Genomic DNA, 115,343 nt, shown 5'->3' on the forward strand with positions numbered 1-115,343 from the left:
CATTTCCGCCGTCTTAAATGCAGGAAACATGCTTTGCCCCGAAGCGGAAAATCGCGTAATGTAACCTGATCAACAAATCCTTTGGATTCCAGTTTGTGACCCTCATACTCACCCGGGGGACGGTTTCGCTGGTCAAGATATAAATGATAGCCATCAGTTTGTTGCTCGATACGGATAAGTTCGAATTGTTCTACAAGATTTGAGGGTAGCAGCAGTTTTAATAGTTCGGTTTCCAAGATTATCTTTTAAGCTAACTAAACTATCAAAATATCTACAGCCCCCCAACTTTTTTGCTTGATCCACGTTTTGGATACCAAAGTGAGTACCAAAGTAAGATGGATCAAGCAGAACAGTTGGGGGGGCATACATTATTTTTTTTCAGGCATCAATATCAGCTTAATGAGGTTTTTGCCGCTTAAGTATTTGTTGGCTGCATCCTTAGTGCTTTGAACGGTTATTTGTTCGAGGTTGCTTACATGGCTCAAAATCTGATCAGGGTTTTCACCGTTCTGCGCCGATGCCGCCAGGTACCCCGCCCAAAAAGCGTTTTGCTTTAATTGCTGCTGGGTGCTCCGGGCTTCTTCCGCCACAAATTTCTGGATATCGGCAGGTAGGGCCCCGTTTTGTTTGATCTTACCAATCTCTTCCATGGTGGCGGCTATCAGCTTATCCACATTTTCGGGTGCGCAACCAAACGATATAGTAAAAGTATAACGCGCGCCCGGAATTTTATGGTAATTGGCCCTTACCCCCGGCGCATAAACACCGCTTTCCTGTTCGCGCAGGCGCTCAATCAATTTAATGTTCAGCACCTCTTCAAGGGCGTCTATCTGGATATTGTTGGCTTCGTTAAAATCATAATCACCGCTAAATATAATCTGCACGGTGCTTTTATCGCCAACGCCCTTATTTACCGTTTTGGTAATTACACCCGGCGGCGGCTGTATGTTAAGGTTTTTATAAGTTTCCTTGCTATTGGTTGCAGGTAAACCGCCTAAATAATGCTCAATATAAGGTTTGATGGCATCTACGGTAAAGTTACCCACAAAAGTGAAAGTGAAACCGCTGGCATCACCAAAGCGTTTTTTATAAAAGCTGTAAGCCTTATCAAGCGATGCCGCGTTTAACCTTGGTAGGGTAGTAACCATCCCACGGAAATTATAGTTACTTAACACGGCCGATACGGTATCCTGGTAAACACTGGCCGGGTCAAGGCCGCGGTTGCTCAATACGGCCCGGGTTTGCTCCATGTTGGCATCCCAGATATCCTGGTCTTTTCTTGGCTGTGTAAAATACAGGTAAACCAGCTGCATGGCTGTTTCAAAATCGGCCGGGGATGTGTTGCCGGATACACCCTGAGTGGTTTCGCTGATATAAGTTGAGATGTTGACATTTTTACCTGCCAGTTTTTTATCAAGCATGCCCTGGTTAAACTGTGCTACGCCGCTGCCCATAATAATAGGCGCAGCAAGGTTGGCCGATGTAAATTCATCATCACTTGCAAGCGAGGTGCCGCCAAACGCGTATCCGTTTATCAGGATCTGGTCGTTGCGGTAATCGGTAGGCTTTAAAATAGCTTTGATGCCGTTGGCTAAGGTAAGGGTGGTAGTGCCCAGGTTTTCGTCGGTATCCTGTTTAACGGTTTTGCTCCCTTCCGGAATTTGGGCCAGTAACGGATCAGACGATACATTATCTACATAAGCGGTAACATTCTGACCGCCGGTGGCAATCCAGTTTAGCAGCGTTTTTTCATCGGGCAGGCTGGCCTTATCCTTTTCAGGGCCCTGTAAAATCACCACCCGGTTCTGGTCGCTTATAAATTTACCGGCCATGGCGTTCATTTCTGCCAGGCTCACTTTATAAATATTGCCGATGTAGTAATTGTATTCAAAATCAATACCCGGAATAGCCTCGCCGGTTAAAAAATTAGCCTGGTACTCGCGTACAAAACGGGCAGAAGGTGTTTTATCCTTTTCGCGGTAGGCGTTGCCAATACCAACAAGGGCATCCTGCTTGGCGCGCTCCAGTTCGGTAAGGGTGAAGCCAAATTTGCGGGCGCGCTCAGATTCGGCAACCACAGCTTTAACGGCTTTTTCCAGTTCACCGGGTTTAGCAACTACTAATGAAGTGTAGGCGTCCTGATCGGCAATAAAATTACCGTAGCTGGTGCGCCCGTATAAAAACGGCGGATTTGGCTTTTGAAGCAACTCGTTTAAACGGGCATTCAGCATTTGGTTAAACAACTGCACCCTCACCTGCTGCATATAATCGGCTGTGGTTTTGGTAACCGTGCCCGGGTGTTTTACAATGATCTGGGCAAGCGTGTAAGGATATTCAGGGTCGGTAACAATTTTTACAGCAGTACCCGGTGTGGCGGGCACGGTATATTTTGTACGGGGCTTTTCGGTAGCGGGGTTTTTAAGCGACGAAAAATTTTGTTTGATGAGCGCTTCAACGCGTTTAGGGTCAAAATCGCCTACGGCAATAACGGCCTGCAGATCGGGGCGGTACCAGTCCTGGTAAAAAGCTTTAATAGTTTCGGGCTTAAAATTTTTCAGGATCTCCTCTTTACCAATGGGTAAACGGAGCGCGTACCTTGAGTTATTAAGCAGTATGGGCAGGGTTTGCTGCTGAATGCGTTCCTGCGCGTTTTTACCGCGCAGGCGTTCTTCCTCCAAAACAACACCGCGTTCTTTATCAATTTCAGCCGGGTCAAAACTTACATAGCCTGCCCAGTTAGCCAGTATATTAAAGCCTTTTTCAAATACGGCAGCGGTATCAGTTGGTAAGGGCAGCTGGTATACGGTTTCGTTAAAAGAGGTGTAGGCATTTAAATCGGCTCCAAATTTTACGCCCGCTTTTTGCAGGTAATCAACCATATGGTTTTTCGGAAAATCGCGCGTACCGTTAAAGGCCATGTGCTCGGTAAAGTGGGCCAGGCCCTGCTGATCGTCGTTTTCCAGTATCGAGCCTGCTTTATTAACGAGGTATAACTCGGCCCGGGTTGCCGGTTCGGCATTGGCCCGGATATAATAGGTTAAGCCGTTTGGAAGCTTACCGATAATTACATGCTGATCTACCGGTAAAACATCGCTTTTGGGCGCTATGCCGGCCGCGGTTCCCGGTTTGTTTTTAGGCGACGGAACAGGTTTCTTTTTGATTTGAGCGAAAGCGCTGCCCGCAGACAGGGTGATAGCCAGCAAGGCCAGCGGAACGTATTTGTTCAGGTTCATTATAAATTTAAAATAATCAGGGTGCTAAAATGCAAAACGAAAATGTTAGTTACAAAGTATAGTTGTGTAAATTAATGTTTTGCGGACAAGCCTTAAATTTTTATAAAAATCTTTTTAATGTAGAACACCCACATCACCAGCCACAAAACGGCCACCGTAAATATAGCACTTACCAACGAGGCATTCACCGGCGAAAAATATGGCGCGAACAAAGTTTGATAAATGGAATGGCCGCCAATTTTAATCATGCTCATATAGTGCGGAATAAACCCGGATAGCACATACGCTGTAATAGCATTGGTGCCGAAAACCACAAAGGGATAAGTGAAGCGTTTGTAACCCTGTACATCAATAAGCCAGTAACTTAAAGCCAAACCTATAGTTGCCAAACCGCCGGTATAAAGTACGAATGAGCTTGTCCATAAGGCTTTATTGATAGGAAAGAAAAGGTCCCAGATCAACCCCGCTATAACCGCCAGCACGCCATAGGTAAACATCCAGTTGGTTTTTACCTGGTCGTCACGGTCTTTGCATTTAAGCCAGCTGCCTACCCTGATACCGAACAGGGCTGTCGCCACAGCAGGAATGGTTCCTAACAAACCTTCCGGATCCCAGGTATGCGATTCGCGCCAGAGATGATCCGGGGTAAACACCAGCCTGTCTATCCAGGCGCCCATGTTGGTTTCGGGTTCGAGGTTGGCATAGCCTACACCGGGCACCGGTATAAAGGTCATGATAATGAAATAGCCTATCAGTCCCGCTGCAAAAATCCAGTCGCGTGTTTTTTGCGATGTTTTGAGGTAAAGCACAGTGGCTATAAAATACACCAGCGCAATCCGCGGCAGTACGCCCGGCAGGCGCAGGTGTGCTAATCCGCCATCAGGGTGAAAAATAAGTTGGGTTACCCAGGGGATGAGCAGCAGAATCACCGTCCTTTTCAGCGCTTTCAGTATCAGTTTGCTATGTGCAACCGTGGCTTTTTTGCTTTCCATGGCATAAATAACCGAAACGCCAACCATGAACAGGAAAAACGGAAACACCAGGTCGGTAGGGGTACAGCCGTTCCATTTGGAATGCTCAAGCGGCGCGTAGATATGTCCCCAATCGCCGGGATCATTTACAAGGATCATCATGGCAATGGTGGCTCCGCGAAATACATCGAGAGAAAGGAGACGTTTGGGTTTATCGGTGGCGATTATTTCGGGCATAAATATTGTTTGGTGGGTATTCAATAGCAATTGTCATTTCAACGAACAGCGCGCCGGTAAGTGATAGAAAATTTGTCTTTCGCCCACAGGTGCAAATGTCTCCAACACTTTATCGTATGACATTTTCTATAGGGATTGCTTTGTCTTTTCCCGGATCGCCATGTCTGCACGGCAATAAACCCGGCGCCCGTGGAGACACGGGTACCGGGTTATACTAAAACATATAGCGTTTAAACGCCTCCATGGCCTCATATTCGGCTAAGCCAAGGCGGTCGTAACGCTGGGCGGTATCGCGGGTACGGTCTTCCGCACGTACCCAGAACTCCCTTGCATCATCGCCCGGGAATACCGGTCTATCTTTTTGCGACTGGTGTTTGAAGATGGCGTTACGCTTGCGGATCACCTCCTGAGGCGACAATGGTACCGCCATTTCTATCTCGTAAGTTTCAAACTCGTGCCATGCGCCGCGGTACATCCACAGCCAGCAATCATCCACCCATGCTTCCTTACCTTTCAATCTTTCCAGTGCTGCAAGGATAATTTTGAAACATACCAGGTGAGTACCGTTCGGGTCGGCAAAATCGCCTGCCGCGAAAATCTGGTGCGGTTTTATTTTCTGCAGCAGATCGATGGTTAACTGAACGTCTTCCTCGCCTACCGAATTCTTTTTGGTTTTGCCGGTTTCATAGAAAGGCAGCGCCATAAAATGGATATGGTCGTCCTGTAAACCGGCATATCTCGCACCCGAGATGGCTTCAGTTTTCCTGATGAAACCTTTTACATTGCGGATCTCCTGGGTGTCGATCTCATTAGGCTGTTTGGTTGGGAAAAACGCCCGCATATCTTCATATGATTTTTGAAGATGGGTAGTGTCTTCGCCGATAGATTTGGTAAAATCGATAGCGAACTCCATGTACCTTAATACGTCATCATCCCATACCGCGGTATTACCCGAAGTTTGGTAGGCTACATGTACGTCATGGCCCTGGTCAACCAGGCGGATAAAGGTACCGCCCATCGAGATCACATCATCATCAGGGTGCGGAGAGAAAATGATAGAGCGTTTTTTGGCAGGCAATGCCCTTTCCGGTCTTTGCGAATCGTCGGCATCGGGTTTGCCGCCCGGCCAGCCGGTAATAGTATGCTGGATCTGGTTAAAAATATCGATGTTGATATTGTATACCGGCCCCTGTTCAACAGCCAGCTGCGCCATGCCGTGGGTATTGTAATCTTCTTCTGTTAATTTCAGTACCGGTTTGTTAATTTCGTTGGCCAGCCAGATCACCGCTTTCTTTTTCAGCTGGTTATCCCAAACGCAGTCTTTCACCAGCCATGGGGTATCAAAACGGGTAAGTTCTGATGCGGCATCAACGTCAAGCACAAACTCAACATTATCAGATAGCTGCAGGTAGGTGGCCGGAACCTCGCCCGAAATCTCTCCCTCTACCGCTTTTTTGATGATCGGGGCTTTTTTTGCGCTCCAGGCCATCAATATAATTTCCCTGGCTTTGAATATGGTGCCGATACCCATGGTAATGGCTTTGGTGGGCACATTGCTCTTACCGCCAAAATCCCTCGCGGCATCGCTCCTCGTAAGGTCATCTAAGGTTACTAACCGGGTACCTGAGTTTGGCGCCGAACCCGGCTCGTTAAAACCGATGTGGCCCGTACGACCAATCCCCAGGATCTGCAGATCTAAACCGCCAAGTTCCTCTATCTTTCGTTCGTATTCTAAACAAAAAGCCACCACAGCCTCGGTATCCAGGATACCGTCGGGTATATGCACATTGCTTTTATCGATGTCAATATGGCCGAACAAGTTATCGTACATGAAGGTCACGTAGCTTTGGGCGGCTGTGGGCTTCATGGGATAATACTCGTCCAGGTTGAAAGTGATCACGTTTTTAAAGCTCAGGCCTTCTTCTTTGTGCTGGCGCACCAGTTCGCTGTATACCGCTATAGGGGTTACGCCGGTGGCCAGGCCCAGTACCGCTTTTTCGCCGCGGGCCTGTTTGGCTTTAATCAGCCTTGCTATCCGGTCGGCTACTGCCACCGAACCGGCTTTAGCATCGCTGTACACGCTTACCGGTAATTTCTCATACCGTGTCTCTTCCAATAAATTTAATCGTGCCATGTAATTGGGAAATGTTTTGAGGTTTCAAAACAAATATATCAGATATTTACAAAGTGCTGCCATTAAAATCACTTTTAAAAACAGCGCCGGTAAAAACGTTAAGCCTATGCTCCCATTAAATTCCAACCTGCAGCAATTGTTCAATATCGCTAAAAAAACTACGAAAACGGGCATAGGATTAATGTCGGGCACATCGTTGGACGGGCTTGACATCGCACTGTGCAGGTTTACCGGAAACGGACTTAACACGCGGTTTGAATTGCTGAAATTTATAACCATCCCTTACCCGGAGGATATTAAGCATGATGTGCAGCAGATATTTGCCAAACGCCTGGCCGACCTGGAAAAAGTGACCCTGCTTAACGCCTACATAGGCACTTATCATGCCGAATTGATATTACAGGCTCTTAACCAATGGGGTATACCCCCTGCCGAAGTTGATTTTATTGCCAGCCACGGCCAAACTATTTACCATGCGCCCAAACGCTTACATCATCATACAAACTACCCCAACGCCACCCTACAAATTGGCGATGGCGACCATATCGCCGTAAAAACAGGCATTGTTACCATATCCGATTTCCGGCAGAAACATATAGCTGCAGGCGGCGAGGGAGCGCCTTTAGCGTTATATGGCGATGTGTTGTTAGGTAACAAAACCGGCGAAAACCGGGTATTGCTCAACATTGGCGGCATTGCCAACTTAACATGGTTACCCGGAGATGGCGATTTCAGTAGGGTGCTTTGTACCGATATAGGCCCGGGCAACACCCTGATAGATGCCGCCTGCCGCACTTACTTTAATCAAGCTTTTGATGAGGATTCGTCCATAGCTTTTAGCGGCACGGTTAATAAGCCTTTATTAAACGCCTTGCTTGCCCATCCTTTCTTCGCTGAAAAAGCACCAAAAACCACCGGCCCGGAATTATTTAATCTGGCCCTGGTTGCCGAAGCACAAAAAGCATCCGGCACAGAAAACATTGATCCTGCGGATCTGGTAAGTACCTTAAGTGCTTTTACGGCTGCCTCAATTGCCAGGTTTGTTAATGAAAATATCGATATCAACGATTTGAAGATATTCGCCAGCGGCGGCGGCGCGAGGAATCCATTTGTTGTTGCAAAGTTAAAAAAGCTATTGCCGGGCGTTAGCATTGAAGATAGCAATACATTGGGTATTGATCCGGATGCGAAGGAGGCTATACTATTCGCTTTGTTAGGGAATGAAGCATTGAGCGGGCAGCCGGTAAGTATTGGAAATAACCCTGCAGTATTGATGGGGAAGTTTAGTTTTGCGGTGTGAAGTATATCAAAACCGTAGAAGTGAGCGTGTTTTCTTTTACTTCTCCGTCAGCACCGTGAACTTGAAATCAAGTGGTTCAAACAGGCGGATCAGCTCATCAATAAAAGCCTGTCCCCATTTTACATACATCAAACCGAAGTTTTCTGAACGCTCCTGTAAGCTGTCTTTAGGGAATAATTCGGCTTTTACCGTGATCAGTTGTTCAAGGCGCACACTGTAGTTCCTCTTTTCGGCTTTAACCAGTTTCTTTTCCAGGTTATCCATCGCTTTTTTAAGCCTCACCTGTACCGCTGTGGCAGATGGAGAAAGTGTTGGATCTATTTTATAGGCGCGAAGCTTTATTTTCTCGAACAGGCTTTCCATTTCGCGCCACTCTTCGGCAATGCTCAGGTTGTGTGCGCTGTGTTTTTTAATCCAGTAGGTTTGCAGGGCGTCGCTCTGTTTAAATAGCGAAACAGCATCCAGGTCCATACGGGCTATTTTGGCGGCCTGTTCTTTTTTGATAACCAAAGCCGAGTTGCGGAGAACCAGAACAGGAAAATCAATTTGATAATAATCGAAATTTGATTTCAGTTCCAACCAGTAAACTACCTCGGCGCCGCCGCCTATGTAGGCGATGTTGGGGAGTATACACTCCTGGTATAGCGGCCGCATTACCACGTTGGGGCTAAAACGCTCGGGATATTCGGCAATTTCCTGTTTCAGTCCCGCTTCCGTAAATCTGATCTCCGTATTTAAAACATGATAGCTGTCGTTTTCAAAAACGATGCGCTCACGCAGCTGATCTTTCAGGTAAAAAAAATTGATTTCGCGAGGGTTTACCTGGATATGCACCCCAAGCTCGTGCAGCTTGTGGTTGGTTGCGGTGATATTTTTAAAACTATGCTGACCAATGATGTCCTGCTCAATGATTGGCGCGAACTCTTTTTTAAACTCGTGGTCATCCGCGTCGATAATCACTAAACCATATCTGCCGAACAGGGCGTTAACGAGGTAACGGGTAGCATCGGCCAGTTTATCAAATTTGGTGTAGGCAGTTTCAACAATTTCGGCCAGCTCGGTAGCGTGCCCTTCCATACCCAACACGCCTTTGTACTGGTTAAGCGCCTGGCGCATGCTTACCGGGTCGATCCGGCCGGTAGCGCCCGAGGCCTCGTACCACCAATGTACTTTTTTACCGCCGATGTTGGTATAGTTGATCTCGGCAAAGTCATGATCTTCGCTGGCCATCCAGTAAACGGGCACAAAGTTTTTATCGGGATGGGCGGTTTTTAATTGCTGCGCCAGCTTAATGGCGGTGGCTATTTTGTAAAGGAAATACAACGGCCCCGCGAAAATATTTAACTGATGACCGGTTGTAATGGTATATGTATTATCTTGTTTTAAAAGCGAAATATTTTCTCCTACCCTCTCTAAAGCATCACTTTCGGACTTCCGGACTTTCGGACTTCCGGACTCCAGGCACTCGTACTGCTTCGTTAAAACACGCACCAATACTTCACGATCTGCAACAACTTTTTTAGTTTTTAAAAACTCAGCGAAGCCGGCCATGTCCGGGCGGTAGCCATAAAAAGGCTGCAGTTCGGGTTTGTTGTCGATATAATCGGCAATGGTGCTGGAGAAAAAACCGGTGTCTTTATAACTTATACAGGAAGCGTCCATTTCGTTGATTTCGGATTGGGATGTTCGATTTTGGGTTTTGGCCTAAAACAAAACACCAGCAAATTAAATAAAATTGCTGGTGTCGAAATTAGATTATAAATCGCAAATCGCTTAGCAGCAAGTTGCAAATTAGCATTATTTTACAATTTGTCCATAAAGATCAAAGTCTTCGGCGCTGTTTATCTGCACGTTAACAAAGCTGCCAATAGTAGCATAATCAACACTGGCATCAATCAATACCTCGTTATCCACCTCGGGCGAATCAAATTCGGTACGGCCAACAAAGTAATCACTGTCTTTCTTATCTATCAGTACTTTGTAGGTATTGCCCACCTTCTCCTGGTTTTTATCAAACGAAATGCCCTGCTGAATTTCCATAATGGTATCGGCGCGTTGCTGTTTAACTTCTTCGGGCACATCATCCGCTAAGCTGTGCGCATGTGTTTTTTCTTCGTGCGAGTAGGTGAAACAACCTAACCTGTCAAATTTGGTATCCTCAACCCATTGCGCCATTTCTTCAAAATCCTGTTGGGTTTCGCCCGGGTAGCCGGTAATCAGCGTGGTACGCATGGCTATGCCCGGTACACGATCGCGGATTTCGTTTACAATATCAATAGTTTTTTGCTTGGTAATACCTCTGCGCATCGATTTCAGCATATTATCGGTAATGTGCTGCAACGGCATGTCCAGGTATTTGCAAATGTTTGCACGCTCGTTCATCACATCCAGAATCTCCATCGGGAAACCCGAAGGGTACGCGTACTGCAACCTGATCCACTCGATGCCGTTTACATCAGATAAGCGGCGAAGCAGTTCATCCAGGTTGCGTTTGCCATACAGGTCAAGGCCATAGTAAGTTAAATCCTGCGCAATCAGGATCAGCTCTTTAGTGCCGTTTTTAGCCAGTTTCTTCGCATCCTCCACCAATTGCTCCATCGGCGTACTCAGGTGCTTACCCCTCATTAAAGGAATAGCGCAAAATGAACACGGACGGTTGCAACCTTCGGCAATTTTAAAGTAAGCGAAGTGCGATGGTGTGGTTAGCAAACGCTCGCCTATTAACTCATGCTTGTAATTAGCGCCCACGGTAGCCAAAAGGTTTTGCAGATCGTTAGTGCCAAAATAGGCATCAACATTGGTAATCTCGGCCTCAAGCTCGGGTTTATAGCGCTCGCTGAGGCAGCCGGTTACAATTACCTTGCCTACCTTGCCCTGCTCTTTAAGCTCGCTGTATTGCAGAATGGTATCTATCGATTCCTGCTTGGCATTATCAATAAAGCCGCAGGTGTTAATTACTATAATATCATTTTTGCCTACCTTTTCGGCCTCATGCACCACATCAAACTGGTTGCCCTTCAACTGGCCCATCAATATCTCCGAATCGTAGATGTTTTTGGAGCAGCCTAATGTAACCACGTTTACACGAGGTTTGGCTTGTTTTGCCGAAGGGCGTGAAATTTCCTTTGTTTTCATAACACACTTTATCACCGGGGGAGCCCCCTCTAAATCTCCCCCGGTAGGGGAGACTTTTAAATTTCTGCTTTTTTAAGCCCTCCCTACCGGGGAGGGTTTGGGTGGGGCTTATTGCTTAAACAAACTGTCAACAAACGCCTGCCTGTCAAACAACTGCAGGTGGTCCATCCCTTCGCCAACACCAATATATTTTACCGGGATCTTGAACTGATCAGATATACCTATTACTACACCGCCTTTTGCCGTACCGTCAAGCTTGGTAAGCGCCAGGGCGTTTACGTTGGTAGCCTCGGTAAATTGCTTGCATTGCTCAATAGCGTTTTGCCCGGTTGATGCATCGAGCACCAGCAGTATCTCATGCGGAGCGCCGGGAATCACTTTCTGCATTACGTTTTTGATCTTGGTAAGTTCGTTCATCAGGCCTACCTTGTTATGCAGGCGGCCTGCAGTATCTATAATTACTACATCATCCTCATTAGCCACAGCAGAACGAAGGGTATCATAAGCTACAGAAGCCGGATCCGAGCCCATGGCCTGGGCTACTACTTTTACACCAACACGCTCGCCCCAAAGCTTAATCTGATCAACCGCGGCGGCGCGAAAAGTATCGGCAGCGCCTAATACTACCTTGTTACCGGCTTGTTTAAGTTTGTGGGCCAGTTTGCCAATGGTGGTGGTTTTGCCTACGCCGTTTACACCCACTACCATAATTACGTAGGGTTTATGGTCGCCGTATTCGAAATTGCGGAAGTCGTTGCTGTTGTTTTCGGCAAGCAGCTGCTGAATTTCGTCTTTTAGCAGCGTATTCAGTTCGTTGGTACTTACGTATTTATCGCGGGCAACGCGGGCCTGGATGCGGTCGATGATTTTGAGGGTAGTGGTTACCCCTACATCTGATGTTACCAGGATCTCTTCCAGCTCATCAAGCACATCATCATCAACGGTTGATTTACCGGCGATGGCCTTGGTGATCTTCGAAAAAAAGTTATCCTTGGTTTTTTCCAAACCGGTATCAAGCGCCTGCTGTTCCTGCTGCGTATTTTCCTTTTTCTTAAAAAAATCAAATAATCCCATAAGCCTCACCTAAATCCTCTCCAAAGGAGAGGACCTTGTTAAATAGTTTTTAAATCAGATTATTACACCAGCCTGCCTGCTTCTCCCTCTCCTTTGGAGAGGGCCGGGGTGAGGCCTAACAAAAAAAGCCCTCTCGTTAAAAACAAGACGGCTTCAATATTTGAATCAAAGAGTGATTATATAGTTTTACCAGCAATTGCATCCTTAACTAAATCGTTAGGGACAATTTGGGTTTTGAATGAATAAGCACCGGTTTTAGGTGATTTATTCATGGTGATCACTTTTGAATATTCTTTGCCTTTACCTGCTACTTTCAGGGTTGCAACTACTTTCTTTGCCATCTCTTAATTATTGAATTAGTGATTTACTGAATTAGTGATTTTATTTTGATTGTTGAATTAGCGAATCAATTACAAATCTAACTACCCAATCAAAGCTTCAACCAATTATTTTATCTCTTTGTGAACAGTAACTTTACGTAAAACCGGGTTGAATTTTTTCAACTCTAATCTTTCGGTAGTGTTTTTCTTGTTCTTAGTGGTGATATAGCGAGACATGCCTGGCATACCGCTTGTTTTGTGTTCGGTGCACTCTAAAATCACCTGAACCCTGTTGCCTTTTTTTGCCATTTTGTTTTTATGTTGTACGTGTCACCTCACGGCTTACGTAATTTTCAATTTATTATACTGCTAAACCTGCAAGCCAACTACTAAATGTAGCCTTTTTTAACAAATTTATTGATGCAGGCGGTAATACCGTTTTTGCTGATAGTTTTAACCGCCGAGGTAGATACTTTTAAAGTAATCCATTTATCCTCTTCAGGGATATAAAACTTTTTAAGTTTCAAGTTAGGATGAAACCTGCGTTTTGTTTTAACGTTTGAGTTTGAAACGTTGTTACCAACGATAGATCCTTTTCCTGTTAGATCACAAATTCTTGACATGACAAATATTTTTAATTATCAACCCTTTATCCAAAAAGAGTTTGCAAATATCAGACTTTTAAATCAAATATTCAAGGGTGATTTAAAAATATTTGAAAAAAGATTTATGGAGTGGGCTGATAGTTATGTTATTAGTTAGTAATAGGTTATTTCGCGCGTTGTTGTACCCGAATACTTTCGTTCGGGCATTGGCTCAAAGGTGTTAGTAGCACTTATCCGTTTAAGCCAATTGCCTTTTGAATCACGTTGAGGATATGTATAAGTTGTCTTATTTAAGAGTAACTCTTCCTCATAAAAAGAGGATTCGATCAAATGGTTTTCATGATCGTATTTATATTTCCAAAAATTAGGAGCAGCGTGTACATTAAGAGCATGCGTATTCCATTCTGTTAAATTTCCTGATTTATCATATTTAGCTAATGATTCGTACTGAAATATATCGTCCGATTTATCGGCACTGCCATACCTTGATATATTGCCATTACTATCAAAGTCCCACTTAACCCCATAATTTCTCTCCCCGGAAAGCGTTTCGGTTAGCGCCGTCTTTTTCCCATCAGCATTATACGAAGAAACGTACCGGGTTTCCTGCCGTTCTGTTTTCTTTTCCTTTTTATTCTCATGCCCTTCAGTATAGCTCCAACTTGATTTTGAATAAATCATATCGCCCTGTTAATTAAAATCAACAACTAAAAAATAATCGCCTAATGTGCTTTTTTCAATCAAACGTTTTACGTTCCCGTTTAATTTTTCGGCATATCTGTCCGAGTACAGCATAATAGAAGCCGGTTTGGTTTTTTTATATGAGCAGGAAGTAATTAACAATAGTAGGATTAAAATTCGTCGCTTTAGCATAATTGCAAATAAGGTGGCTTAAATTAATAGTAAGTTATTTTACGGGTTTCTTCAACTTACGTCAATTACCAGGTTATACCATCTGTCCCGTTTATAAACATAACGCTTCGTCCAGTTTTTGTGTGCGTCAAAATTATGTTGATCTCGGGCCGGGTGGTTTATACAAAAAACCAAGTTCCTTTCACTTTCGATAATTCTTCAACAGGTTATAGTCGGTAAAATCCATAGCATCATCCGCGTTAATACTTCTCTTTAAAATGAGTTTTTCTTCGCCTTTTTTATCGTAGGCAAACACTTTTATGCTATCGCATTGGTCGGCCCTGGCAAAAGTTCTTAAACTATCAGCCTCAATGGTTGCGAAAATTGTGCTGTTACACCCGGAAAGCGCAAAAGCTTCTATACAATTTAACTCTTGATTATAACTCAGGTTTGGAAACGTGTCGGAGTTTTTAATCAGTATCAGTTCATCATTTTTCTTATCGTAGATAAAAAGCGTACGGATCTCGTTGCCGCCACGTGCTGCTATTGCCGAAATAAAGGTAAAATCGTTCAGCACGTCGTTGTTAAAATCTGATACTGAGGGATCGGAACTGGTAATTCCATCCTTTGGGAGATGAAATTCATTTTTAATTATCCATTTATCAGCATGCTTTGAAAAGAACCGGATAACAACGTAGGTGCTATCCTCAATTTTAAACTGCTCGAGACTTACCTTATTAAACCCTTTACGGCCTATATTTAAACTATCTGTAAATGATTCCGTAAGTCCGTGCTTATCTGGCATCGTTTTCGGTTTCGCTTTTATTTCTTTATGCAGATGTTGTACAACAGGAGCAGGGCGTTTTTCCCCGCATGCGGCTAATAATAAAACCGATAATAGTATCAGGCAGGTGATAGGTTTGGGGCGCATTGGTTAATCTTTCCCGTAAAAATAATTGAAAGTTGAAACTTAAAGCGGGATATCCAACAAATTTTATATCACATCCGCTAAATCAACTATCGGCCAACAATAATTCCGGTATCATGTAAATCAATAAATCATAACAATCAGGGTTCAAACCAAACTGCAAACTGCTCACTCAAAACTGCCAGCTGAACATGGGCGTTGCCTGCGGCCCGGGCTATCCGTTCCAAGTCCTCGCCTTGCCCTTACACAAGTCCACCGTACGCTCCGGGCTTTCCACTACTATCCCTAACGCGGGGGATAGAGATTAGAGATCAGTGATAGGAGATTAGTTTTCTTTGTCATGTCCTGAAAATAGTAGACATTTTTATTTGTTTGTTTGAGCTGTTAATAAGTCGGAAACTCTTCGAGTTTCCGACTTATTAACAGCTTTTCTTTTTTTGCTTCTTTTTTTCTTTTAAAAACGCTTTTATTTTGTTGATAACTTATGCAGCCATGTGTACTTGTTGTGGCGTGGCCAGGTTCAATGACCAATGTGGCCTGTTCATATTGTACGAATTTATTGCCTCTTTTACTGCCTTTGTTGCATCCTTTACTGAAGGGAATGTGCTATCGAGGCTATATTCCTGTTTAAGTATTCCGTTGACACGTTCCGCCATCGCATTTTCGTAACAATGGTTTTCTTCTGTCATGCTGATCCCTATCCTGGCCTTTTTTAACAGTTTTGTATATTCATTGCTACAGTACTGGATCCCACGGTCTGAGTGATGGATCAGGTCATCGCCGTATTGTCGTTGCCTGATGGCCATCTGCAGGCTACGAACAGCCCCGTCAATTCTGAGGCTATCTGACAAATGCCAGCCTACCACTTTTCGTGAATATGCATCTGTGATCAAAAACAGGTATACAAAGTCTTTTGATGTGCGGATATACGTAATATCAGCTACCCAGCATTGATGGGCACCGGTAAGCAGCCTGTCCTTCATTAGGTTCCTGTAAACCCTGAAGCGGTGATAAGAATCTGTCGTAGAAACATATTTGCGACGTCTTTTTACCAGGAGCCTATGTCGGGTTAACAACTCAAAGAACTTATCCCTACCCATCCGTATGTCTGCTTTGGCTATATCTTCCTTTAACAGAAAATATAGTTTCTTACCTCCCAGACGCGGATGGCACCGACGAACTTCATGAACCAATGATAAAACAAATGTCTCATCTAAGGCTTGCCTGTCGGCTGCTGATACTGCTTTATAATAACCACTTCGGCTTACTTCAAAATAGCTGCATAGTTCCTTTAATCCGTGCTTTGACCCGAGCGCACAAATGCTTGACCGCCAAACTTTTTTTTTAAGTCCGCTCCGTATAATTTGCCCGCCTGTTTAACTACCTCTTCCGCGCAATCACGGGCCAGGTATGCATCTGCCAAAGCCAATTTTAATTTCTTGACTTCCTGATCTAATTCTAATAACCGATCCTTCTCTGTTTTCGTTTCCACTCTTATCACCTTGTTCTGTAAATGTTGTTTGCCTAAAGTTCCAAGCCATCTGCTTACTGTCTCGGCTCCGCGGATCCCGTAACGTCGGCTCGCTTCTGCAAGACTTAAACCTTCTTCTTCGATCTCTTTGACTACTTTTTGTTTAAAGCTAATACTGTACCTGATTACTTTTACTTTACATTTTGTCATCTTTCCTTACTCTTTTGTTAACATTTTCTGTCAACCTATTTTAGGACAAGACACTTGTTAAACCCGGATTAAACCTAACCTCTAATCTCCAACCTCTAATCACTCAAAATCACTTCTTAAAAAATTTTAAAAAGATGCAATTTTAGTTTACACATCACACATAATTTATTAAATTACGGCCGCCATTTAAACCAGCATGAAACCGTTACCGGCCAACACTTAATAAACAATTTAAGCCGGAAGCAGCTTCATCTACCAACCAAACACCAACCAACCAATGAAAATTACATCGTTTGAAGAGTACCAAAAAGTTTACCGGCAAAGCGTTGAGCAGCCCGAACAATTCTGGGCCGGCATTGCCGATAATTTTTTATGGAAAAAGAAGTGGGATACCGTACTCGACTGGAATTTTAAAGAACCGAAAATCAAATGGTTCCAGGGGGCGCAGCTTAACATTACCGAAAACTGCCTCGACCGTCACCTCGAAACCCTTGGCGATAAACCGGCCATCATCTGGGAACCTAACGACCCGGAAGAAGACCACCGCATACTAACCTACCGCCAGCTGCATGATAAAGTTTGCCAGTTTGCCAACGTACTCAAAAACAACGGCGCTAAAAAGGGCGACCGGGTATGTATCTATATGCCCATGATCCCCGAGTTGGCTATCGCTGTTTTAGCCTGCGCAAGGATCGGCGCTATCCACTCGGTAGTGTTTGGCGGCTTTTCGGCGCAATCCATTGCCGATAGGATCAACGATGCCGAATGCAGCATTGTAATTACCTGCGATGGCGGTAAGCGCGGGAATAAAGAAGTGCCGCTTAAAACCGTTATTGACGATGCCCTGGTGCAGTGCCGTTCGGTTAAAAAAGTGATTGTGCTTACCCGTAGCCGTACCCCTGTATCTATGATCAAAGGGCGTGATGTTTGGTGGGAAGATGAAATTAAGAAAGTGGAAACCCAGGGTAACCCCGATTGCCCTGCCGAGGTGATGGATGCCGAAGATATGCTGTTTATCCTGTACACCTCTGGCTCAACAGGCAAGCCCAAAGGCGTGGTGCATACCTGCGGCGGTTATATGGTTTACGCCGGCTATACCTTTGCCAACGTATTTCAATACAATAAGGGCGAGGTTTACTTTTGTACCGCCGATATCGGCTGGATTACCGGTCACTCGTACATTGTTTACGGCCCCCTTTCGCAAGGAGCCACTACATTGATGTTCGAGGGGATTCCTACTTACCCCGATGCAGGTCGTTTCTGGGAGATTGTGGACAAGTTTAAAGTAAACATATTATATACCGCGCCAACGGCTATCCGCTCGTTAATGAGTTTCGGGCTGGATAACGTGAATAATAAGGACCTCAGTTCGCTTAAAAAATTAGGCTCGGTAGGCGAACCAATTAACGAGGAAGCATGGCACTGGTTTGACGACAATATCGGCAAAAACCGCTGCCCCATTGTTGATACCTGGTGGCAAACAGAAAACGGCGGTATCATGATCTCGCCTATCGCGGGCATCACCCCAACCAAACCCGGTTACGCTACCTTACCGCTACCGGGCGTGCAACCTGTTTTGGTTGACGAGAACGGAAAAATTATTGAAGGCAACGGCGTAAGCGGAAATCTTTGTATCAAATTTCCGTGGCCGGGCATGCTGCGCACCACCTATGGCGATCATGAGCGCTGCCGTACCACCTACTTTGCCACTTACGAGAACATGTATTTTACCGGTGATGGCTGCCTGCGTGATGAGGACGGTTACTACCGCATTACCGGCCGTGTTGATGACGTATTGAACGTATCAGGCCACCGCATTGGCACCGCCGAAGTAGAGAACGCCATCAATATGCACAGCAGCGTGGTGGAATCGGCGGTGGTTGGTTACCCGCACGATATTAAAGGGCAGGGTGTTTACGCTTATGTAGTGAGCCCGGATAAGCACGGCGATGAGGATATTACCCGCAAGGACATCATCATGACAGTATCGCGCATTATCGGGCCGATTGCCAAGCCGGATAAGATCCAGTTTGTAACCGGTTTGCCGAAGACACGTTCGGGCAAAATTATGCGCCGTATCCTGCGTAAAATTGCCGAGGGCGATACCTCAAACCTGGGCGATACCAGTACTTTGCTTGACCCTACGGTTGTTGACGAGATCAAGGCCGGAGCTTTATAATTAAAAACATTGTTATCTGATACAAAAAACGGGATAGCCTAAGCCATCCCGTTTTTTGTATCTTTAAGTTACCCTACGCAAACAGCGCGTTATATGGCTTTTTCAATCATCCACCGGTGCCCAAACGGATCAACAAAATCACCCTGGCGGTATCCGTAATCATAATCCTGTACTTCTGAAGCTACTTTTGCACCCGCCCGCCTTGCTTTTTCCATTACGGCATGCACATCATCAACAAAAAGGCCGATGGTTACACTGGTGGCTTTAGCGGTACCGGGGCAAAGCACACTGCTGCGTTCGGTTTCCTCGTGCACATGGAAAATGGTTCCTTCTATTGATAATTCGGCTACGTGGATGCTCCCATCATCATTACTGAATCGCCGTAGCTCTACAGCGCCCAAGGCATTACTATAAAAGCTGATATCCGTTACCCCATGGGGTATAGCCAACTGGGGGGCGAAAAATGGTTTTACTGACATGGTTTATGGGTTGGTTAATCTTCTTCGTCCAGGCTAAAAATCTCCTCGACAGGCTTGCCAAATACGCGGGCTATTTTTAGCGCCAATACCGTAGATGGCACGTACCGATTACTTTCGATGGTGTTGATAGTTTGCCTTGATACACCGATCAGTTCAGCCAGCTCGGCCTGGGTTATGTTTTTAATAGCCCGCTCCACCCTGATATTATTTTTCATGTCGCCCCTCTTCTTTATGGATAAGACGGTTGTTTTGAAAAATCTTCCACCTGAAACGCACGATGAAAAACACCAGCGGCACCAGTAAATTTAAAAACAAAATATGTTCGGTGTCTTTACTTAATATTAAACTCACCACCAAAAGTATATAATTTACATAAATTGCCCACTGCAACGAATCCTGGCGCAACTGGAAGATCTGTTCATCTTCAATCCGCTCTTTAGCAAAGGCGATAAAAAACAAGCCAATGGACATGAGCAGCGTGGTGAGCAAAAAAAAGAGGTGATGGCTGTTAAACAGATCATCGCTCGCCGGTTCGTCAGGTGTATTAAACCCAAGCTCTTTTTTAAATAGCATAACAGGCACATGGATCAGGAACAGCGCCAGGCCCAGGTACCTGAACCAATGCGGAAATAAAAAGCGGGATTTCATGATACACTTCCTTTAACTTCGGTGGTTAAGGCTTTGTTTAACAAAAAGATCTTCCATCTGAAACGAATGATGAAAAACACCAGCAAGGTTAGTACATTGTACATCGTGAACATCAGGAAGCCGAGCCCATACGAGGCGAAAATCAAAACCGCGAATACGGAATAGTTTACGTAAACCGCCCATTGCAACGAATCGGAGCGGAGCTGAGTGATGTGTTCGTCTTCCAAACGTTCTTTGGAGAACGCCAACAGGATCAGGCCGGATAATACCATCAACAACTGGATCTCATCGTCAAAGTTTTCATCCAATATGCTGCCCGTAAAATTTTGCAGCGCCCTCGGAAGATTATGCCATACAAAGATTTCATTGACGCTGTTTTGCGAATAAATGTAAAACGCCAATCCCGCTAAAAGCAGGATTAATCCAAAAGAACGGGCTTTTGCCGGAAATAAAAAACGTGATTTCATAACTGTAAAGTTTGGTTTACCAAATGTAAAACAAACTTTACAAATGTCAAATATATTTGACAAATTATTTTTATGCCTGTTTTAAATAAAAATGCCCGTGGAGATACGGGCATTGGGGTAAATCTTGTTTCTTGATGCTAAAAGTCCTGCCTCTGAAATCTATCCTTCTAAATAAACATCCAGCAACCCTTCAGGTAAGTCAACATAAATTTCTCCGCCTTCCACATCAATCCCTTTAATGATTTCCAGGTTGAGCGGAAACATCACTTCTTTATTTTTATACTCAACCGTAGCTATCAGTTGCTGCGGATATTCCTGCACACTCAAAATTTCGCCCAGTTCGCCATGGGTTTCGTCGATAGCGATAAAGCCTTCCACATCGTTCAGGGTAAACTCTTCTTTCTTTTTCTTTGGCTTTAACTTGTTAGGCAGGTAAATGTCGCGCTTAACCAGCGGCGAAGCCTTTTCAATCGTATCAACATCTTCCAGGTTAAGGTAGGCGTTGTTTTTTTGCAGGTATTTAATGGATGCCACGAAGTACGGGATCAGCTTGCCTGCTATATCAATAAAAACAGCGTTAAACTTGATGTTTTCTATGCCATCAAAATCAACATAAATCTGCAACTCGCCTTTCAGGCCTTTTGTTTTTAAAACGCTGCCTATCCTGAAATGATCTTCAGTTTTCATTTAAAAATGTTTTAAACAACAATGGCGAAGCTGTTTGCTCCGCCATTGTATTAGATTCAAGAAATCAAGAACAAAGATTCAAGACCAAAATTGTCGATGATCCGGTTCTAACTTTCAATAAATTATTCTGCGCTTTCAGTGTTTTCAGCAGCTTCTTCAGCAGGTGCTTCTTCGGCAACAGGAGCGTTTTTAGCGGCGATAGCGGCAGCTTTTTCTTCGCTCTTTTTAGCTTCGGCAGCAAGGGCAGCTTTACGGGCATCAGCTTTAGCAGTAGCTAAACCATCTTTTTTACCGGTAATTTTGCCTTCTTTTTGCTCAAGCCATGCAGCAAATTTTTCTTCAACTTGTTCTTCAGTTAAAGCGCCTTTTTTAACACCACCTTGTAAGTGTTTTTTGTAAAGCACACCTTTGTACGAAAGGATTGCACGACAGGTATCAGTAGGTTGGGCACCGTTGTTAACCCAATCTAAAGTTTTGTCGAAGTTGATATCGATAGTTGCGGGGTTAGTGTTTGGGTTGTATGAACCTAAACGCTCAATGAAGCGTCCATCACGTGGAGCGCGTGAGTCTGCTACCACGATGTAATAAAAAGGTTTGCCTTTTTTACCGTGTCTTTGTAGTCTGATCTTAGTTGCCATTGTAAGTTTTTATGTATTCAACATTATCCCCGGAGTTCTTTCTGCGGGGATGCAAAGGTATAAATAAAAATCAAAATTAAAAACGATTGATAATTAATTGTTTGCGTTTTGGTTTTTGGGTGAATGGTTGATTGGGTGAGTGGTTTGTTTTTATTCGGAAAGTTTGATTGATTAACAAAGCAAGGCATATTGACGCAACCAGAGATGGGTAGCTTTTAGAAACATGTATCGATTGGGAGGTGATAACTAAGAAATTTCCACACTAATTTTTACGAATTATCGAATTACACGAATTTATTTAAATAGGATTTGAAATTCGTGTAATTCGATTAAATTTTTAACAGACAGACAGGCAATTCGTGTTAAAATTTGTTTTAAAACCATGTATCTATCTCCGGTTTGCCCCATCATTGTTAAAAACTTAACATTGCAATCAGTTAAAAAAATCGCATTTTGCCGCCATGAGCATCACCCGTAAAACACGTATAGCTATTGATATGGATGAAGTTATGGCCGATACCATCGGTAAATTCATCACCATGTATAAAGAACGCCACAATGAAGATTTTTCATTGGGCAATATGGAAGGTAAAGAGTTTAGGGAGATATTGCCCCCGCACCTGAGCGAAACGCTGAGGGTTTACATTAATGAGCGCGGCTTTTTCAGGGATATCCCGGTAATGCCGGATGCACAGGAAGTGGTAAAAGCCCTGCATGATAAATATGATGTATACGTCGCTTCGGCAGCCATGGAGTTTAAATATTCGCTGGAGGATAAGCAGGCCTGGCTGGAAGAGCATTTCCCGTTCATCTCCTGGACCAACATCATTTTCTGCGGACATAAAATACTGGATGTAGATATCATGATTGACGACAGGATTAAAAACTTCGCCACGTTTAACGGGCGCAAAATACTGTTTACATCCCCACATAATATGCTTATTACCGATTACGAAAGGGTTAATAACTGGCAGGAGGTTGCAGCTAAATTATTGTAACAGTTGTATTTGTGATTTAAAATATTTTAACTTTATACTGTCCCCCTTGTTTGTGCATGTTAAACCCAGCCACAATCGGAAAGTATAATTGTACAATTATTTTTGATATCAACCGGCAGCATTACCTGGTTGTGAGTGATCGCTTTTGCGATATTTTTGGGGTGGATGAAAACCACCTCGGGCAAAATAATGATTTTTTAAACGGCGTAATTTCCGCAGCCGAACATAGCCGTATCCGGGAGCTTACACATGCGCTTACCAAAGGGCAAAGTGTTACTTTAAATTACAGCCTTACAACCAATCATCGCCGTTTAACCGAGACGCGTAAACTCGTCTGTGATGCAATTACCGGTAACAGCATCCTGATAAGCGAAATAACTGATGTGGTTAGCCCTGCGGCGGAGACGGATGAAACGAGGAAAGAGCAGTTTTTAAATTCGCTGATAGATTCGCAAACTAATTTTTTGATCAGGCTTGATACCGGAGGTAATTTTACATTTATTAATAAGCAGTTCGTTAAAACTTTTGGCTACAGCAAAAGCGAAATTATAGGGCAGCATTTTTCAAAAACCGCTATACCGCTGGAGTTATACCTGTGCGAAGAAGCTTTTGCTAATTGCCTCCGCAATCCCGGCCAAATTGTAAAACTTATTCATAAAAAGCCCGACAAGCAAGGCTTTTTACACGATACCGAATGGGAGCTTATTGCGATAGTTGATGAAAACAGCGCGGTTGTGGAAGTGCAGGGGATTGGCCGCGACATCACCGCGCAGCTTCAGGCGCTTGAAGAAACCATGCGTATAAAAAACAGCCTGGAAGCGCTCATTAACAACACCGAAGATCATATCTGGTCGGTTGATCGCCAAAAGCGCTTTGTTTACATGAACCAGGCCTATATTAAACAGGTTACTTATTTAACGGGGTTTGAACCGCTGCGCGGCGGATATTCATACAAGCACGCGGGCTTTACACAAAAGATTATTGCCGATTGGAATGTTTACTATCAGCGGGCTTTAAATGGCGAGCGCTATACCATTATTAATGAAAGTATAGACCCTAATGGTGGCCGGCGTTTGTATTTTGAGGTAAGCTTTAATCCTATTTACACCCAAACGGGCGAGATAATAGGGGTAGGGTGTTTAGGGCACAACATTACCAACAGGCTTAAGATTGAGCAGAAATTGATTGACCAGAACGAGCGCCTCCGCAACATCGCCTCCTTAAGCTCGCACGAATTGCGGCGGCCGGTAGCCAGTATGTTAGGACTCATCAGCCTGATAGACCGTGAAAATTTTTTCAATCCCGAAAACAAGGATGTTATAGCCCATATACTAACCGTGAGTAAGGAAATTGATGAAGTGATCAGGTTGATTGTGGATAGTACGTTTATAAAGTAAGTTAGCGAGAACAAAAAGTGGAGTTTGTGCGATATGGAAATCGAATATTTAAAACATCTGAATAACCATCCTTCAGCAAGCGGATTAGGCGGTTTAAGGACGCTTAAACCCATATCTATGGATGAAATCATTTGCCTGGAAAGTATATATAATGGCGGAAATCCATTCCCTAAAGCTTTAAGAGAATTGTTATATACATAGCTGATAAAAGATGTTATGTATTAGCCTACTATAGTGATAGCCAGGCAGAAATGCAGGAAATGGCACTGGAAGATCTGGCCGATTATGAACTAAGCATACCGCGGCCATTTTATGTAGTAGATGTTTATAATGCCCACGATCAATTTTTATTTGTTTACTTAGACGAAGGGAAAGATAACCCTACTTTGTATGAAGCAGTATTTGAAGGAGATCCCAGAGGATGGGTTCATTCATTAGATTGCTCATTAGCTGGATTTATAGGTTCGCAGCTTTCAAGCTATCTGAGGAGCGAAAATCCATTTTAAGAGGCAAAAAATTAATATGTTACTTTTACTCACTATGGCAGCAAACATTTCCCTCCATTAATTTACAATAATGGAGAATTCTTTCTAATAATCATCTCAAAGCCTATTATCAAATATTCTCTGTCTGCTATATTAATCTATCTGCCAATTAATCCTTTTCCATTTCCATCAGTCATACATATGTACATCTTCAATACAGATGATGAGTTAAAGAATTTACGCCATGAAAAGGAAATTTGTTGCTTTGGCACTATTAATATCAACAGTAATATCGATATCAGGCTGCGTAGTACGTGAAGACTATGGCTACCATCATAGATACCGTAACGGATATAACAACGGATACAATAATGGGTATCACAATGGTTATGATAACGGCCATTACCACGACAGAGGTTATTAATTTAAGTTTTCCATAGTAGTTTTATTGAGTGAGTGATGAAAGAGGGCGCCAGGTTTTTACCGGCGCTCTTTTATATGTACCCACGCCTGCAATGCCGAATACTATTTCGTAACCGATTTAAATTCCACTCTTCTGTAAAATATAAAATAACAAAACAGAATTAAATCAAAATTTAATTCTGTTTATTTTGAAATATCAAAATATTTTTCTGTATATTTGAATCATACAAAATAAACCTATAACATGACCAGCATTAAAAATACGATTAACCGTGTATGCGGGCTTGCATTTACCTTATTAATTGCATCAACTATTATCACTGCCAAAGCTAAAAGCAGAACATTTCCATTGGCAATAATTGGAAACACCGAACTCAAGGCCTTTGAGGGAATTTATCAACAAACGGATAATGAGTATAAAGTATATAAATTAATAGCCGATGGTGATAAATTGATTGCCCAACAGCTTGGTGGCGACCAAAAACTAACGCTGAACCGAAAATCAGACCTTGAATTTGAGTTTTTAGATGATGATGGGGACGAAAAAATTCCGCTTTTATTTAAAAAGAATGCCTCCGGTGAGATCACCGAACTTGTTTTAGCGGGTAGACAAACGTGGACGAAATTGAAAAGCTATACACCACCTAAGGAGGTACAACTGAAACCCGAACAGATACAGGTTTTGGCAGGCAAATACCAATCGGAAGAGAGAACTAATCTTTTTCTTCAAATAAGCGCTACTGCCGATGGTTTAATGATTAAACAATCGTGGGATGGCAAAGAGATTAGTCTGAAGCCTTTGTCGGACGTTTTATTTTTAAATAAGGCCTTCGGCTTTCCTTTAAAATTCACTAAAGATATTAACGGAAATGCTGTTAAAGCGCTGGCTTTTAACCGCGACACGTGGAATAAAGTAAAAGAATGAGGTTCTAAATTAAATCATCGTTGTAAGATATACGGGCCGGCCCGCTGTTTCCTAAACCAGGTCACATCGGTAACCGGCCCTTTTTATTATGCATGCATATAGTATAAACAGAAACGAAATTCGCAATAGGGATGGTAGCGGATACCGGCCCTGTGGCTAAGGCCCGTGCAGTATGAGCGTACAGCCCGGGCCGGAGGCATTGCCATTATTTTGAACTGTTGATTTTATTTTTGATGGATCACACCGATTATTTTTTGATTACAACGATTTTTTCTGAACCAGCATTTGGGAAGATTTTGGGATAGACAGGATTTTCTATTTCCTGAATCAGGATTTATCTGTTAAACAATCACCTTCATTCTCAAATTCTGTAAATTCTGATTCAGACATTCCCCTCCAAAAAAACTTTCACACAACTACTTGAAAATCAAAAATAATGTTCGTACTTTTGCAGTCCCGAAATGCGGGATAAAATAATTAGACAAAAAAGCAAGAAATGCCTACTATTCAGCAATTAGTTAGAAAAGGTAGAGTAGCTCTGGAAGACAAGAGTAAGTCGCCAGCGTTGGACAGCTGTCCACAGCGAAGAGGCGTGTGCACCCGTGTGTACACCACTACCCCTAAAAAACCAAACTCAGCAATGCGTAAAGTTGCCCGTGTGCGCTTAACCAACGGAAAAGAAGTAAACGCTTACATCCCTGGTGAAGGTCACAACTTACAGGAGCACTCTATCGTTTTGATCCGTGGTGGTCGTGTTAAAGACTTGCCAGGTGTACGTTACCACATCATCCGTGGTGCACTGGATACATCAGGTGTAGCCGGCCGTAACCAACGCCGTTCAAAATATGGTACCAAACGTCCTAAACCAGGTCAGGTAGCAGCAGCGCCAACAAAAGGTAAAAAGAAATAATTAAGGAGGATAGAAAGCAATGAGAAAGTCAAAACCAAAAAAGAGAATTATCCTTCCTGATCCAAAGTTCAACGATACTTTGGTAACAAGGTTTGTAAACAATATGATGTATGATGGTAAAAAATCTACCGCTTACTCTATTTTTTACAACGCTGTTGAAATTGTTGAGAAAAAAACAAGCGAAAACGGCTTAGAAACCTGGAAAAAAGCTTTGAACAATGTTATGCCTGCTGTTGAAGTGAAAAGCCGCCGTGTAGGTGGTGCTAACTTCCAGGTACCAACAGAGGTTCGTCCGGAGCGTAAAATTGCTTTGGGTATGAAGTGGCTCATCAGCTATGCCCGTCGTCGTGGTGAAAAAACCATGATGGAGAAATTAGCCGGCGAGATCATCTCGGCAGCTAAAGGCGAAGGCGCGGCTGTTAAGAAGAAAGAAGATACGCACAAAATGGCTGAAGCTAACAAAGCGTTCTCACACTTTAGATTCTAATTAGCGAATTATTGAATTAGTGAATTATTGATTTAGTAATACTATGCTAATCAATAATTCATTATTTCGCCGTTTAACCGGCAAATAGTTAAAAGAACAAAGATTATCAAACTAATTCAGTTCATTTTAAACCACTAATTCAATAAATCAATAAATCAATATTACTATGTCAAGAGATCTAAAATATACAAGAAACATTGGTATTGCCGCTCACATTGATGCCGGTAAAACTACCACTACCGAGCGTATCCTTTACTATGCTGGTGTAAGCCACAAAATTGGTGAGGTACACGAAGGTGCCGCTACCATGGACTGGATGGCCCAGGAGCAGGAACGTGGTATCACCATCACTTCGGCTGCAACTACCGTAAACTGGAAATACCGTAACCACAACTACCATATCAACATCATTGATACCCCGGGCCACGTGGATTTTACCGTAGAGGTAAACCGTTCATTACGTGTACTTGACGGTTTGGTGTTTTTATTCAGCGCGGTTGACGGTGTTGAGCCACAGTCAGAAACTAACTGGCGTTTGGCTAACAACTACAACGTACCGCGTATTGGTTTCGTTAACAAAATGGACCGTTCTGGTGCCGATTTCTTAAACGTGGTAAAACAGGTTAAAGAAATGCTGGGCAGCACAGCTATCCCTTTGCAGTTACCTATCGGTGCTGAAGACCAGTTTAAAGGTGTGGTTGATTTGATCAACTTCCGTGGTATTGTTTGGAACGAGCATGATAAAGGCATGACCTTTACCGAAGTGCCAATCCCTGCCGATATGGTTGACGAGGCTACCGAGTGGAGAGAGAAATTATTAGAAGCTGTTGCCGAGTTTGACGACTCGTTAATGGAAAAATTCTTTGACGATCCTACCACCATCACTGAGCGTGAGGTATTAGACGCGTTACGCCAGGCTACTTTGGCCGGTAAAATCGTGCCTATGACCTGCGGTTCATCTTTCAAAAACAAAGGTGTACAAACCATGCTTGACTATGTAATGGAGTTAATGCCTTCACCGCTTGATTCAAAAGGTGTTGTTGGTACCAACCCTAACACAGGCGAAGAAATTTTGGTTAAACCGGATGTTAAAGAACCATTTGCAGCATTAGCGTTTAAAATCGCTACCGACCCATTCGTAGGTCGTTTATGTTTCATCCGCGTTTACTCCGGTAACCTTGATGCAGGTTCGTACGTGTACAATATGCGTTCTGAAAACAAAGAGCGTATCAGCCGTATCTTCCAGATGCACGCTAACAAGCAAAACCCTATCAATGCTGTAGGCGCCGGTGATATTGCTGCGGTAGTAGGCTTTAAAGATATCAAAACAGGTGATACCCTTTGCGACGAGAAAAACCCGATCGTTCTTGAATCGATGGTATTCCCTGAGCCGGTTATCGGTTTGGCAATTGAGCCTAAAACTCAGGCTGACGTTGATAAATTAGGCTTAGCTTTAGGTAAACTGGCCGAAGAGGATCCTACCTTCCGCGTACAAACTGACCAGGACACCGGTCAAACTGTAATCAGCGGTATGGGCGAGCTTCACCTTGATATCATCATGGACCGCTTAAAACGTGAGTTTAAAGTAGAAGTAAACCAGGGTGCGCCTCAGGTAGCTTACAAAGAGGCTATCACAGGTACTGTACAACACCGCGAAACTTACAAGAAACAAACCGGTGGTCGTGGTAAATTTGCCGATATCCAGGTTATCATTTCTCCGGCCGACGATAATAAGGAAGGCTTACAGTTTGTTAACGAGATTGTTGGTGGTGCTATCCCACGTGAGTTTATCCCATCTGTTGAAAAAGGCTTTAAAGCCGCTATGGACAATGGTGTACTTGCAGGTTACCCGCTTACCAGCTTAAAAGTTCGTTTGATCGATGGTTCATTCCACGCGGTCGATTCGGACGCGTTATCATTCGAGATCGCCGGTCGTTCTGCTTACCGTGAGGCATTGCCGAAATGTAAACCGGTATTGTTAGAGCCGATCATGAAAATCGAGATCTTAACCCCTGAAGAAAACATGGGTGATGTGATCGGTGACATGAACCGTCGTCGTGGCCAGCTGCAAGGTATGGACACCCGTAACGGCTCGCAGGTAATCAAAGCAATGGTACCACTTTCTGAAATGTTTGGTTACGTAACTCAATTACGTACTATCACTTCGGGCCGTGCAACTTCAACCATGGAGTTTGACCATTACTCAGAAGCACCTCGTAACGTACAGGACGAAGTTGTAGCCAAATCAAAAGGCCGCAAACAAGTTGCTATCGACTAAAGTCAATTTTGAATTATTGAATTAGTGATTTAGTGAAATTTAAACGCGCTAATAGCTAATTCAGTAATTCAATAAATCAATAACAGTAATTGCTCTAATAAATAGCTCTTAGGGTAATTCAAAATCAAATCGGTGAGATCATCTTAACCGCTGAGATCACTAAAAATTAATTAACAATGAGCCAAAGAATCAGGATCAAATTGAAATCTTACGATTACAACCTGGTAGACAAATCTGCCGAGAAAATCGTAAAAACAGTAAAGCCAACAGGCGCTGTAGTTAGCGGACCACTTCCGTTACCAACCGAAAAGAAAATCTTCACCGTATTACGTTCACCACACGTAAACAAAAAAGCACGTGAGCAATTCCAGCTTTGCTCATACAAACGCTTATTAGACATTTACAGCTCTAACTCAAAAACTGTAGATGCCCTGATGAAGCTTGAATTGCCAAGCGGTGTTGAGGTTGAGATCAAAGTTTGATAGACGACCGGCCTACTGAAAGGTGTAGGACTAAAAATAAAAAGACCATTTGCGTAAGCGGATGGTCTTTTTTTGATTATTAGAATATTTTGCAATAACTTTAACTATGGAAGCATACATTGTATACCCCTCAAAAGCGCAGGAAAAAGTTATCAAAGCTTTTTTTGAAGCATTAAATATCCCTTTTGAAAAGAAAGAGGAAGAAACTTTACCACTCCACGTTATTGAAGATATCGCTAAAGGGCAAGCAGATATCGAAGCTGGTCGTACCATAACTTTTGAAGAATTCAAAAAGCGGCTTACCATTTCCGAATGAGTTATAGTTTAGTTTTCTCCTTACATGCCGTTGAATCATTCGATGCTATAAAATCACAATTACTGGAGAAATGGGGAATTAAAATAGTTTCAAACTTCGAAAAACGCACGATTAAAGTACTTGAAACGATCAGCATCTCGCCACTTATTTTTCAAGGTGTAAAGCATGCACCTCAAATCAGGAAAGGTTTTATTCATAAAAATTGCTCAGTATTTTACGAAATAAAGCAAGATCATATCAATATACTTTTCTTTTGGGACAATAGACAAGAGCCTCTCTTTTAATTTGTGGGCGTTGCCTGCGGCCGGGCAGTGGCTCATACTACACAGCCTTAGCCACAGGCCGGTATCCGCTCCCACTCCTAACGCAATATTGTCTGAACAGGGATTTGGGGAGATTTTTGGAATTTAGGGATTTTGCTTGTCCTCTCCTTTTGTCTGAACCCGAATTTGGGGGAAATTATTAGAATTTATCGAATTTGATCAGCATTCTGTCAATTCTTAAATTCAACAAATTCGAGTTCAGACAAAAACAACCAAGACAAAAGACCCTGCCCATCCCAAAAATCCCCCAAATCCCGCTTCAGAAAAAATCGGTGTAATCAAAAAATAATCAACGTAATCAAAAAGATCAACGGTTATCTTTGCCCCATGCTGATATCACCCTCTACCCTACGCACCTTTACCGAAGATATTTTCAAAGCCATAGGCTGCAACCCTGAACACGCCGTATTGGCTGCCGATGTGCTCTTAAAATCAGATTTAAGAGGCATCGACTCGCATGGTGTAGCGCGGCTAAGCGGCTATGTCCGCCTGTGGGAGAAAAAACGCATCAACCCCACACCTAATATCCAGATCGTACACGAAACGCCCACCACTGCCACTATTGATGGCGATGCGGGCCTGGGTTTGGTAGTCGCACCATTTGCCATGGAAGTAGCCATTAAAAAAGCGGAGTTATACGGCTCGGGCTGGGTATCGGTACGCAACTCCAACCACTTTGGTATTGCCGGCTATCATGGTTTAATGGCCGTGGAGAAAGATATGATCGGCTTCGCCATGACTAATGCAAGTCCGCTGGTGGCGCCTACGTTTTCTAATGAACGTTTGTTAGGCACAAACCCGATGTGCTATGCCTTTCCGGCAGGTAAATATCCCCCGGTAATTGTTGATCTGGCAACATCGGCCGCCGCTAATGGCAAGCTGGAGATTGCGCAGCGCTTAGGCAAACAGGTGCCCGAAGGCTGGATACAGGATAAAGAAGGGAACTATACCACCGATCCGCATGCATTAAAAACCGGCGGTGCTCTCCTCCCCCTCGGCTCCGACCGCGACCATGGCAGCCATAAAGGTTTCGGACTGGGCGCAACGGTTGATATATTATCGGCAGTACTATCCGGCGCTAACTACGGTCCCTGGGTACCGCCGTTTGTCGCGTTTCTTGATCCGCCTGATGATCCTGTAGGCTCAGGCATAGGCCACTTTTTAGGAGCCATGCGCGTTGATGGTTTCCGCCCGGTTGACGAGTTTAAAAATCATTTAGACAACTGGATAGAACGGTTTAAATCATCAGCTACAGTTAACCCTGATCAAAAAGTGATCATCCCCGGCGAGCCGGAGTTAGAAGCGGAAGCCGATAGGTTAGCGAATGGCATACCATTAGTTGATGCCGTTGTAGAAGATTTGAATAAGCTGGCAGAAAGGTTTAAAATCGCTCCGTTAGCCCCCTAACCCCCTGAAGGGGGAACAACAGTTTGATAACCAAAAGTTTTCGGTTAGATTCTCAGGACAGTATTTTTAAGCAAAAAGCCGGTTTGCTACGCAAACCGGCTTTTTGCTTAAGTTCCCCTTCAGGGGGTTAGGGGGCTTAATGAATCAGGTTAAACAGCCTGCTCCACCGTATTTTATGGATAAACGAAGCGTTATCATCAATGCTCATCCAGATAAACAGCGCCTTGCCTACAATATGATCTTCGGGCACAAAACCCCAGAAACGCGAATCTTCCGAGTTGTGGCGGTTATCGCCCATCATAAAGTAATAATTCATTTTAAAGGTATAGCGGTCTGCTTTTTTATCGTTAATCCAGATTTCATTACCTTTTACTTCAAACTTATTGCCTTCATATACCGATATACAGCGGGCATACAAGGGGTAAGTAAGGCTATCCAGCTTTACCGTCCAGCCCTTTTTAGGTACTATGATGGGGCCGAAATTATCTACGTTCCATTTATAGTCCGGAATCTTTGGTGTAAGCACAGGGTTATTAAATGCCGAAGGATAGACCACATTCATCGGATCAGATTTACCGCGGGGCGCGATCTCCATTGTTACTGATTTGATACCGGCGTAGGTGCGCAATATCCTGGCAGACTCTTCGGTAGTATTGGTTTTGAACTCAGGGCTGCTTAAACCATCGGCAGTAACATCCGAAAGGTGCAGGTCTGTGGCAACCTGGGGGTTTAACCCGCTGCCATCAGTTTTAACCAGATAAGTCATTTCACCCTTAGGCGGCGTAACGGCGGGTTTAGAATTGATGAACACTTGCGCGTTAACCACACTTAAAGTATCGCCCGGTGTGCCCTGGCAGCGCTTAATATAATTTTCGCGCTTGTCAACCGGGCGGTACAACGGCGAATCGGCATCCATGGGGTAATTGAATACCACCACGTCACCTTTTTTAACATCGCTTAAACCGGGCAAACGGTAATATGGCAATTCAATACCGTCCCAGTAAGCTTTAGTATTAATAAGCGGCATGGTATGATGCGCAAACGGAAATGCTACAGGCGTCATGGGTAAACGAGCGCCGTAATTAACCTTGCTTACAAAAAGGTAATCGCCGATAAGCAACGAACTCTCCATCGAGGCGCTGGGGATCACATAGGCTTCAATAAAAAGCGTACGGATCAGCGTGGCGGCTATCACCGCGAAAATGATGGCATCGGCCCATTCACGGATTTGGCTTTTACTAAGGGCTTTTTTATATTTTTCTCTAAACTCAGGACTGGCCGATTGGCCCAAATATCGTGTGTCTTTATCAAAACCCCATTTTGGAAAATATATAAACTCTAAAGCAACGGCCGCACAATGTTCTCCGAAGCCAAATTTACCATACGATTTAACGAAATCGATAATAATCCCTATTGCAATTAAAAAACCTAAACCTGGTATTAGTAGCAAAACAAACCACCAGGTAGGTCTGCCACTTAATTTTAGCATGATATAAAAATTATATAGCGGTATTATTGCTTCCCAACCGGGCCGGTTGGCCTTTTCAAACAACTTCCATAAGCCTACATAAGGCAGTATCACCAAAACTATAAATGCAATTACAAATGCTACAACGTTCACTATGCTGTTTTTAAATTAAAATTAATGTATGCCCCGGAACAGGCGGTTCCAGCGGATCTTATTAAAAAACGTGGCGGTGCTGTCAATACTCATCCAGGTAAACAAAGCTTTGCCTACTACGTGATCTTCGGGCACAAAACCCCAGAAACGTGAATCTTCCGAGTTATGGCGGTTATCGCCCATCATAAAGTAATAGTTCATTTTAAAGGTGTAAGTATCGGCTTTCTTTCCATCAATAAATATGTCCGAGCCTTTAACTTCTACCTTATTATTTTCATAGATTTCGATAGCGCGACCGTATACGGGGAAGGTAAGGCTATCCAGCTTCACAGTCCATCCTTTTTTAGGGATGATAACTGGACCATAGTTATCTACGTTCCAGGTAAAATGAGGAAACTTAGGGGTGATTTTATATCTCGGATATTTAACAGGATATACCGGGTTCAGTGGATCATCAAACCCTCTGGCTGATATGGCCGGAGTTACCGACTTCACATTTGAATAGGTTTTTAATGTTGCTGCCGATGCTTTAGACATTAATGCCTTGTAACGCGTTGGCGAACTTTCCGTGATCTCTATTTTTAATTCATTCAATATCGCAGGGTTAAATTCCTCGCCGTTGGTATCGATAAAATACGCCTCTTTGCCGTTTGCGGGGTTAGCTGCCGCTTTGCCGTTAATATAAACCTGCCCGTTAACCACACTTAGCGTATCGCCCGGCGTGCCCTGGCATCTTTTAATCAAATTTTCACGTTTATCAACCGGGCGGAAATAAGGCGAATCTGCCTCTATCGGGGCGTTAAACACTACTATATCCTGTTTTTTGATATCGCTTAAACCAGGCAAACGGTAGTACGGTAACTTTACCCCATCCCAATAGGCCTTAGTGCCAAATGGAGTGGTATGGTGCATAAACGGGAAAGATACCGGCGTGATTGGCATACGAGCCCCGTAGTTTACCTTACTTACAAAAAGGTAATCGCCTATCAGCAATGAGTTTTCCATCGAACCGCTGGGAATTACGTAAGCTTCAATAAACAGGGTGCGGATAAGGGTGGCGGCTATTACAGCAAAAATAATGGCATCTCCCCATTCGCGAAGCGTGCTCTTTTTCTTTTTTACCTGGTTTGTATCTTTCTTTTTCCAGAATTTCCAATTCATAATCTTGATGTGCGGGTTTCAGCTATGCAAATGTGCAGATTTTTTGATGTTTATATTTCATGTATAAGATACATGTTACACGTTAAATGTTACGTTCCTTAAAGTTAATTTGATCGCGGTTAAACATCATTATCTGCAAATCCGGGCAGGTAACTTTATTTGCTTGCTATTGGCAAAATGTGCTGGTATTAACGGCAAAGCGGGCCTATAATGATATAAACACCTATAGCCGCTATTCCTCATTCGTGTTAAAAGTAATTAACTATTAAAATCAAACATGGCCTCTACCGAATAGAAACCTTTTTTATCATGCAGCCACTCAGCCGCCAATACAGCGCCCAGGGCAAAGCCGTTGCGGTTATGCGCGGTATGCTTAAACTCGATGCTATCCACCTCCGAATCGTAGATAACCGTGTGCGTACCCGGAACGCTGTCAATCCTTAACGATTCGATCAGTAACTGATTGGGCGTAACATCTGCGTCATCTTCCTGATCATCGGTGGTTAATACGTTTACCCACTCGCTTTTGCTGTCGGTGTTGTTGATAATCCCTTCAGCGATAGTAATAGCCGTACCGCTTGGCGAATCGAGCTTTTGGGTATGATGAATTTCTTCAACCTGTACCTCGTAATAAGGATAGCGGTTCATCACTTTAGCAAGCAGTTTATTAACATGAAAAAACACGTTAACGCCCACGCTGAAGTTCGAGGCGTATAAAAGTGAGCTGCCGCTCTCTTCGCACAGTTGTTTTACCTCTTTAAGGTTTTCATACCAGCCGGTGGTACCAACCACCACGGGTACGCCTGCGTTAAAGCAATGCTTAATATTATCCAATACCGATGCAGGCGTGGTAAATTCAATCACAACATCGGCTTTCTGAAGATTTTCGGGAGTGAGATCATGAAGCGTTTCATGATCTATGGTCAGTACAATTTCGTGCTTGCGGCTCAGGGCTATCTTTTCGATGATCTTACCCATTTTTCCGTAGCCAAGTAACGCTATTTTCATTTCGGTTATCTGGTTTTCCTTAATTAAAACGTAAAGGTAACTTTTAAACCCGGAATATAGCTATTATTAAGTCCCTGTGCATATACCGGCTGGTTAATTAATCCGGGCGCTACTTTAAACGACAGGTTGTTATCAACCGTGTACGAGTGGATGAACTTGGCATCGATATAGGCATCAATAATCTGGATACCCCAAACGCCTAAAAAGCCCAAAATGCTCAGGTCGCGGTTACGGCGGGCATTCTCACGTGCGTCGTTCAGGTTGGCATCGGGCACTACGCCCTGAAAAGCAAGGTATTCCTCGTAGTAAGGGTCGCCAGGTTTAGCCACTACTCCTGCACGGTACCTTGAAATAGTAAGATACTCTTTATAATAATGCTGGTTATCAACAATATTTTTGGCAAACAAGCCTAAACCAACGTAAATAGCAGGCATTTTCCACCACCAGCCGGTACGGTTATACCATTGCCCCCAGCCCGGTAGCATTAACGAGCGCATCACCGCCTTATGGGGGCTGTGCAAACTATCCGGGTGGTATATTTTCTCCTTAGCGGGATCGATACGCGGCGCGAATGATCCCACCTGCTTTCCGGATGCCTTCGTTTTTACTTTTTGGATAGTATCCGCCTTTTTTACCGCCGAGGTATCAACCTGGGCGTTGGCCGCAAAAGCTAAAAAAGTGAATACCCCTAAAAATAACAGATATTTATACATTATTGATAATAGCTTTACCAGTCAAGCATCTCCAGGATGCGACCGAGATCATCTTCCGAAAGGAAGGGGATTTCGATAACGCCGCTACCCCGGCTGCCCACTTTCAGTTTTACCCTTGTGCTGAATTTTGAAGCCAGGTCGTCCTGGATCTTCTGCAACTGGTACGATACCGGCTCGGGCTGCTTACCCTCTTTTTTTACCGGCGCTTTTTGCATCTCCCTTACCAGTTCTTCAGCTTTACGAACGGATAAACCTTCTTTAATAATATGCTGATGTATAAATATTTGTTTGGCAGGATCTGTAAGTGTTAAAATAGCCTTGGCGTGGCCCATAGTAAGCTCCCCATCGCGGATTGAGGCCTGTATAACAGGCGGCAGCCTTAACAAGCGGAGATAGTTGGTAACCGTCGACCGGTTTTTGCTCACCCTGTCGCCCAGTTCTTCCTGCTTCAGGTTACATTCCTCAATCATCCGCTGAAAACTGAGGGCTACCTCAATGGCATTCAGGTTTTCGCGCTGAATGTTTTCAATCAGGGCCATTTCCAGCATCTGCTGGTCGTTGGCAGTGCGTACATACGCCGGTACCTGGGTTAAACCCGCCAGTTTGGAAGCCCGGAAGCGGCGCTCGCCCGAAATCAGCTGGTATTTGTGCGCGCTTAATTTACGCAGGGTTATCGGCTGGATCAGCCCTTGCAGGCGGATCGAGTCGGCCAGTTCAGCCAACGCCTGCTCGTCAAAATCGGTGCGGGGTTGAAACGGGTTTACTTCAATTTCCTCCAGTTTTATTTCGTTTACCGAACCAAGCTGGTTTACCTCGGCAGGGCTTGCCGTTTCCCTGTTTTTGTTTTGGTATGGTTGTACGTTAGGCGTATCATTCAACAGCGCGCTCAGTCCCTTGCCCAGGGCATTTCTCTTTTCACCACTCATTTGTTATACTGTTGCTGCTGTAGTTTCGGGCTCGTCTTTAACCAAACCGTTTTTTGCTAAAATTTCGCGTGCCAGGTTCAAATAATTTACCGCGCCTTTACAGGTTGCATCGTGCATAATTACCGATACGCCAAAGCTTGGCGCTTCGCTCAGGCGGGTATTACGTTGTATGATGGTATCAAAAACCATATCTTCAAAGTGGGTACGCACCTCGTCAACAACCTGGTTGCTCAGGCGTAAACGCACATCGTACATAGTAAGCAGGATGCCTTCAATCTGCAATTGCGGGTTTAAGCGCGATTGCACAATTTTAATGGTGTTTAATAATTTACCCAATCCTTCCAACGCGAAGTATTCGCATTGTACCGGTACAATCACCGAATCGGCAGCTGTTAAAGCGTTGATGGTGATCAAACCTAATGACGGAGAGCAGTCAATGATGATAAAATCGTACTCGTCGCGTACTTTATCAAACACCTGCTTCATTTTATATTCGCGGCCGCTCAGGTTAATCATCTCAATTTCGGCACCTACCAGGTCGATATGGGCCGGCAACAAATCAAGATTAGGGGTATCCGTTTTCTGAATGGCCTCATGAGGGTCAACCTCATTGATAATACACTCGTAAATGCTGTTTTTTATATTGCGGGGATCAAAACCGATACCCGATGTAGAATTAGCCTGTGGGTCGGCGTCAACCAATAAGGTTTTATAATCTAATACAGCTAAGCTTGCAGCCAGGTTTATAGATGATGTAGTTTTTCCTACGCCACCTTTCTGGTTAGCCAACGCAATAATTTTACTCATTCTATAGTTTAAAAAAATTTATATTACTGTGATTTATAACAACGAAAAATAGGAACAGAAATTTCTACTTTCGTAAAGTTTTTTATCCGGTGATAAAGATACGGAATTAAATAATGCAGAATTCCACAGGTTTTGCCTATTTACAAACATAATTATTGAATTGGCAGGTTATTGGTTTAAGGCTTGGCTCAGGCTATGATATATATCATACCAAAGGCAAATTACTCAATAATAACCTATTATCAAATAAAAACACCTTGTTTGGCAAGTTTAATTATCAATTTTTTAACATATCAATGATCACGATCATATCCTCAACTAACCGCCCCGGAAGCTCAACGCTTAAACTGGCTAAAATTTATCAGCAAAAGCTTAAAGAGAAAGGAGTTGAGGCCGGGATACTATCATTAGCGCAATTACCTGACAATATCATTGTAAGCGACTTGTACAACAAACGCAGCCCTGAGTTTGAACCTATCCAGCAAATAGTAAGCAATACCGATAAGTTTATATTCCTCATCCCCGAGTACAACGGCAGCTTTCCGGGTGTGCTGAAAGTTTTTATTGATGCCTGCAACTTTCCCGAAAGCTTTTATGATAAAAAGGCCGCACTGGTGGGCTTATCAAGCGGCAAGTATGGCAACATTCGCGGGGTTGATCATTTTACCGGCGTTTGCCATTACCTGCACCTCAATATCATGGCGCTTAAAATACATATAGCCGCCATTAACAAAGAGTTTGATGAAGATGGCAACCTGTTTAAATCCGATACCATCAAATTTGTAAATGAGCAGATAGATAAGATCATTTCATTTTAAGGATAACGGTAATATTTTGCTTCGCCCCCGGTAAACGAGTATTTACCGCGCTATGAAAACCCAGCCCGAACGGATGGGGTTCCCGTCCTTCAAATCGATTGTGTAGTAATAAGTTCCGGAGGGCAGTACATACCCGTGGTAGCCGCCATTCCACGCCTTGCTATAGCCGATACTGCTAAAAACTTCCTGCCCGTTGCGGTTAAAAACCTTCACCACGCATTGCGGATAGGTTTCCAGCGCCTCTATATTCCAGGTATCGTTGGTACCATCGCCGTTAGGGGTAAATACTGTTGGAATAATTATCTTTTTAAAAACTTTCACAAAAACATCGGCCATGGCAGTACCGCAACCCAATGCCGATGAAGCGTGCAGTGTGTAAGTGATATCATTAGTTGGGCTCGCGACCGGATTAAGCCTGGTTGGGTCATCCAATCCATCAGCAGGTGTCCATAAATAAGTATCGGCGTCTGTGGCTGTGGCATCGAGCACAGTTGATTTCCCCTCAAAAATCTTCTTCACCGGTGTAACAGTCACCATTGGCGTAGCCTTTACGGTTACTGTCACCTCGTTAAAGCTGCTGCAGCCATGATCATCGGTTACCGTTACCTTATAGGTAGTAGTTTGAGCAGGCGACACCGTTGGATTAGCAACCGCTGCGTCCGACAGCCCGTCGGCGGGCACCCAGCTGTATGTTTTTAAATTTGGGGGGCCTGCTACGCTTAAAACAGTTGAGGAACCGGCACAAATAGCCCGCGTACCGGTAATACTGAAAACAGGCTTTTGATTAACGCTGATATTTACTGTATTTGAAAGAGAAGAACAGCCTGCCACCGAAGTTATTTTAACCTGGTAAGCGCCGGCATCCTGCGCCGAAGCATGTTGAATAGTTAAATTCTGCTGATTTTTATTGTCGCCGGTAACCCCCGGACCGGTCCACTCATAAGTAGCGCCGCCACTGGCATTTATTGTAAAAGGCTCACCCTCGCATGCCGAAACAGGCTGGATCACCGGGTTTACCGGATTATCATTTACCACTACTGTAAGCGGACTGGAGTAAGTACGACAATTAGCCGATGAAATATTATTTCCGGCAGCCGCGGCTATCCGGTATTGATAATTCCCAGCCGGAGCATTTGCCGGAAGCACCAGGTTGTATGTTAATTGCGTTTCGCCCGCTATATCAACCCATGACACACCGTTATCCGTACTTTTCTGCCATTGGTATTTCGGATTTATATAATCGGGGCCTACCTGCGCAATTAGGTTATAGCTGTTTAAAGTGCCCGCGCATGCGCTTTGCGGCGCGTTGCTATTGATATTGCTAAAACCCGATAAAATAAGCGGACCGCAGGCCCTGAATTCGATATCATCAAGTAACAGATCATTGCCAATGCCGCCCGGCGATTTATTGGTCATTACAAGTGTTATAGCAGTATTGCCCGATGGAGTTCTGAAAGGCATGCTGTAACGCCGCCAATCATCTGCATTTACACTTTCGGGGATATCACCGGTATCATACGTAAAAGTTGTGCCATCAGCCTGGGTTATCGAAAAAACAATATCCGGGCGGGAAATGCCCGGACCAGCATGCGCCTGAAAAATAAGATTCAAAATATAAGCAGAAAACTCATACTTTGTATCGGGACACAGTACTCCATCAGGTATATTATAAGTAAAAAATTTACTCGGTAAGTCAGATGCATTAACAAGCATCATATAACCATTGGGATCACCCGTATGATCATGATCAACCTCTTGCCAGCCCTCGGGATGGCAATTATTGCTCCCATTTCTTACGTTGGTATGGTTTAGTATAGTATATTGCCCATCTTCAGGGCAATCTTGTACATAACCAAAATCCGTAAATGCTGTTCCCAAAGCCGGCCCGTATGTGTTACTGCCTGCGCCAAAGGTATATTTTAACACCGGATCACCTAAACTACCGTTGCAAACCACAGACTGCGCTCCTGCATTAACAAAAGCAAAAACGGCCATAAACAGCAAAATTATCTTAGAGGTACTTGAACGCATTGATCACGGGGTTATTCACCGGCCATCAAAAATATATTTTTTTGCTTACGATATTGCCTAAAAGCAACCTAATCATCAATATATTACACTTTTAAAAACAATTAAATATTGCCAAACAAGCAATCCGCTCAAAAGTTAACTATTAGTATATAATCCCCGCCATAATGATAAATAAAATTGCCGTATACTTTCCGGTTGCCTGTATTATGCTCGTGGCCTGCAGGCAAAAACCGCATGCCAATTATAACCGGTATCACACGGTGGTAAACCAAAGCAGGCAGGAAATTAAACTTCCTGCACCTTATGAAACTAAAGCTGTAAAAAACTTTTGCCAGGTAATTGGCTGGCCAAAAGGGAAGACGCCGGTTGCCCCCGCCGGGTTTTCAGTAAGCCTCTATGCGGATGAACTGGACAACCCGCGCAATATTTATGTGGCAGCCAACGGGGATGTTTTTGTAGCACAGGCAAACACCGAGCTAAGCGGTTTAAAGAAAATAGGGGCAGATATTATCGGGGCAGGCCAATCGCAGCATTACGGCAAAAGCGCCAATAACATCCTGCTTTTCAAAGACACCAACGGTGATGGCCACCCCGATTCAAAAACGGTTTTTCTGAGCGGTCTGAACCAACCTTACGGGATGCTGATACTGGGTAACTGGCTTTACGTGGCCAACACCGATGGTTTATGGCGTTACCCATACCAAACGGGCTATTCAAAAGCCGCCCCGGGTGTCAAAATATTCAGTTTACCGGCAGGTGGGTACAATAACCACTGGACACGCAACCTGCGCGCCAACGCCGATGGAACTAAAATATATATTTCGGTTGGATCGGGCAGTAATGTGGCAGAACATGGCATGGAGCATGAGAAGCGCAGGGCCGACATCCTTGAAATTAATCCCGACGGCAGCGGCGAGCGTGTTTACGCTTCAGGACTGCGCAATCCGGCAGGGATTGACATACAGCCGGGCACGGGCATTTTATACGCTTCGGTAAATGAACGGGATGACCTTGGCGATCATCTTGTTCCTGATTACCTGACCAGTGTAAAGGATGGTGGTTTTTATGGCTGGCCCTGGGCATACTTCGGGCAACACGAAGATCCGGTGGTGAAACAAAAAGATCCTAACCCTTCAATGATCAAAAAATCTATTATGCCTGATGTAGCCCTCGGGGCGCATACGGCTTCGTTAGGGTTAGCGTTTTATACCGGCACCGGCTTTCCGCAAACATACCGCAACGGCGCTTTTATAGGCCAGCACGGATCATGGAACAGCTCGAAGCTGGTTGGTTACAAAGTAGTTTTTGTGCCTTTTACCGGCCATAAGCCAACCGGCCAGGTAACCGATTTTTTAACAGGCTTTATTGCAGATAGCGCCCGAAAAGAAGTTTACGGGCGGCCAGTCGGCGTTGCAGTAGCTAATGACGGTTCTCTGCTGGTAGCAGATGACGCAGGTAACAAAATATGGCGGGTTAAGGCGCTCTGAATGTTTTGTAAGGGAGAAATTTTAACGGATTTTAAAAAACATATTGCTGCTTTATGTCCGTAATGCCAGGATTATTACATACACGGGAACCACTTTGTAAGTATAAACACCTACTTTTGATGGTTATCCCTTGAACACCGTCTATGTTAAAACCTACGATATTAACCATTGCAACAATAGCTATAGCCGCGATGGTTAGCGCGCAGCAAAAACCTCAACTTAAAAATGATACCACCAGGCTGCAGCCGGTTATAGTAAAAGGTTACCTGGGCGAGCAACCCGTAATTAACGTACCGGCATCAGTGAGCGTACTTGGGGCGGCGCAGCTCCGCATCCAGCCAGACCAATCGTTTGTAAACGCGCTCAATACCGTGCCGGGGGTACGCACGGAAGAACGCTCACCTGGCAGCTACCGCCTGTCATTAAGGGGAAGCTTGCTGCGCTCGCCTTTTGGCGTAAGGGATGTTAAAATTTATTTTGATGATATCCCCTTAACCGATGCCGGCGGCAACAGCTACCTGAACGCCATTGATATTGCAGCCATACAAAAAGTAGAGATACTGAAAGGCCCGGACGGCAGTTTGTTCGGGGCCAACTCGGGCGGGGTGGTGATCCTAAGTCCGCTAAACAGGTATAATGACAGTACTTTTATTTCGGCCGGACTTAGCGGCGGCTCGTACGGTTTATTTCACGAAAAAACCAATGCCCAGCTTAAAACTGCCGGTAATACGTTTAACATTAACCAAAGCTACCAAACCTATCACGGCTACAGGCAAAACAGCGATACCCACCGCAATTACCTGCAACTGGCGGATAGCTGGAACTACAGCGGCAAAAATACGCTGAAAGCCTTGGGCATATTTTCCGACCTTGCTTATCAAACTCCCGGCGGCCTTAACCTGGCCCAATACAATACCAATCCGCAACTGGCGCGCCAGCCAACCGCAACCTTGCCCGGCGCTATTCAGCAGCACATCGGCATCACCACTAAGATGTACCTCGGCGGTTTAACAAACGAGTATCATTTTAACAACAACATCCGCAATGTACTTGCTGTTTTTGGTAACCGTGTTGATTTTGCCAACCCCTTTATCACCAATTATGAGCAGCGCAGCGAAAACACCTATGGCTTCAGAACCTATTTTGAATTTGCAGGCAACAAAAACACCAACCTCGACTGGAAAATAGACCTTGGCATCGAGTGGCAGCAAACCAACTCGCACATAGCCAACTATGGCAACAGGCAGGGCGTAAAGGATACCACTCAAACTATTGATGATATTCACACCAACCAGCATTTTGTATTTGCGCGTTATGCTGCCGATATTTATAAACACCTGCATATGGAGGCCGCGGTAAGCTTAAATAACTACGGATACGATTTTAAAAATATCTATCCCCTCGCGCAAAATGATTTTACCAACCGTAATTTCAGCGCGCAACTGATGCCGAGACTTGCACTTTCGTACCAGTTTATTAACGCTTTAGCCTGGCGGGCCAGTATGAGCCGCGGCTACTCGAGCCCCACTACCGCCGAGGTAAGGCCTACTGATAACATTGTTAACACCAACTTGCAGGCCCAGTACGGGTGGAACTATGAAACAGGTTTTCGCCTGCGCAACAGCGATGAAACGTTGTTGCTGGATGCTTCTGTTTACTATTACCGGCTGGATAACGCCATAGTGCGCCGCCTTAATGCCGATGAAACAGAACATTACATTAACGCCGGCGGCACCAACCAGTTAGGTACCGAGGCATCGCTTTATTACTGGGTGATCCGGCCAAACAGGTATTCGTTTATCCGCGGATTGCAGTTAAACGAATCTTTTACCTACAGCCATTTCAGGTTCAGGGATTATATAGTTACCAATGCCAACTATTCGGGCAACAGGCTTACTGGTATACCTAAAAATGTTTTTGTAACCAGTGTACAGATCAGGTTCCCCGAAAACATGGCGCTGTTTGTTCAGCATAACTTTACCTCCAGAATCCCGCTTAATGATGCGTCTACCGTTTACGCGAACCGATACAACCTGTTACAGGCAAGACTGAGTTATCAACCACTTATTGGGCGCAAAGCCCGCCTGGAACTATTTGCTGCCGCGGATAACCTGCTGAATGAAAAATACAGCCTGGGTAATGATCTAAACGCGGTTGGCAACAGGTATTACAATGCTGCTCCATTGAGGAATTATTCGGCGGGGATGAACTTCAGGTACTGACTGGTTCATAGTTGATGGTTCATGGATCATAGTTAAAGCAAGCAAATTGTCAGCGCAACCGGGGGCTGCCTCTAAACTCTTTCTACAGACTAACATACTGTGGTTTACGAATAAGTACGTCTAATAAAAAAGGCCTTGTGTTTTGCTGAGCAAAGCACAAAGCCTTTTAGTTTGCAAACTGCAAACCAAATTACAGATTCAGGTTATTTCCTCCCTCGGCAATATTCCCTCCCCTGCCCTTCGCATCAAAAGAGCGGAACTTAATAACACCGCCGTTGTAATTAACAGGCCCGGTATAAACCTTACTTCCGGCATCCGGATCTTTGCCGTTGGTGGTATAACGGATAGTTAAGCCCGGAAACTCTACGTTGCTCAGGTATTTGCCATCCTGCTGGCTGATACCCGGTTTGGGTACGCGGTAATCATAACCGCCATTATAATAACTTAAACGGGGCAGCTCGCGTTTACCTAAAACATTGAGAAAATTAGCCCAGGCGGCATCATATAACTGTTTGCTTTTTATCGGATCCTTTTCCGTTGCCCAGGCAGGGTCGGGTGCCCATGCCCTTTCGGCCAGGCCCAGTAAACGGGGGAAGATCATGTATTCCATCCGTTCTGGGCTTTTTACCGTTTCGGTCCATAGTGCCCCCTGCAGGCCGACTATATTGCTTTTGCCATAGTCGGTAAGGCGTTGTTTACCAATAAAAATGTTGCGGTTTATAGGGTTGCCCTGTTTATCCACATCGGCATTTTTAAAATAATCGTATGGTATAAAAGAGTAAAATTTATCAATCCCCAAAAATGCACCCCAATAATAACCAGGCTCATCGAATGATTTGTAGTTAGCCATATCAAAGTATAGGTTGGTAACACAGGTTAACACTACTTTATAACCGGCATTGGCTAAACGGTATGCCAGGTCTTCCTGTCCGCCACCCAAAACGTTATTCCAAACATCAACCTGTAAATGCTCTTTCGTAAAATCCGGATTGGGGACGTAAGCAGGCTGGCCATCAAGGGTAGTTTTGCGCAGGGCCATCTCTTCCCAGCCCGAAAGCAGGATCCCTTTTTTCTTCAGTATATCGTTAACACGGCCGTAAAAATAATACCACAAATCGTTGGTGCTTTGTATTTCGGGGTGACCGGCCTTCAAAGCCAGGTAGGCAGGCGATTTTTCCCAAACGTTGGCGGGAACCTCATCACCACCGAAATGAATGGTTGGCAATGGTGCGCCTGCTTCTTTATAGGTTCCGATCAGATCGTTAACTACGATTTCGATAAAATTATAGGTTGAAGGCAGCGATACGTCAATCACGTTATCATTCCAGTATTGTACCGAGCGGTAATCTGATTTATCGTTCAAATCATACAGCAAATTTTTTTCTGCTTCATTTTTTCTACCTTCGGCCATTAAACGATCGTAACGGGCATTCATCGCTTTGATAGAGGCGCGGGCATGGCCTGGGGTTTCAATCTCGGGCACTACGGTAATATGGCGGTCATTAGCATATTTCAAAATTTCGATATACTCGGCTTTGGTATAATAACCGCTGCCTGCAGCATTGATAATATCTGGTCCGGAGCCATGAGAGGGCGGCAAATAATGTTTGCTGTCCAGCGTATGGCCGCGCTTCGCGCCTACCGAAGTAAGCTCAGGCAGGGAGGGTATCTCTATTCTCCAACCTTCATCATCTGTTAAATGCAGGTGCAGTACATTTAATTTATACAGGCTCATGGCCTCCAGTAATTTTAAAACCTCTTTTTTAGGTTGGAAATTACGCGCTACGTCCAGCATTACCGCGCGATGCGCAAAACGCGGCGCATCGGCAATTTCAACACAAGGGATTTGTACATTAGCGGGTGCCTTTGCCCAGGCACTTGCAGGCACCATGCTTTTAAACGATTGAATGCCGTAAAACATTCCGGTATTGGTAGAAGCACGGATCACTACATCAGCAGGTTTCACACTTATTTCGTAAGCTTCATCGCCTAAACCGGCTTTATACTGAAGCGAAATCGCTTTATCCGAATACCGGTCAGAACCTTTTTTGCCCAAAATTGTGAGAACGAAATTATTTAAAAGTGATGCTTCTTTATTAAAGCGTTGATCTGTAGCTAAAACATGAATGTTTGAAGCGAAAGTAAAATTCCCGGTGCCTATAATATAGCTCGCAGGTGTAGGGAAAACTTTTATCAGTTGATTGGCCGGGATATCGGCTACGGTTTTATTCCTGTCGTAAATTATTTCGGGGGTGATGAGGCCTTGGTATGTAGGTTTAAATGGCGTAATGTCGTACGCCCCGAACGAATAACCTTTTTCGGGCTGTGCATCCCAAACTAAATAGGGCCCCTCGGGTGCATCAGAAATATTCACCACCGGGTCATCACATACAAATTCTATGCGGGCGCTTGCGCCGGGTTTCAGATCTTTAAAACCAGGGGTTGGCGTGATGCTGTACAAATCGCCGTTCACCTGCTCAATAACCGCATTATTGCTCACCGCGTTTTTGGTAAAGCCCCGGCCCGAGTTAAAATAGATTTTCCACCCCCCGGCGGGTAAAACTTCATGACTTTTATTGGTTATAACCAGGGCTGTTAAAGCCTGGTTTTTATTCTGATAGTTATTATCAACCACCTGCCAGTTGATGAACAGATCGGCAATATCAGGTTTTTTATCGTCAGTAAATTTAAAACCGCTGCATACAAAAACAGCGGCGATTAACATCATCGTAAAAAGTTTGTTCATAATTGATTACTGTGCCTGGAGATAGCAGACAGGTAAATATAATTACTTTTTAAATTATTTTAATAAGTAATTAGTGAAGTAAGGTGAAGTCGAAAGTTAGAAGTTCTAAGTCAGAAGTCGAAAGTCAGAAGTTTAAAGTTCCTGGGAATTTTCGACTCCTGACTTAGAACTTCTGACTTAGAACTTAGAACTTACAACTTTCGACTTCTGACTTAGAACTTACAAAGAAAATTTGATCCAGCCCTCACCCTCGTAACCGAATATGAATTGTTTAGGGCGGATGATTTCGGCCAGGATCTCAACCGAATCTACAATCCGCGGACCGGGACGGTTAAAATAATGGTTACCATCGGCAATATAAAAACGATCATTTTTTACCGCCTTCAGCGATGCGAAACCAGGACGATCCAAAATCAGGTTAATTTCGCGCATGGTACGTTCAATACCGAAACCGCAGGGCATTAATATGATAATATCGGGGTCTTGCTGTAAAATATCCTCCCATTCAACATAAGGAGAGTGCTTGCCCTGCTGTGCCAAAACGGGGGTACCGCCTGCAATATCCACCAAACCGGGCACCCAGTTACCGGAAATCATCAGCGGATCGAGCCATTCAATACAGGCCACGGTGGGCTTGCTATCCATAAACTTAAGCTTATGTTTAATGATATCTATGCGCTCCTGTAGCTCCTCCAGTAAATCGACTCCGGCCTGCGGTACGTTCAGAGCATTGGCAACATCGGCTATATCTTTAAAAATATCGTCAATACTGTTTGGCTGTAAAGAGAAGATGCGGGCATTCTTGTGTAAATAATTTTCAAGTGCTGCTTCCACGTCTTTCAGTGATACGGCACAAACTTCGCACTGGGCCTGTGTTATTACCACATCCGGGGTAAGCGCCCTGATCTGTTCGCGGTTTGCGGTATAAACCGAAAGCGCGTCGGCCAGGATTTCCTTCACCCTTACATCTATTTCGCCACTGCTTAAACCATCGGCTAAATTCGCTTCGGTACATACCGGCAATTGTTTTACCGATTCCGGGAAATCGCATTCATGCGAACGCCCTACCAGATTTTGTTCCAATCCTAACGCACAAATGATCTCGGTAGCGGCCGGTAATAACGAAACTATTTTTTCTGCTGGCATGTTAACAAATTAAAAGATTGCAAATGTAAGAATTATAGAGGTGCAAATTTCAGATGTGCAGATGTGCAAATTTGAGATGTACAGATTTGAAGGTGATAGCATTCAATGAACGGTTATTACGCTCTAAATACATCCATTTTCGTACCCCTACATCCGCGCACCTGAAAATTTGCACATCTGCACATTAACAACCTATCTTTACGGCGATGATATTTTTAACATTCTTCATCGGGCTTGTAGCTAATTTTATCGGCTATATACCACCCGGCAACATCAACCTAACTTTAGCTCAGATCACTATAAACCGTGGCTTAAAAGAGGCGGTACGTTTTATAACCGCGTTTTCGGCAGTCGAATTTTTCTTCACTTATTTCATCATGCACGCTGCAAGGTGGCTTTCGGGGCAACTGAGCCTTACTACTATTATAGATTGGGTTATGGTAGTACTGTTTGGCGTTATGGGCTATGTTACCTGGATTCATCGCAATAAGCCACCCAAAACAACCTATTCAGAACATGCCAGCATCAAATACGGCATATTGCTTGGCTTTTTAAACCCGATGCAAATCCCTTTCTGGATGGTAACGGGCACCTACCTCATTACCCACGAATGGATTTTGGACGGCCGCGTAGCCCTGGTAATTTTCAGCCTCGGATCGGCCTGCGGCTCATTTTTGTGCCTTTTTCTTTATGCCAAATTCGCCAGGTACATACAACAAAAATTTGCGCTCAGTACCAAGCTTATCAATACCAGTATAGCAGTGCTGTTTTTCGGCTTCGCGATTTATCACATCGTAAAGCAGGCATATCTCACTTTTTCTAAATAAAGGGAGAGATCTATTTCGGGCGTATCACCTGTACGCATGGTATTCCGGATGTTTGTAAATCCTAAAAATCAAGGTTGAGGACATCCACCTTATCCTGCGCCAGCTGCGCCTTCAACTCATCAAGCGAGGCAAATTTCACATCGCCGCGAATGTAGTGATGAAACTCCATGCGGATAGCCTGGTTATAGATTTCTTCGCTGAAGTCAAAAATATTTACCTCGATATTTCGGGTGAGGCCGTTAACCGTTGGGCGGCTGCCTATATAAGCCATTCCCTTGTACTTTTTCCCGGCAACATTAACCTTCACGGCAAAAATACCATCGGATGGAATCAATTTATATTTTTCTTCAACTACGATATTTGCCGTAGGATAGCCTATTTGCCTGCCAATCTGGTCGCCGCGCACTACTTTACCCGTAATAAAAAACGGGTAACCAAGGCAGGTATTAGCCAAGTCGATATCGCCGTTAAGCAGCGCGTTGCGGATGCGTGTTGAGCTGATGGCCACTTCGTTAATATCCTGCTCGGGAATCTCTACCACATCGAAATCGTAAACGGGACCAAGGCGCTGCAAATCTTCCAAACCACCCTGCCGGTCTTTACCAAAACGGTGATCGTAGCCTATCACAATTTTTTTTGTACCTATTTTATTCACCAGCACATCTTTGATGTAGCCTTCGGCTGTCTGGTTAGAAAAATCGCGTGAGAAGGGGGTAATGATCAGGTGGTTAACGCCAAGGCGCTCCATCAGTTCGGCCTTTTCATCAATAGTGGTGATCAGCTTAATACTTTCATCTTCCGGGTGCAGAATCATGCGCGGGTGAGGAAAAAAGGTAAGGATCACCGTTTCGCCGCCAATGCTGTCTGCCAGTTCTTTAATTCCGGCAATGATTTTCTGGTGCCCTATGTGTACCCCGTCAAAGGTACCAATGGTAACCACCGCATTATTTACCGCAGTAAATTCGTTTATATTATTGTAAACCCTCATTATCTGAGTAAAACACAAAATTAATTTTTAGTCGACAGGATTAACAACCGGAGTGTTTACGCTTTGTCAATTTACTTAACAGCGGTTTGCGCATCCGGTGCTTTTAGTGCCCTGATGGTATTTACGAGTTCCATCACCTCCCAGGCATCCTCAATTTTGAAGTTGCCACTGCGCGTACGCCTCAATTTCGACAGGTAAGCCCCGTTGTTTAAAGCCGCGCCAAAATCATTCACCAACGACCGGATATAGGTGCCCTTGCTGCATACCACCCTGAAATCAATTTCGGGCAAATCAATACGGGTAAGCTCAAATTCGGTTATGGTTACATTACGCAGTTTAAGCTCAACGTCTTCGCCGCGGCGCGCCTTTTCGTAAAGCCGCTCGCCGTCAACTTTAATAGCCGAATGGGCGGGCGGGTATTGCTGTATATCGCCGGTAAATTGCCTGCAATTATTACGAAGCATATCTTCGGTAAGTTGGCTGATATCAAAACTTGTATCGGGTTCTGTTTCCATATCATATGATGGCGTGGTTGCACCCATCACCATGGTACCCGTATACTCCTTTTCTTCGGCCTGAAAGGTATCTATCTGCCTGGTCATTTTGCCGGTACAGATAATTAGCAATCCGGTAGCCAGCGGATCGAGCGTGCCGGCATGGCCAACCTTGAGTTTAAGCGGCTTAAACGAGTTGCGAAGTTTGCCTACCACATCAAAGCTGGTCCATTGATAGGGTTTATTAACCAGCAGCAACCGGCCTTCGGCAAATTCATCTATTGTAGTGTATGTGTTCTTCAAATCCTGTTAAATCCGTCCGGCTCTTTTTGCCGGATTTTCACAAAGGTACAATTTCCGCGGTGATTTAACTCAGGCACAGTAAATGGTTAGGCGAATAGATCGGTCGTTATCAGGTTATAAAATTGAGGTCATCAAGCTATAGTTAGTCAAACGTAATGCATCAGAACCTGTAATAGAATTTAGCCATAAGATATCCTGGCAGCAACTTATACTGTTGCATACTGTAACTTAAGGGAGATACGCTTTGAAAGCTCAATGAACGCTGATCGAATATATTTTTTGCTGAAAGATCAAATATGATCTTATCTTTCTTTAAAATGTATCGGGCACTCGCATCTGCAAAAAACAATCCTCTGTACCCCTCGGTACCGGGGAATATATAATGCTCTCCATCAATTTCAAAATTCAATTTTTCGTTACACTTCAAATATAATTTGGCCCGGTTTTCAAAATAACGGTTAGTGTATGTAGCCTGCCTGGCTTCTGATCGTACCTCAAGTCTATTAAATTTAACTATCGAACTTATTGATAGATTTAAGATGCCATCCCAGGCAGATTTATAGCCCAACTCGAGGGTAATATTGTTAATTACAGATCGTGTCAAAACATCCGATGTTTGATCAGATGTTTTGGTATGAATAAAATTAGCATCAATAAATATATTTCCGCTTAGTTTGTCCCAGTATTTTTCGATTCGCGATGAGGCAAAAACTAACCCGTTATTCAATTTAGCATATGGCACCTGTGTAACTATTTCATATAAACTATTGATGTTTAAATTACTTAGATAGTAAGACGCATTGGTACCGTAACTAATAGCTCCGTTATAAAGAAGCATGGCATTAACGTAATCAGCATAATTATAACTCAAAGTAAAATTATGATCGCTTATTTTTTTAAAAACCGCAGTGCCTCCCTGAAGTGTGCGATAATCGGCAATCCAATATGAAGGTAAGAGATCTGAAATTTGCGGGAGCCTGTTAGCAAATCTGTATTGAAAAGCTACACCTCCCTTGTTTCCCGTTTTATAATTGAAAGTTGTACGGCTTTGAATATTGCTATAGGATGTATTAATAACGGAGTTGGCTGTAGTAGTGGTTGTATCAATTTTTAAACTTTCGTAAGCAACTGTAGTGTTATTTGCAATGCTGATTCTGGTATTTAAAATATAGCTATATAAAAAATCAATATATTCCTTTCGGTTTTTTACATTGTAAGCTTTATTAAAGTTGGCTAAATTAAATGCATTAAAGTTTTGCAAGCTGTCAATACCGTATATAAAATCGGTAAAATGATTGCTGATTTCACTATACCCTATATTTAGATGAAAATTATCAGCATTTCTTTTACCAAGCAATCTTAAAACACCATGATATTGCCTGGTTGGCATACCAGAGTTTTGAATGGCACCGTTTGATGCACTTGATTTTACGTTGTTAAAGGTATCTAACGCAAAAGCCTGGCTTAGATACAGCCGCTGAGGGTTATTATTATAATAGTATAAAAACTCAGCATCTAATGCCAGGCTATTGTTTAGCCGCTTTGTAAATTGCAGCCGTTGATTTGTTAATTGTGTTAGCTTATTGAGGGTTTCTCTGATATTTATATCCTGCAAACTGATATTGGCGCCATAATTAACGGCATTCCGTTCGTACTTACCTTCATATACCAATTGAGCATTTTTATCTGGCTTATAAGTACTCTCTATATTGTAACTTTGGTAAAGGCGTTTTTTATTCAGGTTGTTGCTGGTAGCATATCTTACATTACCATTGCTTGTAATATTGATAACATCTGTTAAAATAGCCTGCGTGTTGTTATCGCCAACAATATATAGCGATGGCTTGATTTGCCATTGGGCCCCCGGTTTAATTGCCATATTTAGCGAAGCGGCTCTTGCTTTGTTAAAATTATTACGCTGCAAGTCAATGCCAGGGTAATAATATTCTTTTACACTTGTTATATCCGGAAAAGTAGGGGGATAAAGCTGACTGCCCGAATTACTTGAACGCTGATATTCCGGATGATCCTGCCCTATTATGGAGAATGGGTCCTCGCCTGTATTATTCATCGACCCAAGCAGTATAGCCTTAAACTTAGGTGAAATACCGAGCAGGTTTAACTTGCTGTCATATCTATTATCCGGAATGCCGCCACCTAAATTGATATTACCTTCTGTAACTATTCTGTTTCTGTTTTTTAATTTCAGATTCAACACCTGCATATCGCCCGGTGTAATGCCCGCCAGCACGGAATTGTTATTAAACTTATCAATAACTTCGATTTTATTAATTACACCCGCCGAAAGGTTTTTGGTAAGCATTTTATAATTATCGTCAAAAAGATCTTCCCCTTCTACCATAACCTTATCAATTGGCCTGCTGTTAAATTTGATATTCCCGTTATCATCAACAGTCATGCCTGGCAGTTTTTTAATTATATCCTCAACAGTGGTTTCGTTATTATTACTATAAGCATCCAACAAAAACGAAGTTGTATCACCTTTTTGTACAACTTTTCTGTTAGCTCTTACACTTACTTCCTTTAAAGCTGTACTCGCAGCCTTTAAAACCACATTAAATTGTGCAGGCTGATTGTATTGTATACTTATTGTTCGAGTATCAAACCCCAACGAATTAACCTCTATTGTAACTTCCGACCAGCTTTTATTGTAAGCAAAAGTAAAATCACCGTTATTATCCGGCAACTGATAGCTTGACTGGACTTTTCCCTCATTACTATATTTAATTATAATACTGCCAAAAGTAACCGGCTTTCCAAGGCTATCTGTTAAGTGCCCTTTAAACGTTTTAAATTGCGAAAATGCTTTACTACCAAAACATAAACTAAAAAACAAACATAAAGTTAGCAAGCGCATTGGCGGCAACAGATGTAGGTAAACCTATTAACAACTTTAATTTTAACGGGCGTCTTTAAATTCCATATTAACCAACTTTATAACCTGTATAAATTGCTTGGTGTTTTGTGTTTGCGAACTTGATGCTCTCAACATTTTTCCAATTTCATCGTTTCGTTTCTGTTGTGCGGCTATAAATTCTTTCTGCGTTACAACCTTACCTTCGGGTTGTGGTTTTTTAATTGTCACCTCATCAGCCGATGGTATATTTAATGCTGTTAGTTGTATAACAATTTCCTTAGTATCATCATAAGCCTCCAAAATTAATCCAGGCAAACCACTAAGTTTCCACGGGCCTGCAGGTACCGGGATTTTTTTAGCATACCATGCGGTATAGTTACGCCCTCTAAACTGTCCGATTGCTTTATTTACAGCAAAACCAGATATCGTTTTTTCTTCGGGTTCCAATTTCCATTGAATAGAAGGTAGCGTATCATTCACTACCACGGCAATATTGTAAGCAGATTGCCTTACCGAATAAAATTCAGGACTATTGTAAACGTGATACGAAGTATTTAAAACTGCCGGAGAGTTTATTGGTACTGCCGCCGCATGCTTATAGGCATCCATTAAGTCTTCTTTTCCGGCAATGGCTTTTTTACTAAGTTCGGTTGTATCTTTTTTAAGCGAGATAAATTTGGGGTCCTTCATCTGCGCGGTTGGCAATGTTTCAATATTTAATGATGCCTGTTTGCCAAAGTATAAACTATGCATTTGGATATAGTATTTTTTTGCGGTGTCTTTATCTGATACGGGCACATATGCAACTTTAATTTGATAATCCAGGCGGCCAAGGGCTTTGTCATCGCTTTGAGCTCCGGCATGAACAGCGACTGATAGAAATAAAACGACTAAAGTGAACTTAACAAGATTTAAAAATTTCATAGGGGAAAAATTTGAAAAAAAACAGGTACACGTTTGTTTTTAAACTTAGTGAATAAAATTTATGGGCAAGGTATTTCAGTTACGGTTGTCTCATAAATAGGGAATGTGTTGGTCACGTTGCCATTAGCATCGGTAACAACACCTGTCCCTATTTGTACGGTGCTTACTTTGTAACACTTATCAACTTTAAATATCTTTTTTAAAGTTGTAGCGCTTCCATACTCAATAAACGAGGTGCTCTTACCAATTGCTGTTGGCAATAATACCTGTACGCCATTAATGGTTATTTTTGAATTTGATTTTAGTTTAGCAATGCTCTTTGCGTTTGCAAATGTGCTGATAAATAAACCGATAAGGAATAAGAAGATAATTTTTTTCATAGCTGTAATTTTAAGGCTTTAATTTATTTGTACCTGTTTTTTATAAATATATTTTTATTATTTATAAAAAACAATAAAAACAAAAAATATTTTTTACGCTTTTGTTTTTTAACCTAAAATTTAAAAATTAACCAAAATAAAATTTAAATAAATAAAAAAAAATAAAGAAGCCAAAATTTCCACAAACTACAACATTCTCAATAACTCACAAGCTCATAAACCCCTTAAAACATAACCAAAATCATGAAAAATACTTTTTTTAATAATTTAACAAAACATCCGTTTAACCAAAACGCCATTAAACCCAAATTACGCAATAGATATAAAGTCTGGCATCAATTAATTGACAATCAATGATTTTAGTTGCCTTTTTCTGCTGCTACGCGATAGAAACTAATTGAATATCAATCGTATATAATTTGATTGTTTTTTTATTGCGTAATTTAGGTTAAAAATTACCTTATAACAATGCAGGCAATTACTTGCCGCAAAATGAGTTTGTATTAGCACAAAAAAAGGGCACATATAGCATAACGCTATGTGTGCCCTTTTGGTAAGAAAGAAATATGTGTACTCCTTATACGTTTTGCAACTGGTATCCACTCAACATAAGACCGATGATCACCGCGCCGATTATGATCCGGTACCAACCAAATACTTTGAAGCCCTTGCGCTCAACAAAGGTTATAAAGGTTTTTATAGCCAGCAGGGCTACTATAAAGGCAATAACATTACCTATAGCAAGATACCTGATCTCCTGACCGGTAAAAGCGTGGCCTTCCTTATAAAAGTCGAATAGTTTTTTTCCGGTTGCTGCAAACATGGTTGGCACTGCCAGGAAAAACGAAAACTCCGCGGCGGCAGTACGGTTCAGTTTTTGAGTCATCCCACCCACGATTGTAGCTGCGGAGCGTGAAGTACCGGGAATCATGGCAAGGCATTGAAAGAAGCCTATTTTAAGCGCGGTTAAGTTGCTGATATCTTTTTCTTCTTTAATTACCGGTTTATTAAACCATTTATCAACAAATAACAAAATGATACCGCCTACAAACAAGGTTATACCTACTACATACACGCTCTCTAACAAAGCGTCGATTTTTTTACTGAAAAGCACACCGAAAATTGCAGCGGGAATAAACGCGATAAACAGTTTCAAATAAAAGTTAACGGATTGCAGAAACCTTTTCCAATACAGGATCACCACCGAAAGGATGGCGCCTAATTGTATGGCGATGGTAAAAAGCTTAACAAAAGGATCAGCCGCTATGCCCATTACGGATGAAGCTATGATCATATGCCCGGTTGATGATACGGGCAAAAATTCGGTTATCCCTTCAATAATAGCCAGGATAATCACATGGATGAGTGTCATTAGGGGTTAGGGGTGTTGATTGGGGTATAATATTTATTTGGCAGGCAAATTACCTGCCCCGAAAAGGCAGTTGTTAATATTTATTAATTAGCCGACGGCTTTTTTAAGATGGCGTAAAAACCTAAGCCAAAACCGGCCAAAACCACAATTGGAGCTATAACTATTTTGGTAGTGCTGTAAATATCTGTGGTGCCCGACATCAGTACGAAACCAAAAGCAACAATGGCTACACTGATGATCAGGAACCTGTAATTGCTTTTATCAAATATAAACTGCACCGGTTGTGCAGGCGTTACCGTTTTAGCAGCCTGCGCCGAGGCTGTGGTTTTTATAGTGGCGGTTGGTTTAATTTTTTGTGCCATATCTTTTTAATTAGTGAATTATTGATTTAGTGATTAAAACACCGTTAAAATCTTCTGTTTTTAACCTTATTAGTGGCTAAGCGCAGTTAAAAACCCTTCAGCTTTTACCTTTCGCCTTTAACCTTATTCAGCAGGCTAAGCGCAGTTAAAAACCCTTCAGCTTTCGCCTTTAACCTTACCTGTACAGATCGTATATTTTTAAACGTAAAAATTTGTTAACTGCCAAAAAGGTGCTAAAACCCGAAATAAATATCCCGAGGCCAACTACCCCTAAAAACACTACCCCAAACTCGTAGTAGTTTTGCAGAAACACCAGTTCGGGTACGTTATCATAAGCTATATATAAAGTGCCTATCAGCAAAATAATAGCGATCAGCCCGCCTAACAAGCCGTGCCAGATGCCATATAACAAAAACGGCTTGCGGATAAACCCTTTGGTAGCGCCTACCAGCTGCATTGATTTAATCAGGAAACGCTGTGAATAAATAGCCAGCCTGATGGTATTATTGATCAGGGCCACTGAAAGCACCACAAAAATACCCGCGAAAGTCAGGATGATCAAACTGATGGTAGTTACGTTCTGGTTCATCTGGTCAACCAACGATTGCTGGTATTTTACCTCTTTAATCAAAGGGTTTTTTAACAGTTCGGCCTTAAATTTTTCAATATCCTTGTTATTGGCGTAATCAGCCTTCAAATAGATATCTACCGATTGTGACAGCGGGTTATAACCTAAAAACTTTACAAAGTCTTCACCAAGATCTTTTTGAAGGTTACGGGCAGCCAGTTCTTTGCTCACATACTGGGTTTGCTTTACCATAGGATTGCCATCCAGCTGTTTTTGAAGCTGCAGCACATCGCTTTCGTGAGCGGCATCATCAACAAAAATATTCAGCACAATATTTTCCTTTACGTAGCTCGAGATATTTTTAGCGTAAACCAAAAACAGGCCTAAAAGCCCAACCATTAATAGCACCATGGCTATGCCAAATACAGTTGATATGTATATGGTTTTGGTTTTTTTTGAGGATGCGCTTGCTTCAAATTCTTCCATGTATTTGTTTTAGATATGAGGTTTGAGACATGAGATTTGAGACACGCTGTCTCCTCATGCTTTCATCATACTTGTGCGAAAATAAGAAACCCACCATAAAGGTAAAAGTTTATTGCTTATAATATTGTTTAATTACACCGTAGCTAAACAGATTTAACATTTATTAACACGGCCCGTTTGATTTCTGAACCATGATTTTTGTCTGAACTCAAATTTCAGGAAATTCAAGGAACGATCAGAATACTAAGCAAATTCTATAATTTTTTATAATTCCTTAAAATTCGAGTTCAGGCAATCCACCCAAATCCCAGTTCAAACAAATAAACCATCCAATTCTGATATAAATCTGAAGTACCAAACTTAAACAAAGCGGCATTGCAACTGTTATTCATCATTATGACAAAGCCAGCAAATCAAAAAGACAAACCTTCACCATCAGATACACCGACCGAAAGACCGGCAGATGAAGGGCATAAAAGCAAAGTACGTAAAGAAGATAAGCAATACCACGCAGATAACCCACATGGCGGTGATATAGCTCAAAAACATGAAAAGGAAGAGCAACCGGTACACCCGGTAAAGAGTGTGCCGAAATAAACCCCCTCTAAATCTCCCCCGGAAGGGGAGACTTTTAAAATTCAAATCAAGCCCTCCCTACCGGGGAGGGTTGGATGGGGCCGCTACCTCGCAATCCCCGCCGAGTTAAACTGCAGATCATAAAGTTTACGGTAATGGCCATTTTCAATTTTAAGCAGTTCCTGGTGTGTGCCCGTTTCCATGATCTCGCCATGGTCGAGTACAATAATCCTGTCGGCATTTTGGATGGTGGATAAGCGGTGGGCTATTACTATGGCTGTGCGGCCCTGCATTAGTTTGTTAATGGCATTTTGAATCAGGATTTCGGTTTCGGTATCTACAGACGAAGTAGCTTCATCCAGTACCAGGATAGCCGGATTATATACCAGCGCACGTATAAAGGAAATAAGCTGCGACTGCCCGGCCGACAGCGTTGAACCGCGTTCCATTACATTATAATCATATCCGCCCGGCAGTCGCTCAATAAAATCGTGCGCGCCTACATCTTTGGCGGCGGCTATAATCTCATCGCGGGTGATGGCCGGGTTATTCAAGCTGATATTGTTGGCGATGGTATCGCTAAACAAAAACACATCCTGTATCACAGTGGCTATTTGCGACCGCAGATAGCTTACATCATAATCATGAATATCATGCCCGTCAACTTTCACACAACCCTGCCCTATCTCGTAAAAACGGTTAAGAATATTGATTGTTGATGATTTGCCCGCGCCGGTAGCGCCCACCAATGCAAGTGTTTCGCCGGGTTTGATGTGGAAGCTGATGTTTTTAAGCACCCAGTTATCATCGTTATAGGCAAACCAAACTTTATCAAAACTGATATCGCCCTGCAGCCTGCCGGTGCGTAACGTACCTTTGTTTTCGGCAACCTCATCGGTATCCAGCACTTTAAAAATCCTGTCGGCGCCAACCATACCCATTTGCAGGGTATTAAATTTATCAGCCAGCTGACGGATCGGCCTGAACAGCATATTAAGCAATACGATAAAACTGGTGATCAAACCGGGGGTAATACCTTTACCAGATGCCGTAAGGGCAATCATTTGACTATCCGAGAGCATCCGTTTGCAACCGTACCATACTAACAGCCCCATACAAAGGGCAAACAGGATTTCCACCACCGGGAAAAATATGGAATAATACCAGTTTGAGCGGATGTTGGCATCGCGGTATTTTTCGTTTACGGCTTTAAACTTGCGCATCTCCTGGTCTTCCCGGGCAAAGATCTGGATCACGCTCATTCCCGAGATATGCTCGGCCAAAAAAGTGTTAAGCCTGGCCACCTGGGTGCGCACTTCCTGGAAGGATGATTTGATAGCCTCTTTAAATACATAGGTAGAGGCAAACAAAAACGGCATGGGGATGAGGGTAATCAGCGCCAGTTTCCAGTCCTGCCAAAGCATATAACCAATAACCGCTATTACCAGCAACATATCGCCCATAATAGAGATCAAACCTTCCGAAAATATATCGGCAATGGTTTCCAGGTCAGATACCGTACGGGTAATGAGCATGCCGATGGGCGTACGGTCAAAATATTTCAACCGCAAACTGGTGATATGGTTAAAAATATCTATCCGCAAATCGCGGATCACGTACTGGCCCAGCGCGTTGGTTAAATAAGTTTGATAATACTGGGCTATGGTTTGGATAAACAGCTGACCGATCATCAGCTCCACCATAAATACCAGGCCGTTATAGTCATCGTTCAAAATATTAACATCCAGCGTACGCTGAATAAGAATGGGCTGCAGCAGCGCATTGGCAGCAATAAAAATGGTGAGGAAAGTAGCAATGCCAAACGTTTTGTTGTATGGCTTAACATAGTGCATTACACGGCCCAGCAACCGCCAATCCAAAGCCTTTCCGGTTACGCCCCCCCCGCCCCCTGAAGGGGGTGCCTCTTGTTTGGTTTCTTTTTTTTGTTGTTTTGCCACTATCTCAAATGTAATTATAAATCATAAAATGTTTCCCCCAACTCTCCGCTATTGTTCCCCCTTCAGGGGGTTAGGGGGTTAGGGGGTATGGATATTTCACCTCTGTTAAATACAAACCGCAGGCCGGTACGCTGGTACCCGCGTTTGATCTGTTTTTACTCTCAATAATCTGGCGGATTCCTTCGGGTTTTATTTCGCCCCGGCCAATCATCATCAACGTACCAACAATAGCCCGCACCATATTACGTAAAAACCTGTCGGCAGTAATATGGAATACGATACCATTTTCTGTTATAACCCATTCGGCCCGGCTAATTTTGCAGTTATTGGTTTTTACCTGGGTATTTGATTTGCTGAAACAGCTAAAATCAACATACTGCATCATTGTGGCCGCCGCTTCGTTCATCAAATCCAGGTTGGGCATATCACGCAATTGCCATGAAAAGCCATTCAAAAACGGGTCTTTATTAAAATGGATATGGTACTGATAGGAACGTGCGGTGGCATCAAAGCGTGCGTGCGCGTCGGCGTGTACCGGGATAACGTTTTTGATGGCGATATCATAGGGCAGCAAGGCGTTTAGGCCCCCCCGCCCCCTGAAGGGAGTGCTCTCGAGCGGATTAGTCTCTCCTTCGGCCAAATGGACGTCGAAGTGTGCAAAAAATTCTTTGGCGTGAACGCCCGTATCGGTACGGCCGCAACCGGTTGTTTCTATAGACTGGCGTAGTACGGTGCTCAGGGCTTTGTTTAACAGTTCCTGTACGCTTACCGCGTTTTGCTGCACCTGCCAGCCGTGGTAATTGGTACCGTTATAGGCGAGTTCAATAAAATAGCGTTGTTGGCTCACAATGGCAAAGTTAACAATATGCCGGTGTTACAAACTCATAATTTGGTCATAGTGGCGCGGTGTACTTTAAATACATTTACAGGCAATAAGCAAAACATTTATATTTGCCCATATAATTTTTAACGCCATGCTGCAACGCATTCAAAGTATTTACCTTTTATTTGCCGGCCTTGTGCTGCTTGCCCTGTTCTTTTTCCCGCTTGCCCACAACGTTTATATTGATGATAAGCCATCAAGCATAATGGTTACAGGTATTTACCAGGATGTAAACGGTGTACAACAACACACTCAATCGTTTGTAGCGCTTTCGGTAATTACCGGCATCGTTGCACTTGTTCCACTGGTGATCATTTTCTTATATAAAAACCGCAAACAGCAAATAGCCTTATGTTACAGCGCCATGCTGGTGCTTATTGGTTACAGCTTTTGGATGGCCCAAACCGTTAAAAGCGCGGCAGGCAGCATCACGCTCGATACCCATACGATGGGTATCGGTTTATTTTTAACATCACTAAGCATTGTGCTGATCATCCTGGCCAAAAAAAACATCCAGAAGGATGAAAAACTGGTGCGTTCTGCCGACAGGTTAAGATAAGCTGCGGTAACCAGCTTGCGATAAACCCAGACCAAAAACACCTAAATCAAAGGATCTGTAGTTTCAAAATAGTTGTTGCTCTCATAGAAATTTTCACACGAATTACTTTTAAGCCGGACTCAATTAAACGAATTACACGAATGGTCATCTCTCTATTATCATACCATTCGTGTGATTACGATAATTCGTAACAATTCGTGTGCATTTTTTTTATTCTATATATACCGATAATTTTCGTGCCGGGTTAAAAGCGATCTCCCTGCCTGGCCGATAATAAAGGCATTACCAACATGTAAATTATGGGTAATTATTTAAAACCAGCTGAATTATAGAAACCCATTGCATAAAATTCCCTGTAAACCGAGTGTAAAAACGCCAGTTGGCTACCTGTTTTTTCATCTTAAAACCAGCTACAAGCCCAATATTTACCATTTAAACCGAACAAGAAGAGCGAGATTTATTATCAAACTCGCAATTAAGTTGCTTTTTTTCAGTAATTTAAAACAATTATCGCAATAATCACCACCCCTCCGTTTTAATTTAAGTACAGCTATTGCAATTAAAAATAATAAACACTATCTTTGCGCCCGATTTGGCGATGTTGCCAAATTCGTTATTTTAATTCATGAACAACCCATTTATTGAACTGGGAATCCGTCATGATATTGTTAATGCCATCTCTGAGTTAGGATTTGAAAATCCTACACCAATCCAGGAGCAGTCAATCCCGGTATTGTTAACAGGCAGCAACGATTTTGTCGGATTAGCCCAAACCGGGACCGGAAAAACTGCTGCCTTTGGCCTACCTCTGTTAGAACTGCTTGATTTCGAAGAAAATCATCCACAGGCACTTGTTTTATGCCCCACACGCGAACTTTGTTTACAAATCGCGAACGACATTAAGAACTACTCCAAAAAAATGAGCAACGTACACGTTGTTGCCGTTTATGGCGGAGCAAGCATTATGGATCAGTTACGCCAGATTAAACGCGGCGTACAGATTGTAGTTGCTACACCAGGGCGTATGCTTGATATCATTAACCGTAAGGCTATTGATTTTTCGGCTGTGAAGTATGTAGTATTGGATGAGGCTGATGAAATGCTCAATATGGGCTTTCAGGAAGACATTGATAGTATCTTATCTACCACACCCGAAGAGAAAAAAACCTGGCTGTTCTCGGCCACCATGCCTGCCGAAGTAAGGCGGATCGCTAAAAAATACATGACCGATCCGTTTGAGCTGACCATGGGCGCAAAAAACACCGGCAATGCCAACATTGAGCACGAGTACTATATTGTACGTGCCCGTGATAAATATGCCGCGTTTAAACGCATTGTTGATTTTAACCCTGATATTTTTGGTATCGTATTTTGCCGTACCAAAATTGAAACCCAGGAAATTGCCGAATCGCTGATTAAAGACGGCTACAATGCCGATTCGTTACACGGCGACCTTTCGCAACAACAACGCGATAAAGTGATGAAACGTTACCGTGAGCGCAGCCTGCAGTTGTTAATTGCTACAGATGTTGCCGCCCGTGGTATCGACGTTAACGACGTAACACACGTAATTAACTATTCATTGCCTGACGAGGTTGAAAACTACACCCACCGCAGCGGCCGTACAGCCCGTGCCGGTAAAACCGGTGTATCAATCTCGATAGTTAACGCTAAAGAGTTAGGTAAAATCCGCCAGATTGAGCGTGTTATCGGTAAAAAATTCGTAAAAGCGGAGATTCCAACAGGTTTTGATGTTTGTGAAAAACAACTGTTCTCTATCGTTCACAAAGTACATAACGTAACTGTAAACGAAGAGCAGATTGAACAATACCTGCCGCGCATTTACGATGAGTTTAAAGATATCACCAAAGAGGAGTTTATTAAACGCTTTGCATCTATCGAGTTTAACCGCTTTTTAGATTATTATAAAAACGCGCCCGATCTTAACGCTAACGTTGAAGAAGGCCGTAACCGGTTTGAAGATCGCGGCGAACGCGGCAACGGGGTTAGAGGTAACTATACCCGCCTGTTCATCAACCTTGGTTCGGTTGACGAGTTTAACCGCGGCGATTTGTTAGGTTACATCTGTAACACTACCAAAATAAGTGGCCGCACGGTAGGTAAAATCGACGTTAAAGGTGTTTATTCCTTCTTTGAAGTTCAGAACGAGGATGTTGATAAAGTGATGAGCAGCTTTAAAGATGCAGAATACAAAGGTCGCCCGGTAAGGATAGAAATATCCGGCGAAGGCACCAGCGAACGCCGCGAAGGCGGTTACCGTGGCGGCGACAGGCGCGAGGGCGGCTATCGTGGCGGCGAACGTCGTGAAGGCGGTGGTTACCGCGGCAGCGAACGCCGCGAGCACAATGGCGGTGGATTCCGCGATTTTTCAGGCAAACGCCGTGAAGATCGCCCGGAACGCAAAAGGAGATTTTAATTATCCCCGTATAAAAAACCACCGGGTGGGTTTTAAGTCAGAAGTCGAGAGTCTGGAGTTCAAAGTCAATAACACTTTTAACCTCAGACTTAGAACTTAAGACTTTCGACTTAAAACTCACAGGGTGGTTTTCATGAGCTTCCTTTAGTAAGAAGCATTAGTTTTAGTTTAGTTTTGTTAACAAAGCCTTCAGTACCGCTGCACACGGAAAACGAAGGCTTTTGTTGTTTTATAAAAGTGAGTCACTAAGCTGCTTATCAGCAAACCCAACAATTCAGCTTTCGGCCTTAAGCTTTCCGCTTTTAACCCAACTAACGGCTAAATTCAACAATATCTGAGTCGGGATAGCATAAAGTAAGCTTGCTATCTGTTAGCTCCTTAATAAAAAACTTAGTAAATGGGCGGCTCCCTTCGTACGAAGTATAAATGGTATCGCCCTTTACAAAATAATCCTCCTTGCTGGCCTGGCCATCATCCAAAATAAAGTTTTTATCGGTGATGGATAGTTTAATTGCGCCATCCTTTGATTTCCACTTACCCTCCAGCTTTTTGTTTTCTGCAGGCTCGGGAGCGGATGAACAGGCGTTCAACAAAAACATTGCTGTGCCGGCAACAAGTATTGGAACAAACTTTTTCATATAACAAACACGGATTTTTTTAAACGGGCTCCGCGCCCGTAATGTTTCAAATTTATTGCGCCGGTTTATCAACCAGTTCAGAGGCTTTCAGGTAAACGCGGTGACCTTTTTTATTCACATAAAAATAATGCGAATATTTATCAATGTAAATAGTTTGTCCGTTAGGGCCCACCTTTCCCGCGTATTTTTTATCGGCTACGGTGGCTGCTCCCTTGGCTGCAATTTCAGATGTTTTGTGGCCTATCTTCTTAGTGGTTTTACTGATCTTACCACCAAGCGTTGAGTCTTTATGTGTTTGGGCAAAACCTGGTGCAACCATAAAGGTACCGGCGGCAAACAGGGCTATTTTAAATAGATTTTTCATAAGTGACAGCAATTAAGTTTATTTTATCAAAATCAACTCAATTTCTCGGCCAAATTTTTCATTTCAATAACGGGAGGGCGTTTCTGATATAAAATAGCATAAACCGCTTCACAAATAGGGATGCTTACGCCGTACTGCTTATTAACCTCATGTAGGCAATTTACTGCATAATAGCCCTCGGCCACCATATTCATTTCCAACTGGGCCGATGTTACCGTATAGCCTTTACCTATCATATTACCAAAAGTACGGTTGCGGCTAAACTGCGAGTAGGCGGTAACCAACAGATCGCCCAGGTAGGCCGATTCTTTGATATCCCTGTCTATCGGGTGCACAGCTGCCACAAAACGTTCCAATTCGCGGATTGCGTTTGAGATCAGCACCGCCTGGAAGTTATCGCCGTAGCCTATGCCATGGCAAATGCCGCTGGCTATAGCGTACACATTTTTCAATACCGCGCCGTATTCTGTACCATAAATATCATCAGATACAATGGTTTTAAGGTAACGGGTATTGATCATCCCGGCAAAATCAGCGGCCAGTTTGGTATCGCCTGAGGCTATGGTGAGGTACGATAATTTTTCAAGAGCCACCTCTTCGGCATGGCATGGACCGCTGATCACCATAAAATCACAAAACGATATATCGTATTTTTGATGCAGAAACTCGGCAATGATCAAGTTTTCGTCGGGTACGATGCCTTTAATGGCCGATACTATTTTTTTACCTTTCAGATCTGCCGGGCTGATATCCTTTAGCGCGTTTTTTAAAAACGCGGCAGGTACATTCAGCAATATGGTATCGGCAGCTTCAATCAGCGGCTTTAAGTCGGTTGATATGTTTTGCTCGGGCAGTTTAATCTCCACCGAACTTAAATAATGCGGGTTATGGGCAAACTTCCGCAGGTGATCAACAGCTTCGGCATTACGCATCCACCAGAATATCTCTTTGGGACTGGTATTATCGATCAGCATTTTGATATTGGCCGTAGCCCAGCTTCCCCCGCCTACAACTGTGATCTTATTAATCTTTTTATCCATTAACTCAATAATAGCAATATCGCCGTGTGGTTATCATCGGCTAAGCAAATTAATGAAATATTATGCAGATTGATGGCAAGACTTTTAGATGCGGGATTTAAGGTTGGAATTGATTAAATTTGTGTAGAGCAACAACGAGAGCATGACAACAGTAACGGTAGATATTATAAATGAGAAGGCTATGAAACTCCTGGAAGATATGGAGCTTCTTCAGTTAATCCGTGTACGTACTACTTCTATAGATCCTTCTGTTAATAAAACCTGGATTGCTAAATATAAAGGAGCAATGACCCAACAAACGTTACACGAAGTTGACACCCAATTAAAAGAATTGAGAGACGGATGGGAATAAAATATCTTTGGGATAGTAATACCGTAATTTATTTTCTACAGAAATTATTTCCTTCTAATGCAGAAAAGGTCATTGATGATTTATTAGTAGACAGTATTCCTGCAATTTCAGCAATCACTGAAATTGAATTGCTTTGCTGGAAAACAACATCTTCTACTGATCTTCAATTAGTAAATGATTTCATTGCAAATGTGACGATTATTGAACTCGAAAACGCAATAAAACTTAAAACAGCTGAAATTCGCAAAACAACTAAAATAAAACTGCCTGACGCTATCATCGCCGCTACAGCACTAATTCATAACCTGACACTTGTTACGAGAAACGTCAAGGACTTTGATAGGATCAACGGATTAAAAGCCATCAATCCCTGGCAATAAACTCGATGCCAAAGGTTTAGTTCGGCGCAACCTGTGGTTCAAAACCGTGAAAGTTTATAACCTCCGGGCAATTGGGTTTAAGTTGAAAACTTAAATTATGGTACACCACAGGTTACGCTGAGCTAAACCCGCGGCAGTAGTTTTTAAACCACCAATGCCCGGCAAGCCGGGCATTGGTGGTTTAATGTTTTCATCTGCACATCTAAAATCCGCACATTTGCACATCCACTACTGTTTATTATCGGCGTTAAACAGTTTAGATTTATCTACCTTTTCAACCTGCTGCCCGTCAGTCAGTGTTTTGGATATTGCCGAGAAAGGACCCGAGACCACTTCCTCTCCGCCTTTTAATCCGGATAATACCTGGATGTAGGAGTCGTCCTGGATCCCTGTGGTTACCTGCACCTGCTTTATTTTTCCGGCATTTAATACAAATACATATTCTTTGGCAACCGGGCTTATCTGCGGCTTGCTTTTATCGTCGTCAGTTTTTGGAGGGCCGTCATTTTGCTTTTTCTCCTCGCGGGTAGTTACTGATTGAATAGGCACCGATAAGGCCCTGGCCGAATTGGTACTGATATCAACAGTAGCCGTTAATCCCGGGCGAAAGGGTGATGGGTTATCTGCTGTTTTCTTCAACAGCGCAGTGTACGATGCAGGGTTGATCCTTACCTTAACCGTAAAGTTGGTTACCTGGTCGGCCGAAGTACCTACCACGTTGGCCGAACTGCCTATTTCTGTAACCACACCGCTAAACTTTTTACCTAAAAAAGCATCGATCTCAATTTTTGAAGAATCGCCCAAAGCAATCCTGTTGATATCGTTTTCATTCACATCAACATTTACATCCATTTCGCTCAGATCAGATATGGTCATGATCTGGGTACCGGCAAATTGCTGGGTACCCAGCACACGTTCACCTTTTTCGATAGATAATTTAGATACCACACCATCAACAGGCGAGTAAATAGTGGTTTTGGCAAGGTTATCCCGGGCTTCCTTAACCGAAGCCTGCGACTGGGCCAAACCATATTGCGATCCAACTACATTTTGCCTGGCTGCTTCCAACGCTGCTTTCGCGTTTTCATAAGCTGCTTTGGCATTTTCAAATTCAGATACGGTAAGTACCTTATTATCATAAAGTTCCTTGCTGCGTTTGTAGATACCAACCTGGTTGTTGTAAGTAGCCTCCGCCTGTTTTACCATCTGATTGGTGTTGCCTACGCTTGCTTTTTGGGTATTGTATGATGCCACGGCGCGGTCATACCCCGATTGTAAAATATCCGGCCTGATCTTACAAAGCAGCTGGCCCTTTTTCACCACGTCGCCCTCTTTAATTGGCAATTCAACCACCTCGCCAGATACCTCCGGACTGATCTTTACCTCCACATGGGGTTTAATTTTGCCACTTGCCGATACGGTTTCATTAATCATCCGTGTTTCGGCCTTTTCTACGGCAACCTGCGTTAAGGCAGGCTTACCAATTAAACCGGTTACTTTGGCTACGATCAGCAGGACGATCAATGCGCCAAGGCCTATCAGAATGTATTTAGTAGTTTTTCCCATGACGGTGAATTATTGAATATTTTATGGTTTTAGTTTTTAATTAAAGGGTTATCGGGTTACCTAAATAGTAATCAATCACTTTGCTCCTGAAAATTACCTGGTATTGCGCCTCAATCATATCAAACTGCGATTTATTGAGGTTTGTCTGCGAGGTATTATAATCAAGCGAGTTAACCAGGCCTACCGTATAACGTTGTGATATGGTGTTGAAAGCAGCCTTATTGGCATTGTAAGTTTGTGTTGCCGATTGGAAACGTTTATCCGCGGCCTGCAAATCCCACACGGCCTGGTAAATAATTTTGCTCAGGTTATTACGGGCAAGCTGCGCGGTTACTTCGGCATTTTGATTTTGCAGTTTCGCCTTGCGCACAGCGGTACGGGTAGTAAAGCGGTTAAAGATCGGGATCTGTAAACTCAGGCCAAGTGCCTGGTTAAAGTTATCGCTCAACTGGGTAAAAAACGGGTTGCTTCTAAAGTGGATGCTGCCGGTTGCCGGATCGGTAAAAGCTGTATTCTTTGCATCCGAAAAATAAGATCCGGCAGCGCCAAAAAGTACAACCGATGGGTAATAACCGCCCTGCGCTATTTTAATGCCCTGCGCGGCCGCTTTTTGGCGCTGTTCGGCCAAAAGCACATCAGGGTTTACGGCGAGCGCTGTTTTTACAACATCCTGGGCATCGTAAAGTACCTTAACATCTTTTAATTTACTGATATCGGGCCTTTCAACCTTAATGCCGGTTGCAGGGTCCATTTCCATATACTGCTTCAGTGTTAATAACGATTGCTCCAGCTGGTTCGCGGCATTGGTATAATTTAACTCGTTGGTTGACAACTGTGCTTTAGCCTGCGACAGATCGGCAAGGGTTTGGTTACCTACATCAAAGTTTTTCTGCGCACGATCTAATGCTATTTTCGAAATATCTATTTGCTGCTGAGCCGCTGTAACCAAATCCTGGTTGGTTAATACCAGCAGGTAAGTTGTAACAACATTCAGTATCAGATCGTTTTTAACCTTTGCCACATTGGTTTTATCAGCATCAAGCAAAAGCTTGTTCTGGATAACGGTATTACGCAACTGCCCGCCCTGAAACAAGGTAACCTGCGAGGTGAAATTACCGTTAACCGCCAAAATGCGCTGGTTACTGAACTGGTTGGTAGAGGGGTCGATATTACGGCCAAAATTAAATGAGGTTTGCGGGCTTACACTTAAGTTGGGCAACTGGTTGTTTTTTGATTGCTTTACGTCTTCGGCTGTAATGGCTTCGGTAAACTGGGCCTGTTTAATGGTCAGGTTCCGTTCAAGCGCCAGGTCAACCGCTTTTTGCAAACCTATTACCTCCTGTGCTCCTGCATTAAACCCAAACGCGGCAAGTATAATGGTGCAAATGAGCGTTGCCTTTAGTGATAGTAGTTTTAGTTTCATAAGGTTTTTCTATACAATGTTAAGCAACTGTTCATTACATTGCAGCGTTTATCTTTGTTAAATGTTGTTAATCGGGAATAAAACACAATTGTCTTGATCCGTATGTATCTGGTTAAAACTCCGCGGCTGCTAAAAAAGCTTTATCCCGAACTGATCTGGGATGTAAACCAAACTACCCCTTGTATTTATCTCACTTTTGACGACGGCCCTATACCAATTGTTACACCGGCGGTGTTAAATATTTTAAAACAATATAATGCCAAAGCCACCTTTTTTTGCATTGGCGATAACGTGCGCAAACACCCCGACATTTTTGAAGCAGTAAAAGCGGACGGCCATGCCATAGGCAACCACACCTTTAATCATTTAAAAGGCTGGAAAACCGAAACGCAAACCTACCTTGATAATTTTTTAAAAGCCGATGAATTACTGGATACAACGTTGTTCAGGCCTCCGTACGGGCGAATTAAACGGGCACAGATCAAAGCATTAAAAGAGGCGAAACCCGGACTGAAAATTTTTATGTGGGATGTATTAAGCGGCGATTTTGATATAGACCTCAAGCCGGAAGATTGCCTGAAAGGTGTGCTGAAATATACTGAAGCCGGATCGATGGTGGTATTTCATGATAGTATCAAAGCTTTTAAACGACTGGAATATGTACTGCCCAGGGCTTTGGAAGTTTGGAGTAAGCAGGGATATAGTTTTGGCCCCCTAACACCCTGAAGGAGGAACATTAGCTACTGAAGGGCGAAATTTTACACTTGCGCTCATTTGTAACGAGCGCTTAATATGGGTTTACGTTTATAACGCAAACCGCGCGATACAATCGCGAAACCACGTTACGCACTCGTTACAAACGAGCGCAAATTGAAATTCACTCAAAAAAAGCTACACTTTTTGAACTATTGCCGAATTATCTTTCCTTTGCAGCCATGAGCAACGAACTCACCGACAAAGCATTTTGGGCCGGTTACTGGGAATCGAAAAAAGACCTGGCTTTTAATGTGCCGGCTAATTATACTTTTCATAAGCTGTTAAAAACAGTTATCGATAGCAACAAACCGGTAACGGCTATTGAGCTGGGAGGCTTTCCAGGTTACTTCGCCATCTTTTTAAAAAAGTATTTTGGGCTAAAAACAACCTTGTTCGATTTTTATGTCCACCCCAAAGTACTTAAAGAAGTGCTTGATGCTAACCAACTCGCCCCCGGTGATATCACTGTAATAGAAGGCGACCTGTTTAAATACCAACCCGAAAGTCAATATGATCTCGTATTATCCTGCGGGCTGATAGAGCACTTTAACGATACTAAAGATATTATAGAAAAGCACCTTTCATTTTTAAAGCCGGGCGGTACACTGTTTATTACCCTGCCAAACTTTACAGGTGTTAACGGCTGGGTGCAACGCAACTACGATCTCAACAATTACCAAAAGCATAACATCAACAGCATGAACCCGGCTTTGCTGGCCAATTGCTGTAAAGAGCTTGGATTAAAAAATGTAAAAGCTTATTATTATGGTAAGTTTTCGGTTTGGCTGGAGGATAAGGCTAATAAGCCTGCTTTGGCTAAAGCTATTACTAAACTGGTTTGGATTGCCGGTAAGCTGTTTACAAAGATAGTCCCGGTTGAATCGAGGGCTTTATCTCCATATATTGTAGTTACTGCAACTAAAGCATTGTGAGCGATAGTAACGCCGCTAAGTTTTAAAACTCAGCAAGGTTGAAAAAATATTAACATTCAGGATTTTCTAAAGTCTTTATAAATAAAGGCTAACCTATTCGTTGCTTTATAAACCTTACCACGCGTTGCATCAAGTTCCCTTTCCTGTTTGCCAGGAAATGCTTGATAGCTTTATAAGCCTCTTCATCTTCCTTAATCACTTCCGGAAATTGTTTTACAGGTTTACGCGCCATTTGCACCTGGTAAATATTCTCGTTGTTTGAGTGTACGCCGCTGCCATCATGTCCAATATTCTGGATAAGCGATTGCGAGGGGTTAAGCGTTAAGCCGTTTTTTAAAAAGATAGACGCATACCAGCGGATTGCCCACGAATTATTTTTGCCTGCCTTAAACTGCTGGATCTGTTTCCAGAAATTCATTTTACCTTCAATAGAGAAACGGGCTATTTTCAGCGTATCAAACTGCACAATCAGTTTATCAACATCCGGCTCAAAATTACGCCATGCACGTGCCCATGTGGCCCAGCCCCAGCTGGTGGCGGCGCGGTAAAAAAAGGTATCGGGCAGGGTTTTATCATGCAAGTTGTACATGTAGGCGCCAATATGCATTACCCGCTCCTCGTTAGCATATTTATTGAGCGCGTCGTTAAAATACTGTAAGGTATAGGGCGACGAAAGCAGGTCGTCTTCAAAAACAATCACTTTACCATATTCATAAACTAACTGGGTGACACCGCTAATCACAGATTCGGCCAGTCCGAGGTTATGCTCGCGCAAAATAACTTTTACCGATTTAAAGCCGCTTACCTCTTTTACCAGTTCCCTTACCTCGTTAACCTTGGCATTATCGGCAACCGTTTTGGCGGCATCGCAAAATATATACAGGCGTGTTTCGTCGGCCAGTAAATTTTGCTGCAAATAACTGATGGTACGGCGGGTATGATCGGGCCGGTTGTAAACAAAAAGAGCTATGGGGGCAAGGTTTTGCATGTTGTTTTTCAAGGGCATATTGGTTAGCAGCATTATAGGGCAACAGCCATGTCAATACATTTTCAAACCGGTAATACGTGAACAAAATTATACCTAAAACCCCGCTGTACAAAAACAAATACACAATTTGTTTTACCCTTCAGATTTTACGGTGAAGGTGGTTCGCCTGTTCAATTGCCGCCCGGCGGGGTTATCCTTACCGTTTGGTAATTTATTGGGTGCAACAGGTACCCGCTTTCCATAACCCCTCGCGGTGATGCGACCTGGTTTAACTCCCTTAAGCAAAAGGTAAGATACGCAGGCCTCGGCCCGCTTTTGCGATAATTTAAGATTACCGGCATCACTGCCTATGCCGTCGGTATGCGAGGCAAGTTCTATTATTATTTTAGGATTATCGGTCATGATCGCGGCCAGTTTATCTAACGTGGCGAACGATTCGGGGCGTAAGTTGGCATTACCAAAATCAAAGTAAATATCATCAATCCTGATAGGCTGGTTAACCTTGTAACTCTGCATACAGATATCCGGATTGATCAACGTATCAATACCCGGCCTTACAACAGGCGCCGGAACCGTTTTGGTAAAATATCCCTTCTGCGAAATCTCTACCTGGTAGCGAGGCAGCTTCTCTTTTACTTTAAAAAAATAATTGCCGCCGGTGTCGGTAACCGCTGCCAGAATTCCCCGTTTTATGGCCGGATCTTTAAGCAGCACCCTTGCGCCTGCCATACCCTTACCGCTGCCGCAATCTATTACCTTACCGTTAATATACAGGGCCTGGTACTGCCCCGTAAACAGACTTAAACAGCAATCAGAACCGCGGGCCGAGCTCAGGTAAAACTTATTGGCATTGTTGGGATCGAGGTTATAGTACAGGTCGTCTTTAGATGAATTAACCGGGTAGCCCAGATTTGCAGGTACCGACCAATGCCCAAAATCGCCGTCGCTGCGGTAAATATCAAAGCCGCCCATACCGGTGAACCCCGTCGAACTGAAAAACAGGGCTTTGTTGGCCTGGTCATAACAAGGCGACTGTTCATCATAAACCGTGTTTACGGTGTTGCCCAGGTTACTAACGGTTGTGGGCTGCCCATAATCGTCAAGGTCACTTTCCCAGATATCATCGCCGCCTTCACCGCCCGGCCTGTCCGACGAGAAGAATAAACGCCTGCCATCCGGCGTAACATACGGGTGCTTGGCGTTAAAGCCTTCGGCATTAGCGGTATTATTCAATTTTTCGGGCTGTTGCCATACGCCGCTTACTAATTTACTTAAGTAAATTGCAGATACAGTTTTTCCGCCCTTTTTATACCAGCGTGTAAGATACATGCGGTCGCCGTTCCCCGTTAAAGCCGGGGTAGCATATTCTATCTGGCTGTCCTTATCAAAGGCACCAAAATTGGTTGCCAGGGCCCTGGTAGAGTCAAGGATGGCCGAACTGTAAATCCGGTTGGTATAAAATTTATCTTTCTCCAGCATCCGCGATGAGGTGAACCAGTAGCGGCCCAGATTTACAGATAAAGCATAATCTCCCTGGTCTTTATTCAAAAATACCAATGGCGAAACCTCCACCGCCCTCGGATTTTCAAGCTGCTTCAAGGCATATTGGCAAGAGGTGATTTCCTTCCTGGCAAGCGCGAGGTACTTTTCGTCGGCTCCGGTACTGATAAACCGGTTCAACTGCTCCAGGGCCTCGTTATATTTACCATTGGCTTGCAAACTGATGCCATACCACAGCGGGGTAAGCGGATATTGTTTAACTGTTTCTCCGGAGTTGGCAAGGATGTACCATATGGCCGCGTCGGTATAATCTTTATACAGGCGGTACGATTCGGCCAGGTGATAAATAATATAAGGGGTTGCCCCTTTTTTTGACGGGCTGCTTTTACCGGCTCCCTGGTTAGCAGGCAAGCCGTTTTTTACAATGGCAGTGGTACCCTCGGCAATATGCCTGTAATAAAACGCGGCTGTGTAATACTCCTGGCGCTTAAAGGCCGAGTCGGCCAGGGCTCGGTAACCGGCCGATTGCGCGAAGCCTATCGCCGGAAAAAGTAAAGAAATGAGATAAAGTAAAAACTTCTTCATATTATATCCTTGGGCAAATTGGAGCCAGAGAATCGGTGTAACGGCTGAATATATAGCTGATTGAAAGTTCGAAACCACCGCGGCCTGACGTAACGGCGCGAAGTCCGGAAGTGTTAAAATCGTAACTGGCGCCTATCATCATCCTGTGGAGGTGGTAACCAACGTTGGCAATGGCGGCGTCCTGCAGGCGCATCATACCGCCAAGCACTAAACCATTATCATCGGCAAATTTAAACTCAGAATAAATACCGAACGCTTTGATCTGCCCCTGCCCCTGTTTAATATAAACAGCGTTGGGGATCAAATCGAACGAATCGGAAGCTTTGATGCGGATACCGCCATGGGCCGTAAAACGCACAGGTAATTTACTGGAAATGCCCCCCGAAGCAAAGGGATCACGCACATCGTTGATATGGTTAACCGCAGCGCCGGCAAACAGGTTGGCTTTGTTCATCGGGTCGGCATTGTAATAATAAATACCGGCACCGGCATCAAACACGGTATTTGACGAGTAGCCGAACGTTTCAAAATTAGGCAACGTAGGGTCGAAACCGGTATTGGGGTCGTATTGGTTATCAGACTGCAGCTTACCCGGATCAAAACTGCGACTTATTACACCGGCCTGTAACCCAAAATGTAACCGCTGGTTGCCATCTCCTGATAAGGCGATACCGTACCCAAATGAGGCCGCGGCGTTAAAGTAATTGTAACCTGCTGTGCCCGCCTTCTGATCAAGTATATTTAAACCGATACTAACTTTATCGGTAGGTTTTGTGTCAACCGATACGCCTGCCGTGCGGTAACCGTTGCTGATATTTGCCCATTGATCTCTGAAATTAGCCGAAAGACGTGTCTGGCCGTCAAAAACACCTGTTAAAGCCGGATTTAGCCAAAGCGGATAAGCGTAAAACTGCGAAAAGTGCGGGTCGACCTGCGCCTTAACTACGCCCGCCGTAGCCAATTGCAACGCTATTGTAAGTGTAAGTAATAATTTTTTCATCGTAATAGCGTAATTGTGCCTTTTTTAGTCAGTTGCTCCCCATTGTTCATCACCGCTTTCAGATAATATACATAAACGCCCACCGGCATCAATGATCCTTTAAAATAGCCGTCCCAGCCCCTGGTAATATCAGTTGTTGTAAACATTTGCTGCCCCCACTGGTCATACACATAAAACGACATGGTTTTTATGTTTTTTCCGTGTACATAAACCACATCGTTATTACCATCGGCATTGGGGGTAAAATTGTTGGCTACAAATATCAAATTGTTATTATCGATAGTAGTGGCCGTTACTGCCGCCGAAGCGTCGCTAAGCGTACAATCTGTGGCGCCGAGCGCTTTTACGGTGATGGTTACCGCTTCGTTTACATCAAGCCCGCTTATAGTATGGCTTAACCCGTTAGCGCCCGAGCTTGGGGTTTTATACGTTGTACCGTTATCGGTACTCACCTGGTAAGTGGTAGCGCCGGGTACGGCATCCCATTTAAAGGTTACGCTGGAGGCCGTAACTTCGCCTGCGGTAACTACCGGTGCATTAAGCGGTTTGGTTATTGTTACCGGCACGGCAACACGGGTGTTAGATGTACAACCACCGGTATTGGTAGCTTCAACATAATAGGTTTTTGCCGCATTTAAACCAGGGGTAACATAGGTAGGGCCTTTAGCCAGCAAATTTCCGCCGGTCGCGGCATCATACCATGATATTATTGAATTATCTCCGGTAACAGTTGCCGTTAAGGTTGCCTTCGTACCCGGACAAACGGAAACGCCCCCGGCATTTATTGAGGTAACTACCGGTAGATCAACAGGGGTAACACTAATTGCAGTAAGAGTTGGCGAAGTACAACCGGTTGTGGAGTTTACCCCGCGTACGTAATACGTTATAGGGCTTGGAACGTTGCTGATCGTAAGGGAGCTGCCCTTAAATACCAGGCCACCGGTAGGGCTGCTTAACCACTGGTAGTCAACACCACTTTGCGCGTTTTTTATACTGATAGTTTTAGCTGATCCTTTACAGACTTTAATGTTGGTTTGATCAAATTGAGGGGCCGCGGGTAATGAGGTCACGTTAACCAGTATAGTTGCCAGCGAACTGCCGCACGAGCCATCTGATGCTTCAATATAATAAGTTTTGTTTGCGTTTAAAACAGGTGTTGTATACGTGTTTGAGGTTGATAGAACAACTGTTTTAGCTGGCGAATCATACCATTTATAAGTAAACCCAGCCAGGGCTGTAACCGCTAAAGTAGCCGGATTGCCTGTACAAACGGTAACCTGAGAAGCAGTTGGCGTTGGCTGTGGTGGCAGCGGCGAAACCGAGAAAAGAATCGCATTACTAACCGTTGGCGTAGTACAAGCGCCCGACGATACCATACGGCGATAATAAGTATTTTTACTTAAAACAGGCGGATCGTAGTTTTTAGCGCCTGCACCGTTAATATCTGTAAAATTGATGTTATCTGTTGATGATTGCCATTGGTACACAAAAGTACCGTCACCCCCTGCAGGCGCACTGCCTGTGATGGAAGCAGGATCACCGGCGGAACAGAACCGGGTTACCGACGGCGCCGAAATACCGTTGTTAGTTACCGAGCGGATGGGGCGCACGGTTACATCATAATAAGAATCAAACGCGGTAACCCCGGCGGTGATTGTACGGCGGCGCAGACTGTAAACTATACTTGAAGCGCCTCCGTTGGTTAATGATGAGGTTATATAATCTTTTAGTTTATTGCCGCCGGGGGCGCTGACCCAGTTCCCATTGCTATTGACCTGCCACAAGAAGCTATCGGGAGCATGATTTTGTACGTCTCCGTTAAGCACGGCGGCCGCGGCCGAACAAATGGTTATGGCCTGAACGGGTGCAGGTTGACTTACAATATGATGCTTAAAAAATATAAGATTGCGGCTAAAAAAAATGCCGGAATTAGCGCCCGTAATGTTAAAGCCCGAACCGGCGGGCTTCCGGACATCGTTTACCCCGCTAAAACAGGCAAGCGGAACAGATAACAGGCCAAAGATTGCCCATAAAAAAGGTTTATATAAAAAGGAAGGCATCAGGTTGCATAGCTTAAATTAATGGATAATGATAATAATTATCCGTGGTATTATTGTATTTTCGGCATATTTTAACCAAGGAGCAAGCACTTTTAAACCCTGACGCAACTTTAAAGGAACTTAAGAATTATTTAGTCGAGCCTTAAAAAGTCAATAATTAAGGATTGATATAATAGATGGTTGTTGTGTGTTTTTTGGAAGAGCTGAACGAAGTGAAAAAAAAGCGCCAAAGATTGTTTTTCCAGATATTCATCATTCTTTTGAAGTTCATAGCAGCAGCGGCGAGCATCACATTGATGTTATGTAAAAGTTACGGCTCAGGCGGTGATCTGTTTTCAAATGGCCGATCTTAGGTTCGATGGCGGCTCTTTTGGTGAAGCCTTCCTTTAATTTGTTTTTTCGATAAGCCGTTAGTTTATTGCTGAAGGTTTTTGGGGTATGGATAGTGGTTCCCAGTACCTCTTTCCTTCCCCGGTAGCCTCTGTCAACAAATGCTTCTTTGAGTTTATGTCCGGTGAGCCTTTGCTGCTGTTCCAGGGCTGCATCCAGCGTATGTCCGTCGTAATCGTTCCCCGGGATGTTCAATGCCCCGATAATCACGCCACTGTTTTGGGTAACCGTAATCGATACTTTACTGCCGAACTCATACTTTTTATGCTCTTTGCCCTTGCTGATGCAAGCCACATCCGGTTCATGAAGGCTATAAAACTTGTTCTTGTCCTGCCGTTTTTGACGGAGCACCCGTACAAACAGCTCCAGATCGGTTTTGTAACTTTCTGCCGGTAATTTCCTTTGCAGTTCCCTTACCAGCCTGCCTGCTATCGTTTTTACTTTCTTATCGGCTTTCCTTGCTTTTGCCCCGTTTTTAGGGTGGTTCCTGAAGCGCTGCTCGATACCAGGCTTCTTCAAAGTACGGGTATAACGCTGCCGGAGTTCTATGCCTTCTTTGTCGGCTATCGCTATACATTTTTTGATGATCTTCCGGTGCAGCTTGCTATCGGTAGGATAAGTGATATTCTTCTCCTGTACGGTGGTATCTATGCTTGCTTTATCTTCCTTGCCGCCTTTGCCATTGATCCGGATACTTTCCTTGAATATCAGTTCTACGCCTTCTTCCCCGATCCGGTTACGGAAGTGCACCAACTCAGATGCTTCACAGGGGGCTTTGGCTGTAAATACCTGCTCTCCGCTAAAGTATTGATAATACGCATTCTCCGCCCATTGTTCTACTACGCTTTCGTCACTCAGGTTACGGATGTGCTTGAGCATCAAAAGCGCCACCATCAGGCGGATCGGTTTGGCCGGACGGCCAAAGTTCTCTTTATAATGCTTCTTAAAGCTATCATCGAACAGTTGCCAGTTAACATGATCTGCTAAAATGTACAGCGGATGTTTGTTCGACAATTGTTCCTTTAAGCCCGATTGTAAAAAACTGAGTTGGGTAGTATTTATAGGTTTGTTGAGCATAAATATCTGCAAGCTTTTGATACTAATATAGCAAAAACCTGCAAATACCTATACTGTTTTTATTTATAATTTATTGATAGTCAAATTGTTAAACTTTTTTTAAGGGACGACTAATTATAAAAAAGGCATCCATCGGGTGCCTTTTTTGTTGATATTAGCATATGCCTAAAAACCGGATCACCTACCTTATTTTAATTTTCGCCACCATTATTCTCGGCCTGTTATCCCGGCATTTTAAAGTCATCCCGCTATTTATTGGTGATGTTTTGTATGCTACGATGGCTTATTTTATGTTACGGTTTATGCTTGTTGATAAGCCAGTTAGATTTAGTGTGATTGCGGCTTTAATATTTTGCTTTGCGATAGAGTTTAGCCAGCTTTACCAGGCACCCTGGATAAATGATTTACGGCATACTCTTTTGGGGAGACTGGTTTTAGGACAAGGATTTTTATGGAGTGATTTGTTGTGTTATGTGGTTGGCGTAGGGCTGGGTGTTGGGGTTGATTTTAAAAGGAAGAGTGATTTTAATTAAACTAATGTTCTTTCCTCAAAACAAACTCGTCTGTTTCCCTTTCCTCGGTACAAATAAGCTATAGTCATACTCAGGCATCTGCCTGTCTGCCATAAAGCGCTTGCAGGCCATTTTAAACATTTGGTGAATGGACTCGGCAATCTTACCATCGCCGCTCATCCGGCGGCCGTAATCGCTGTCGTTAAGCTTTCCATCATGGGTGGAGCGGATCATGTTCAGTACTTTTTCTGCCTTATCAGGAAACGCCTTGTAAATCCAGTCGCTGAAAATTTCGGCTATACTGCCGTTCAGCCGCACCATGGTAAAGCCTGCTGCCAAAGCGCCTCTATCGGCTGCTGCGCGGATAATATTGGGTACTTCGTTGCTGTTCAGTCCGGGGATGATAGGCGCGGCCATCACCCTTACCGGAATGCCTTTTTCAGATAGCTTCTGGATTACCGATAAACGTCCGGTAGCTGTTACGGTGCGGGGTTCCAGCTTTTGGCGCAGCTGTTCATTTAATGAGGTGATGGATACGTTTACATGCACCAGGTTGTGCCTGGCCATATCGGTAAGGATGTCGATATCCCTTAATATCACATTGTTTTTGGTAATGATACTTACCGGGTTTTTATATTTCCAGAAAACCTCGAGCAGCCGTTGGGTGATGCCCAATTTGCGCTCCACCGGCTGATAACAATCGGTATTGCCGGATAGCATAATGCAAACAGGCCTGTAGTTTTTTTTATTGAAATATTGCTCCAGCAGTTCAGGAGCGTTAGGTTTGATGATAATTTTGCGCTCAAAATCCAACCCGGCGCTAAAGCCATAATATTCATGACTGTTGCGGGCATAACAATAGATACAGCCGTGCTCACAGCCCTGGTAAGGATTGATGGAATACATATGGCTGAGATCAGGACTATTGGATTCGCTTACAATTTTTTTTGGTGTTTCTTCAAAAAGCCGGGTATTGCTGTCGATGAGCAAGGGCTCGTCGAGGCCCTCGATATGATCAAGCACATAGCTGTTTTTCAGGTACTTATTGTGCGTGTTTACCTGTGCGCCGCGCCCCTTAAAAAATTCAGGATTTTCCTCGTGTGACATCGAACAAATTTGCTAAATAAATTAGCAAATTACAATTCTATCAGTTTATTTTTTATGCTGTATAAAACCAGGCCTACGCGGCTTTTGATTTGTAGTTTTTCAAAAAGCTGGTCGCGATAACTGTCGACCGTGCGTACGCTGATGTTCATGGCTTCGGCAATTTCCTTGTAGGTAAGTTCTGTACCGGTAAATTTTAAAAACTCAATCTCGCGGGGATTAAGTTTGATATTTTCGAGTTTGTTATTAAAATTGGTAATGAGGTGGCGGGTAACAAACTCCGGGTAATAAAGCTCCCCCTGCGAAACTTTCAGCAATGCTTCTTCAACCTCATATGGTTCCGAGTCTTTTAAAAGGTATCCTTTAACCCCCATTTTTACCATGAGCAATACCTTTTCGGCATCTTCAAACATGGATAAGATAATGATACAAACCTCGGGGTGTTTGCTGCGCAGCCATTGGGTGGTTTCAATACCATCCATCACCGGCATGCTGATATCAAGCAATACGATATCAGGAATGATACCGCGGTTAATGGTATCTACCAGTTCCTGGCCGTTGGCGGCTTCAAATAATATATGGTAACGCTTAAAATTGCTAACAAGGGCGGCCATGCCGCTTCTAAAAAGTTTGTGGTCATCAACCAGGGCTATTTGAATGGGTTCCGTTAGCATAATTTTTTTGCACCAGGGGGTTGAATGATAAATTTATCCGGCAACCTTTACCTAATGAACTATCAATATTTACAGTTGCACCAACTAAAGCCGCCCTGTTTTCAATGTTCCGCAGCCCCGAACCTCCCTTACCCTCAACCTTTTCGGTATTGAAACCAGCGCCATCATCTTCAATGAGCAAATTAAACATTTGCTCATTATAATACAAACTGATTTTTATGCTTGCGGCTTTGGCATATTTTAAGGTGTTATTAACCGCCTCCTGGAAAATGCGGAACAACACCAGTTCGCGCTGCTCACCGAGGCTATATTTATCCCCCTCAACCCTCAGTTCGGCATTGATCACGCCACTGCGCGTTAAGCGTCCAACTTCTGTTTCCAATACATTAACCAATCCCTGCTCCCCAATGTGCTCAAAACTCATACTTTTCGACAGGTTTCGCAAATCATTAATGGCCTGGGCCACCAGCTCGCGGTTTTCGTTTACTCTTGCCTTTTTATCCTCATCCAAACTATTGTTCAACAACCCGAGATTAAGTTTCACAAACGACAATACCTGGGTGATGTTATCATGAATTTCACGACTGATATCATTAAGGGTTTGCTCCTGGATCTCGATCTGGGTTTTAAGCATTTCCTGTTTAAAAGAAGCCTTGAGCTGCTCCTTTTCGAGCAGGTTTTTATTTTGCTTCTTTTGATAAACAAACATAAAGCTGATAATGAACACCCCGAGCAACAACATAAGGGCGGTACCGGCTATAATTATGAGGATAAACTGTTCTTCCTGAAAGAGCATATAAAGGCTAACGATAATAGAAAGTTTAAGGCAAATGTGGTTATATTAAGCAAAGCCGCAGCAATTAAATAAAAGTGATAGTTGTTTCTATATACCATGTAACTGAAACATGAGTAATAAAAGGTTGTAGTTAGGTAATAAAAAAAGATCCCGGTTAGCGCCAAAAAAGGTGGATAGGTTATCAATTCGATATTTTCGTCTGTATCTGTATTGAGCAGGCGGTAGTAATAATTACAAATCATCCAAATAAGGTATAGGTTTTGTACTACCGTAGCTGCTGTAGCCCGTTTCCAGAAACCACCCTGCAAAAAAAAGATATCCAGTATTGATAAAACTATTACAATCCCTGCACCTATGTAAACCTGTTTCTTTTTTTCGGGCCGATCATCAAATGCCTGAATAAACCTTGTAAAAAACGCAAAAAGCAATATATCTTCGATATTGTTACACCATGCGTTTGAATGGTAAATATTCATCCAGCCAAAAATGTTCACAAAATCATAAACCAATAAAAAACTCAATAAGGGCAGCAGGCTTTTAAAATTCCTATCAAGTTTTCGGTATGTAAAAAGGCAGCATATAAAAGCCACCACGTCCATTACATAATAAAAATCAACCAGGTGCATAATTGCTAAAATACATATATACTTCAGCAATTATGCAATCGGTTGTTTTATTCTATCCCTGGCACATCGGCGGGCATTCTCTTCCGCTCCTTGCAATTGCCAGCACCCCAGTTGATAGGTTTGCAACTTCGTCTGATTGAATAGCATCTATGTGTTGATCTGCGCCTTTTCCGGCAACAGTAGGAACAATGGCTACCGATGTTTGGTGTGGCGCACCGCTATGGTCGGCATCATGAACGCCAAAATGCAGCCTTACGCCGGTTGCTTCAGGAGGCAGGTTGCCAATAAACTCTTTTAATTTATCAATCGGGATCCATGTTGATTCAGTATCATTAATACCGTGCTTATCGTCAATAACTGTTTTACGTGTACGTTTGTACCGTTCTACCATTTCCCTGGCGGTTTTTAAGTCAATAGATTCCATATAATTTTCGGGAGTTAAAAAATTCACGACCAATCTATATAAATAGCGCAAACTATACTACCCGTTATTTCACTATTTTTTCAATCCGTTTAAACACGGTTTGTTGTTAATCAGTTAATTAAAAATAATAGCTATTTTGCATGTTAAATGGCCATGCGCAAACTATTACAAAAGCTGCTCGCTAAACCTATAATTAACTCGCCAATAGGTTTTCTTCGCGCCCCGATAAAAAAAGGTTGATAAGGCAATACATCTTTCCGGTTCGCGGGATTGATTGCGGCCTTTCTGCGACACTTTCCTGATGCGTTCCGGTTCAACTTGCTTGACTCCGGCGGTCATGCCTTTAAAGCGGTCGCCTTCCGCTTTGGCCGATAAAAGCTGCTGGGCGATTTTCCGGCATATTCTGTTTAAAGAAATACATCAGGTTAAAGCCTTTGATATATTCTGGCGATGGGTCTTGTTCTTCTTCAATCATGGCTAAAGAAGGTATTCTAAGTATTCATGCTTAATAACGAGCAAATTGCGTATATTGGACTATGCCCGCAGGGGATTAGCGGCATTCGTTATTTAACTTCATATACTGGCTGGTGTGTAAGAATACTGTATGATCAGAAAAACAAAGGCCTTTAGATTTTCACCTAAAGGCCTGATTTTCAAGTAGCGGGGAGCAGGATCGAACTGCCGACCTTAGGGTTATGAATCCTACGCTCTAACCATCTGAGCTACCCCGCCGGGTTGTTTTTTATGCTGAAATTCAGCTTTTTACAACTTAACGCTTTAATGCTTTTTTCAGCTTCCAATCTTGTTAACGGTTTTGTTAACGATGCGCCTTTCGGCGCGTGGAGCGCAAAGGTAAGAAACCCTACGATTATTTTATAATATTTTTCATTTTTGTTTTATAAGAAGCTTATTGCCCTGTATTCAAGACAGTTATCTTTTTCGATGAGGGCTGGCACACATACCAATGTTATTGCTAACGATCCCATTTTGATTTTTTTTTTTGGATAATTTTAGTCGTATATTAAAAACCAGCCATGTTTGCTTAAATAAGGCCAAACGTTATCATCCGCAATAAATTCAAGCCAAATTAGTTCAATGATCGAAATATACTTACTCAAAGTATAGATGGCCAAGAAATCGAAAATATCAAAGTAAATTGTACAATCAATTGGAGATCTGCTTGAAAAGGAAACTCAACTCCGCTAAGTGAGACGCCAAGACCGACTTTATGAAATGAAGCGGGAATGAAGTTCGTACTTTAAACAATCGTATTCATCAGTTCTGATTAGATATATATCTGGCGTAAATTAAGTTACTAAATCTGTGAGTACATCTCGGTGAGGAAATTAAGAATAATTTTACAGGCGTACCAAATGAGCAGCGGTTGCTGCTTCAGGTAGTCAGAGACACAGCATTCTTTCTGTTCAGACTTGCTAAAATCTATGCTTGATCCTTTTCTTTACTATGGATAGTAAAAAAATCTATAAACAAAAAAAGAGAGCCTTTTGCGAAGCTCCCTTTCCCCTAATTAATTTAAACTATTGATTAAACCCAAAACAAAGAACAAAAAATCTCAACTTGGGCGTCTGAGAATTCAATTTAATTTTTCACAGGTAGATGTTACTAAATTCTTTTTTCACAGATGATACAGGGCGAGTATTTATCTACAAATCTGTTGCCATAATTATAAAATTGCAGCCCTGATATTGCATGTTTAAACCTGAAATGCCCTTTTTTATAAAACAATAATATCTGCATAAAAAATATCGGTGCGCTACTTTTTAATTTACACAAAAGTTAAACACATAAACTATTTAGAAATGCTATTTGCTGATTTTAAGTACCTTGGCTAAAGCGGCAGTCCGCTTTAAGCGCAAAACAGCCCCGGCAAATCAGTATTCTGCGCGGGCGAAACCGATTAACATGTGGTTTTTTGTAACCGAAACGGGTATCCTGTAGTGCTGAAGGGAACGGTTATTATTGATGACGGGACAAAAACGCGATGAAAAAGTTACTGTTATCTTAATATTTTTTTAACAAGTTTTTTCCGCAGATCATTATAAATTACCATATTTCAAAAAAAATACTGTCCTGAAATCTATTATAACATACACTGGTTGTATTTAAATTCATACACACACCTAAAAAATGAACACCAAAACTCAATCTTTATTAGTAGTGTGCCTCAGCCTGCTTTTTGCGGCCTGCGGGCAGGAAGATAAAACCAAAACTTACGAAGCTAACGATGCGGTGGCCCATAACAGGGACACCACGGTAAAACCCGGCGACGATTTTTTTAAATATGCCAACGGTGCCTGGCTTGATAAACACCCCATACCGGCGGCTTATTCGGCATGGGGAATAGGCAACGTGGTGCAGGAAGAGCTGCGCGACCGTATGAAAAAAATTAATGAAGACGCGCTTAAAGCCAACGCCCCCAAGGGCAGCAACACCCAAAAAATAGGCGATTTTTATTTCAGCGGGATGGATACCGTTAGTATCGAAAAAGAGGGCATTACCCCGCTGAAGGATGAACTGGACAAGATTGATCACATTACCGATATAAAAAGCCTGATTGATGAGTTTGCGCACCTGCACCGTATTGGTGTTGAGCAGCCCATCGGGGTCTACGTAGGGCAGGACGCGAAAAACAGTGCGAAGATGGTGCTCAGCCTGTATCAGTCGGGCATTGGGCTGCCTAACCGCGATTATTATTTTAACAAGGATGAGCATAGCGTAACCATCCGTAACGATTATCAACAAACCCATTTGCCCACCGTATTTAAACTGGCCGGCCTTGATGCCGGGAAAGCAGATGCCGCTACAAAGAAAACCTACGCGCTCGAAACTTTCCTGGCCGACAGCAGCCGCAAACTGGAAGATTTGCGCGACCCCTATCATAACTATAATAAAATGACGCTTGCCGGCCTGGGCAAGCTTGCGCCGGAGATTGACTGGAAAGCCACATTTGAAAAAATGGACTACAAAAATGTGGATACCGTTATTGTAGGCCAGCCGGAATACTACCGCGCGTTGAACAAAACCCTGAAAACCTACAGTATTGACGATTGGAAAAATTACCTGCGTAAAAACCTGGTATCCGCTTTTAGCGCATATCTCAGCAAGCCTTTTGATGAAGAAAACTTCCGGTTTTACAATAAGGTGATTTACGGCAGCACTGCCCAGTTACCCCGCTGGAAACGTGTGCTGGATACCGAAAACGGACTGATGGGCGAAGTATTGGGCCAGATCTTCGTGAAAGAATATTTCCCCGAAAAAACCAAACAACGCTATGTAAAACTGGTGGAAGAAATGCGTGCCAGCTTTAAGGAGCATATTGAAAAACTGGACTGGATGAGCCCCGAAACCAAAGAGAAGGCTTACTACAAACTTGCGAAAGTGGTACCTAAAGTTGGCTACCCGGATAAATGGAAGGATTTTTCAACGCTGGAGATTAACCGCGGCCCTTACGCGCTTAACGTTTTGCGCGGCAACATCTGGTGGCACAACTTCAACGCATCAAAGCTGGGCAAACCGGTCGACCGTACCGAGTGGGATATCACCCCGCAAACTTATAACGCTTACTATAACCCATCAAACAACGAGATTGTATTGCCTGCCGGTATTTTCGCCATCCCTGGTTTTAAGGATGAAAACATTGATGATGCCGTTATTTACGGTTACGCGGCAGCTTCAACCATCGGCCACGAAATGACGCACGGTTTTGACGACCAGGGCAGGCAGTTTGATGCCGAAGGCAACCTGAAGGCCTGGTGGAAACCGCAGGATTCGGTGAAGTTTAGTCAGCGCGCGCAGATGCTGATTGACCAGTTTAACGGGTACAGCGTTTACGGATCGCACGTGAACGGCAAGGCTACCCAGGGCGAAAACATTGCCGATTTGGGCGGGATTGTAATAGGTTTAGACGCCTTTAAAAAAACACAGCAGTATAAAGAAGGTAAACCAATTAACGGTTTAACGCCATTGCAGCGTTACTTTTTAGGCTACTCGCTGGGCTGGTTAACGCAGGACAGGAAGGAGGCCCTGTTAAGCCAGATCCTTACCAACGAACATTCGCCGGCCTTTTTACGGGTTAACGGTCCGTTTGCCGATGTACCCGAGTTTTATGAGGCCTTTCATATTAAACAGGGGGATAAGATGTGGATAGCGCCGGAGAAAAGAGTGAAGATATGGTAAACAAGTAACTGATGACTAAGAATTTAATAGCGCAATATAGAAGGACTCTTTGTTGATTGAACTAATCAGACGCATACTATGTCGAATACAAAAAGCGCAGATTTATAATGTGCTAATGACGTTGGGTTTGACCTTTAAAATAGAAAAGATATATACCTGGAGTTAGAAAATCAGCAGATAATGGTCTGTATGCGGTAAGAATAAGTTTAAAAGCTATTCTGGGGTTTGCAGTTGTATGGCGGAAGGTGTAATTTATTTGTATTGGTTGTAAATATTACGGGTAAATACGGATTTATTAAAGTACGTATTTATACACTATAACAGCGTTTTGGATACCGCTTACTTTGTTATTGTTAACAGCAAGCTTGATGAAAACAAACGGCGGACCCGAAAAGCCGGAACAGAGTAGGATCAAACCAAAATAAAAAAAATTATGTCGACCTTTAAAGTTAATATACCTGCAGGCCCAATCTGGAATCAACAGGATGCCGAGGTAAAAGCACCTGTAGTTGCAGCTGCTCACCAGGGCAAATGGACAGGCCAATGGAGCACCGTAGTGCCAAGCCAAATGAGTGTTATTGAAGTTGAACTGAATGTTCAAAATACAGGCAGCAATGAATTTACAACAAACGTGCTGGCCGGCCCTATCTGGAGCAATGAGGAAGCCCAGAACATTGGCGCAACCATCGCGGCTTCATACGGCGCTACGTTTACCGGCCAATGGAAAACCATTGTTCAGGGCGTGATGAGCGTTATTGAAATAAAATATACTTTTTAATACGTTGCCAAGGCGTTTAAAAATGACAAATGCCCCGGGGAGTGACCAACTCGCCCCGGGGCATTGCTGTAAATTATACCAGCATCCCGCCCGATACCTCGATACGCTGTCCGTTAACCCAGCGCGCATCTTCAGTACATAAAAAGGCTACCACGCCGCCAATATCTTCGGCTACGCCGGGGCGGCCCAGGGCGGTCATACTGCTTACCATTTTTTGCAGGTTTTCGTTGTTACGCAGGTGGCCTCCGCCAAAATCGGTAAGCACCGCGCCCGGGGCAACCGTATTTGCCCGGATGCCTTTTTCGCCCAGTTCTTTAGCCAGGTAGCGGGTAAACACCTCAACCGCGCCTTTTAATGAAGCATAAACCGACGAATTGGGTACGCTTACACGGGTTAAGCCTGATGAGATGTTAACAATGCCGCCTCCGTTATTCAAAACCGGCAACAGTTTTTGGGTTAAAAAGTAAACACCTTTAAAATGGATATTGAGTAACTCATCAAACGTTTCTTCGGTAACATCGACAATGGGAGTATAGCCGCCTATGCCCGCGTTGTTAATCAGGTAATCGATATGATCGGTTTCAAAAGTACTTTTTAATATTTCCTGCAATTGAGCGGCGAAGGTGGTAAAGCTTTTTAAATCGCCTACATTTAATTGCAGTGCGGCTGCTTTTTGACCGCTTTTGTTAATTGCTGCCACTACCTCTTCCGCGTCGGCTTGCCGGTTATTGTAAGTAATTACCACATCCAGACCTTTTTTGGCCAGGCTTAAGGCCATATCCTTACCCAGGCCGCGGCTGCCGCCGGTTACCAGGGCTATTTTATTTTTAGTTTCCATCTGTTGTCTTTTTATTTTTATACAAAGATGGGGTGGATTAGATTGCGGCTGTTTGTAAATATCAATCGGTTGTTTATCAAATTCAAATAATGCGGAGAGCGGCAGAAATTGTTAAAGCAGGTGTCAAAATTGATATTACTCTTGCGCTCATCTATGATGAGTGCTTAACATGGGTTCACGTTTGTAACGTGAGCCTATATGCTAAAACGCGTTACAAACGCGAAACCATGTTAAGCGCTCGTTACAAACAAGCGCCAGGTTTTGGCCTTGAGCACTCGTTGCAAACGAGCGCAAGCTATCGATACAGCCTGAATCAATTTAAAACTTAACACTTACGCTCAACGTGCCGCGCGTAGGGTTTTGCGGCGCCAACCTGAAACTCCAGTATTTTTCGTTGGTCAGGTTATCCAGCTTAAAGCCGAGGCGGTACTTAGGCTGATCGTAAAACACAGTAGCATCAACGGTAGTGTAGGATGGTATGGTGAATTTGAATGTTTTGGTATTGGTTTGGTACGAATCGCTGCCGTAATTACCCCCTACACCAACACCAAGCCCTTGCACCGCGCCGTGGGTAATGCGGTAGCTCATCCACAAATTGGCTAAACGTGCCGGGCCCGAGTTGGCCGGGCGTAAACCTACAATTGAGGCATCGCCGTTGGTTATTTTACTGTTGTTGTAGGCAAAACCGGCTATAATATTAAAACCGCTGAAAGGATTGGCAATTAACTCGGCTTCAAAACCTTTGCTTAACTGTGTACCTGCCTGGATGTTGAAAGCCGGGTGGTCAGGGTCAACCATCGTGGTATTAGTTACCGAAATATCGTAATAACTCAATGTCGAGCTTATTTTATGGTCCCAGGCATCAATTTTCACGCCAGCTTCCCATTGATTGGCATATTGCGGTTTAAAGGGCGTGTTATCAAAACTGCTGCCGGTAACGTTGTTTAAACCGTTCATATAATTGCCAAACAGCGATACCTGGTCTTTAACAAGCTGGTAAACCAAACCAAATTTAGGCGACCATGCCGTTTGACTGAAGTTGCCCGTAGTTTTACCATCGGCTGGGGTGTAGGCACCTTTGTTTACAAACCTGTCGATACGGATGCTTGCCATGGCGTTTAGCCTGTCGGTGATATTAAATACATCAGATACATAGGCCGCGTACGAACTTTGGTTGTTTTGCACGTAATCGCCGGGCTTTGGCGCGGCAGCGCTTACCAGTGCAGATACTTTATCGGCCGTAAAGCTGTTGTAAGCGGCTCCGGGCTTGAGATAGTTTATAGCCGGCAAACTTACTGTTACGTTTGTATTGTTGCTTTTTTGATTATAATACTCCATGCCGGCAACTATGCGGTTACGGAAACGGCCAATTTTAAAATCACCTATAAAGTTTTGCTGAACGTTGGTAATGTAATAAGGATAATCTTCCTGGGTAACCTGGCGTTTCATAGCGGTATCGGCAAGGGTAAAAGCAGTAACCATACCTTTTGTAGTGGAAAAGGTTTTGTTGAACATGGTTTGCGATTTCCAGCTCCCGGATATCTTATAGTTTACCAGCAAGTAAAGGTCGATCTGGCGGCTCAGGTAATCCACACTGTTATTGGCAAATGAGCGTTTGTAATCAATACCCAGGTCTTTAACATTATAAATTTTGCCCTTGGTATCCGGAGCAAGCCTGTAGGCCGATGTGGCGTTCGAATTGCCTATTTCGGCATCAATGTCAACCGTGAGGCGGTCGTTAACATGGTAGGTGATACTTGGAGCCACAAACACGCCACGATTAAAACCAGCATCCTGAAAGCTATGTTCGTTATGGAGGGCGGCATTAACACGGAAAAGTACAGTTTTATCCTTATTTAAAGGCACATTAACATCGGCAGTAAGGCGGTTAAGATCAAAGCTGCCGGTTTGGTAGGCTATTTCGGTACGCGGGGTTTCATTGGGCTGCTTGGTAACCCGGTTAAATAAACCGCCAAACGAGGCCAGGCTGCTGTTGTAAAGCGTACCGGTAGGCCCTTTTATTGCCTCTATCTTTTCGATATCGGCGGGATCAATGCTGTTAAAATTATAACCGGCCACGCTGTTGCGGATAAAGTTGCCGGTAACAAACCCGCGCGACAACAGGGTTGTGCGGCCATTATTGTAAACCAGCGGTACGCCCGTGCCGGGGATATTTTTAAACCCATCCGCATAGCTGGTAACCACCTGCTCTTTCATCAGCTCGCTGGTAACAACGCTGTAAACCTGTGGGTTTTCAAGGTTTTTAAGGGGAAGGCGGGCCACATCTTCAGTTTCCTTTTTCAAGAATTTATTGTGTTTGGCGCTTTTAACATAAACTTCTTCCAGGTCTTTAGCGCCTTCGGTTAGCACAAAATGTACGTAGGCGGTTTCGCCGGCAGCAACGGTTACCTGTTTGGTTTGGGTTTGCAGGCCGATATAACTTGCTGTAATAGTATAGGTGCCTGCCGCGACATTTTTAATAGTGAAATGCCCTGTTTGGCCTGCGGTAGCGCCCAATGGCGTACCGGTTAAAACAATATTTACAAACTCGGCCGGTTTGCCGTCGGATGTTTTGACGGTGCCTTTGATGGTGCCGGGAGCGGTTTGCGCTGCGGCGCTAAGCGCAAAGAATAAAACCGGCGTAATTGCCAGAAGCAAAAGTTTAAATGAAATACGGAAGATGAACTTAACGGGGGTAAATACAAGCTGCATAATTTATTCAATAGCTAAATACAAAGGATTTTACCTGTTTGATGGGTTACCAACAGTTTGGATCCCGGTAAAAAATCGCACGAAGTTATGTTTATTTAGATTAATTACAAATAAAAAGAGGGCTTATGCTGAAAAAGCATAGCATTTTGCTCATGTTAGTAATTACGGAGATAAGTGCTGCTTTGAGGCTGCATTGCTTTTGCAACTGATTACCGGCACCTAATTTTACACAACGCCCACCAAATTTCGGCAAGCATTTTCTACCTTGCGTGCAGGTAAATAACAACGTCCTATGGATTTCGAAACCTATCAGCAGTTATTTTTCGATACGCTCAACAGCCCGGCTCCTGCGCCGCCTTATGATAATCCTGATTATTTGAATTACACCCGTTTAAACTGGTCGCGACAGCAGCGGTGGTTAAAGGTTGGGGTATTGAACACCGAACTGACCGACGTGATTGAAAATATGGTTAACGAGCAGCGCTGGACGGTGATTACCGAGCTTTGGTGCGGAGATGCCTCGCATACCATACCTTTTATACATCGCCTGTCTGAATTAAATCCGCTTATCAAAGTGGATTACCAGCTGCGCGATAGTCCACCGTTTTTGATCGGGCAGTATTTAACTGACGGTTCAAAGTCGATACCCAAACTTATTATTGCCGATAGTAACCATACCGATCTGGCTGTTTGGGGGCCGCGCCCTGCCGCATGCCAGGAATTGTTTCTGCAAATGGTTAAAGACCATGTAGATATGGCCGAGAAAAAGATAGTACTGCAAAAATGGTACAATGAAGATAAGGGCGAAAGCTTTCAGCGCGAGTTACTGGCGATATTGAAGGGCTTGCCGCTTTAAACTATAACAGCCGTTTTACGGTGTGTTCACCCATGAAACAATCCATCGTCCATATAGCCCTTTTAGTTAAAGACTATGACGAAGCCCTGAGTTTTTACGTAGAAAAACTCAAGTTCGACATTGTGGAGGATACTCCACTGTCGGATACGAAGCGTTGGGTACTCATCAAACCTCCCGGCTCTTCGGGATGCAATTTATTATTGGCAAAAGCGGCAACTGAACAACAGTTGCAGTGGGTAGGCAACCAAACCGGGGGCCGGGTTTTCCTGTTTTTGGAAACCGATGATTTTTATCGTGATTATAACCGGATGTTAGCCCAAAATGTACTGTTTGCGCGTGATCCCGTAGCAGAAAGCTATGGTATTGTTGCCGTTTTCCAGGATCTGTATGGAAACTTATGGGACCTGATTCAACGCAGTTAATAACATTCCTGCCCTGAAAGCTCTCTGTTTTTAAGATATATAATCGGGCGATTTTCGCACGTTGTAATTTAAGCTTAATCAAGTTTACTTAACTCATCCATCATCGCCCGTCGGCGGGCGTATTTTAATTTAAAGTTCCTTACGAGATCCATAATCGGATTACAGGCAACAGGAATATCACTTTTGATGGTCTGCAAAAGGTTAACTAGGTTTGCATAACCATTACGGTCGGTAGTATGATCGGCGTAACTCTCGAGTGCCGGGAGATACAGCGCTGTTAGCTCGGCCGGATAATGAGGGTGAAGATACTTATGATATTTCATAAGCGTATTCAGGTTGCCTTCATCTTTTACCAGGTTAAAAAGCCTGTTCCAATATTTTTCCTCAATATAAATTTGGCCAAGTGCGGCCAGCAACATGGAATTAAGTGAGCTCCAGCTGCTTTTTTTAAATGCTTTAGTAGTATCGCTTATAATTTCTTTTATCAAAGCTTCCACAACTTCCGGCAATTCGTCCGGTGTGTGTGTTGCCTTCCAGCAGTTATAATATTCCCGGTTAAATGAATTGTCCAGGGCAAATTCTTTGTAGAGCATTCTCGAAGTCATTACATCGTTCTCCAGCACTGCTATCCGCAGCAATTCTTTTTTCCATTGACTAACGGTGCCCGGATGTTTTTTTGCTTCTGCGATTTTAATACCTTCTGCTATTAATTTTTTAGCTTTATCAAAATCATGGGCGGCAATTGCTTCATTAACCTTCGCCTGCCTCAGCGATTGGATATCAAGGTTCTCTTCAATAAGTGCATTGGCAGCTAATGATTGGCCGGTTCGTTTTAAAAAATCTATTTTAATATGAACATACCGTCGACGCCGATACTCATAAATATCATCGACTGAAGCCGCTATTTTAGCATCAACAAAATGTAATAACACATCCTCGCTGTTTAGTTCTGAAGCCAGGTTTTCAAAAAGCTCAAACAAATCGTACCCACAATCAAGATCAAAATAAATGTCGTTTTGAAGCTCTTTCTTCAGAAAATCAAATAACTGCATTTTAGTGCCGACAGGCAGATTATCATTATCAGCTATCTCATGTATCAGCTCTATCAAATCGGAAATGCGTTCGCTAACAGCTCCGCTCGAATCGTCGATATACGCAAACATGTCGGCAACCTCTGTCAGTAATATGGATGTCATGGCAAAAGCATCATTCAATTTGTTTTTTTGTATCAAATGCCGCGCATCCTCAATTAACTTATCAATTTCCCTACCCATTAGCCTGGCCGATTGATAGTCGATATAACCAGCCGAACCAAACTTTTTAAACGTTCTTTGTACCAACTGTACATATTTTTGGCCGGTATCTGCACTATCGTCCTTATCGGCAAAAAACAGTTCGAAAGCTGCTTTAAAATTCTTGTCTTTTTTGGCCAATTGATTCACAAAGCCCCGGTATTCATCAATGCTTATTTTATTAATTAAGGCCTGGAAATTGTTTTCGGCGGCTTCTTTTTGAGTTACAGGTTTTTGGTGTTTTACTTCATCGCGCAACTGAAAAAATACAGCTACAACATGCTTACAGATGTCACCATCAAAAGGACAATCGCAAAAATAGTTGGTGATCTGGTAATCGGGGGTTAAAGTTACCGTTACTTCATAATCATCGGTACCTTCCACTTCGGCCGTCCATGTGCCTTCGTCTTCCTCAAGGTTTATTATCGCCCCGCTATTATAATAGCCTTTGCCACGTTGAAGTATGGTGGCGTTAATCCGATGGTCAAAATTATAGATGGTAAACTTATCGTTATTTTCAACTGTTTTCACGGTAAATCTCTTAAAACGTTAAGCAAATATGCTAATCGCTTTATAAAAAGCGATACCGAAAAACAAAACAATACACCCCTTGATAAACCCGAAGTAATAAATGATAAAGAGAGCCGAGCGGTTTGATGTCGAAATTACGTTGTTTATTCATTATAACCGCAATTATTAGCATGTACAGCTGACTGAATTTCGATATTTGGAAAATTTAACCACAAAAAATTGAAGCCGATCGCGTTAAATAACCCCGCTTTTGAAGTGTTCCATTTTTAAAAACAGGTGTTCCACTTGTGCATGCGCTAAAAATTAACCTGCTGATTTTCAATAGGTATGTGTTCTATATCGTCTGGTTGTTAAAAGAATGCAAAATACAAGTTATTGAAAATCAGATTTTTTGGTTTTTGGAATTTTCAGCATGTTCCACCCTTTAAAAGTGGAACACGCTCTTGTAAGTCATCACTCACCCCCGCCAAAACTTTCGCTGCCCCGCATATGGCTGTTCAGTCTTTTTACCAGGTAAGTAGCCTTGATCAGTAGCGATTTATCCTCCACATAATCGCTGATATCTTCGGCCTTGCCCATGAGTTCCTGCTTATAAACATCCTTAAAATCAAAATAGTTAAGGCTCAGGTTCCATTTACCGGTCAGGAACGAGAAAACCTCGTTATCATTTTCAAGCAGCTGGGCGTAGTTGGTTACCAGGTATTCGTCGGGTTGTAATTTTTTTATCGCCCGCAGGATCTCTTCATTATAGTTGATCCAGATTTTTAAAAACGTTGCGGCGTGTTCATGCCAGAAAGCCTCGCGGCGGCGTTTACGGCGAAATTTTGTCCAGGCCAGGCGCTGAATATAACTGCGGGCCATGTATTTTTTATCTACATAAGCAAACTCCCGTCGCAGCAATGAGCTCACTACCGATTGAAAGTTGCGGGTAATTACCAGGTATTTGGCGTTGGGCAACAGTTTGGTATAAGTGTCAAGAAACAGGCAGGTACGGGGATCTTTCCAGGCCCACTGCTCAAACAGTTGTTGTTTAATGCCTATAATCGCCTTCAGCTTTTCAAGCTGGTAAAGGGGGATCTCGATATGTTTTTTGTCGACCAACCCGGAAATATCCAGGCTGTTGCAGTCCAATATTTCTTCGTGCAGCTTTAAAAATTCCACATCTTCAAAATGTCCGTCGATATTACTTTCACTACCGGCGCAAAGGCGTTCGCCAATCTGCATGCCGCAGCGGTTGAGCCAGTTGGTAATAAGCGACGTGCCCGAGCGGTGCATGCCCGCTATGATCAAGGTTTGATTCATGGCGTTTCAGGAAGCTTTGTGTTGATAAACGTACTGTTGATTTTGCGCTTGCCGGTATTGATCGCGGATAAAGGAGGCAAGTGTTTCGGTGCATTCGGTAAGCGGGCGGATGTGCGTATTGATATAAACATCCGGCGATGAAGGAACCTGGAACGGATCGTTTACGCCGCTAAGGTTGGTTACCTTATCCGGATGGTTTTTGGGCAGCAAAGCGCGGCGGTACAGGCCTTTGGTATCGCGCTGCATCAGTATTTTAACCGGGCAATCCACATGCACCAGTTTTACGTTGGGATAGGTGGCTATCAACTCGCGGCGGATAACATCATAAGGGTTAATGGCGCTGATGATGGTTACCACGCCATGGCCCGATAGTTTGGCGGCGATAAAACCGAGGCGGCGGATGTTTTCAAACCTGTCTTCCTTGGTATAACCAAGGTTGGGAAACAGTTTTTGCCGGTACACATCGGCATCAATTATTTCGATGGGGATGTCGGTACACGACAACCGTATTTTAACACTTTGGGCAAGGGTGGTTTTTCCTGAACCGGATAACCCGCAAAGTAAAAGGATCATAGGCGCGTTTAAATTACATTGTAAACAAAAAATGTTGATTTAACCTCTGTTTGTTTACAAAGTAACGCCGCTGCCGTTGTTTAAATTATAGTTAACACTTGATGTATCGACACATAGCGCGTATGTATCGATGAACCATAAAATGACATAGATTAAAGGCCGCTTTAAAAGAGAAAATTTGATGGATTACACAGGAAAAACGTTTTTTTCCGGGTTTGAATTTATAAACAACTGGCGTTTTATTTAACCTAAAGCTTATACATACACCACGTTGTCATGCAGCGCAGGTTTTGTACGTTGGTGGTTTTCAGCGGTTCAAAAAGCTCGCCGCCCAGGGCGCTGGTATATTCCATCAGCACATCTTCGTTTACCAAAAAACGTTCTGAACCATCGGGAAGCAGGTAGCGGAAATTGCCTAAAGGTTTAATCCGCTCTTCGATGCCGATATCAGAAGCCAGCCGGGCAAAGAAGTAGCCGCCGGGTTTCAATACACGCCAAAGCGAACGGAGCATACGGTCAAAATGTTCGGCGTCTTGCGCAAAGTGGAGTACCGCGCTGCAGATCACCAAATCAAACTGCCCGTCTTCAAAAGGCATATCCTCTACTGCGGCAACAGAAAAATTATCAATGGAATTGGCCGGGGCCAAGTTTGCCGAAAGTTGTTTAACCGCTTCAACAGCCCCGGCGCTTTGATCGATGCCATACACCTCAAACCCGTTATTTAAAAAATACACCAGGTTACGTCCTCCGCCGCATCCGGCATCAAGCACTTTGGTGCAGTTATCAAATCGGCCTTTCAACAGCTGATCGAACAGGTAGATATCAATATTGCCGTAAAGTTGTTGCACGTTGTTGCCCATGTTTTTTATAATGAGCTAAATTACTCTTTTACCATAGCTGTTAATATTAATTTATAAATTTAACCATGGCTACTGATATGCACCTATTTATGCGCTTTATGCATAACACCCTAATGCATCTGCCGGGTGTTACCCAAAAACCGCATTTTGAAGACGAGGCGTTTTATGTAAACGGCAAAATCTTCGCCAATGTAAAGGCAAAAGAAGAAGCGCTGGCCGTGTACACCCTTGAGCGGGATAAATGGATGACAACTGATCCGGATACCTTTTTCATTACACCTCATTTTCAAAACTATAAATATATGCTCATACGGCTGGAAACGGTATCGCCTGAGGATGTGAAGCAATTACTGATTACCGCTTATCTGGCAAGAGCAACTAAAAAGCTGATTAAGGAATATGAGGGGATGAAAGTGAATGGCTCCATATAATAATTTAGCTTATCTTATTCATCGCTAATCGCTATGATAATAATCATACTCCAAAGTCCATTCGCCATATCCCCCTGTTTTTTTTAATATCGGTCTTTTGTATAATATCAGGCTGAAGCTATTGTTAAAATATAATGTAATCGAATCATTCGGTTCAAAAGTAAATTCAAAAAATCTATCGTCAGTTAATATTTTATAAGATGTGAATGGCTCAATGTCTATTTCAATTGCCAAAAATTCAATCCAAAGTCGTTTTGCTTTATCAGCGTAATTGGCAAATTCAATGCTGGTGAGCGGCTCTGTATTTTCGTCGGGTTGTTCGGCACTGCTCGCGGTGATATGCGATTTAAAAAGCCTGTTAAATAATTTTCTCATTTAGGTTATAAGGTTTAAAAGTTTGTTACAACAAGGTCACTCCCCGCCCATCAACTTAAACACCATTCCATCCATATCCTCACTAATCCTGATCTGGCAGGCCAGGCGACTGGCTGGTTCGGCGTAGGGGAGGGTATCGAGTATATCCAGCTCCGCATCGGAGGCGTTAAAGTATTGTTCTGGGCCTTCAATAACCTGTACGTGGCAGGTGGCGCAAAGGGCCATACCGCCGCAGGTAGCCAGGATATCGTATCCGGATGCCTTTAATACTTCCATCAGGCTCAGGTTGATGCCTTCGGGGATTTCAACGGGCATCCGGCCGCCGTCGCGATCTACTATGGTGAGGTTAATCATGATCAAAAAGCGCTTACACCGTAAACGGTAGTATATTTAAAACTCAGTTTCTGCTCGGGGAATACATATTTGAAGGCGCTCTGAGCCATCAGCGCGGCCTCGTGGAAACCGCAAAGGATCAGTTTTAACTTGCCCGGATAGGTATTGATATCGCCGATGGCATAAATGCGTTCGATATTGGTGCTGTAATCCACAGTATTTACAGTGATGGCCGATCTGTCGATATTCAAGCCCCAGTCTGCAATCGGGCCCAGTTTAGGGCTGAGGCCAAAAAGCGGGATGAGATGATCGGCCTGGATATGGCTAACCTGGTTATTACGGTCCAGCAGGGTGATCTCCTGCAGCTGCTCATCGCCGGTTAGCGCCACTACGTTCGATTTCAGCACGAGGTCGATTTTTCCCGCTTTAGCCAGATCAAAAACTTTTTCGGCGCTATCCGGGGCGCCGCGGAAAGTATCGCCGCGGTGAACCAGGGTTACCCTTTCAGCTACATTGCTTAAAAACATAGCCCAATCCAGTGCAGAGTCGCCTCCACCGGCAAGCACTACCTTTTTACCGCGATAGTGTTCGGGGTTTTTCACCATGTAGGCTACGCCCTTGCCTTCAAAGTCGGCCAGGCGGTCAATTTCAGGTTTGCGGGGCTCGAAACAACCCAGGCCGCCCGCTATTACAACTACCTGGCAATGTACAGCGGTACCATCGCCGGTTTTAATATCGTATGAGCCGTCATCGCGGCGATTAAGGGTTTCTACCCGCTCACCCAAACTAAAAGTTGGGTTAAAAGGGGCAATCTGCAGCATCAGGTTATCAATAAGCTGCTGCGCCGTAATCTCCGGGTAACCGGGAATATCATAAATTGGCTTATGCGGATAAATTTCAGAAAGCTGACCGCCCACCTGGGGCAGCACATCAATTAAGTGGCAGCGCATTTTGAGCAGCCCGGCTTCAAAAACAGCAAACAAGCCAACAGGCCCGGCGCCTATAATGCAAATATCAGTGGTGATTTGTTCCATGTGTGATCGCCTTTTGTTCGGCAATCAAATTTGCTTGTAAAACAGCCTGCGTTCAAATGATATTAAGTAATGCTATATTACTTTAAGTTATAATTGGCAAGGCAGAAACGTTTAAATAATTCAATCAGTTTGCTGTGTTTGCCATGCAGTTGAATAAACTGAAAAGTACGGAAAATTTCCAGCCCTTTAATATCTATGATGCTAAGCTCATTGTATTTTAACTCGCTCACTACCGATTGTATGGAAAGGAAAGTAGCTGTTTCGGAGTAGAGCAGGTACTGTTTAATGGCTATACTGCTCTCTAACTGAATTTCGATATTCAGATCTTTCGGGTTGATATGCACCCCGGCCAGGGCATTGAAAATAACATCAAGCGTGCCAGAGCCGGCCTCGCGCAGCACCAATGGAATAGACGGCAGCTGTTTAGGCGAGATCTCTGCCTTTTTAGATAACTTATTGTTTGCCGCGGTTACCAGTACAATCTCATCTTTGGCAAAATCGGTATAGGCCAGTTGCGCAGAATGTGCCGCGCCCTCAACAATAGCGATGTCAATCTTTTCGGCCAGCACCATCTGCGAGATCTGATCGGTGTTGGCCTGTATAAAGTTGAACATCACTTTGGGGTATGCTCTTTTAAACAAGGCAAGCAGCTTGGGCAAAATGGTTTGCGCAACGGTAGTGCTGGCGCCAATGTGCAGGGTTCCGGCCTCAAGGTTGTTTAACTGCGTCAGTTCATTTTCAAGATCGGTGTATGTCTGAAAAATTTTTTCGGCATATCTTTCCAGTACCTTGCCGGCAGGGGTAATGGCAATGTTGTTACCGTTACGTTTAAAAAGTTGCTGGTTTAGCTGCTGCTCCAGTTCTTTGATGTGCTTGGTAACGGCAGGCTGGGTAATAAACAACTCTGAGGCGGCTTTGGTAAAGCTTAGCCGCTGTGCTACGGTATAAAAAACTTTCAGCCTGAAATCAAATATCATCGAGGCAAGTTAGGAATTCTTAACCCGGAGTAACAAAGTTTTTAAAACTTAGCTACTCCGGGCGTTTTCACATTTATCTATGTTAATCAGCCGCTAATTGAGGGGCCGTATTTTTACGCTTTAAAGCGAGAGCGGCAATAAGTGCCATCACTAAACCAACCGGCAATATCTCGAGATAGGTAAACATAATAACGCCCAACGGCGATTTGTAAATCTCGGCGTAGCCGGCGTATTGTTGTTTGGTTTTAGCAATTTCGGCCGCAGTAGCCCCGTTTTGTTGCGCCTGCTTTATACCATATTCGGCATACTTCTCCATAAAATCAGGAAAGAAGGTGTAATATTCAAAAAGCCAGGTAAGCACATAAATGGTTGAGGCGATGAGCGCGATATACAAACCTATCTGAAAAGCCTTGCCAAAGCTGATAATCCCGCCATTATATCGATCACGGTAGTTTTTTACCGCTACAAATATCATCGAAAAGGCGAGGATCATGGAGCCGTAGCCCAGCCACATGTTGCCATGATAATTGGTGAATACATAGCAGGCCGCCATTGAACATGCCATAATAGCCGAGGCTACCAGCCCGGCTATCGATCCAAAAACAAGTACATTTTTTTTCATATCGTTATGTTTTGATAGAACAAAATTGGCTTGCCGGATCAAAACCGGGCTCATACTTTAGGATGATTTTGAAAATATCGGCTTAATAACCCCAAAAGGTGATGTTTTCAAGGGATAATGCAAAGCCGCTTAGCCATTTCAACCGCCTGTGTGCGCCGCTTTACCTCCATTTTTTCAAATAGCTTTGCCGAGTGGGTTTTGATGGTGTTTAAGGATACAAATAACCGTTCGGATATTTCCTGGTTGCTCAAACCCTCGGCCATTAGTTGTAGCACTTCCAGTTCGCGTTTACTCAGGCCAAGCTTATCGAGCTCGGTTTGATTTATGGTGAACCCGGGGCTTTGGTTAATATAAACGGCTTTTTCAACAAAAACGGTTTTGGGTTTGGTGAGCTTTAAGGAAATCCAGATGCCAAGTGTCGTAAAAAATATAGCAACAGCGCCTATGTAGGCCTCATAGGCATGGTTTACTATCATCAGCTTTAGTTCCAGCCACTTCAGCAAAAACAATAATAAAGCCAGCGATACGCCATAAAGTATGGTAAGCTTGTGTTTTGCCAGCGGGTTTGAAGTCATGATAACGGTAAGCTATTTATTTTAAAAATAAGCTATTTTGAGCAAAATCCGAAAAGCTGTAAACCCGGTACAAACGTTAGTATAGCTTTGCCTAACTCAACTTATTCTCAATAGCTTTACGCTGATTAGTGCCTGCAGATTTTTTGGCTTTATCCACATCGTCTGTAGTGGTATCTTTTTTATGAGCTTCGTATTTCAATTCATGTGGCTGCTCTGATACAGAGTTCCTTTCCACTTTCGCGCCTCTTTTTGCCATGATTATAATTTTTAGATGCAAGCATATAACAATGGTAAACGGGGCTTGGTTTTCTTTGTAGGAAATTTAAAGTTCTGTAAATTAATTTCAACTAAAAAAGATATCGACTGTTCTGTTAAAAAAAACGAGTTATGAAAAACCCATTTGCAAAAAAACACGATACCGGATTTTGGATTGCAACCGCCCTAACCGGGGCTTTAGCCGCGGGTGCCGCTGTATGGTTTTACCTGCGCGGTAAGAAACTGGCTGAAGACCAGGCCGGGTTAGAGCATCCACAGGACTACCTCGAATTGAAACATCCGAAAAAGAAAAAACATAAAACGGATGTGCATGATCTGGCCGACCTTGTTCATCATCAGCAAGCCTGAAAGCGAACGTTTTCTTAAAACAAAAAGGCTACCATGTCGAAGTTAAGTGACAGCTTAACTTCGACATAAAATTTGTTAAGTCTTCACCCAATTTACGGGGGGCTACTCCGTCAAAACTATTTTATTGATATCAAGAGCATGCAAACAAAATGCTTAATATGCCTAAGGCAGAAGTCACGCTAAACCACCACCTGCGTAGATAGAAATTATTTATTTGTTCAAAGCCGCCTCAATCTGCTCGCTACATTCTTTCTCTAACTCATCATAATAGCCGCTTATGCTTTTAATCACCACTCCATTTTTATCTACGATGTAAAAGGTAGGTGTGCCAACAGTTTTAAATGCTTTTTTGGTTTGCAAATTTCCTATATAAGCCGGAAGGGCAAGCTTGTTAGCTGCTTTATATTTGGCTACCTTTTCAGCAGCTTCGGAAGTGTAGATACTTACGATCAAAAAATTTGATGATGCGTATTTTTTGCTTATCCTGTTTAATGCTGGGTTAGCCAACGCGTTGGCCGCACAATCAGTAGCACTGAAGGCTATTAGCAATACTTTGTTATTAAAGTTAGCAAGAGGGACGTCAACACCCTGTAGGTTTTTTAATTTTAAAGCGGGAGCTTGGCTACCCTCGGTAAGCAATTGTTTATTTGGTAAACTAAATGAAGCCAAATCAAAATTCAGTGCTTCGGCCGGTATTGCCCGGTTAATTTTGATGTTGGAAAAGTAAGCCTTTTCAAAGAAAGTTAGCCGCCCGATAGTATGTCCTCCTTTTTCGGCGATACCTGCACCAATTTCCTTATAAAATACAGGTAGGTATGTGGTTTTATTGATGGCGATGTAATCATAAGTAAAATCGTGCCTGCCGTTTATCATCTCGTCAAAGGCTTTTATAAAAAAGTAACTACAATTTAGCCCGTTAATAATCGTATCTTTTTTTTGAAAAATATTAGTCCGGTTCTTTTCAAGCGCATACCTGATCTGTTCAATAACCGACATCATACCCTGGTTTACCTGATCTGCTTCTGGTTTAACATGGAAACTATAGGTACTATCTTCCAAATCAAGTTGGTAAAGGGTATCATTTCTTAAAACAACCTCAAATTGGGGCTTTCCTTTATCTGAGAGAGCCTCATCTCGTTTTTGCTTTAGCGAACCATGTGCGCCAAACTTCAACAGGCAGCGCATGCTGGTAAAATTTGTATCTCCCTCGCTAAGCGGATTTTTTTTTGTTGAATGGTAAGTATAGCTTAAGGATTTTAAAGATTTTACTTTATTGATTGTTTTTTGCAGGTTCAGCACTGCCTTTTTTTGCGCATATGCAAAAAAAGAGGAGAGTACACAAAAGATGATTACCGGGATTTGTTCATTTAACAGGTAGGTTTATTCAAAGGTAAATTTTATTTACCAAAAACCCAGTCTGTAAAACCATGCATCCTTCCCAAACAAAAAAAGAGCAGGCGCTCATCCAAACACCTGCTCTTTTAAATTTCTTTACTATAGTGCTATTTTCAAACAGTTGCACTTCTGAGGGTTTTACAGTTTAATTTCTTCATCTTTTGATGAGAAGAAATGGAACTCTGTGATCTGGTAGGATGGGTTGCTTTTAACCTTGATCCACTGTCCGTATTTAACAAACCACTTCATTTGGCGGTTGTAGATGCCTTTTTTGATATAGGCTTCAATGTACGGGTGTACACACAGGGTTATGCCCTTTTCGTTTTGCTCGGTAAGGATGTAATTGAAATTGTTTTCAATATCGTCCATCAGCAAAATAGTTGGCCTGATAGTGCCGGTGCCATTGCAGGTTGGGCAAACCTCGCTGGTTACAATGTTCATTTCGGGCCTTACACGCTGGCGGGTAATCTGCACCAAACCAAATTTGCTTGGTGGCAAAATGGTGTGCTTGGCACGGTCGTACTGCATTTCGGCACGCAGAAAATCAAAAAGCTCCTTGCGGTTTTGCGGTTTGTGCATATCGATAAAATCGATCACCACAATACCGCCCATATCGCGTAGGCGTAACTGCCTGGCAATTTCTTTGGCAGCTTCCTTGTTTACCTGGTAAGCGTTCTCTTCCTGGTTCTCTTTGCTGGCCGTGCGGTTACCGCTGTTTACGTCGATAACGTGCAGGGCTTCGGTATGTTCAATAACCAGGTAAGCGCCGCCTGCAAGGTTAACTGTTTTGCCAAAGGCCCCTTTAATTTGTTTTTCGATACCGAAGTGATCAAATATCGGCTCCTTATGCTTGTGCATGCGGACGATATTTTCCATATCGGGCGAAATTTCATGAATGTATGAACGAATTTCTTCGAACATACCATTATCATTGGTATAAATGTGCTGAAAATCGGGGTTTAATATATCCCGCAGGATAGTTGATGTACGCCCGATTTCGCCTAAAACTTTTTTAGATGGCTCAACAGATGGCAGTTTGGTTATAAACTGCTCCCATTTTGAGATCAGGTCAAGCAGATCTTTCTGTAGTTCTTCAACACCTTTACCCTCTGATACTGTACGGATGATAACGCCAAAATGCTTTGGCTTAATGCTTTCAACAACCTTACGGAGGCGGTTGCGCTCGGTATTGCTTTTTATCTTTTTCGAAATTGAAATCGCTTCCGAAAAAGGGACTAAAACAACATACCGCCCTGCTATAGACAGGTCGGAACTTAAGCGCGGCCCCTTGGTTGAGATGGGTTCCTTAGCTATTTGTACCGGGATAAGCTGGTTTTTGGTTAATATCTCAGAGATCTTGCCTCCTTTATTGATATCGGCCTCCAACTTAAACCCATCCAATAGCTTTGATTGATATCCCCCGCTACGTACCTGTTTGGTAAGCTTAAGCAGGCTTTGCACCTGCGGCCCCAGATCAAGGTAATGCAAAAAGGCATCCTTCTCATAGCCAACATCCACAAAGGCAGCATTAAGGCTGGGCATGATTTTTTTGATCCGGCCCAGGTAAATATCACCAACCGTATAGTTGTTGGTAACCTGCTCTTTATGAAGTTCTACGAGTTGTTTATCCTGTAATAATGCAATGGTAGCTCCATTAGGGGATGAATCGATAATTAATTCTTTTATCAATTGCTACTCCATTTTAACGGCAAATACCGTAAGTTAATATTGGGATAAAAACGCTAATAAATAAAAAGTACCCGCCCCGTATTGAGGCAGGTAAAAACTCTTTTTATTGAGTCTTAAGTCGTTAGTCGGAAGTTTAAAGTCGAAATGACTTTGTGCTTCAGACTTAAAACTATCAACTTAACAAAAAAGCTTATTTCTTTTTATGTCTGTTTTTTCTTAAACGTTTTTTGCGTTTGTGGGTAGCCATTTTGTGTCTTTTACGTTTTTTACCGCTCGGCATAATAATAATTTTTAAATGTGTGTTAGTTATTTAATTCCTTGATATATCCATCGATGCGCTGGCTGAATACAGAGTCAGGCATCATTTCCTTGCACTTTTGGTAAGCTTCAATAGCTTCCTTTTTCATGCCAAGTTGTTTGTAACTTTCGGCCAGGTAAAACGTTGGCTCAAGTTTCTCTTTTCTGTCAAGCGCCAGCAAGGTTTTAAACCTGCCAACCGCTTTTTCATACTGGCCCGATTTCATGGCAAACATCCCTAAGTTAAGGTTAGCGTTCCAGTTATTCGGGTCTTTTTTAACCACCTCAAGCAACAGCGCAATGCCTTGCATGGGGCCTGCCGCACCGTTTACGTAAGCTATACCCAAACCTGTTTTACCTTCAAGGCTTTCGGGTTGCTGTTTCAAAACATTTTGAAATGCTTCGGCCGCGTTGCTTACAAAAGCGGGCTGCAGTAAAGTATCCTGTGTTAGTTTATATGCATCATTAAAACGGTTACCCGCGTTGATCCAGTCCTGTACTTTGTTTTGCTTACGGGCAGCAGCCTGGTAGTAAAACGCGGCAGGGGCGGGCTGGTTAACATCGTCCCACTGTTTGGCAAGTTCCCTTTGCAGGTTTACCGCATCAGCTTCAGATGCTTTTTTTAACTGGCCTTCAAGGTCGTTGATCTTAGCTGCAAGCGCGCCCCCAATAGCGGCTTTGGCAGGTTCAGATACCATATCAACAGTAACATTGGCAGCAGGTTTTTTAGCGCCTGTTTCGGCAGTCATGGCCGGTTTGCCTTTTTTATCGTCTTTTGGTTTAACCAGGCCTTTAACAGGCAAAAAATACAAATAGCCCATAATAACAACTACGGCTGCACTAACTGCTATTTGTTTTTTATTCATGATGGCGTATAATTATTTTTTACTGGTTTTGTTACCTGATTTTACTTTCTCAACAAAAGTTTTAGCCGGTTTAAAGCTTGGTACAAAATGCTCAGGGATAATGATGGCAGTGTTTTTTGAAATGTTACGGGCTGTTTTTTTAGCGCGTTTTTTAACCACAAAACTACCGAACCCTCTTACATAAACGTTTTCGCCGCTAACCATCGAGCTTTTAACCACTTTGAAAAACGCCTCAACAGTTTCTTGCACGTCTACTTTCTCTATACCTGTCTTTGATGAGATTTCAGTTATAATTTCTGCCTTAGTCATATCTTATTTACTTAAATTTTTTTATAAATACTTAACTGTTTTGGGGTTGCAAAAGTATTGCTTTATCCGTTAACAGCGAAATATTTATCCGTTTTTTTTTGTTTAGCGGTTAAAACCTACATTATCTTTACAATTTTGAGTATGAGCGGCTTATAAACGATTACTGAAGCGCATGCCCTGAGCTTGATTTTTGGGGGAAGAAATGTAATGTTTTACACTAAGTGGACGGAAACTATTGCACGGGCCGGAGAGCTTACAAACGGGCTGTTTACTCACCCAGGCTACGCTTAGCCGACCATCCCCTCTCTACAGCAAGTTGTAAAGAGGATAAAGAACGTAAATCAGAAAATCCCTTCTTTGCGCGCAGCGTAGAGAAGGGTGACAAGCGCAGCAATGTCGGGATGAGTAACCTCGCCGCCCGGTTTATCAACCCTGTGTTTGTTTTTAACACAACCAATCCCCCTGCACATCATTACATTTACACCGATGAATTTTGCCGACGAGATAGTACAATGGTACTTAACCAACAAACGCGACCTGCCCTGGCGCAACACCACCGACGCCTACACCATCTGGCTATCAGAAGTGATTTTGCAGCAAACCCGTGTTGAGCAGGGGATGCCTTATTTTTACCGTTTTCTTGAAAAATACCCGGATGTAAGCAGCTTTGCCGCCGCGCACGAAGATGACATCCTGAAACTATGGCAGGGTCTGGGCTATTACTCGCGTGGGCGTAACATGCTCAAAACCGCACGGATGGTGCAGGAAACTTATAACGGTAATTTTCCGGATAGCTATAACGAGCTTATTAAATTAAAAGGAATTGGCGAATATACCGCCGCGGCGATCTCATCGTTTGCTGCTAACGAAGCCCGCGCCGTGGTAGATGGAAACGTTTACAGGGTGCTGGCCCGCTACTTTGGTATTGATGAGCCCATCAACTCTACCCAGGGCAAAAAAACCTTCCAGGGGCTTGCCGACGATTTTCTTAATAAGAAAACGCCGGGATTACATAACCAGGCGATGATGGAGTTCGGGGCAATGCTATGCAAACCCAAAAATCCGGCCTGCGGCAGTTGCCCGGTACGCCCCGGTTGCCAGGCCTTTAAAACCAATACCGTAAACGCGCTGCCGGTTAAACTAAAAACCGTAAAGGTGCGCGAGCGGTTTTTCAATTACTTTTTGATAACCGATGGCGATACCGTTTTAATGAATAAAAGGGGCGAAAACGACATCTGGGCTAATATGTTTGACTTGCCGATGGTTGAAACAGCCTCGGTTTTGCCTTTGGAAGAGTTACTCAAACAACCTGAGGTTTTAAACGTTTTTGGTAATATGATCAGGGCTACCGAAGTTTCGCCGGTTCATAAGCACGTTTTAACCCATCAGCGGCTTTTTGTAAGGCTGGTGAAAATAGATAATGCACCATCAATAAAACCGCATAAAAACTGGGTGAAAATTGATGTTCAAAAGGTGCCTGAATTAGCATTGCCCAAGATTGTATTTATATTATTAAAAAATATTTTTAATTTGTAAAATAATTTTGCGTTATTTATGGCATGTCTGGAATAAACAAAGTAATACTCGTTGGCCACTTGGGGAAAGACCCTGAAATACGAAGTTTAGAAGGTGGGGTGTCAGTAACGAGTTTTCCTTTGGCTACTTCCGAAACATTTAACAAGGATGGCCGCAAGGTTGAACAAACCGAGTGGCACAACATTGTAATGTGGAGGGGCCTGGCCGAAATAGCGGCCAAGTTTTTGTCGAAGGGAAAACTGGTTTATATTGAAGGCAAGTTGCGTACCCGGTCTTTTGAAGACAAGGAGGGCATAAAAAAGTACACTACCGAAATTGTTGCCGAAAACTTTACCATGCTTGGTCGCAAGAGCGATTTTGATGCCGATGCTCAGAAAATTTCATTAAGAAACGGAGGGTCGTTCATTGACGACGCCACGGATGATGATAATTATTAATTGATTGTACTTTACTAACCAACACCCAAAAAAACAGCCCCCGGAAATTCCGGGGGCTGTTCGCGTTTTCTCCATCCCCTCTTGAGAGGGGGCGCGATAGGAAAGAGCGCGAGCAGGGGTGTGTTATAAGAGCGACAAGCCTCTCTCAGAGTAACACACCCCTCCACCCCTCTCAAGAGGGGAATCGCTCGAGGCCCGCGCTCTCATGCGCCTCCTACCTTCCTCCCGGAGGGCATTTAGCATTCAAATACTGCGTAAACAACGTTTTTAAGTGCAGATTTGTTCCTTCGCCTTCAGAAATGGAGTGTGTACGGTTAGGGTACGACATCAGCTGGAACTGGCGGTTATATTTCACCAGCTCATTAATTAGTTCTTCGGCATTTTTGTAGTGTACGTTATCGTCGCCGGTACCGTGGATATACAGCAGGTTACCTTTCAGGTTTTTTGCATAGGTAACAGGCGATCCTTTGATAAACGCTGCCCTGCCTGCTTCATCTGTTGGTACGCCCATATAACGTTCCTGGTAAATGTTATCGTAAGTAAGCTGATCGCCTACGGCTGCCACGGCTATACCGGTTTTGTAGATATCTCCGTATTGAAACATCAGGTTAAGGGTTGAGGAACCGCCGCCGCTCCAGCCATGCACCGCAATACGGGTAGAATCAACAAAAGGCCATTTAATGATCTCTTTAGCTGCCATGGCCTGGTCGCGGATATTGATGATACCTATGTTTTTGTAGATAGCCTTACGCCATGCCGCGCCTTTAGGTGCAGGTGCGCCGCGCCCCTCAACCGACATGTAGATGTAACCATCATCGGCCATGCTGCCTGCATAAAGTCCGTTGCGGCCGGTGCCCCAGGTATCGGTTACGGTTTGTCCGGCCGGTTCGCCGTAAACGGTGAACAGTACCGGGTATTTTTTAGTTGGATCAAAGTTGGTAGGTTTCATCATCCATCCGTCCATTTCAATACCGTCAACCGTTTTAATTTTAAAAAATTCAGGTTTATTTTTAACGCTATTGTCAACGCTGATCATATTGCCGGCCACATGCTTATGCTCGGGCAGGCTAATCACTTCGCTTTGCGGACGGGTATAGCTGTTGTTAAAGTAGTGCAGTGCAACCTTGCCGTTTGGCGAAATATCATAGCCATGCGTTCCGGGCTGATCGGCAGGCGAAACGCGCTCTGCTTTGCCGCCGCTAAGTTTAATTTTGTAAAGGTATTTTTGAGTAGCGTTATCAGGCGAGGCGATAAAATATACATAACCCAAAGCCTCATCAACCATATCAATGCTGATCACATCATAGTTTCCTTTGGTAATCAGCGTTTCCTTGCCTTCGCGGCTTACTTTGTACAGGTGGCGCCAGCCGTCTTTTTCGCTTAGCCAAACAAAGCTTTTGCCTTTTTCAATCCAGCCCCAGCCCACCGGGTCGCCGCCTACTACGCGTTCTTTAACATCTATCCAGGAGTTGCTATGCTCTTCGCGGATAACACGTGTGGTGCCGTTTGATACATTGCCGATAAAGATGCGGCTTTCGTTCTGTGCGCGGTTTAATTGCTCCAGAACAACCTCGTTAGAATTGGCCGCCCATTCCATGGCGGGGATGTAGTGCTGCACCGCGTCGCCCGGAACATCAATCCATTTCGTTTTTCCGGTACTAACATCAACCACACCTACTTTGCATGAGCTTGGGTCTTCGCCCGCTACCGGGTATTCAACCGGAACCACAAAGGGATAGATCGAATCAGTAGTGTTGAGCATTTTATAGGTTTTGATCTTACTTGCATCCAACTGCCAGTAGGCGATGGACTTACTATCCGGCGACCAGCGGAAACCGTCGCGGCAGTCAAACTCCTCTTCATAAGCCCAGTCAAACGTACCATTGATGAGCGTGCGTGTGCCATCGGTAGTTAATGCTTTAACCGAACCATCGTTCAAATCTTCCATATAGATGTTGTGGCCGCTTACATAGGCCACTTTAGTACCATCGGGCGAAAATTTGGCGAACATTAATGATGACGACGGCAGGTTTTTACCCAGTTGCCAGAGTTTTTTGGTATTGCTGTCATACACCCAGTAATCGCCGCGGGTATCATAACGCCAAACCCTTTTGGTGTTGGTATTGATCAATACTTTTTTATTGTCTTCACTTACCGTAAACCGTCTTACGTTAATAGGCGCATGACCTGCCGGGGTAAGGTCTTGTTTGGTAACAAACACAGTTTTTTTCGAAGTGTCGCGCGCGTCGATCATCAGGATCTGGCCACCGGTGATGTGGTAATACTGATAACCATCACGTGTCCAGTTAACGCCGCCGCGCTGCGCCAGTGCCATATACTGAACACAGGTTAACAATAGCGCTGTAAGGAAAAATAATCCCGAATGGTAAAATTTCATATACATTTAGTTTTAATTAAAAAGGGGATACTTATTATACAAATAAGTAATGCCGCTGTAAATTTTGCGTTAATTTAGCACAATCAACAAATCTAAAGCCATCTGTAATGAAAAAATTATATCCGTTATTCCTTGCTTGCGCACTATTCTCTGTTACGGCATCGGCTCAGCACGCCGATAGGAGCAAGTTCATTAAGGATAGTTTGGATCTGTACATCAGCAAGGCTTTAACCAACTGGCGCATCCCCGGCATGGCCGTTTGCATTGTTAAAGATGGCAAGGTTGTACTGATGAAGGGCTACGGTATTAAAGAATTAGGCCTGATGAACAAGGTTGATGAAAATACCCTGTTTATGATTGGCAGCAACACCAAGGCGTTCACCGCAACGGCCCTGGCCATGCTGGAAGCCAATAAAAAACTTTCATTGGATGAAAAAGTAACTCAATATATCCCGGAGTTTAAAATGGCGGATAAAAACCTTACCGACCAGGTACTGGTACGCGACCTGCTTTGCCACCGCCTGGGGTTCCAAACCTTCCAGGGCGATTTTACTTTTTACAACACCGATCTTACCCGCGAAGACGTGATCAGGCGACTGGGCAAACTGAAACCGGTTTACCCCTTCCGTACCCGCTGGGGCTATACCAATGCCGCGTTTTTAACCGCGGGCGAGATCATACCGAGGGTAGCCAACGGGCACTCGTGGGAGGCATACATTAAAGAGGCAATTTTTGCCCCGCTCGGTATGCAAAACAGCCTCGCGTTAAGCAAAGATCTCCCTAAATCATTAAACCGCACCGTTCCGCATACCCTTGTTGATGGCCGACTTACGCCTATACCCTATTGCCAGATTGATGGCCTGGCGCCTGCAGGTGCTATCAGCTCGTCGGTAAATGATATGAGCAAATGGGTAATGGCCCTACTGAACAACGGTAAGGTAGGGCAACGCCAGGTGATCCCTGCGGCTGCCATTGAGGCTACGCGCAAGCCGCAGGATATTGTAGGCAGCGTTCAGCACCTTAACGGCGAAACAAATTTTGAACTTTACGCATTAGGCTGGTTTATACAGGATTACTCAAACCACCGGTTAATTATGCACGATGGCGGGGTTAATGGCTACCTGTCGTCGGTAACGCTTTCGCCGCAGGATAACCTGGGTATCGTTATCCTCACCAATACCGACCAGAACATGGCTTTTGAAGCATTGCGCTGGGATATCCTCGACGCCTATTTTAAACAGCCTTTCCGTAACTACAGCGAAGCTTACCTGAAACAATTCAGGGCCAATGCCGCTACCGAGCAGGCTAACGACCGAAAGTTAAAAGATTCGGTAGCGCTTAACCTGAAGCCGGCATTGCCTGTAAATAAATACCTGGGTAAATACAGTAACGAGTTTTACGGCAACATGCAAGTAACCCAGGGTCAGAACAACAACCTTGAGATGCGTTTTGAGCATCACCCAAAAATGTACGCGCTGATGCAGCCCCTTGGCGGCAACCGCTTTTACGTAACTTTTTCTGACCCCACCCTGGGAAAGGCGATATTTCCTTTTACGGTACAAAATGGCGATGTAACCGGGGTACGCGTAAAAGTGGCCGATTTTGTGGAGCGCGGGGCTTATGAGTTTAAGAAGTTGTGATAATGGATAAGCTCTAATCTATTTGGGCTATCTCTACTCGACTTTAGCGTAACTTCGACCTAAACTTGTCGAAGCATTCTGCTTCCTTGTTTGAAATGAATGTTGAAACTAATAGCAATATAACAGTAATCAGCTTTTATAAATTATTGTCTCCCTTAAAACTTTAAATTAACTTTCAGCCATTCCTGTACTTCGTCCTGGCGGGTAATCTCGGGCGGGAGTTGATCATGGATGAGTTTTTCCATTTTGTTGCCGGTGTTGGCAAAGCGATAATCCCACATCAGCATTAGTTTATTGATAAGGTATATTACTTCATTGCCCTCTTCTTTAGTGAAAATTGTATCGTCGGGTTTACCGGTTACACGCGGATCGTTATACAGGTAAGCGTTCCATTTATAGTCGGTGTAATGCAGGTTTCGTTTTGAAAAGAGGATCATGGTCACATAATTTCTTTAAATGTACGCATAAATAAGCGCATTGCGGGTTATTAGCGCAAATGGGCGTATTATACAAAGCGCCGCGGTAACAATATTCCCATTAAACTTTGCCGATTAAATAGTAATTTCAGCGCAGCTAATTTAAGTTGATGAAAAAATTAATACTGTTCAGCGTAGCTTCGCTGCTGGCATTTAATGCTGTTGCCCAGCAGGAACCACAAAAAGCCATTTACTACGAGGTTTCATTCCCTAATGTGGCCCACCACGAGGCCGAAATAAGCATGACCATCCCGCAGGCTCCTTCCGGGCCCTTCAAAGTTCGGATGAGCCGCTCATCTGCCGGGCGCTATGCTACGCATGAGTTTGGCAAAAACATTTACAATGTTAAAGCTACTGATGTTGATGGCAAAGAACTGGAACTAACCCAGCTTGAAGGGGATGTTTACCAGGTTGGCGATCATCCCGCATCGGTAAAAGTAACTTATACCCTTTTTGCCAACTGGACGGATGGTACCTATGCCTCTATCGACCCCAGCCACGCGCATTTAAACATGCCGGCCGCCTTTATGTGGGTGGTGGGCGAGGATAAACGCCCGCTGACGTTTGCCTTCAACGACCTGGATAAATATGGCTGGAAAGTTTCAACCCAGTTAAAGCATGTTGGCGCCAATGTGTACAGCGCACCCAATATGCAATACATGATGGATAGCCCTACCGAGCTTTCAAACCATAATGTAAGCAGCTGGGAAGTAACCAACACCGATGGTAAAAAGGAGCAGATAAACCTGAGCATACACTCAGACGACAGCCAGGCTGTGGTTGACAATTTTGCCACAATGATCCGGAAAATGGTACTGGAAGAAAAAGCGGTATTTGGCGAACTGCCAACCTACGACTTTGGCGAATACACTTTTGTTGCGGATATTAACACGGCGGTATCGGGCGATGGCATGGAGCACCGCAATTCTACCTGTATTACCATCCCGGCGCCAAAGGTTGAAGGTTTTGAAAAAAACCTGATGGGCGTGTTCGCCCATGAGTATTTTCATAGCTGGAACGTGAAACGCATCCGCCCAAAATCGCTGGAGCCGTTTAACTTTGAGCATGCCAATATGAGCAGTGAACTTTGGTTTGCCGAAG

At 43.5% G+C, this 115,343-nt stretch carries 108 protein-coding genes, 1 tRNA gene and 1 pseudogene (1 of these 110 running past the window's edge); 35 read left to right on the forward strand and 75 right to left on the reverse strand.

Annotation, left to right across the window (positions count from 1 at the left end; translation table 11 throughout):
- The 4 genes from LX99_RS25935 to LX99_RS20190 form a co-directional block, all read right to left on the reverse strand.
- A partial coding sequence (locus tag LX99_RS25935; protein WP_211319062.1) for an ISAon1 family transposase N-terminal region protein occupies positions 1 to 236 on the reverse strand: 236 nt, incomplete at its 3' end.
- 132 nt (positions 237 to 368) lie between these two features.
- Complete coding sequence (locus LX99_RS20180) at positions 369 to 3,233, reverse strand: M16 family metallopeptidase (protein WP_109609478.1); 2,865 nt, start codon at positions 3,231 to 3,233, stop codon at positions 369 to 371.
- A gap of 92 nt (positions 3,234 to 3,325) precedes the next feature.
- Positions 3,326 to 4,441: an acyltransferase family protein gene (locus LX99_RS20185; RefSeq protein ID WP_109609479.1), complete on the reverse strand. Its 1,116-nt coding sequence runs from the start codon at positions 4,439 to 4,441 to the stop codon at positions 3,326 to 3,328.
- A 214-nt stretch (positions 4,442 to 4,655) separates the two neighbouring features.
- Positions 4,656 to 6,575, reverse strand: coding sequence for a glucosamine-6-phosphate deaminase (locus tag LX99_RS20190; protein ID WP_109609480.1), 1,920 nt, complete (start codon positions 6,573 to 6,575; stop codon positions 4,656 to 4,658).
- A gap of 106 nt (positions 6,576 to 6,681) precedes the next feature.
- On the opposite strand from LX99_RS20190, the gene LX99_RS20195 reads away from it, so the two are divergent.
- Entirely contained in the window at positions 6,682 to 7,875 is a 1,194-nt protein-coding gene (locus LX99_RS20195) for an anhydro-N-acetylmuramic acid kinase (RefSeq protein WP_109609574.1), read from the forward strand.
- A 36-nt stretch (positions 7,876 to 7,911) separates the two neighbouring features.
- On the opposite strand, the gene bshC is transcribed toward LX99_RS20195, so the two are convergent.
- From bshC to LX99_RS20245, 10 genes are all read right to left on the reverse strand, one after another.
- Positions 7,912 to 9,537: a bacillithiol biosynthesis cysteine-adding enzyme BshC gene (bshC, locus tag LX99_RS20200; RefSeq protein ID WP_109609481.1), complete on the reverse strand. Its 1,626-nt coding sequence runs from the start codon at positions 9,535 to 9,537 to the stop codon at positions 7,912 to 7,914.
- Between the two features lie 135 nt (positions 9,538 to 9,672).
- Positions 9,673 to 11,010: a 30S ribosomal protein S12 methylthiotransferase RimO gene (gene rimO / locus LX99_RS20205; protein ID WP_109609482.1), complete on the reverse strand. Its 1,338-nt coding sequence runs from the start codon at positions 11,008 to 11,010 to the stop codon at positions 9,673 to 9,675.
- Positions 11,011 to 11,118: 108 nt separating this feature from the next.
- Positions 11,119 to 12,084: a signal recognition particle-docking protein FtsY gene (ftsY, locus tag LX99_RS20210; protein WP_109609483.1), complete on the reverse strand. Its 966-nt coding sequence runs from the start codon at positions 12,082 to 12,084 to the stop codon at positions 11,119 to 11,121.
- A 176-nt stretch (positions 12,085 to 12,260) separates the two neighbouring features.
- The gene (locus tag LX99_RS20215) at positions 12,261 to 12,425 is read right to left on the reverse strand and encodes a DUF4295 domain-containing protein (RefSeq protein ID WP_022830074.1); all 165 of its coding nucleotides are present in this window, start codon (positions 12,423 to 12,425) and stop codon (positions 12,261 to 12,263) included.
- 105 nt (positions 12,426 to 12,530) lie between these two features.
- Positions 12,531 to 12,713, reverse strand: coding sequence for a 50S ribosomal protein L33 (gene rpmG / locus LX99_RS20220; RefSeq protein WP_022830075.1), 183 nt, complete (start codon positions 12,711 to 12,713; stop codon positions 12,531 to 12,533).
- Positions 12,714 to 12,793: 80 nt separating this feature from the next.
- Positions 12,794 to 13,027: a 50S ribosomal protein L28 gene (rpmB, locus tag LX99_RS20225; protein WP_022830076.1), complete on the reverse strand. Its 234-nt coding sequence runs from the start codon at positions 13,025 to 13,027 to the stop codon at positions 12,794 to 12,796.
- A gap of 135 nt (positions 13,028 to 13,162) precedes the next feature.
- Complete coding sequence (locus LX99_RS20230) at positions 13,163 to 13,690, reverse strand: hypothetical protein (protein WP_109609484.1); 528 nt, start codon at positions 13,688 to 13,690, stop codon at positions 13,163 to 13,165.
- Positions 13,691 to 14,063: 373 nt separating this feature from the next.
- Positions 14,064 to 14,666: an XAC2610-related protein gene (locus tag LX99_RS20235; protein ID WP_146203174.1), complete on the reverse strand. Its 603-nt coding sequence runs from the start codon at positions 14,664 to 14,666 to the stop codon at positions 14,064 to 14,066.
- A 605-nt stretch (positions 14,667 to 15,271) separates the two neighbouring features.
- Entirely contained in the window at positions 15,272 to 16,153 is an 882-nt protein-coding gene (locus LX99_RS20240; protein ID WP_109609486.1) for an IS3 family transposase, read from the reverse strand.
- Entirely contained in the window at positions 16,081 to 16,470 is a 390-nt protein-coding gene (locus LX99_RS20245) for a transposase (RefSeq protein ID WP_109609487.1), read from the reverse strand. The genes LX99_RS20240 and LX99_RS20245 overlap by 73 nt, the downstream gene beginning before the upstream one ends.
- 250 nt (positions 16,471 to 16,720) lie before the next feature.
- On the opposite strand from LX99_RS20245, the gene acs reads away from it, so the two are divergent.
- A complete protein-coding gene (gene acs / locus LX99_RS20250) occupies positions 16,721 to 18,649 on the forward strand; it encodes an acetate--CoA ligase (RefSeq protein WP_281270986.1) in 1,929 nt (642 codons plus the stop codon).
- 89 nt (positions 18,650 to 18,738) lie between these two features.
- Here acs and LX99_RS20255 read toward each other — a convergent pair whose 3' ends face one another.
- The 6 genes from LX99_RS20255 to LX99_RS20280 all read right to left on the reverse strand — a co-directional run bounded on the left by LX99_RS20255 (position 18,739) and on the right by LX99_RS20280 (position 21,568).
- Entirely contained in the window at positions 18,739 to 19,128 is a 390-nt protein-coding gene (locus LX99_RS20255; RefSeq protein ID WP_109609489.1) for a VOC family protein, read from the reverse strand.
- A 14-nt stretch (positions 19,129 to 19,142) separates the two neighbouring features.
- Entirely contained in the window at positions 19,143 to 19,343 is a 201-nt protein-coding gene (locus LX99_RS20260; RefSeq protein ID WP_022829645.1) for a helix-turn-helix transcriptional regulator, read from the reverse strand.
- A complete protein-coding gene (locus LX99_RS20265; protein ID WP_109609490.1) occupies positions 19,333 to 19,776 on the reverse strand; it encodes a hypothetical protein in 444 nt (147 codons plus the stop codon). Before LX99_RS20265 ends, LX99_RS20260 begins: the two co-directional genes overlap by 11 nt.
- Complete coding sequence (locus LX99_RS20270) at positions 19,773 to 20,243, reverse strand: hypothetical protein (protein WP_109609491.1); 471 nt, start codon at positions 20,241 to 20,243, stop codon at positions 19,773 to 19,775. The genes LX99_RS20265 and LX99_RS20270 overlap by 4 nt, the downstream gene beginning before the upstream one ends.
- A gap of 159 nt (positions 20,244 to 20,402) precedes the next feature.
- Complete coding sequence (gene rimM / locus LX99_RS20275; RefSeq protein WP_109609492.1) at positions 20,403 to 20,930, reverse strand: ribosome maturation factor RimM; 528 nt, start codon at positions 20,928 to 20,930, stop codon at positions 20,403 to 20,405.
- Positions 20,931 to 21,052: 122 nt separating this feature from the next.
- A complete protein-coding gene (locus tag LX99_RS20280; protein ID WP_022829642.1) occupies positions 21,053 to 21,568 on the reverse strand; it encodes a 30S ribosomal protein S16 in 516 nt (171 codons plus the stop codon).
- 461 nt (positions 21,569 to 22,029) lie between these two features.
- Here LX99_RS20280 and LX99_RS20285 point away from each other — a divergent pair, with 461 nt between their 5' ends.
- The 11 genes from LX99_RS20285 (at position 22,030) to LX99_RS20335 (ending at position 31,999) form a co-directional block, all read left to right on the forward strand.
- Positions 22,030 to 22,566 (forward strand): 5' nucleotidase, NT5C type, encoded by a 537-nt coding sequence (locus tag LX99_RS20285; RefSeq protein WP_245927973.1) that lies wholly within the window; start codon positions 22,030 to 22,032, stop codon positions 22,564 to 22,566.
- A 56-nt stretch (positions 22,567 to 22,622) separates the two neighbouring features.
- Entirely contained in the window at positions 22,623 to 23,963 is a 1,341-nt protein-coding gene (locus LX99_RS20290; RefSeq protein ID WP_109609493.1) for a PAS domain S-box protein, read from the forward strand.
- 260 nt (positions 23,964 to 24,223) lie between these two features.
- Positions 24,224 to 24,469, forward strand: a complete 246-nt coding sequence (locus LX99_RS20295; RefSeq protein ID WP_146203175.1) for a hypothetical protein — start codon at positions 24,224 to 24,226, stop codon at positions 24,467 to 24,469.
- Positions 24,470 to 24,692: 223 nt separating this feature from the next.
- Positions 24,693 to 24,872, forward strand: a complete 180-nt coding sequence (locus LX99_RS25400; RefSeq protein ID WP_146203176.1) for a hypothetical protein — start codon at positions 24,693 to 24,695, stop codon at positions 24,870 to 24,872.
- 243 nt (positions 24,873 to 25,115) lie between these two features.
- Entirely contained in the window at positions 25,116 to 25,796 is a 681-nt protein-coding gene (locus LX99_RS20300) for a hypothetical protein (protein WP_109609495.1), read from the forward strand.
- A 496-nt stretch (positions 25,797 to 26,292) separates the two neighbouring features.
- Positions 26,293 to 26,706, forward strand: a complete 414-nt coding sequence (gene rpsL / locus LX99_RS20305; RefSeq protein WP_022830655.1) for a 30S ribosomal protein S12 — start codon at positions 26,293 to 26,295, stop codon at positions 26,704 to 26,706.
- Positions 26,707 to 26,725: 19 nt separating this feature from the next.
- Complete coding sequence (rpsG, locus tag LX99_RS20310) at positions 26,726 to 27,193, forward strand: 30S ribosomal protein S7 (RefSeq protein ID WP_022830654.1); 468 nt, start codon at positions 26,726 to 26,728, stop codon at positions 27,191 to 27,193.
- 166 nt (positions 27,194 to 27,359) lie between these two features.
- Positions 27,360 to 29,471, forward strand: coding sequence for an elongation factor G (gene fusA, locus LX99_RS20315; protein WP_022830653.1), 2,112 nt, complete (start codon positions 27,360 to 27,362; stop codon positions 29,469 to 29,471).
- Positions 29,472 to 29,647: 176 nt separating this feature from the next.
- Entirely contained in the window at positions 29,648 to 29,953 is a 306-nt protein-coding gene (rpsJ, locus tag LX99_RS20320; protein WP_022830652.1) for a 30S ribosomal protein S10, read from the forward strand.
- Positions 29,954 to 30,059: 106 nt separating this feature from the next.
- Positions 30,060 to 30,269, forward strand: a complete 210-nt coding sequence (locus LX99_RS20325) for a DUF2683 family protein (RefSeq protein ID WP_109609496.1) — start codon at positions 30,060 to 30,062, stop codon at positions 30,267 to 30,269.
- A 650-nt stretch (positions 30,270 to 30,919) separates the two neighbouring features.
- Entirely contained in the window at positions 30,920 to 31,999 is a 1,080-nt protein-coding gene (locus tag LX99_RS20335) for an Ldh family oxidoreductase (protein ID WP_109609497.1), read from the forward strand.
- A gap of 136 nt (positions 32,000 to 32,135) precedes the next feature.
- Here the strand turns inward: LX99_RS20335 and lepB (LX99_RS20340) are convergent, their stop codons facing one another.
- The 6 genes from lepB (LX99_RS20340) to LX99_RS20365 all read right to left on the reverse strand — a co-directional run bounded on the left by lepB (LX99_RS20340) (position 32,136) and on the right by LX99_RS20365 (position 38,235).
- On the reverse strand, positions 32,136 to 33,620 hold the full coding sequence (gene lepB / locus LX99_RS20340) for a signal peptidase I (protein ID WP_281270982.1): 1,485 nt from the start codon (positions 33,618 to 33,620) through the stop codon (positions 32,136 to 32,138).
- A gap of 21 nt (positions 33,621 to 33,641) precedes the next feature.
- Positions 33,642 to 34,781, reverse strand: a complete 1,140-nt coding sequence (gene lepB, locus LX99_RS20345; protein ID WP_109609498.1) for a signal peptidase I — start codon at positions 34,779 to 34,781, stop codon at positions 33,642 to 33,644.
- A gap of 258 nt (positions 34,782 to 35,039) precedes the next feature.
- A complete protein-coding gene (dapB, locus tag LX99_RS20350) occupies positions 35,040 to 35,789 on the reverse strand; it encodes a 4-hydroxy-tetrahydrodipicolinate reductase (protein WP_109609499.1) in 750 nt (249 codons plus the stop codon).
- Between the two features lie 23 nt (positions 35,790 to 35,812).
- Complete coding sequence (locus LX99_RS20355) at positions 35,813 to 36,502, reverse strand: DUF5683 domain-containing protein (RefSeq protein ID WP_109609500.1); 690 nt, start codon at positions 36,500 to 36,502, stop codon at positions 35,813 to 35,815.
- 14 nt (positions 36,503 to 36,516) lie between these two features.
- Positions 36,517 to 37,428: a ParB/RepB/Spo0J family partition protein gene (locus LX99_RS20360; RefSeq protein WP_022830754.1), complete on the reverse strand. Its 912-nt coding sequence runs from the start codon at positions 37,426 to 37,428 to the stop codon at positions 36,517 to 36,519.
- 3 nt (positions 37,429 to 37,431) lie between these two features.
- Complete coding sequence (locus LX99_RS20365) at positions 37,432 to 38,235, reverse strand: ParA family protein (protein ID WP_022830753.1); 804 nt, start codon at positions 38,233 to 38,235, stop codon at positions 37,432 to 37,434.
- Between the two features lie 296 nt (positions 38,236 to 38,531).
- Here LX99_RS20365 and LX99_RS20370 point away from each other — a divergent pair, with 296 nt between their 5' ends.
- Positions 38,532 to 39,053: an NADPH-dependent FMN reductase gene (locus LX99_RS20370; protein ID WP_109609577.1), complete on the forward strand. Its 522-nt coding sequence runs from the start codon at positions 38,532 to 38,534 to the stop codon at positions 39,051 to 39,053.
- Positions 39,054 to 39,095: 42 nt separating this feature from the next.
- Here LX99_RS20370 and LX99_RS20375 read toward each other — a convergent pair whose 3' ends face one another.
- Entirely contained in the window at positions 39,096 to 41,048 is a 1,953-nt protein-coding gene (locus LX99_RS20375) for a gliding motility-associated C-terminal domain-containing protein (protein ID WP_170122753.1), read from the reverse strand.
- Between the two features lie 200 nt (positions 41,049 to 41,248).
- Between LX99_RS20375 and LX99_RS20380 the strand changes: the two genes are divergently transcribed.
- Positions 41,249 to 42,571, forward strand: a complete 1,323-nt coding sequence (locus tag LX99_RS20380; RefSeq protein ID WP_109609502.1) for a PQQ-dependent sugar dehydrogenase — start codon at positions 41,249 to 41,251, stop codon at positions 42,569 to 42,571.
- 143 nt (positions 42,572 to 42,714) lie between these two features.
- Positions 42,715 to 44,793 carry a TonB-dependent receptor gene (locus LX99_RS20385; protein WP_211319063.1) on the forward strand — a complete coding sequence of 693 codons (2,079 nt, stop codon included), beginning with the start codon at positions 42,715 to 42,717 and terminating at the stop codon, positions 44,791 to 44,793.
- A gap of 190 nt (positions 44,794 to 44,983) precedes the next feature.
- Here LX99_RS20385 and LX99_RS20390 read toward each other — a convergent pair whose 3' ends face one another.
- Both LX99_RS20390 and LX99_RS20395 read right to left on the reverse strand, forming a co-directional pair.
- Positions 44,984 to 47,539: a family 20 glycosylhydrolase gene (locus tag LX99_RS20390; protein ID WP_109609503.1), complete on the reverse strand. Its 2,556-nt coding sequence runs from the start codon at positions 47,537 to 47,539 to the stop codon at positions 44,984 to 44,986.
- Between the two features lie 219 nt (positions 47,540 to 47,758).
- Positions 47,759 to 48,685, reverse strand: a complete 927-nt coding sequence (locus LX99_RS20395; RefSeq protein WP_109609504.1) for a cobalamin-binding protein — start codon at positions 48,683 to 48,685, stop codon at positions 47,759 to 47,761.
- Positions 48,686 to 48,891: 206 nt separating this feature from the next.
- Here LX99_RS20395 and LX99_RS20400 point away from each other — a divergent pair, with 206 nt between their 5' ends.
- Positions 48,892 to 49,512: a LysE family translocator gene (locus tag LX99_RS20400; RefSeq protein WP_109609505.1), complete on the forward strand. Its 621-nt coding sequence runs from the start codon at positions 48,892 to 48,894 to the stop codon at positions 49,510 to 49,512.
- Between the two features lie 61 nt (positions 49,513 to 49,573).
- Here LX99_RS20400 and LX99_RS20405 read toward each other — a convergent pair whose 3' ends face one another.
- The 8 genes from LX99_RS20405 to LX99_RS20440 form a co-directional block, all read right to left on the reverse strand.
- Positions 49,574 to 50,500 carry a bifunctional riboflavin kinase/FAD synthetase gene (locus LX99_RS20405; protein WP_109609506.1) on the reverse strand — a complete coding sequence of 309 codons (927 nt, stop codon included), beginning with the start codon at positions 50,498 to 50,500 and terminating at the stop codon, positions 49,574 to 49,576.
- Positions 50,501 to 50,571: 71 nt separating this feature from the next.
- Positions 50,572 to 51,297: a tRNA pseudouridine(55) synthase TruB gene (gene truB, locus LX99_RS20410; RefSeq protein WP_109609507.1), complete on the reverse strand. Its 726-nt coding sequence runs from the start codon at positions 51,295 to 51,297 to the stop codon at positions 50,572 to 50,574.
- A 160-nt stretch (positions 51,298 to 51,457) separates the two neighbouring features.
- The gene (locus LX99_RS20415) at positions 51,458 to 54,175 is read right to left on the reverse strand and encodes a carboxypeptidase-like regulatory domain-containing protein (protein WP_109609508.1); all 2,718 of its coding nucleotides are present in this window, start codon (positions 54,173 to 54,175) and stop codon (positions 51,458 to 51,460) included.
- Positions 54,176 to 54,217: 42 nt separating this feature from the next.
- Positions 54,218 to 55,099, reverse strand: coding sequence for a GLPGLI family protein (locus LX99_RS20420; RefSeq protein WP_109609509.1), 882 nt, complete (start codon positions 55,097 to 55,099; stop codon positions 54,218 to 54,220).
- A 59-nt stretch (positions 55,100 to 55,158) separates the two neighbouring features.
- Positions 55,159 to 55,479 carry a hypothetical protein gene (locus tag LX99_RS20425; protein WP_109609510.1) on the reverse strand — a complete coding sequence of 107 codons (321 nt, stop codon included), beginning with the start codon at positions 55,477 to 55,479 and terminating at the stop codon, positions 55,159 to 55,161.
- Positions 55,480 to 56,056: 577 nt separating this feature from the next.
- Positions 56,057 to 56,851, reverse strand: coding sequence for an undecaprenyl-diphosphate phosphatase (locus LX99_RS20430; protein ID WP_109609511.1), 795 nt, complete (start codon positions 56,849 to 56,851; stop codon positions 56,057 to 56,059).
- A gap of 83 nt (positions 56,852 to 56,934) precedes the next feature.
- Complete coding sequence (locus tag LX99_RS20435) at positions 56,935 to 57,213, reverse strand: DUF3098 domain-containing protein (RefSeq protein ID WP_022830738.1); 279 nt, start codon at positions 57,211 to 57,213, stop codon at positions 56,935 to 56,937.
- A gap of 175 nt (positions 57,214 to 57,388) precedes the next feature.
- The gene (locus LX99_RS20440; RefSeq protein WP_109609512.1) at positions 57,389 to 58,267 is read right to left on the reverse strand and encodes a cell division protein FtsX; all 879 of its coding nucleotides are present in this window, start codon (positions 58,265 to 58,267) and stop codon (positions 57,389 to 57,391) included.
- A gap of 396 nt (positions 58,268 to 58,663) precedes the next feature.
- Between LX99_RS20440 and LX99_RS20445 the strand changes: the two genes are divergently transcribed.
- Positions 58,664 to 58,864, forward strand: a complete 201-nt coding sequence (locus tag LX99_RS20445) for a hypothetical protein (protein ID WP_109609513.1) — start codon at positions 58,664 to 58,666, stop codon at positions 58,862 to 58,864.
- An 83-nt stretch (positions 58,865 to 58,947) separates the two neighbouring features.
- On the opposite strand, the gene LX99_RS20450 is transcribed toward LX99_RS20445, so the two are convergent.
- Positions 58,948 to 60,696, reverse strand: coding sequence for an ABC transporter ATP-binding protein (locus LX99_RS20450; RefSeq protein WP_109609579.1), 1,749 nt, complete (start codon positions 60,694 to 60,696; stop codon positions 58,948 to 58,950).
- Positions 60,697 to 60,871: 175 nt separating this feature from the next.
- Positions 60,872 to 61,651 (reverse strand): tRNA pseudouridine(38-40) synthase TruA, encoded by a 780-nt coding sequence (truA, locus tag LX99_RS20455; RefSeq protein WP_170122757.1) that lies wholly within the window; start codon positions 61,649 to 61,651, stop codon positions 60,872 to 60,874.
- Positions 61,652 to 61,775: 124 nt separating this feature from the next.
- Here truA and LX99_RS20460 point away from each other — a divergent pair, with 124 nt between their 5' ends.
- Together LX99_RS20460 and LX99_RS20465 are read left to right on the forward strand one after the other, a co-directional pair.
- On the forward strand, positions 61,776 to 62,243 hold the full coding sequence (locus LX99_RS20460) for a DUF4293 domain-containing protein (RefSeq protein WP_022832725.1): 468 nt from the start codon (positions 61,776 to 61,778) through the stop codon (positions 62,241 to 62,243).
- A 625-nt stretch (positions 62,244 to 62,868) separates the two neighbouring features.
- Positions 62,869 to 64,680: a DEAD/DEAH box helicase gene (locus tag LX99_RS20465; protein WP_109609515.1), complete on the forward strand. Its 1,812-nt coding sequence runs from the start codon at positions 62,869 to 62,871 to the stop codon at positions 64,678 to 64,680.
- 311 nt (positions 64,681 to 64,991) lie between these two features.
- Here the strand turns inward: LX99_RS20465 and LX99_RS20470 are convergent, their stop codons facing one another.
- The 3 genes from LX99_RS20470 to LX99_RS20480 are packed head-to-tail and all read right to left on the reverse strand — an operon-like array spanning position 64,992 to position 66,722.
- A complete protein-coding gene (locus LX99_RS20470; RefSeq protein ID WP_146203177.1) occupies positions 64,992 to 65,318 on the reverse strand; it encodes a hypothetical protein in 327 nt (108 codons plus the stop codon).
- Positions 65,319 to 65,370: 52 nt separating this feature from the next.
- Positions 65,371 to 65,682 carry a hypothetical protein gene (locus LX99_RS20475; protein ID WP_109609517.1) on the reverse strand — a complete coding sequence of 104 codons (312 nt, stop codon included), beginning with the start codon at positions 65,680 to 65,682 and terminating at the stop codon, positions 65,371 to 65,373.
- Between the two features lie 32 nt (positions 65,683 to 65,714).
- Positions 65,715 to 66,722 carry an NAD(P)H-dependent glycerol-3-phosphate dehydrogenase gene (locus LX99_RS20480; protein WP_022832721.1) on the reverse strand — a complete coding sequence of 336 codons (1,008 nt, stop codon included), beginning with the start codon at positions 66,720 to 66,722 and terminating at the stop codon, positions 65,715 to 65,717.
- A 142-nt stretch (positions 66,723 to 66,864) separates the two neighbouring features.
- Between LX99_RS20480 and LX99_RS20485 the strand changes: the two genes are divergently transcribed.
- Both LX99_RS20485 and LX99_RS20490 read left to right on the forward strand, forming a co-directional pair.
- A complete protein-coding gene (locus LX99_RS20485) occupies positions 66,865 to 67,074 on the forward strand; it encodes a hypothetical protein (protein ID WP_022832720.1) in 210 nt (69 codons plus the stop codon).
- On the forward strand, positions 67,065 to 67,454 hold the full coding sequence (locus LX99_RS20490) for a type II toxin-antitoxin system VapC family toxin (protein WP_022832719.1): 390 nt from the start codon (positions 67,065 to 67,067) through the stop codon (positions 67,452 to 67,454). Before LX99_RS20485 ends, LX99_RS20490 begins: the two co-directional genes overlap by 10 nt.
- A gap of 228 nt (positions 67,455 to 67,682) precedes the next feature.
- Here the strand turns inward: LX99_RS20490 and LX99_RS20495 are convergent, their stop codons facing one another.
- Together LX99_RS20495 and LX99_RS20500 are read right to left on the reverse strand one after the other, a co-directional pair.
- Complete coding sequence (locus LX99_RS20495; RefSeq protein ID WP_109609518.1) at positions 67,683 to 69,020, reverse strand: efflux RND transporter periplasmic adaptor subunit; 1,338 nt, start codon at positions 69,018 to 69,020, stop codon at positions 67,683 to 67,685.
- Between the two features lie 40 nt (positions 69,021 to 69,060).
- On the reverse strand, positions 69,061 to 70,443 hold the full coding sequence (locus tag LX99_RS20500) for a TolC family protein (RefSeq protein ID WP_109609519.1): 1,383 nt from the start codon (positions 70,441 to 70,443) through the stop codon (positions 69,061 to 69,063).
- 102 nt (positions 70,444 to 70,545) lie between these two features.
- Between LX99_RS20500 and LX99_RS20505 the strand changes: the two genes are divergently transcribed.
- Together LX99_RS20505 and LX99_RS20510 are read left to right on the forward strand one after the other, a co-directional pair.
- Positions 70,546 to 71,169, forward strand: coding sequence for a polysaccharide deacetylase family protein (locus tag LX99_RS20505; protein WP_109609520.1), 624 nt, complete (start codon positions 70,546 to 70,548; stop codon positions 71,167 to 71,169).
- A gap of 209 nt (positions 71,170 to 71,378) precedes the next feature.
- Positions 71,379 to 72,131, forward strand: coding sequence for a class I SAM-dependent methyltransferase (locus tag LX99_RS20510; RefSeq protein WP_109609521.1), 753 nt, complete (start codon positions 71,379 to 71,381; stop codon positions 72,129 to 72,131).
- An 88-nt stretch (positions 72,132 to 72,219) separates the two neighbouring features.
- Here LX99_RS20510 and LX99_RS20515 read toward each other — a convergent pair whose 3' ends face one another.
- From LX99_RS20515 to LX99_RS20535, 5 genes and pseudogenes are all read right to left on the reverse strand, one after another.
- On the reverse strand, positions 72,220 to 73,119 hold the full coding sequence (locus LX99_RS20515) for a glycosyltransferase family 2 protein (RefSeq protein ID WP_109609580.1): 900 nt from the start codon (positions 73,117 to 73,119) through the stop codon (positions 72,220 to 72,222).
- A gap of 132 nt (positions 73,120 to 73,251) precedes the next feature.
- The gene (locus LX99_RS20520) at positions 73,252 to 75,204 is read right to left on the reverse strand and encodes an OmpA family protein (RefSeq protein WP_109609522.1); all 1,953 of its coding nucleotides are present in this window, start codon (positions 75,202 to 75,204) and stop codon (positions 73,252 to 73,254) included.
- Between the two features lies 1 nt (position 75,205).
- Complete coding sequence (locus tag LX99_RS20525) at positions 75,206 to 76,204, reverse strand: PorP/SprF family type IX secretion system membrane protein (protein ID WP_109609523.1); 999 nt, start codon at positions 76,202 to 76,204, stop codon at positions 75,206 to 75,208.
- Complete coding sequence (locus LX99_RS20530) at positions 76,201 to 78,264, reverse strand: gliding motility-associated C-terminal domain-containing protein (protein ID WP_109609524.1); 2,064 nt, start codon at positions 78,262 to 78,264, stop codon at positions 76,201 to 76,203. The genes LX99_RS20525 and LX99_RS20530 overlap by 4 nt, the downstream gene beginning before the upstream one ends.
- A gap of 157 nt (positions 78,265 to 78,421) precedes the next feature.
- A pseudogene (locus LX99_RS20535) lies at positions 78,422 to 79,731 on the reverse strand (IS5 family transposase).
- A gap of 161 nt (positions 79,732 to 79,892) precedes the next feature.
- Here LX99_RS20535 and LX99_RS20540 point away from each other — a divergent pair.
- Positions 79,893 to 80,264: a ribosomal maturation YjgA family protein gene (locus LX99_RS20540; RefSeq protein WP_109609525.1), complete on the forward strand. Its 372-nt coding sequence runs from the start codon at positions 79,893 to 79,895 to the stop codon at positions 80,262 to 80,264.
- Between the two features lie 15 nt (positions 80,265 to 80,279).
- On the opposite strand, the gene LX99_RS20545 is transcribed toward LX99_RS20540, so the two are convergent.
- The 7 genes from LX99_RS20545 to LX99_RS20570 all read right to left on the reverse strand — a co-directional run bounded on the left by LX99_RS20545 (position 80,280) and on the right by LX99_RS20570 (position 84,599).
- On the reverse strand, positions 80,280 to 81,350 hold the full coding sequence (locus LX99_RS20545) for a PA0069 family radical SAM protein (protein ID WP_109609526.1): 1,071 nt from the start codon (positions 81,348 to 81,350) through the stop codon (positions 80,280 to 80,282).
- A 29-nt stretch (positions 81,351 to 81,379) separates the two neighbouring features.
- Complete coding sequence (locus LX99_RS20550) at positions 81,380 to 82,021, reverse strand: response regulator transcription factor (RefSeq protein WP_109609527.1); 642 nt, start codon at positions 82,019 to 82,021, stop codon at positions 81,380 to 81,382.
- Positions 81,987 to 82,817, reverse strand: coding sequence for a sensor histidine kinase (locus LX99_RS20555; RefSeq protein ID WP_109609528.1), 831 nt, complete (start codon positions 82,815 to 82,817; stop codon positions 81,987 to 81,989). Before LX99_RS20555 ends, LX99_RS20550 begins: the two co-directional genes overlap by 35 nt.
- On the reverse strand, positions 82,784 to 83,473 hold the full coding sequence (locus tag LX99_RS20560; protein WP_146203178.1) for a hypothetical protein: 690 nt from the start codon (positions 83,471 to 83,473) through the stop codon (positions 82,784 to 82,786). Before LX99_RS20560 ends, LX99_RS20555 begins: the two co-directional genes overlap by 34 nt.
- A 22-nt stretch (positions 83,474 to 83,495) precedes the next feature.
- Positions 83,496 to 83,867 carry a hypothetical protein gene (locus LX99_RS20565; protein ID WP_109609530.1) on the reverse strand — a complete coding sequence of 124 codons (372 nt, stop codon included), beginning with the start codon at positions 83,865 to 83,867 and terminating at the stop codon, positions 83,496 to 83,498.
- A 343-nt stretch (positions 83,868 to 84,210) separates the two neighbouring features.
- Positions 84,211 to 84,342, reverse strand: a complete 132-nt coding sequence (locus LX99_RS26300; RefSeq protein ID WP_281270984.1) for a hypothetical protein — start codon at positions 84,340 to 84,342, stop codon at positions 84,211 to 84,213.
- Between the two features lie 183 nt (positions 84,343 to 84,525).
- A tRNA-Met gene (locus LX99_RS20570) sits at positions 84,526 to 84,599 on the reverse strand.
- Between the two features lie 1,416 nt (positions 84,600 to 86,015).
- Between LX99_RS20570 and LX99_RS20575 the strand changes: the two genes are divergently transcribed.
- The gene (locus LX99_RS20575; RefSeq protein ID WP_109609531.1) at positions 86,016 to 88,064 is read left to right on the forward strand and encodes a M13 family metallopeptidase; all 2,049 of its coding nucleotides are present in this window, start codon (positions 86,016 to 86,018) and stop codon (positions 88,062 to 88,064) included.
- 433 nt (positions 88,065 to 88,497) lie between these two features.
- Positions 88,498 to 88,842, forward strand: coding sequence for a mannan-binding lectin (locus LX99_RS20580; RefSeq protein ID WP_109609532.1), 345 nt, complete (start codon positions 88,498 to 88,500; stop codon positions 88,840 to 88,842).
- Positions 88,843 to 88,915: 73 nt separating this feature from the next.
- On the opposite strand, the gene LX99_RS20585 is transcribed toward LX99_RS20580, so the two are convergent.
- On the reverse strand, positions 88,916 to 89,680 hold the full coding sequence (locus LX99_RS20585) for an SDR family NAD(P)-dependent oxidoreductase (RefSeq protein WP_109609533.1): 765 nt from the start codon (positions 89,678 to 89,680) through the stop codon (positions 88,916 to 88,918).
- A 318-nt stretch (positions 89,681 to 89,998) separates the two neighbouring features.
- Entirely contained in the window at positions 89,999 to 92,392 is a 2,394-nt protein-coding gene (locus LX99_RS20595; protein WP_109609535.1) for a TonB-dependent receptor, read from the reverse strand.
- A gap of 292 nt (positions 92,393 to 92,684) precedes the next feature.
- On the opposite strand from LX99_RS20595, the gene LX99_RS20600 reads away from it, so the two are divergent.
- Both LX99_RS20600 and LX99_RS20605 read left to right on the forward strand, forming a co-directional pair.
- Complete coding sequence (locus tag LX99_RS20600) at positions 92,685 to 93,248, forward strand: thioredoxin family protein (protein ID WP_109609536.1); 564 nt, start codon at positions 92,685 to 92,687, stop codon at positions 93,246 to 93,248.
- 32 nt (positions 93,249 to 93,280) lie between these two features.
- Entirely contained in the window at positions 93,281 to 93,670 is a 390-nt protein-coding gene (locus LX99_RS20605) for a VOC family protein (protein WP_109609537.1), read from the forward strand.
- A 74-nt stretch (positions 93,671 to 93,744) separates the two neighbouring features.
- Here LX99_RS20605 and LX99_RS20610 read toward each other — a convergent pair whose 3' ends face one another.
- The 4 genes from LX99_RS20610 to LX99_RS20625 form a co-directional block, all read right to left on the reverse strand.
- A complete protein-coding gene (locus LX99_RS20610) occupies positions 93,745 to 95,493 on the reverse strand; it encodes an SWIM zinc finger family protein (protein WP_109609538.1) in 1,749 nt (582 codons plus the stop codon).
- 453 nt (positions 95,494 to 95,946) lie between these two features.
- The gene (locus LX99_RS20615) at positions 95,947 to 96,795 is read right to left on the reverse strand and encodes a sulfotransferase (RefSeq protein WP_109609539.1); all 849 of its coding nucleotides are present in this window, start codon (positions 96,793 to 96,795) and stop codon (positions 95,947 to 95,949) included.
- A gap of 6 nt (positions 96,796 to 96,801) precedes the next feature.
- Complete coding sequence (locus LX99_RS20620; protein WP_109609540.1) at positions 96,802 to 97,368, reverse strand: adenylyl-sulfate kinase; 567 nt, start codon at positions 97,366 to 97,368, stop codon at positions 96,802 to 96,804.
- A 248-nt stretch (positions 97,369 to 97,616) separates the two neighbouring features.
- Positions 97,617 to 98,228 (reverse strand): class I SAM-dependent methyltransferase, encoded by a 612-nt coding sequence (locus LX99_RS20625; RefSeq protein ID WP_109609541.1) that lies wholly within the window; start codon positions 98,226 to 98,228, stop codon positions 97,617 to 97,619.
- Positions 98,229 to 98,293: 65 nt separating this feature from the next.
- Between LX99_RS20625 and LX99_RS20630 the strand changes: the two genes are divergently transcribed.
- Positions 98,294 to 98,659: an MmcQ/YjbR family DNA-binding protein gene (locus tag LX99_RS20630; protein ID WP_109609542.1), complete on the forward strand. Its 366-nt coding sequence runs from the start codon at positions 98,294 to 98,296 to the stop codon at positions 98,657 to 98,659.
- 24 nt (positions 98,660 to 98,683) lie between these two features.
- Here LX99_RS20630 and LX99_RS20635 read toward each other — a convergent pair whose 3' ends face one another.
- The 7 genes from LX99_RS20635 to LX99_RS25775 all read right to left on the reverse strand — a co-directional run bounded on the left by LX99_RS20635 (position 98,684) and on the right by LX99_RS25775 (position 102,831).
- Positions 98,684 to 99,034: a hypothetical protein gene (locus LX99_RS20635; RefSeq protein ID WP_109609543.1), complete on the reverse strand. Its 351-nt coding sequence runs from the start codon at positions 99,032 to 99,034 to the stop codon at positions 98,684 to 98,686.
- 36 nt (positions 99,035 to 99,070) lie between these two features.
- Positions 99,071 to 99,388, reverse strand: a complete 318-nt coding sequence (locus LX99_RS20640; RefSeq protein WP_109609544.1) for a 2Fe-2S iron-sulfur cluster-binding protein — start codon at positions 99,386 to 99,388, stop codon at positions 99,071 to 99,073.
- Positions 99,389 to 99,390: 2 nt separating this feature from the next.
- Positions 99,391 to 100,401: an NAD(P)/FAD-dependent oxidoreductase gene (locus tag LX99_RS20645; RefSeq protein WP_109609545.1), complete on the reverse strand. Its 1,011-nt coding sequence runs from the start codon at positions 100,399 to 100,401 to the stop codon at positions 99,391 to 99,393.
- Between the two features lie 77 nt (positions 100,402 to 100,478).
- Positions 100,479 to 101,378 carry a LysR substrate-binding domain-containing protein gene (locus tag LX99_RS20650; protein WP_245927974.1) on the reverse strand — a complete coding sequence of 300 codons (900 nt, stop codon included), beginning with the start codon at positions 101,376 to 101,378 and terminating at the stop codon, positions 100,479 to 100,481.
- 82 nt (positions 101,379 to 101,460) lie between these two features.
- The gene (locus tag LX99_RS20655) at positions 101,461 to 102,000 is read right to left on the reverse strand and encodes a DUF4199 domain-containing protein (protein ID WP_109609582.1); all 540 of its coding nucleotides are present in this window, start codon (positions 101,998 to 102,000) and stop codon (positions 101,461 to 101,463) included.
- A 107-nt stretch (positions 102,001 to 102,107) separates the two neighbouring features.
- Complete coding sequence (locus tag LX99_RS20660) at positions 102,108 to 102,575, reverse strand: response regulator transcription factor (protein WP_109609546.1); 468 nt, start codon at positions 102,573 to 102,575, stop codon at positions 102,108 to 102,110.
- A 91-nt stretch (positions 102,576 to 102,666) separates the two neighbouring features.
- Entirely contained in the window at positions 102,667 to 102,831 is a 165-nt protein-coding gene (locus tag LX99_RS25775) for a hypothetical protein (RefSeq protein ID WP_170122754.1), read from the reverse strand.
- A 131-nt stretch (positions 102,832 to 102,962) separates the two neighbouring features.
- Here LX99_RS25775 and LX99_RS20670 point away from each other — a divergent pair, with 131 nt between their 5' ends.
- Positions 102,963 to 103,199 carry a hypothetical protein gene (locus LX99_RS20670; RefSeq protein ID WP_109609548.1) on the forward strand — a complete coding sequence of 79 codons (237 nt, stop codon included), beginning with the start codon at positions 102,963 to 102,965 and terminating at the stop codon, positions 103,197 to 103,199.
- Positions 103,200 to 103,409: 210 nt separating this feature from the next.
- Here the strand turns inward: LX99_RS20670 and LX99_RS20675 are convergent, their stop codons facing one another.
- The 4 genes from LX99_RS20675 to LX99_RS20690 all read right to left on the reverse strand — a co-directional run bounded on the left by LX99_RS20675 (position 103,410) and on the right by LX99_RS20690 (position 107,755).
- Positions 103,410 to 104,384 carry a TlpA family protein disulfide reductase gene (locus tag LX99_RS20675; protein WP_146203179.1) on the reverse strand — a complete coding sequence of 325 codons (975 nt, stop codon included), beginning with the start codon at positions 104,382 to 104,384 and terminating at the stop codon, positions 103,410 to 103,412.
- Positions 104,385 to 104,732: 348 nt separating this feature from the next.
- Entirely contained in the window at positions 104,733 to 106,283 is a 1,551-nt protein-coding gene (locus LX99_RS20680; protein ID WP_109609550.1) for an Rne/Rng family ribonuclease, read from the reverse strand.
- A 302-nt stretch (positions 106,284 to 106,585) separates the two neighbouring features.
- On the reverse strand, positions 106,586 to 107,446 hold the full coding sequence (locus LX99_RS20685; RefSeq protein ID WP_109609551.1) for a tetratricopeptide repeat protein: 861 nt from the start codon (positions 107,444 to 107,446) through the stop codon (positions 106,586 to 106,588).
- 12 nt (positions 107,447 to 107,458) lie between these two features.
- Positions 107,459 to 107,755, reverse strand: coding sequence for an HU family DNA-binding protein (locus LX99_RS20690; protein ID WP_109609552.1), 297 nt, complete (start codon positions 107,753 to 107,755; stop codon positions 107,459 to 107,461).
- A gap of 486 nt (positions 107,756 to 108,241) precedes the next feature.
- Between LX99_RS20690 and mutY the strand changes: the two genes are divergently transcribed.
- A complete protein-coding gene (mutY, locus tag LX99_RS20695) occupies positions 108,242 to 109,291 on the forward strand; it encodes an A/G-specific adenine glycosylase (RefSeq protein ID WP_109609553.1) in 1,050 nt (349 codons plus the stop codon).
- 23 nt (positions 109,292 to 109,314) lie between these two features.
- On the forward strand, positions 109,315 to 109,728 hold the full coding sequence (locus tag LX99_RS20700; protein ID WP_109609554.1) for a single-stranded DNA-binding protein: 414 nt from the start codon (positions 109,315 to 109,317) through the stop codon (positions 109,726 to 109,728).
- A gap of 214 nt (positions 109,729 to 109,942) precedes the next feature.
- Here LX99_RS20700 and LX99_RS20705 read toward each other — a convergent pair whose 3' ends face one another.
- Positions 109,943 to 112,126 carry a S9 family peptidase gene (locus LX99_RS20705; RefSeq protein ID WP_407937410.1) on the reverse strand — a complete coding sequence of 728 codons (2,184 nt, stop codon included), beginning with the start codon at positions 112,124 to 112,126 and terminating at the stop codon, positions 109,943 to 109,945.
- 107 nt (positions 112,127 to 112,233) lie between these two features.
- Between LX99_RS20705 and LX99_RS20710 the strand changes: the two genes are divergently transcribed.
- Entirely contained in the window at positions 112,234 to 113,766 is a 1,533-nt protein-coding gene (locus tag LX99_RS20710) for a serine hydrolase (RefSeq protein WP_109609555.1), read from the forward strand.
- Between the two features lie 155 nt (positions 113,767 to 113,921).
- Here LX99_RS20710 and LX99_RS20715 read toward each other — a convergent pair whose 3' ends face one another.
- A complete protein-coding gene (locus LX99_RS20715; protein ID WP_022833262.1) occupies positions 113,922 to 114,203 on the reverse strand; it encodes a hypothetical protein in 282 nt (93 codons plus the stop codon).
- A 149-nt stretch (positions 114,204 to 114,352) separates the two neighbouring features.
- Here LX99_RS20715 and LX99_RS20720 point away from each other — a divergent pair, with 149 nt between their 5' ends.
- Positions 114,353 to 115,343: the 5' portion of a M61 family metallopeptidase gene (locus LX99_RS20720; protein ID WP_109609556.1), read on the forward strand. It continues 884 nt past the right edge of the window; only the first 991 of its 1,875 coding nucleotides appear in the window; the start codon lies at positions 114,353 to 114,355; its stop codon lies off the right edge, out of view.

Origin of the sequence: Mucilaginibacter oryzae (assembly GCF_003148845.1) — a bacterium.
In the GTDB taxonomy this organism is placed as follows: Bacteria; Bacteroidota; Bacteroidia; order Sphingobacteriales; family Sphingobacteriaceae; genus Mucilaginibacter; species Mucilaginibacter oryzae.

What these genes read in the sequence shown, in the direction of transcription:
- LX99_RS20180 (WP_109609478.1), bottom strand. Translation starts at nt 3,233, where the DNA reads ATGAACCTGAACAAATACGTTCCGCTGGCCTTGCTGGCTATCACCCTG.
- LX99_RS20185 (WP_109609479.1), bottom strand. Translation starts at nt 4,441, where the DNA reads ATGCCCGAAATAATCGCCACCGATAAACCCAAACGTCTCCTTTCTCTC.
- LX99_RS20190 (WP_109609480.1), bottom strand. Translation starts at nt 6,575, where the DNA reads ATGGCACGATTAAATTTATTGGAAGAGACACGGTATGAGAAATTACCG.
- LX99_RS20195 (WP_109609574.1), top strand. Translation starts at nt 6,682, where the DNA reads ATGCTCCCATTAAATTCCAACCTGCAGCAATTGTTCAATATCGCTAAA.
- bshC (WP_109609481.1), bottom strand. Translation starts at nt 9,537, where the DNA reads ATGGACGCTTCCTGTATAAGTTATAAAGACACCGGTTTTTTCTCCAGC.
- rimO (WP_109609482.1), bottom strand. Translation starts at nt 11,010, where the DNA reads ATGAAAACAAAGGAAATTTCACGCCCTTCGGCAAAACAAGCCAAACCT.
- ftsY (WP_109609483.1), bottom strand. Translation starts at nt 12,084, where the DNA reads ATGGGATTATTTGATTTTTTTAAGAAAAAGGAAAATACGCAGCAGGAA.
- LX99_RS20215 (WP_022830074.1), bottom strand. Translation starts at nt 12,425, where the DNA reads ATGGCAAAGAAAGTAGTTGCAACCCTGAAAGTAGCAGGTAAAGGCAAA.
- rpmG (WP_022830075.1), bottom strand. Translation starts at nt 12,713, where the DNA reads ATGGCAAAAAAAGGCAACAGGGTTCAGGTGATTTTAGAGTGCACCGAA.
- rpmB (WP_022830076.1), bottom strand. Translation starts at nt 13,027, where the DNA reads ATGTCAAGAATTTGTGATCTAACAGGAAAAGGATCTATCGTTGGTAAC.
- LX99_RS20230 (WP_109609484.1), bottom strand. Translation starts at nt 13,690, where the DNA reads ATGATTTATTCAAAATCAAGTTGGAGCTATACTGAAGGGCATGAGAAT.
- LX99_RS20235 (WP_146203174.1), bottom strand. Translation starts at nt 14,666, where the DNA reads ATGCCAGATAAGCACGGACTTACGGAATCATTTACAGATAGTTTAAAT.
- LX99_RS20245 (WP_109609487.1), bottom strand. Translation starts at nt 16,470, where the DNA reads ATGACAAAATGTAAAGTAAAAGTAATCAGGTACAGTATTAGCTTTAAA.
- LX99_RS20255 (WP_109609489.1), bottom strand. Translation starts at nt 19,128, where the DNA reads ATGTCAGTAAAACCATTTTTCGCCCCCCAGTTGGCTATACCCCATGGG.
- LX99_RS20260 (WP_022829645.1), bottom strand. Translation starts at nt 19,343, where the DNA reads ATGAAAAATAATATCAGGGTGGAGCGGGCTATTAAAAACATAACCCAG.
- LX99_RS20265 (WP_109609490.1), bottom strand. Translation starts at nt 19,776, where the DNA reads ATGAAATCCCGCTTTTTATTTCCGCATTGGTTCAGGTACCTGGGCCTG.
- LX99_RS20270 (WP_109609491.1), bottom strand. Translation starts at nt 20,243, where the DNA reads ATGAAATCACGTTTTTTATTTCCGGCAAAAGCCCGTTCTTTTGGATTA.
- rimM (WP_109609492.1), bottom strand. Translation starts at nt 20,930, where the DNA reads ATGAAAACTGAAGATCATTTCAGGATAGGCAGCGTTTTAAAAACAAAA.
- LX99_RS20280 (WP_022829642.1), bottom strand. Translation starts at nt 21,568, where the DNA reads ATGGCAACTAAGATCAGACTACAAAGACACGGTAAAAAAGGCAAACCT.
- LX99_RS20285 (WP_245927973.1), top strand. Translation starts at nt 22,030, where the DNA reads ATGAGCATCACCCGTAAAACACGTATAGCTATTGATATGGATGAAGTT.
- LX99_RS20290 (WP_109609493.1), top strand. Translation starts at nt 22,623, where the DNA reads ATGTTAAACCCAGCCACAATCGGAAAGTATAATTGTACAATTATTTTT.
- LX99_RS20295 (WP_146203175.1), top strand. Translation starts at nt 24,224, where the DNA reads ATGGCACTGGAAGATCTGGCCGATTATGAACTAAGCATACCGCGGCCA.
- LX99_RS25400 (WP_146203176.1), top strand. Translation starts at nt 24,693, where the DNA reads ATGAAAAGGAAATTTGTTGCTTTGGCACTATTAATATCAACAGTAATA.
- LX99_RS20300 (WP_109609495.1), top strand. Translation starts at nt 25,116, where the DNA reads ATGACCAGCATTAAAAATACGATTAACCGTGTATGCGGGCTTGCATTT.
- rpsL (WP_022830655.1), top strand. Translation starts at nt 26,293, where the DNA reads ATGCCTACTATTCAGCAATTAGTTAGAAAAGGTAGAGTAGCTCTGGAA.
- rpsG (WP_022830654.1), top strand. Translation starts at nt 26,726, where the DNA reads ATGAGAAAGTCAAAACCAAAAAAGAGAATTATCCTTCCTGATCCAAAG.
- fusA (WP_022830653.1), top strand. Translation starts at nt 27,360, where the DNA reads ATGTCAAGAGATCTAAAATATACAAGAAACATTGGTATTGCCGCTCAC.
- rpsJ (WP_022830652.1), top strand. Translation starts at nt 29,648, where the DNA reads ATGAGCCAAAGAATCAGGATCAAATTGAAATCTTACGATTACAACCTG.
- LX99_RS20325 (WP_109609496.1), top strand. Translation starts at nt 30,060, where the DNA reads ATGGAAGCATACATTGTATACCCCTCAAAAGCGCAGGAAAAAGTTATC.
- LX99_RS20335 (WP_109609497.1), top strand. Translation starts at nt 30,920, where the DNA reads ATGCTGATATCACCCTCTACCCTACGCACCTTTACCGAAGATATTTTC.
- lepB (WP_109609498.1), bottom strand. Translation starts at nt 34,781, where the DNA reads ATGAATTGGAAATTCTGGAAAAAGAAAGATACAAACCAGGTAAAAAAG.
- dapB (WP_109609499.1), bottom strand. Translation starts at nt 35,789, where the DNA reads ATGAAAATAGCGTTACTTGGCTACGGAAAAATGGGTAAGATCATCGAA.
- LX99_RS20355 (WP_109609500.1), bottom strand. Translation starts at nt 36,502, where the DNA reads ATGTATAAATATCTGTTATTTTTAGGGGTATTCACTTTTTTAGCTTTT.
- LX99_RS20360 (WP_022830754.1), bottom strand. Translation starts at nt 37,428, where the DNA reads ATGAGTGGTGAAAAGAGAAATGCCCTGGGCAAGGGACTGAGCGCGCTG.
- LX99_RS20365 (WP_022830753.1), bottom strand. Translation starts at nt 38,235, where the DNA reads ATGAGTAAAATTATTGCGTTGGCTAACCAGAAAGGTGGCGTAGGAAAA.
- LX99_RS20370 (WP_109609577.1), top strand. Translation starts at nt 38,532, where the DNA reads ATGATCACGATCATATCCTCAACTAACCGCCCCGGAAGCTCAACGCTT.
- LX99_RS20375 (WP_170122753.1), bottom strand. Translation starts at nt 41,048, where the DNA reads ATGGCCGTTTTTGCTTTTGTTAATGCAGGAGCGCAGTCTGTGGTTTGC.
- LX99_RS20380 (WP_109609502.1), top strand. Translation starts at nt 41,249, where the DNA reads ATGATAAATAAAATTGCCGTATACTTTCCGGTTGCCTGTATTATGCTC.
- LX99_RS20385 (WP_211319063.1), top strand. Translation starts at nt 42,715, where the DNA reads ATGTTAAAACCTACGATATTAACCATTGCAACAATAGCTATAGCCGCG.
- LX99_RS20390 (WP_109609503.1), bottom strand. Translation starts at nt 47,539, where the DNA reads ATGAACAAACTTTTTACGATGATGTTAATCGCCGCTGTTTTTGTATGC.
- LX99_RS20395 (WP_109609504.1), bottom strand. Translation starts at nt 48,685, where the DNA reads ATGCCAGCAGAAAAAATAGTTTCGTTATTACCGGCCGCTACCGAGATC.
- LX99_RS20400 (WP_109609505.1), top strand. Translation starts at nt 48,892, where the DNA reads ATGATATTTTTAACATTCTTCATCGGGCTTGTAGCTAATTTTATCGGC.
- LX99_RS20405 (WP_109609506.1), bottom strand. Translation starts at nt 50,500, where the DNA reads ATGAGGGTTTACAATAATATAAACGAATTTACTGCGGTAAATAATGCG.
- LX99_RS20415 (WP_109609508.1), bottom strand. Translation starts at nt 54,175, where the DNA reads ATGCGCTTGCTAACTTTATGTTTGTTTTTTAGTTTATGTTTTGGTAGT.
- LX99_RS20420 (WP_109609509.1), bottom strand. Translation starts at nt 55,099, where the DNA reads ATGAAATTTTTAAATCTTGTTAAGTTCACTTTAGTCGTTTTATTTCTA.
- LX99_RS20425 (WP_109609510.1), bottom strand. Translation starts at nt 55,479, where the DNA reads ATGAAAAAAATTATCTTCTTATTCCTTATCGGTTTATTTATCAGCACA.
- LX99_RS20430 (WP_109609511.1), bottom strand. Translation starts at nt 56,851, where the DNA reads ATGACACTCATCCATGTGATTATCCTGGCTATTATTGAAGGGATAACC.
- LX99_RS20435 (WP_022830738.1), bottom strand. Translation starts at nt 57,213, where the DNA reads ATGGCACAAAAAATTAAACCAACCGCCACTATAAAAACCACAGCCTCG.
- LX99_RS20440 (WP_109609512.1), bottom strand. Translation starts at nt 58,267, where the DNA reads ATGGAAGAATTTGAAGCAAGCGCATCCTCAAAAAAAACCAAAACCATA.
- LX99_RS20445 (WP_109609513.1), top strand. Translation starts at nt 58,664, where the DNA reads ATGACAAAGCCAGCAAATCAAAAAGACAAACCTTCACCATCAGATACA.
- LX99_RS20450 (WP_109609579.1), bottom strand. Translation starts at nt 60,696, where the DNA reads ATGCACTATGTTAAGCCATACAACAAAACGTTTGGCATTGCTACTTTC.
- LX99_RS20460 (WP_022832725.1), top strand. Translation starts at nt 61,776, where the DNA reads ATGCTGCAACGCATTCAAAGTATTTACCTTTTATTTGCCGGCCTTGTG.
- LX99_RS20465 (WP_109609515.1), top strand. Translation starts at nt 62,869, where the DNA reads ATGAACAACCCATTTATTGAACTGGGAATCCGTCATGATATTGTTAAT.
- LX99_RS20470 (WP_146203177.1), bottom strand. Translation starts at nt 65,318, where the DNA reads ATGAAAAAGTTTGTTCCAATACTTGTTGCCGGCACAGCAATGTTTTTG.
- LX99_RS20475 (WP_109609517.1), bottom strand. Translation starts at nt 65,682, where the DNA reads ATGAAAAATCTATTTAAAATAGCCCTGTTTGCCGCCGGTACCTTTATG.
- LX99_RS20480 (WP_022832721.1), bottom strand. Translation starts at nt 66,722, where the DNA reads ATGGATAAAAAGATTAATAAGATCACAGTTGTAGGCGGGGGAAGCTGG.
- LX99_RS20485 (WP_022832720.1), top strand. Translation starts at nt 66,865, where the DNA reads ATGACAACAGTAACGGTAGATATTATAAATGAGAAGGCTATGAAACTC.
- LX99_RS20490 (WP_022832719.1), top strand. Translation starts at nt 67,065, where the DNA reads ATGGGAATAAAATATCTTTGGGATAGTAATACCGTAATTTATTTTCTA.
- LX99_RS20495 (WP_109609518.1), bottom strand. Translation starts at nt 69,020, where the DNA reads ATGGGAAAAACTACTAAATACATTCTGATAGGCCTTGGCGCATTGATC.
- LX99_RS20500 (WP_109609519.1), bottom strand. Translation starts at nt 70,443, where the DNA reads ATGAAACTAAAACTACTATCACTAAAGGCAACGCTCATTTGCACCATT.
- LX99_RS20505 (WP_109609520.1), top strand. Translation starts at nt 70,546, where the DNA reads ATGTATCTGGTTAAAACTCCGCGGCTGCTAAAAAAGCTTTATCCCGAA.
- LX99_RS20510 (WP_109609521.1), top strand. Translation starts at nt 71,379, where the DNA reads ATGAGCAACGAACTCACCGACAAAGCATTTTGGGCCGGTTACTGGGAA.
- LX99_RS20515 (WP_109609580.1), bottom strand. Translation starts at nt 73,119, where the DNA reads ATGCAAAACCTTGCCCCCATAGCTCTTTTTGTTTACAACCGGCCCGAT.
- LX99_RS20520 (WP_109609522.1), bottom strand. Translation starts at nt 75,204, where the DNA reads ATGAAGAAGTTTTTACTTTATCTCATTTCTTTACTTTTTCCGGCGATA.
- LX99_RS20525 (WP_109609523.1), bottom strand. Translation starts at nt 76,204, where the DNA reads ATGAAAAAATTATTACTTACACTTACAATAGCGTTGCAATTGGCTACG.
- LX99_RS20530 (WP_109609524.1), bottom strand. Translation starts at nt 78,264, where the DNA reads ATGCCTTCCTTTTTATATAAACCTTTTTTATGGGCAATCTTTGGCCTG.
- LX99_RS20540 (WP_109609525.1), top strand. Translation starts at nt 79,893, where the DNA reads ATGCCTAAAAACCGGATCACCTACCTTATTTTAATTTTCGCCACCATT.
- LX99_RS20545 (WP_109609526.1), bottom strand. Translation starts at nt 81,350, where the DNA reads ATGTCACACGAGGAAAATCCTGAATTTTTTAAGGGGCGCGGCGCACAG.
- LX99_RS20550 (WP_109609527.1), bottom strand. Translation starts at nt 82,021, where the DNA reads ATGCTAACGGAACCCATTCAAATAGCCCTGGTTGATGACCACAAACTT.
- LX99_RS20555 (WP_109609528.1), bottom strand. Translation starts at nt 82,817, where the DNA reads ATGCTCTTTCAGGAAGAACAGTTTATCCTCATAATTATAGCCGGTACC.
- LX99_RS20565 (WP_109609530.1), bottom strand. Translation starts at nt 83,867, where the DNA reads ATGGAATCTATTGACTTAAAAACCGCCAGGGAAATGGTAGAACGGTAC.
- LX99_RS26300 (WP_281270984.1), bottom strand. Translation starts at nt 84,342, where the DNA reads ATGATTGAAGAAGAACAAGACCCATCGCCAGAATATATCAAAGGCTTT.
- LX99_RS20575 (WP_109609531.1), top strand. Translation starts at nt 86,016, where the DNA reads ATGAACACCAAAACTCAATCTTTATTAGTAGTGTGCCTCAGCCTGCTT.
- LX99_RS20580 (WP_109609532.1), top strand. Translation starts at nt 88,498, where the DNA reads ATGTCGACCTTTAAAGTTAATATACCTGCAGGCCCAATCTGGAATCAA.
- LX99_RS20585 (WP_109609533.1), bottom strand. Translation starts at nt 89,680, where the DNA reads ATGGAAACTAAAAATAAAATAGCCCTGGTAACCGGCGGCAGCCGCGGC.
- LX99_RS20595 (WP_109609535.1), bottom strand. Translation starts at nt 92,392, where the DNA reads ATGCAGCTTGTATTTACCCCCGTTAAGTTCATCTTCCGTATTTCATTT.
- LX99_RS20600 (WP_109609536.1), top strand. Translation starts at nt 92,685, where the DNA reads ATGGATTTCGAAACCTATCAGCAGTTATTTTTCGATACGCTCAACAGC.
- LX99_RS20605 (WP_109609537.1), top strand. Translation starts at nt 93,281, where the DNA reads ATGAAACAATCCATCGTCCATATAGCCCTTTTAGTTAAAGACTATGAC.
- LX99_RS20615 (WP_109609539.1), bottom strand. Translation starts at nt 96,795, where the DNA reads ATGAATCAAACCTTGATCATAGCGGGCATGCACCGCTCGGGCACGTCG.
- LX99_RS20620 (WP_109609540.1), bottom strand. Translation starts at nt 97,368, where the DNA reads ATGATCCTTTTACTTTGCGGGTTATCCGGTTCAGGAAAAACCACCCTT.
- LX99_RS20625 (WP_109609541.1), bottom strand. Translation starts at nt 98,228, where the DNA reads ATGGGCAACAACGTGCAACAACTTTACGGCAATATTGATATCTACCTG.
- LX99_RS20630 (WP_109609542.1), top strand. Translation starts at nt 98,294, where the DNA reads ATGGCTACTGATATGCACCTATTTATGCGCTTTATGCATAACACCCTA.
- LX99_RS20635 (WP_109609543.1), bottom strand. Translation starts at nt 99,034, where the DNA reads ATGAGAAAATTATTTAACAGGCTTTTTAAATCGCATATCACCGCGAGC.
- LX99_RS20640 (WP_109609544.1), bottom strand. Translation starts at nt 99,388, where the DNA reads ATGATTAACCTCACCATAGTAGATCGCGACGGCGGCCGGATGCCCGTT.
- LX99_RS20645 (WP_109609545.1), bottom strand. Translation starts at nt 100,401, where the DNA reads ATGGAACAAATCACCACTGATATTTGCATTATAGGCGCCGGGCCTGTT.
- LX99_RS20650 (WP_245927974.1), bottom strand. Translation starts at nt 101,378, where the DNA reads ATGATATTTGATTTCAGGCTGAAAGTTTTTTATACCGTAGCACAGCGG.
- LX99_RS20655 (WP_109609582.1), bottom strand. Translation starts at nt 102,000, where the DNA reads ATGAAAAAAAATGTACTTGTTTTTGGATCGATAGCCGGGCTGGTAGCC.
- LX99_RS20660 (WP_109609546.1), bottom strand. Translation starts at nt 102,575, where the DNA reads ATGACTTCAAACCCGCTGGCAAAACACAAGCTTACCATACTTTATGGC.
- LX99_RS25775 (WP_170122754.1), bottom strand. Translation starts at nt 102,831, where the DNA reads ATGGCAAAAAGAGGCGCGAAAGTGGAAAGGAACTCTGTATCAGAGCAG.
- LX99_RS20670 (WP_109609548.1), top strand. Translation starts at nt 102,963, where the DNA reads ATGAAAAACCCATTTGCAAAAAAACACGATACCGGATTTTGGATTGCA.
- LX99_RS20675 (WP_146203179.1), bottom strand. Translation starts at nt 104,384, where the DNA reads ATGCGCTGCCTGTTGAAGTTTGGCGCACATGGTTCGCTAAAGCAAAAA.
- LX99_RS20685 (WP_109609551.1), bottom strand. Translation starts at nt 107,446, where the DNA reads ATGAATAAAAAACAAATAGCAGTTAGTGCAGCCGTAGTTGTTATTATG.
- LX99_RS20690 (WP_109609552.1), bottom strand. Translation starts at nt 107,755, where the DNA reads ATGACTAAGGCAGAAATTATAACTGAAATCTCATCAAAGACAGGTATA.
- mutY (WP_109609553.1), top strand. Translation starts at nt 108,242, where the DNA reads ATGAATTTTGCCGACGAGATAGTACAATGGTACTTAACCAACAAACGC.
- LX99_RS20700 (WP_109609554.1), top strand. Translation starts at nt 109,315, where the DNA reads ATGTCTGGAATAAACAAAGTAATACTCGTTGGCCACTTGGGGAAAGAC.
- LX99_RS20705 (WP_407937410.1), bottom strand. Translation starts at nt 112,126, where the DNA reads ATGAAATTTTACCATTCGGGATTATTTTTCCTTACAGCGCTATTGTTA.
- LX99_RS20710 (WP_109609555.1), top strand. Translation starts at nt 112,234, where the DNA reads ATGAAAAAATTATATCCGTTATTCCTTGCTTGCGCACTATTCTCTGTT.
- LX99_RS20715 (WP_022833262.1), bottom strand. Translation starts at nt 114,203, where the DNA reads ATGATCCTCTTTTCAAAACGAAACCTGCATTACACCGACTATAAATGG.